This window comes from Sinomicrobium soli, assembly GCF_003285545.1.
Classification (GTDB): Bacteria; Bacteroidota; Bacteroidia; order Flavobacteriales; family Flavobacteriaceae; genus Sinomicrobium.
In genome coordinates, this window is the sequence record NZ_QLNV01000003.1 from 288,358 (window position 1) to 403,700 (window position 115,343).

At 49.2% G+C, this 115,343-nt stretch carries 77 protein-coding genes, 2 tRNA genes and 2 riboswitches (2 of these 81 only partly in view); of the genes, 38 read left to right on the forward strand and 41 right to left on the reverse strand.

The features are described 5' to 3' along the window. Positions 1-425 carry the 3' end of a succinylglutamate desuccinylase/aspartoacylase family protein gene (locus tag DN748_RS05140; protein ID WP_201741430.1) on the forward strand. Its footprint begins 667 nt before the window's first position, so the window shows 425 of its 1,092 coding nt (coding positions 668-1,092); its start codon lies beyond the left edge, outside the window; its stop codon occupies positions 423-425. A 34-nt stretch (positions 426-459) separates the two neighbouring features. Here the strand turns inward: DN748_RS05140 and DN748_RS05145 are convergent, their stop codons facing one another. From DN748_RS05145 to DN748_RS05175, 7 genes are all read right to left on the reverse strand, one after another. After that, positions 460-2,781, reverse strand: a complete 2,322-nt coding sequence (locus DN748_RS05145) for a glycoside hydrolase family 2 TIM barrel-domain containing protein (RefSeq protein WP_236636793.1) — start codon at positions 2,779-2,781, stop codon at positions 460-462. A gap of 79 nt (positions 2,782-2,860) precedes the next feature. Further along, complete coding sequence (locus DN748_RS05150; RefSeq protein ID WP_112370699.1) at positions 2,861-4,822, reverse strand: glycoside hydrolase family 97 protein; 1,962 nt, start codon at positions 4,820-4,822, stop codon at positions 2,861-2,863. 32 nt (positions 4,823-4,854) lie between these two features. After that, positions 4,855-7,017 (reverse strand): family 43 glycosylhydrolase, encoded by a 2,163-nt coding sequence (locus DN748_RS05155; RefSeq protein ID WP_112370700.1) that lies wholly within the window; start codon positions 7,015-7,017, stop codon positions 4,855-4,857. 30 nt (positions 7,018-7,047) lie between these two features. Further along, complete coding sequence (lacZ, locus tag DN748_RS05160) at positions 7,048-10,233, reverse strand: beta-galactosidase, LacZ type (RefSeq protein ID WP_112370701.1); 3,186 nt, start codon at positions 10,231-10,233, stop codon at positions 7,048-7,050. A 136-nt stretch (positions 10,234-10,369) separates the two neighbouring features. Further along, positions 10,370-12,790, reverse strand: a complete 2,421-nt coding sequence (locus tag DN748_RS05165; RefSeq protein ID WP_112370702.1) for a sugar-binding domain-containing protein — start codon at positions 12,788-12,790, stop codon at positions 10,370-10,372. Positions 12,791-12,877: 87 nt separating this feature from the next. Further along, entirely contained in the window at positions 12,878-14,572 is a 1,695-nt protein-coding gene (locus tag DN748_RS05170) for a RagB/SusD family nutrient uptake outer membrane protein (RefSeq protein ID WP_112370821.1), read from the reverse strand. Positions 14,573-14,664: 92 nt separating this feature from the next. Beyond that, entirely contained in the window at positions 14,665-17,802 is a 3,138-nt protein-coding gene (locus DN748_RS05175; protein WP_112370703.1) for a SusC/RagA family TonB-linked outer membrane protein, read from the reverse strand. 374 nt (positions 17,803-18,176) lie between these two features. Between DN748_RS05175 and DN748_RS05180 the strand changes: the two genes are divergently transcribed. Further along, the gene (locus DN748_RS05180) at positions 18,177-22,289 is read left to right on the forward strand and encodes a hybrid sensor histidine kinase/response regulator transcription factor (RefSeq protein ID WP_112370704.1); all 4,113 of its coding nucleotides are present in this window, start codon (positions 18,177-18,179) and stop codon (positions 22,287-22,289) included. Between the two features lie 100 nt (positions 22,290-22,389). Here the strand turns inward: DN748_RS05180 and DN748_RS05185 are convergent, their stop codons facing one another. Continuing rightward, on the reverse strand, positions 22,390-22,848 hold the full coding sequence (locus tag DN748_RS05185; protein WP_112370705.1) for a COG2426 family protein: 459 nt from the start codon (positions 22,846-22,848) through the stop codon (positions 22,390-22,392). Between the two features lie 570 nt (positions 22,849-23,418). Here DN748_RS05185 and DN748_RS05195 point away from each other — a divergent pair. From DN748_RS05195 to DN748_RS05245, 11 genes are all read left to right on the forward strand, one after another. Further along, entirely contained in the window at positions 23,419-25,326 is a 1,908-nt protein-coding gene (locus DN748_RS05195; RefSeq protein WP_112370707.1) for a hypothetical protein, read from the forward strand. A gap of 14 nt (positions 25,327-25,340) precedes the next feature. Next, positions 25,341-25,589 (forward strand): hypothetical protein, encoded by a 249-nt coding sequence (locus DN748_RS18955; protein WP_146746561.1) that lies wholly within the window; start codon positions 25,341-25,343, stop codon positions 25,587-25,589. A 14-nt stretch (positions 25,590-25,603) separates the two neighbouring features. Continuing rightward, entirely contained in the window at positions 25,604-26,140 is a 537-nt protein-coding gene (locus DN748_RS05205; RefSeq protein WP_112370709.1) for a hypothetical protein, read from the forward strand. A 315-nt stretch (positions 26,141-26,455) separates the two neighbouring features. Continuing rightward, a complete protein-coding gene (locus DN748_RS05210) occupies positions 26,456-26,935 on the forward strand; it encodes a hypothetical protein (protein WP_112370710.1) in 480 nt (159 codons plus the stop codon). Positions 26,936-26,937: 2 nt separating this feature from the next. Beyond that, positions 26,938-27,900: a DUF6175 family protein gene (locus DN748_RS05215; protein WP_112370711.1), complete on the forward strand. Its 963-nt coding sequence runs from the start codon at positions 26,938-26,940 to the stop codon at positions 27,898-27,900. 12 nt (positions 27,901-27,912) lie between these two features. Then, a complete protein-coding gene (locus DN748_RS05220) occupies positions 27,913-28,896 on the forward strand; it encodes a hypothetical protein (RefSeq protein ID WP_112370712.1) in 984 nt (327 codons plus the stop codon). 151 nt (positions 28,897-29,047) lie between these two features. Further along, entirely contained in the window at positions 29,048-30,625 is a 1,578-nt protein-coding gene (locus DN748_RS05225; protein ID WP_112370822.1) for a calcineurin-like phosphoesterase C-terminal domain-containing protein, read from the forward strand. Between the two features lie 204 nt (positions 30,626-30,829). Beyond that, positions 30,830-31,252, forward strand: a complete 423-nt coding sequence (locus tag DN748_RS05230; protein ID WP_112370713.1) for a hypothetical protein — start codon at positions 30,830-30,832, stop codon at positions 31,250-31,252. A gap of 161 nt (positions 31,253-31,413) precedes the next feature. Beyond that, the gene (locus DN748_RS05235) at positions 31,414-32,496 is read left to right on the forward strand and encodes an efflux RND transporter periplasmic adaptor subunit (RefSeq protein ID WP_112370714.1); all 1,083 of its coding nucleotides are present in this window, start codon (positions 31,414-31,416) and stop codon (positions 32,494-32,496) included. Between the two features lie 25 nt (positions 32,497-32,521). After that, positions 32,522-35,764 (forward strand): efflux RND transporter permease subunit, encoded by a 3,243-nt coding sequence (locus tag DN748_RS05240; protein ID WP_112370715.1) that lies wholly within the window; start codon positions 32,522-32,524, stop codon positions 35,762-35,764. Beyond that, positions 35,757-37,286 carry a TolC family protein gene (locus tag DN748_RS05245; protein WP_112370716.1) on the forward strand — a complete coding sequence of 510 codons (1,530 nt, stop codon included), beginning with the start codon at positions 35,757-35,759 and terminating at the stop codon, positions 37,284-37,286. The genes DN748_RS05240 and DN748_RS05245 overlap by 8 nt, the downstream gene beginning before the upstream one ends. Before the next feature lie 87 nt (positions 37,287-37,373). Here DN748_RS05245 and DN748_RS05250 read toward each other — a convergent pair whose 3' ends face one another. Beyond that, the gene (locus tag DN748_RS05250) at positions 37,374-37,913 is read right to left on the reverse strand and encodes a hypothetical protein (protein ID WP_112370717.1); all 540 of its coding nucleotides are present in this window, start codon (positions 37,911-37,913) and stop codon (positions 37,374-37,376) included. Positions 37,914-38,233: 320 nt separating this feature from the next. On the opposite strand from DN748_RS05250, the gene DN748_RS05255 reads away from it, so the two are divergent. The 3 genes from DN748_RS05255 (at position 38,234) to DN748_RS05265 (ending at position 41,428) form a co-directional block, all read left to right on the forward strand. Next, positions 38,234-39,388 carry an alpha-hydroxy acid oxidase gene (locus DN748_RS05255; protein ID WP_112370718.1) on the forward strand — a complete coding sequence of 385 codons (1,155 nt, stop codon included), beginning with the start codon at positions 38,234-38,236 and terminating at the stop codon, positions 39,386-39,388. A 97-nt stretch (positions 39,389-39,485) separates the two neighbouring features. Then, positions 39,486-40,157: a response regulator transcription factor gene (locus DN748_RS05260; protein ID WP_112370719.1), complete on the forward strand. Its 672-nt coding sequence runs from the start codon at positions 39,486-39,488 to the stop codon at positions 40,155-40,157. A 2-nt stretch (positions 40,158-40,159) separates the two neighbouring features. Then, positions 40,160-41,428: a sensor histidine kinase gene (locus DN748_RS05265; protein ID WP_161554469.1), complete on the forward strand. Its 1,269-nt coding sequence runs from the start codon at positions 40,160-40,162 to the stop codon at positions 41,426-41,428. A gap of 20 nt (positions 41,429-41,448) precedes the next feature. On the opposite strand, the gene DN748_RS05270 is transcribed toward DN748_RS05265, so the two are convergent. From DN748_RS05270 to DN748_RS05280, 3 genes are all read right to left on the reverse strand, one after another. Continuing rightward, on the reverse strand, positions 41,449-43,263 hold the full coding sequence (locus tag DN748_RS05270; RefSeq protein WP_112370721.1) for a tetratricopeptide repeat protein: 1,815 nt from the start codon (positions 43,261-43,263) through the stop codon (positions 41,449-41,451). A 166-nt stretch (positions 43,264-43,429) separates the two neighbouring features. Then, positions 43,430-44,302, reverse strand: coding sequence for an outer membrane beta-barrel protein (locus DN748_RS05275; RefSeq protein WP_112370722.1), 873 nt, complete (start codon positions 44,300-44,302; stop codon positions 43,430-43,432). Positions 44,303-44,418: 116 nt separating this feature from the next. Beyond that, positions 44,419-47,283 (reverse strand): MBG domain-containing protein, encoded by a 2,865-nt coding sequence (locus tag DN748_RS05280; protein WP_161554470.1) that lies wholly within the window; start codon positions 47,281-47,283, stop codon positions 44,419-44,421. Between the two features lie 822 nt (positions 47,284-48,105). Between DN748_RS05280 and DN748_RS05285 the strand changes: the two genes are divergently transcribed. From DN748_RS05285 to DN748_RS05300, 3 genes are all read left to right on the forward strand, one after another. Beyond that, positions 48,106-48,360, forward strand: coding sequence for a hypothetical protein (locus tag DN748_RS05285; protein WP_112370724.1), 255 nt, complete (start codon positions 48,106-48,108; stop codon positions 48,358-48,360). 217 nt (positions 48,361-48,577) lie between these two features. Beyond that, a complete protein-coding gene (locus tag DN748_RS05295; protein WP_112370726.1) occupies positions 48,578-49,030 on the forward strand; it encodes a PepSY-like domain-containing protein in 453 nt (150 codons plus the stop codon). Between the two features lie 20 nt (positions 49,031-49,050). Continuing rightward, positions 49,051-49,515 (forward strand): PepSY-like domain-containing protein, encoded by a 465-nt coding sequence (locus tag DN748_RS05300; RefSeq protein ID WP_112370727.1) that lies wholly within the window; start codon positions 49,051-49,053, stop codon positions 49,513-49,515. A 458-nt stretch (positions 49,516-49,973) separates the two neighbouring features. On the opposite strand, the gene DN748_RS05310 is transcribed toward DN748_RS05300, so the two are convergent. Further along, positions 49,974-50,450: a hypothetical protein gene (locus tag DN748_RS05310; protein ID WP_112370728.1), complete on the reverse strand. Its 477-nt coding sequence runs from the start codon at positions 50,448-50,450 to the stop codon at positions 49,974-49,976. 385 nt (positions 50,451-50,835) lie between these two features. Here DN748_RS05310 and lgt point away from each other — a divergent pair, with 385 nt between their 5' ends. Further along, positions 50,836-51,672, forward strand: a complete 837-nt coding sequence (lgt, locus tag DN748_RS05315) for a prolipoprotein diacylglyceryl transferase (protein ID WP_112370729.1) — start codon at positions 50,836-50,838, stop codon at positions 51,670-51,672. Between the two features lie 207 nt (positions 51,673-51,879). Here the strand turns inward: lgt and DN748_RS05320 are convergent, their stop codons facing one another. The 4 genes from DN748_RS05320 to DN748_RS05335 all read right to left on the reverse strand — a co-directional run bounded on the left by DN748_RS05320 (position 51,880) and on the right by DN748_RS05335 (position 61,875). Continuing rightward, positions 51,880-52,809 (reverse strand): DUF5017 domain-containing protein, encoded by a 930-nt coding sequence (locus DN748_RS05320; RefSeq protein ID WP_112370730.1) that lies wholly within the window; start codon positions 52,807-52,809, stop codon positions 51,880-51,882. Positions 52,810-52,842: 33 nt separating this feature from the next. Beyond that, positions 52,843-54,432, reverse strand: a complete 1,590-nt coding sequence (locus tag DN748_RS05325) for a RagB/SusD family nutrient uptake outer membrane protein (RefSeq protein WP_112370731.1) — start codon at positions 54,430-54,432, stop codon at positions 52,843-52,845. A gap of 10 nt (positions 54,433-54,442) precedes the next feature. Further along, positions 54,443-57,622, reverse strand: a complete 3,180-nt coding sequence (locus DN748_RS05330; protein WP_112370732.1) for a SusC/RagA family TonB-linked outer membrane protein — start codon at positions 57,620-57,622, stop codon at positions 54,443-54,445. Between the two features lie 161 nt (positions 57,623-57,783). Next, entirely contained in the window at positions 57,784-61,875 is a 4,092-nt protein-coding gene (locus DN748_RS05335) for a hybrid sensor histidine kinase/response regulator transcription factor (RefSeq protein ID WP_112370733.1), read from the reverse strand. A 322-nt stretch (positions 61,876-62,197) separates the two neighbouring features. On the opposite strand from DN748_RS05335, the gene DN748_RS05340 reads away from it, so the two are divergent. Genes DN748_RS05340 through DN748_RS05350 form a run of 3 tightly spaced genes read left to right on the forward strand, consistent with a single transcriptional unit; the run spans position 62,198 to position 68,159 of the window. Next, entirely contained in the window at positions 62,198-63,502 is a 1,305-nt protein-coding gene (locus DN748_RS05340; RefSeq protein ID WP_112370823.1) for a glycoside hydrolase family 88 protein, read from the forward strand. After that, on the forward strand, positions 63,499-65,028 hold the full coding sequence (locus DN748_RS05345) for a sulfatase family protein (protein WP_112370734.1): 1,530 nt from the start codon (positions 63,499-63,501) through the stop codon (positions 65,026-65,028). The genes DN748_RS05340 and DN748_RS05345 overlap by 4 nt, the downstream gene beginning before the upstream one ends. Positions 65,029-65,078: 50 nt before the next feature. Continuing rightward, positions 65,079-68,159: a chondroitinase family polysaccharide lyase gene (locus tag DN748_RS05350; protein ID WP_161554471.1), complete on the forward strand. Its 3,081-nt coding sequence runs from the start codon at positions 65,079-65,081 to the stop codon at positions 68,157-68,159. A 116-nt stretch (positions 68,160-68,275) separates the two neighbouring features. Here DN748_RS05350 and DN748_RS05355 read toward each other — a convergent pair whose 3' ends face one another. Next, the gene (locus DN748_RS05355) at positions 68,276-69,499 is read right to left on the reverse strand and encodes an outer membrane beta-barrel protein (protein ID WP_112370736.1); all 1,224 of its coding nucleotides are present in this window, start codon (positions 69,497-69,499) and stop codon (positions 68,276-68,278) included. A 541-nt stretch (positions 69,500-70,040) separates the two neighbouring features. Here DN748_RS05355 and DN748_RS05360 point away from each other — a divergent pair. Further along, positions 70,041-70,655: an RNA polymerase sigma factor gene (locus DN748_RS05360; RefSeq protein ID WP_112370737.1), complete on the forward strand. Its 615-nt coding sequence runs from the start codon at positions 70,041-70,043 to the stop codon at positions 70,653-70,655. 27 nt (positions 70,656-70,682) lie between these two features. On the opposite strand, the gene DN748_RS05365 is transcribed toward DN748_RS05360, so the two are convergent. The 9 genes from DN748_RS05365 to DN748_RS05405 form a co-directional block, all read right to left on the reverse strand. Then, on the reverse strand, positions 70,683-72,080 hold the full coding sequence (locus DN748_RS05365; protein WP_112370738.1) for a serine hydrolase domain-containing protein: 1,398 nt from the start codon (positions 72,078-72,080) through the stop codon (positions 70,683-70,685). Further along, entirely contained in the window at positions 72,077-73,111 is a 1,035-nt protein-coding gene (locus DN748_RS05370) for a dipeptide epimerase (protein ID WP_112370739.1), read from the reverse strand. Before DN748_RS05370 ends, DN748_RS05365 begins: the two co-directional genes overlap by 4 nt. A gap of 11 nt (positions 73,112-73,122) precedes the next feature. Next, positions 73,123-74,259, reverse strand: a complete 1,137-nt coding sequence (locus tag DN748_RS05375) for a serine hydrolase domain-containing protein (RefSeq protein ID WP_161554472.1) — start codon at positions 74,257-74,259, stop codon at positions 73,123-73,125. A 36-nt stretch (positions 74,260-74,295) separates the two neighbouring features. Further along, positions 74,296-75,846: a DUF4843 domain-containing protein gene (locus tag DN748_RS05380; protein ID WP_161554473.1), complete on the reverse strand. Its 1,551-nt coding sequence runs from the start codon at positions 75,844-75,846 to the stop codon at positions 74,296-74,298. Between the two features lie 29 nt (positions 75,847-75,875). Next, positions 75,876-77,321, reverse strand: coding sequence for a RagB/SusD family nutrient uptake outer membrane protein (locus DN748_RS05385; protein WP_201741431.1), 1,446 nt, complete (start codon positions 77,319-77,321; stop codon positions 75,876-75,878). Positions 77,322-77,333: 12 nt separating this feature from the next. Further along, entirely contained in the window at positions 77,334-80,672 is a 3,339-nt protein-coding gene (locus DN748_RS05390; protein WP_161554474.1) for a SusC/RagA family TonB-linked outer membrane protein, read from the reverse strand. A gap of 77 nt (positions 80,673-80,749) precedes the next feature. After that, positions 80,750-80,938 carry a hypothetical protein gene (locus DN748_RS05395; RefSeq protein ID WP_112370744.1) on the reverse strand — a complete coding sequence of 63 codons (189 nt, stop codon included), beginning with the start codon at positions 80,936-80,938 and terminating at the stop codon, positions 80,750-80,752. An 82-nt stretch (positions 80,939-81,020) separates the two neighbouring features. Further along, the gene (locus DN748_RS05400) at positions 81,021-82,043 is read right to left on the reverse strand and encodes a FecR family protein (protein WP_161554475.1); all 1,023 of its coding nucleotides are present in this window, start codon (positions 82,041-82,043) and stop codon (positions 81,021-81,023) included. A gap of 249 nt (positions 82,044-82,292) precedes the next feature. Next, entirely contained in the window at positions 82,293-84,125 is a 1,833-nt protein-coding gene (locus tag DN748_RS05405) for a TonB-dependent receptor plug domain-containing protein (protein WP_112370746.1), read from the reverse strand. Between the two features lie 66 nt (positions 84,126-84,191). Further along, positions 84,192-84,408: riboswitch (cobalamin riboswitch) on the reverse strand. Between the two features lie 494 nt (positions 84,409-84,902). After that, positions 84,903-85,102: riboswitch (cobalamin riboswitch) on the forward strand. Between the two features lie 183 nt (positions 85,103-85,285). Here DN748_RS05405 and metE point away from each other — a divergent pair. The 11 genes from metE to ribB all read left to right on the forward strand — a co-directional run bounded on the left by metE (position 85,286) and on the right by ribB (position 98,135). Further along, on the forward strand, positions 85,286-87,586 hold the full coding sequence (gene metE, locus DN748_RS05410) for a 5-methyltetrahydropteroyltriglutamate--homocysteine S-methyltransferase (RefSeq protein ID WP_112370747.1): 2,301 nt from the start codon (positions 85,286-85,288) through the stop codon (positions 87,584-87,586). Between the two features lie 229 nt (positions 87,587-87,815). Continuing rightward, positions 87,816-89,270 carry a Na+/H+ antiporter NhaC gene (gene nhaC, locus DN748_RS05415; protein WP_112370824.1) on the forward strand — a complete coding sequence of 485 codons (1,455 nt, stop codon included), beginning with the start codon at positions 87,816-87,818 and terminating at the stop codon, positions 89,268-89,270. 175 nt (positions 89,271-89,445) lie between these two features. After that, on the forward strand, positions 89,446-90,084 hold the full coding sequence (locus DN748_RS05420; RefSeq protein ID WP_112370748.1) for a peroxiredoxin: 639 nt from the start codon (positions 89,446-89,448) through the stop codon (positions 90,082-90,084). 143 nt (positions 90,085-90,227) lie between these two features. Next, positions 90,228-90,536 (forward strand): thioredoxin family protein, encoded by a 309-nt coding sequence (locus DN748_RS05425; protein ID WP_112370749.1) that lies wholly within the window; start codon positions 90,228-90,230, stop codon positions 90,534-90,536. A 6-nt stretch (positions 90,537-90,542) separates the two neighbouring features. Then, positions 90,543-90,800: a DUF6952 family protein gene (locus tag DN748_RS05430; protein WP_112370750.1), complete on the forward strand. Its 258-nt coding sequence runs from the start codon at positions 90,543-90,545 to the stop codon at positions 90,798-90,800. Between the two features lie 245 nt (positions 90,801-91,045). Beyond that, a complete protein-coding gene (gene tpx / locus DN748_RS05435) occupies positions 91,046-91,546 on the forward strand; it encodes a thiol peroxidase (RefSeq protein WP_112370751.1) in 501 nt (166 codons plus the stop codon). A 177-nt stretch (positions 91,547-91,723) separates the two neighbouring features. Next, the gene (locus tag DN748_RS05440) at positions 91,724-92,083 is read left to right on the forward strand and encodes a diacylglycerol kinase (RefSeq protein WP_112370752.1); all 360 of its coding nucleotides are present in this window, start codon (positions 91,724-91,726) and stop codon (positions 92,081-92,083) included. A gap of 116 nt (positions 92,084-92,199) precedes the next feature. Next, entirely contained in the window at positions 92,200-94,686 is a 2,487-nt protein-coding gene (locus DN748_RS05445; RefSeq protein WP_112370753.1) for a DNA translocase FtsK, read from the forward strand. A gap of 43 nt (positions 94,687-94,729) precedes the next feature. Further along, positions 94,730-95,386 (forward strand): LolA family protein, encoded by a 657-nt coding sequence (locus DN748_RS05450; RefSeq protein ID WP_112370754.1) that lies wholly within the window; start codon positions 94,730-94,732, stop codon positions 95,384-95,386. 61 nt (positions 95,387-95,447) lie between these two features. Next, positions 95,448-96,914 carry an LptF/LptG family permease gene (locus DN748_RS05455; protein ID WP_112370755.1) on the forward strand — a complete coding sequence of 489 codons (1,467 nt, stop codon included), beginning with the start codon at positions 95,448-95,450 and terminating at the stop codon, positions 96,912-96,914. A gap of 75 nt (positions 96,915-96,989) precedes the next feature. Next, on the forward strand, positions 96,990-98,135 hold the full coding sequence (gene ribB / locus DN748_RS05460) for a 3,4-dihydroxy-2-butanone-4-phosphate synthase (RefSeq protein WP_410528306.1): 1,146 nt from the start codon (positions 96,990-96,992) through the stop codon (positions 98,133-98,135). A 96-nt stretch (positions 98,136-98,231) separates the two neighbouring features. Here the strand turns inward: ribB and DN748_RS05465 are convergent, their stop codons facing one another. Both DN748_RS05465 and DN748_RS05470 read right to left on the reverse strand, forming a co-directional pair. After that, the gene (locus DN748_RS05465; RefSeq protein ID WP_112370756.1) at positions 98,232-99,425 is read right to left on the reverse strand and encodes a DegT/DnrJ/EryC1/StrS family aminotransferase; all 1,194 of its coding nucleotides are present in this window, start codon (positions 99,423-99,425) and stop codon (positions 98,232-98,234) included. A 55-nt stretch (positions 99,426-99,480) separates the two neighbouring features. After that, a complete protein-coding gene (locus DN748_RS05470; RefSeq protein WP_112370757.1) occupies positions 99,481-100,113 on the reverse strand; it encodes an NAD(P)H-dependent oxidoreductase in 633 nt (210 codons plus the stop codon). Between the two features lie 148 nt (positions 100,114-100,261). Between DN748_RS05470 and DN748_RS05475 the strand changes: the two genes are divergently transcribed. Both DN748_RS05475 and DN748_RS05480 read left to right on the forward strand, forming a co-directional pair. Continuing rightward, a complete protein-coding gene (locus DN748_RS05475; RefSeq protein ID WP_410528307.1) occupies positions 100,262-100,657 on the forward strand; it encodes an acyl-CoA thioesterase in 396 nt (131 codons plus the stop codon). Positions 100,658-100,726: 69 nt separating this feature from the next. Continuing rightward, a tRNA-Ser gene (locus DN748_RS05480) sits at positions 100,727-100,811 on the forward strand. A 273-nt stretch (positions 100,812-101,084) separates the two neighbouring features. Here DN748_RS05480 and DN748_RS05485 read toward each other — a convergent pair. The 6 genes from DN748_RS05485 to DN748_RS05510 all read right to left on the reverse strand — a co-directional run bounded on the left by DN748_RS05485 (position 101,085) and on the right by DN748_RS05510 (position 111,257). Then, on the reverse strand, positions 101,085-102,155 hold the full coding sequence (locus tag DN748_RS05485) for a metallophosphoesterase (RefSeq protein ID WP_112370758.1): 1,071 nt from the start codon (positions 102,153-102,155) through the stop codon (positions 101,085-101,087). Between the two features lie 333 nt (positions 102,156-102,488). Next, positions 102,489-104,264, reverse strand: a complete 1,776-nt coding sequence (locus tag DN748_RS05490; RefSeq protein WP_112370759.1) for a RagB/SusD family nutrient uptake outer membrane protein — start codon at positions 104,262-104,264, stop codon at positions 102,489-102,491. A gap of 136 nt (positions 104,265-104,400) precedes the next feature. Beyond that, on the reverse strand, positions 104,401-107,829 hold the full coding sequence (locus DN748_RS05495; protein WP_161554476.1) for a TonB-dependent receptor: 3,429 nt from the start codon (positions 107,827-107,829) through the stop codon (positions 104,401-104,403). A 228-nt stretch (positions 107,830-108,057) separates the two neighbouring features. Then, positions 108,058-109,182, reverse strand: coding sequence for a FecR family protein (locus DN748_RS05500; RefSeq protein WP_112370761.1), 1,125 nt, complete (start codon positions 109,180-109,182; stop codon positions 108,058-108,060). Between the two features lie 259 nt (positions 109,183-109,441). Then, a complete protein-coding gene (locus tag DN748_RS05505; RefSeq protein WP_236636796.1) occupies positions 109,442-110,026 on the reverse strand; it encodes an RNA polymerase sigma-70 factor in 585 nt (194 codons plus the stop codon). A gap of 370 nt (positions 110,027-110,396) precedes the next feature. Next, positions 110,397-111,257 (reverse strand): diacylglycerol/lipid kinase family protein, encoded by an 861-nt coding sequence (locus tag DN748_RS05510; protein ID WP_112370763.1) that lies wholly within the window; start codon positions 111,255-111,257, stop codon positions 110,397-110,399. A 73-nt stretch (positions 111,258-111,330) separates the two neighbouring features. On the opposite strand from DN748_RS05510, the gene DN748_RS05515 reads away from it, so the two are divergent. Then, on the forward strand, positions 111,331-112,296 hold the full coding sequence (locus tag DN748_RS05515) for an App1 family protein (RefSeq protein ID WP_112370764.1): 966 nt from the start codon (positions 111,331-111,333) through the stop codon (positions 112,294-112,296). A gap of 21 nt (positions 112,297-112,317) precedes the next feature. On the opposite strand, the gene DN748_RS05520 is transcribed toward DN748_RS05515, so the two are convergent. The 6 genes from DN748_RS05520 to idi form a co-directional block, all read right to left on the reverse strand. Continuing rightward, positions 112,318-113,160, reverse strand: coding sequence for an alpha/beta hydrolase (locus DN748_RS05520; protein ID WP_112370765.1), 843 nt, complete (start codon positions 113,158-113,160; stop codon positions 112,318-112,320). 137 nt (positions 113,161-113,297) lie between these two features. Beyond that, positions 113,298-113,371, reverse strand: a tRNA-Thr gene (locus DN748_RS05525). A 71-nt stretch (positions 113,372-113,442) separates the two neighbouring features. Further along, entirely contained in the window at positions 113,443-113,712 is a 270-nt protein-coding gene (locus tag DN748_RS05530) for a hypothetical protein (protein WP_112370766.1), read from the reverse strand. Between the two features lie 42 nt (positions 113,713-113,754). Continuing rightward, entirely contained in the window at positions 113,755-114,726 is a 972-nt protein-coding gene (locus tag DN748_RS05535) for a type I phosphomannose isomerase catalytic subunit (protein ID WP_112370767.1), read from the reverse strand. A gap of 60 nt (positions 114,727-114,786) precedes the next feature. Further along, on the reverse strand, positions 114,787-115,197 hold the full coding sequence (locus DN748_RS05540) for a 6-pyruvoyl trahydropterin synthase family protein (RefSeq protein ID WP_112370768.1): 411 nt from the start codon (positions 115,195-115,197) through the stop codon (positions 114,787-114,789). Continuing rightward, positions 115,194-115,343 carry the final stretch of an isopentenyl-diphosphate Delta-isomerase gene (gene idi, locus DN748_RS05545; RefSeq protein WP_112370827.1) on the reverse strand. Its footprint extends 381 nt past the window's final position, so 150 of the gene's 531 nt are visible here — the last part of the coding sequence; its start codon lies off the right edge, out of view; it ends in the stop codon at positions 115,194-115,196. The genes DN748_RS05540 and idi overlap by 4 nt, the downstream gene beginning before the upstream one ends.

Consider the following 115,343-nt stretch of genomic DNA (forward strand, 5'->3'; position numbering starts at 1 on the left):
TCACTCCCGACGAAGCTGCCGAATACGCCTTTAAACACGCCACACAACAGGGAGTTCCCTCCCTCAGCATAGAAGCCGGCAAGCTCGGAACGGTACAGGAGGAAGCGGTAACCATGACCAGGGAAGCAGTATACCGCATGCTGCACGAAATGCAGATGTACCCGTATTCGGGAACAGGAGAGAAAACACAACAGCAATGGTTCGGTAAGCAATCCTATATAAAATGCCCGCAGCAGGGGATATTCTACAGTAAGGTCAAAAGCGGAGACCGTATTGCCAAAGGACAATACCTCGGTCATATTACCGACGTATTCGGGAACAGGCGGGCCGATATTACCTCACCGGCAGACGGCATCGTCCTGTATAAAGTCGGAACGCCCCCGGTGAATGCCGGGGAGACCCTGTTCTGTATCGGTGGCAAATAACGCCTGTATATACTCTTTTCCGGGTCTTTACGGCTTACTGTTTTACGTGGAGGGTGAGCGTGGCATCGGGAAGGCCTGGAGAACTGACTGTCAACAGGATATCTCCCTTTTCCCGGGTGCTCTTTACGACAACCATCGCCCTGCCGTGCCAGGCTTTTCTCGTCCCGGAAACATAAGATCCCGTATCCTTCAGATCGGCATTATCCACCGCAACTATTTCTCCGGGGCCTTCCAGGGCGAACTGAAGTTTATGATCAGCATTCGGTTGCAAAATCCCTTCTCCATCGGTAATTTCAACAACGACAAAAGACAAGTCCTGCCCATTTGCCTCAATTTCGGAACGATCGGGGGAAAGCATGATCTTCGAAGCTTCACCGGCAGTAAGGAAGTTACGGGTTTCGACTTCCCTGCCGTCCTCCATACCGGCTACCTTTAATTCACCGGGATGATAAGGAACTTCGAAAACAGCCCTGAATTGTGTATCCGGAGTGGTTTCCTTTTCCCCGATCAGGCTATCGTTCAAATACAGCCGAACCGACGGATGCCTGGAATATACGTCAACAGTCAGCGTTTTCCCGTTCTGCCCGGGCCAGGTCCAGCTCTCCCAGGCGGGCCATACGGCCCATGAGGTCAGTGTTATTTTACCGTCCTCCGGATCCGGCTCGCGGACAGCCATATACAATTTTTCATCGCCATTATACAGCATGCTGCGATAGTGGGAGACCGGCTTTCTCCACCCGGTAAGGTCTATGTCTCCGCAATAAGCCCCGTGCCAGGGAAACAAACCTCCAACCCAATGTTCTCCCTCGGGCTCACCGGGATAAAAATAACGGCCTATTCCCGATTCGCCAAGGTAATCCAGGGCAGTCCATACAAAATCACCAATAATATAATCGTGGTCCTGAACCATTTTCCAGTTGTAAAATGCATCTTTCGGATAAGATTCGGTCTGCAGGATAATACGGTCGGGGACACGTTCATGGTCTGATTCGGCCCTGTGCAACTGATAATTATAACCGGCTACGTCGTGTTCCGCCATTAAAGGATCAAAAATTTCCCATTCGGCATCCCAGGTAGTCATGGCCGAGGTAACCGGCCTTGTAGCATCGATTTCCTTAACCGCCCCGGAAAGTTTACGGGCGGTCTCCACTGCCCCGGGTTCTTTCCGTTCGATAATTTCATTCCCGATACTCCAGAGTATGACGGAAGGGTGGTTCCGGTCGCGAAGCACCATGGATTGCGCATCGTGTTTCCACCACTCGTCAAATATCCCGGCATAATCATGATCTGTCTTTTTGACCCTCCACCCGTCAAAAGATTCATCGATCACAAGAAGCCCCAAACTATCGCAGGCATATAAAAATGCTTCAGACGGCGGGTTGTGCGCAGTACGAACAGCATTGAATCCCGCCTCTTTCAACAACGCCACTTTTCTTACCTCCGCCCTGTCGTATGCGGCTGCACCGAGGCTACCGTTGTCATGATGTACGTTCCCCCCGTTCAGGATCACTTTCCTTCCGTTCAGCTCAAAACCGTTCTCTGCTGAAAACCTGATATCGCGGATTCCGAAAAACTCCGTGACTTCATCGACGACATCGGATTCCCGGCTCAACGTTACATCCAGGCGATACAACTCCGGAGATTCGGGGCTCCATAATGCGGGGTTCTCAACTGTCAATTCCTGTACGATTTCCTTTTCCCTGCCCGGTGCTATACTTACCTGCGTCTGCTTTTCACTCACCAACGGAACAGTGCTCGTTATGACAAAGTCCTGCGCCAAAGTACTTTCGTTTTTCACCAGTGTCCTCACCCTCACGGTAGCCTGCTCCTTATGTATTTCAGGTGTGGTAACGGCTACCCCCCAATGCGAAATATGCAGGGGGTCGGTCACCTTGAGCCAGACATGGCGGTATATCCCGGAACCACTGTACCAGCGGCTGTTCTTTTGATGGGAGTTATCCACCCGCACAGCCACAACATTTTGTTTTCCGGGTTTCAGATAGGGAGTCAGGTCAAAGTCAAAAGACGTATAGCCATAGGGCTGAATTCCCAGTTTCTCCCCGTTAATAAAAACCTCGGCATTCATATAAACTCCTTCAAAATAGATGAGCACCTTCTTGCCTTCCCAATGTTCCGGCACCTCAAAAACCTTTTTATACCAGCCCGTTCCATTGGCGAAATACCCCCCGTCTCCACCGGACGGGTTAAGAGAATCAGGCCTTGATGCTATACTCCAGTCGTGGGGCAGGTCTACCTCATGCCAGTCACCGGCAGTATCTGCACGGGCAGTATCTCCCAGGTGAAATTGCCATCCCGCATCAAATAACTGCTTGCGTTCGATCTTTGGTTTATGCACAGGCGAACACGCTATGAGGAATATATTAACGAATACAAAATATATTGTGATTTTTCCGATTGAATCCATTCTGTTTTTTTTATCTACTTCCATACAGCACCGCGCCTCCTTCCGGCAGCATGCTTACCTTGAAGATCCCGTCTTTGCCTATTTTTACCTCCTTTATACCTGCCGACGTATCCTTGCGGTCGTACAACAGCTTTACTCTCTTCCCGGCCAGCATGGGGAGTTCCAGTTCCACCTGCTTTTTCTTCTTTTCCCCGTTCACGACGGCAATATACCATCGTTCTCCCTTTTTCCGGGCCAGGGCACAATAATCTTCTGGCGTTCCTCCTATATACAGGGTTTCATCCCATACGGTGGGCACTGCCCTGATAAAATCCAGCACATGTCCCGGCTGGTCCAGGTTATCGGGTGTCAGTCCGAAATGCTGTACCGGTGAAAAATACAGTACCGCAGTAGCCAGTTCAAAGGCATCGGTAGTACTCCTTACCGTTCCCCCTTTCTGGTCCCGGGACAGCTTTTTGTTCAGGAAAAGCGGACCGAAATCCATGGCCCCGGCCGTATTTCTCGTAAAGGGAAGTACGGTGGCGTTCATGGCGTGCTTATCCATGGCATCCTGCCGGAACACCAGGTTCTCCGAAGCCAGAACGGCTTCCGAACTCACGTAGTTGGGGTACATACGCTCCCATCCCCTGGGCAGGGTACAACCGTGAAAATTTACTGCCAGCCCGTAATTGTTGGCATCGGTCAGTATCTCTTCGTACAGCTTTATGGTCTCCTGCTTGTCTCCCCCGAGGAAATCTACCTTAATGCCCTTTACCCCCGTGTCGCGGAGCCACGCCATCTCCTGTTGCCGGGCCACAATGTTGTTCATCCGGTGTTTCGGGGTTTGGGGGGCCTCGTTCCAGTAACCGTTGGAATTGTACCAGAGTATGACCTCTACTCCCCTGTCCCCGGCATAATCGACCAGGGCCCTGATACGGTCTCTCCCTATCCTGAGGTCCCAGTGGTTGTCGATAAGTACATATTCAAAATCCAGGGCGGCGGCAAGGTCGATATATTTCAGCTGGTCCTCATAATTTATACTGTCGTCCTGCCATACGATCCAGCTCCAGGCAGCTCTTCCGGGCCTGTAACCGACGGCAGGCTTATAGGCCTCTTCCACCAGGTCGAAGGCTACGGTCGACTCCACTATCGGTTTTAAGCTCTCCCCGAGTGTCACGGTACGCCACGGGGTACGTGCCGGAAGGGCCTGCGCGGCGTAATTGATTCCTATCCCGTTATTTTCACCCTCCTGCGGAAAGGTCACGTGGTACAGCCCGGTATCAGTCCCTTCCCCGAGCCGGCATCCCGGATAACGGCTGTCGGTCCCGGTCTCGGAGATCAGTAACCAGCCGTTATCCTTCCATTTGAAAAGTGCCGGAAAGGTATATCCGACACCATAGGCCGAGGGTTTTCCCATGGCTTCGTTGAGGGTATATTCCTCCTCGTAGGAGGGTTTGGTCTCCATCCACCCGGTCATGGGCAATGCCTGCGGTGTAATATAGGTGGTAGCCTCATCAGGCAGGTTAAACCCGGAAAGCTCCTCGAATATCCTGATATTGCTCTTTCCTTCCCTGCTTGCGATGCGGTATGAAAATGCCACATCCCGGTCGCTTACCCTGAAGATGACATTCAGCGTATCCCGGTTCCCGTTGACAAAAACAGCATTCAGTTCGCTGGCCACATAATCCACATGGCTTACCTTGGCCCTGTCCAGTTCATAGGATTCCTCGATCTTCGCGGTAGCCGATGACACATAGGTGAGCTGCTGCGAAAAATCGCCCAGGGAGGTCTTCAACCCCAAAGGGGAATCTTCCAGGAATGTCTTTTCCTTATGGCTGATCCGGTATATTAACTCCCCTGCCGGCCAGTTCAGGCTTACGCGGGTCATTCCGTCCGGACTTTCTATAGAAAGCTGATCCCGGGCTGTGGCATACCCCCCGGCACACAGGAAAAGCAGGGTTGTCTTTAAAAAAAGGGTCTTATACAAATTCATATATGCTGATGTTTTATGATCCGGTTAACTGCTCAACCCGGGGTTACCGATGCAATTCCTTTCAGGGTAGGGATTACCTCGTTGATATACCCGTTTTCATCAAAGGTCAGACTGTCTATACACACTTCCCTGTGGAAGCCTGCCGCCCCGCCCATTTGTTCTCCGCCCGGGCGGTTAAACCTGTGATAGACGATATACCACTCGTCTTTTCCCGGAACCTGTATTACCGAGTTGTGCCCGGTTGCCAATATCCGGTTTTCCTCGTCTTTCCGGATAACGATGTTGTTTTCCGGGATCTCCAGCGGTCCTTCCGGGCTATCGGAGATGGCATACCTCACCTTGTACTCCGGGCTCCGGGTATCGTCTTCCGACCACAGGAAATAATACTTGCCGTTCCTGTAGAATACTTCCGCCCCTTCGCGGAAGGTTTTATCCGGGGTCATGACCTTTACGCTGCTTTTTTGGACGGACATCATGTCGTCGTTCAGCTCCGCTACCGCCATAAACCCATTTCCCCAGTAGAGGTAGTTCTTCCCGCTCACCGGGTCTGCAAACACATCCGGGTCTATATTCTGCCCTCCCTTTACCCCCTCCGGGAATTCCGAGATCAGGGCCTCCCCCTTGTCTTTAAAGGTGCCGCGGGGTTCGTCGTTTACAGCTACTCCTATTTGCTGTGCGGCCGTAAAATAGTAGAAGTATTTATATCCCCCGTCTGTCTTTTTTTCTATCATGGTGGGTGCCCAGGCATTGCGGCTGGTCCAGGAGACATCCTTTTCCAGGTCGAGAATAACCCCTTCGTTCCTCCAGTGTACAAGGTCTTCCGAGGAAAAAGTCTCAAAATACGTTCCCGACCAGCCGTTAAACCCGTCACTGGTGGGATAGAGATAGAATTTTTTATCCTTTTCGGAATAGATAATCTCGGGATCTGCGTAATATCCTTCCACCACGGGATTACCGGCAATTTCCGCACTCACCTTATAGGTTTCGACAACCCCTCCAAAGCTTACCTGGTAGTCTACGGGCCCCCGGCTGAAATCCCGGGCTCCTTCCGGGCGGATTACGGTGCCCGGCAGGGTAACGAAGCCGGGGGCAAAAGAAGAGAGATCACTACCTTCCTCAACCGGGAGATATATGCTCCTGTTATCCTTGTCTACCACTACATTCCCCTTTTTTACCATATCGTCCGATACCACAAGTACAGGGGACAGGCCGGAAGAGGGAAATGCCTTTACCAGGCGTTCCAGCTCCGGCTGGCTGATCTGGATCACCGTTCCGTGGCGCGGGTGAAAATTCATGGAGACCTGTTCGTCTACCACTTCAAAATGTTTCAGGTCCTTGCTTTTGGTAAACTGGTATTCCCCGTTGGTATACACATCATACATCAGGATATATTCGTCAGTGTCAATGAGCTTGAAAACCCCGGAACCTTCCACGGCCTTGTCGGTCTGGTCTACATTTCCCGGTTCGGGGACATACCCGGAGGTGAGAACATCGGAAACCGCCACCTTTATTCCCTTGTCACTCGTTCCTTCGGTCTTGTAGAACAGGTAGTATTTTCCGTCCTTGTGAACAATGTCACCGTCAATACACGCTTTCTCGTCCGGGCTGTAGAACAGCTGCTCCGGTGCTGCTTCGAGGGCGGTAAAATCCTCGTTGACATAGGCGTAGTATATCTTATCGTAACTCCCCGGTTCCAGCATGGAGAAATAGACCATATACTTTCCTTTTTCCCCGTCGTAAATGGTCTGGGGGGCCCATACCCGGTGAACTTCCGAAAATTCCGGAAAGGTCCCCGGTATATCTATCACGGTACCCGACCAGCTCACCAGGTCGTCCGACTTCATCAGCACCATAGCGGTATTATTCCATCCGTTTTTGGTGAGGAGGTCGGTCACCACCATATAAAAACCTTCACCATCATCCCTTCTCAGAATATGAGGATCGCGTACCCCCCCGGTAGTACTGATATCCCCCGAAGCCACCACCGGCTCGTTATCGTTCAGTGCATAGTAATTGTATCCGTCCCTGCTGATGCCATAACGTATGGCCTCGGCACCCTCTCCGTTCCCGGTAAAGTAGGTAAAAAGATAAGCTACAGGTTTTTCACCTTCCCCGGTACTGCTACAGGCATTAAGGATAAATGCAAGGCCCCCGAGCAGGAAATACCCGGTAAAAAAAGACAAGCTGTTCTTCATAATGATGAGATTATGTTGGTTTCAGACGTTCTATTCCTCCAAAGATACAAAATAAGTGTAACTATAACAATTATTTTCGAGACGGTACGGTTCATGCGGGTATTTCCCCCAGCTATCGTCTCCGCCCAGCCCTCTTTGCCGGTAATCCACGTGTAAAAACACCTTGTCCTGAACCTTAAGGTCGGTAGGATGTCGCTGGCCCTTGTGCCCGCCCGGGTCGAGATCTTCGGTAGAAATATGCAGGGCACTGAATCCCAGCGGCTGGCCCCCGGTAATGCGAAGGCCGTGACCAGTATTGTCGAGCAGACGCAGCCACCGTACATCAGTCTTGTATCCCGATTCCTGCGGCCTGATATACCCCCAGGTAAACTGGTTTTTCACCTCATCTTCATAAGTCCCGACAAAGGAAGCCGTATTCCGGTCGGAATAGTTCTCCCACGGGCCCCTTCCGTAGTATTCCAGTTGATCGTAAGCTCCCGGCAGGACCATACGCATCCCGAAGCGCGGAATTTCCGGAAGTTCCTTTTCCGTATCCAGTACAGCAGTTACCCGGACTGTCCCGTTGTTTTTTATGAGATAGGCCACGGTATAGGGTACATCCACACCCGCCAGCCGGTAGTGCACCGTAACGGGCTGTCCTTCTTCCGTTTTCCTGCCTACCTCAACACCGGTCACTTCAGATTTCTGCGTCGCGTCTTTCCAGGCCTTCAGTTTGACAGGCATACCATTCCCGAAATCATTATCGGTAGGGGCCCTCCAGAAAAAGGGCTGCGGAAAAACGGAGATAACCTCGCGATCATCATCTTTCAGGCGATAACTCAGCCATGTTCCCTTTTCGGTATCAAAACTTCCCGTTACCCCGTCTGCCGTAAAGCTGAGGATAGTTCCCTTCTGTCTTACTTTCAGTTTACCCTCAACGGTCTCTTCCCTCCGGTCGAAATAATCCTTTCCTCCCAGGACAAACTGTTCCCTGGCGATCTCGTGCCCGGCAGGGATCATGTCATCTGCCTTGCGGGTATGGGCAAATACATTGAGAAAATACTCCTTATCACCGAGTTCCGGCAACTCCGGAGACACTTCCACCTCTTCACCGGGAGCAGCCTCAACAGTAAAAGAGCCGGTTTTTACCACCCGCCCGTCGGCAACGAGCTGCCACCGGAAACCGACATTTTCAAGACTGCTGAAATTGAATTCGTTCTTTACGGTTATCCCGTTGTCTTTGCGGGCAAACCGGATATTCTGGTATACCTTTTTCACTTCCATCAATGCCGGATGCACAGTGCGGTCGGCCGACACCAGTCCGTTGGCATTAAAATTCACATCGTGCTGCATGTTTTCACCTCCCAGGTCGCCACCATAGGCCCAGAACTTTCTTCCGTCTTCGGTAGTCGTGGCTATTCCCTGGTCTACCCAGTCCCAGATAAACCCGCCCTGCATATGCGGGCTGCTATCTATGATATCCCAGTATTCCTGGAAATTACCGGTACTATTTCCCATGGAATGCGCGTATTCGCACATGATAAACGGCCGGGTTTTGGAAGTATCCTCCGCATATTTTTTCATATGGGCAATAGTGGGGTACATGGGGCATACGATATCGGTATTGCGGTGCTCCCCCGCCTGTTCAAACTGTACCAGGCGCGTGGTATCCCTTTTCTTTATCCAGTCGTAACCTTCGTAGAATACCGGCCCGTTACCGCTCTCATTTCCCAGCGACCAGATAATCACTGACGGGTGGTTCTTATGAAATTCCACCATCCGCCTCATACGGTCCAGGTGTGCCGGGGCCCATTCCTCCAGGTAAGCCGGGTGTGCCGAAGTATCGAAATGTCCCTGCCACTCGGCTCCCATGCCGTGGGTCTCTATATTGGCCTCGTCTACCACATACATCCCGTATTCATCGGCCAGTTCATAGATATAACTGTCGTGCGGATAATGGCTCATCCGGATAGCATTGATGTTATTCTGTTTCATGATCTCCACATCTTTCCGCATCATCTCCCTGTCGGGTACATGCCCTTTTACCTCGTGGTGTTCGTGCAGGTTTACCCCCTTGACGAGGATAGGTTTTCCGTTTACCGTAAGCTGTGCATTTTTTATTTCCACTTCGCGGAAGCCCGTTTTCCCGGAAACGGCTGTCACCTCACTGCCTTTCTGGTCCAGCAGGCTAATGACATAACGGTACAGGTAAGGATGCTCCCCGCTCCAGGGGTTTACGGACGGAATAATTTTGCTGAACAATACTTCAGAAGCCTCTCCTGCCTTACGGGTCTCTTCATACACCGTTTTTCCATCGGCATCCTGCAGCACGAATTTCACCTTATGGTCTCCGGGGGGGCGTTTGCCGAAGGTTTTGAGTTTTACGGCAAGATTGAGATTTCCGTCCCGGTAACCATTGACCAGTCCGCCGGTCAGGAAATAATCCCACAGGGTGGTTTTCGGAACAGCCTGCAGGTACACATCGCGCTCTATGCCACTGAGCCTCCAGAAATCCTGATCTTCCAGGTAACTCCCGTCATGCCATCGAAACACCTGCACCGCGAGGAGATTTTCACCGGCTCTGAGCAGGCCGGTTATATTGAACTCCGCAGGGGTTTTGGACGCCTTGGTCATCCCGGCTTCCTCTCCGTTCACATAGACCCTGGCATACCCGGAAACAGACCCGAATCTCAGGATCACTTCCTTGTCGTCCCAGCTACCGGGTACGGTAAAGGTACGCCGGTATGAGGCTACGGGATTGTATATTTCTTCCTCCCCGTTTTCGGTAGCCGTATTCCTGCTCACCGTATGCCGGGCAGACATCTCGTTGTTTGCCGATACCGCCGGGTAACCGATAAACGGCGGATTTTTCGGAAAGGGATAAGTGACATTGGTGTAAATGGGGATATCAAACCCCTGCAACTCCCAGTTAGAAGGTACCGGAATATCGTGCCAGTCGCTGTCGTCCAGCCCGGTCTCGTAAAAATCCAGGGGCCTCTGGCTGGGGTGTTTTACGATATCAAATTTCCAGGTACCGTTAAGGCTGCGGTAAAGCCCTGACGATCCGGGATCGCCTTTCAATGCCTCTGAAGCTGATCCGTACCCTATAAAATCACTGCGGCCTTCAACCTTATTGCGATCAACTACGGCAGGGTTTTCCCATTCGTTGCGTTCCTGGGCATAGGCCGCCGTAAACAGTGCCAGGAAAACCAGGGGTAAAAAATTTCTTTTTCTCATAACTTTTGATCATTGTTTTAGTCAGTATATACCAGGGCATAACAAATATCAGGTTTTTCAGGGACTATTGAGACGAAGACTGCCTTTCGTTTTTCCATATGCCCCAGAGAAAATCACATCCTTATGTATTGCCGGTTTACTGTACAGTAACCGTCCGGGATACGGGTGCTAACCAGGGTGAAGAGAACGTCACCGTGATATCCGCCTTCTTTTCCGGCCTGATATAGGCCAGCAGTTTTCCGTGGAAAGCGCGTTGTACGTTATCGGTATAATCGGTCATATCACTGTTATTCCCGGCTTCCAGCCCGAGAAGTGTAGCCGGACCTTCAATGGTACAGGTAATCTCCTCGTCAGACAGCATTACGGGAATACCGTTTTCGTCTACCACCTGTATCCTTACCTGGGCTACTTCCCCCTTTTCCATCATTTCAGGACTTTCCACAATCTCAAGCGCATACGGACGGGAAGAGCTCTCTACGGCATAACGACAGGTCTCCTTTCCCTGCTCCAGCCCTACCACTTCAAGCCTGCCGGGGGCAAAGGGTATATCCCAGTGTATGATCCCGGTTTTATTGTCATAAGGCCTGACCTCTCCTACCACCTTACCGTTCAGCTCCAGCCGGGCTGCTTCGGTATTGGTATAGCTGACTACCCGCACCTGTTCTCCTTCCTTGTAGTTCCACAGGGGCCAGGCATCGATAGACAGCCTGTCGCGTTTTCCCTTAACATAGGTACCGGCATAGATAAAAGGCTCGTCAGACCACAGCGATCTCCGGAACTGCCCCCTCGGCTTTATATTTCCCGAAAGGTCTACCAGACCGGTATAAAACCCCCTTGACGGCCAACGGCCGGATTCACCGAGGTAATCAAAACCGGTCCACAGGAACTGCCCGAAAATATACTCGTTCTCTACCACGGCCTTCCAGGCGTCCAGTCCCTGCCCGTTCTCACTGCCGTAAATCACCCTGTCGGGATATTTTTCGTGATCTTCCGCATATTTGCTTTCGGTATAATTATACCCCACAATATCCAGCGCCCCCGGATATGCGGTCTGGTTAGACATGGCCACCCCGGCCAGTCCGGCTGTTACCGGTCTTGAGGTATCATGTCTTTTGACCGCAGCGACCAGCTTTTCGGCGATCACCCCCAATTCCATAGCGTCGGGAGCATCGGGTTTATACCCTCCGAAAGCCGGTTGCTGAAAGCCGGTGTCCTTACCCCCGTCCAGTACCGGGTGCGAATAAGGGTCGTTGGGATAGTCGACCTCGTTACCGATACTCCAGGCAAATACCGACATGTGGTTCCGATCTCTGCGCACCATATCTTCCAGGTCTTTTTCCGCCCATTCCTCAAAATAATCATAGCTGCCCTGGAATCCCGGTGTACCCACGTTCCAGCCCTCTTTCCACTTTCTTTTCGGATGTTTCCATTCGTCATAGGCTTCGTTCAGAACCAGCAGGCCGATCTCGTCGCATACCTGGTAGAATTCGGGCGACTGCGGGTTGTGACTGGTACGTATGGCGTTGACCCCCATCGATTTCAGGGTAGATAATCTCGAAGCCCATACCTCTTTCGGCACTGCCGCGCCGAGTACCCCGGCATCGTGGTGCAGGCATACTCCTTTCATTTTCATCCATTCGCCGTTCAGGGCAAACCCCTTGTCGGCATCAAAGGTAAAGGTCCTGAATCCTGTAGTAACCTCGCTCCGGTCTGTTACTTTCCCGTCCCGGTACACCGTGGTTTTAAGCGTATACAGGTTTGGCGTATCCAGGCTCCACAACTCCGGATTATTTACTTTTATGATGCCCGAAGCCTTTCCGGTACTCCCTGCCGCAACTTTTATGCTACTGTCCTGTTTACCTGCGGAGTTTCCCGAAGCAGAAAACAGTTCATTAACCACTTTCAGCGTTACCGTCTCCCCGGTCTCATTGACCACAGAGGTCTCCGTATGCAACTGCCCTCTTCGGCCTTTCACCTCCGGGTAGGCATATACGCCCCACTGACCGATATGCACCGGGTTGGCCGATACCAGCCACACATTGCGGTAAATACCCGATCCGGTATACCAGCGGGAATCGGCATCCTCACTGTGATCTACCCTCACCGCTATATGATTGTCTTCCCCGAACCGGACATACGGCGTAATATCAAGTCCGAAAGAAATATAACCATTCGGACGTTTTCCCAGCGATTGTCCGTTGACAAATACCTCGCTCCTGTTATAGACCCCTTCGAAATAGAGGTATTGCTTTTTACCCTCCCGGTCTGCAGGTATACCGATGGTTTTCCGGTACCACCCGATACCTCCGGGGAGATACCCTGTACAACTGGCCAGCGACGGGCTCAGGGGCTGCCGTACACTCCAGTCATGGGGCAGGGTTACGGTTTCCCAGGAAGAATCATCGTGATCTGCTTCCCGGTATTTCATATTATCTCCAAGTGTGAATTTCCATTGACCGTTAATATTTCCGGCCTCTCCAAACCCTGCCTGGGCAAAACCCGGCACCGCAGCCAGGCACCACAAGGCGAAAAGAAAATGTTTTTTTAGTCTCATCATAAATATTTATTTAAATTTCTGAGGGATTGCCCGTTGCAGCCACCGGAGCAGGCAGTGTTTCATCCTTCATGCTTCCACCTCCCCAACTCAATAAAAAGGGTTCTGTTCCAACTGGTTATCGGAAGCCAGTATCTCCGTTCTCGGAATGGGCAACCAGTAATGCTGTTCACTGAAACTCTTGCCTTCAAGGGCGGTTTTCCGCTCGTATTCCAGCGATCCGTCGGTATTCTTTGTAATGGTTATGCCGTATGCGGGTTCATTTTCTGTTTCATCGGCAATCATCCAGCGCCGTACGTCGTAGAAGCGGTGTTCTTCAAAGGCCAGTTCAATTCTCCTTTCATGGCGTATACGCTCCCGCATCTCGCTTTGTGACAATCCTTCCGGAAGTGCCGGCATTTCAACACCGGGACGATTCCTTATGGCATTGACCGCACTGTACACCGACTCGTCCGGACCGACGGCCTCATTCTGTGCTTCTGCATAGTTAAGAAGAATTTCACCATATCTGAAATAGATCCAGTTCTGTACCCCGGCCACATCCCAGGGATTGATAATGGGCAGGTCTTCCCGAATAAATTTATTCAGGTAATACCCGCTCTTACTGGTATTCCAGTTGTCGTTACCTTCCTGGCTGTCGCGCCCTCCGGGCACAAAGGTCTCTACACTGCGCCCCCTGTACGAGGCCCCGTTGTAAAGGATGGTAGCGTAAAACCGGGGGTCCCTGTTCTCGTAGGGAGCCTCCGCATGTTCGGGATTGTCCCAGCTAAAGGCCGTACCGTCTTCCATTTCGTAGTCGTCAACCAGGTTCTGTAGCGGGATATTGCCTCCCCAGCCGCCGTATCCGTTGGGGCCGTTGGCAATTTCCAGGGCAAGGTGCCTGGCGTTCAGGTTGTAAAAACGGGCAAAAATATACTCCCCGTTACTCGATTCGGCAGTAAAAAGCTCTTGGTAATCAGGGTAAAGGCTATAGATCCCGAGGTCCATGACCTCCGAAGCCGCCTGTGCTGCGGCTGCCCATTTCTGGCTATCGCCCGCACCGTCGTTATACAGCGGACTTGCGGCATACAGGGCAAGCCTGGACTTCAGGGCGAGGGCCGCACCCCTGGTAGCGCGCCCTTCCGGGTATTCACCGCTGTTGTTCAGGGGAAGCCCGGGAGCGATCTCCTCCAGTTCCCCCAGCACATAGGCCATACATTCTGCTATGGGCCTCCTGTCGAACCAGAAAGGATCGGTAAGGTCGTCATCCAGGCTGGATACCCGGTCACCTATCAACACGGCCTTTCCGTAATTACGGATAATATCGTGATACCTGAAGGCACGGATAAAGCGCAGCTCCGCCCTGAGCCTTTCGGTACGTTCCGTACTCATCTCCAGTTCTTCTATATGGGTCAGGGCGTAGTTCACCTCGCGTATGCTCCTGTAACTCCTGCTCCATACAGCTCCCGCCATTCCCAGGTTTTCCGGGGAAAGCTGTCCCTGCTGTACCAGCCAGGAGTTATCGTCATTATTGTATATGGATTCGTCGGTGATGGAACTCCACATGGCATATTCGAACCCCCTTCCGAAACCGGGCTGATAGGCATCCCCTTCATTTCCAATCACTTTCGCCCCGAGGTAACGGTTTACCACATAGGCTTCGAAAAGCACCGAATCGGTAAGTATCGCCGCATCGGAAACACGATCGGTGGGATCGACGTCCAGATAGTCTTTTTCACATCCCGAAACAATGGCTCCGAAACACAAAAGACCTGCTACATATTTGTATACTGCTGTTTTTCTCATCTGTTTAAAATTTACATGCATGGCCCGCCCGGAGGTGAACATTGACAGCCAATCGTGTCAAGCTCTCCCCGCAGGCATTCATCATATCATTTTTAGAATTGTACATTAAACCCGAGGTTGATAATACGTTGCTGCGGATAGAACTGCCCGCTCTCGTTGTTTCCTTCCGGGTCGTAATCCTTTACACTGGTAATGGTAAACAGGTTAAAGGCACTGGCATACACCCTGAGATGCTCTATCCCGTATTTCTCAAAAATGCTTTTGGGCACCGTGTATCCGAGCTGTACGTTTTTCAGTCTTATAAAAGAGGCGTCGTTCAGCCAGAAGTTGTTCCTGTACAATCCGCCGCTCACTGCCGAAGAAGCCCTTTCACTTACCCTCGGATAGCTCCCGCCCGGATTGGACGGGCTGTACCGGTTATCGGCCCAGCTGCTGTAATAGTTCCCAACGGTCCCCGATTCCGGCAGTACGTACTGGCTTACCTGTGCCTGTCCGGAAAACACTACGGAGAGGTCAAAGTTCTTATAATCCGCATCCATGACAAGGCCGAAGGTCATTTGCGGGATATTCCCGTATTTGGTACGTACCATATCGTCTGCGGTAATTCTTCCGTCTTCATTGTAATCCTCATAGATCAGGTCGCCCACCCTGGCGCCGGGTACATGGGGGTATGCCGCAAGTTCGTCCTCGCTTCTGAAGATCCCTATGGCGTTATAGAGCAGGTAGGTGTTCATCGGATGCCCGGTCTCCCGCTGGTACGCCAGTGTTCCCGGTGCCTCGTCGTTAAAGATGATCTTGTTTTTGGCATAGGTGAAGTTCCCGGTAACGCCCCAGTTAAATTCATTTCCGCTGCTCCGGTATCCCAGCGAAGCTTCAAATCCGTAGCTGTTCACCTTCCCTATATTTTCATCGGGTACCAGCGGATTATACTCCTCAGTACCGTCGTCGTACGGGTTTACGATCCCCGTAGTGCCGGGGATGGAAGCATTCCGGCTGGTAAGGATATCCGACCGGTTCTGGCGGAAATAGATCAGCTCCGTGGTAAAGTTGTCCAGCCAGCGGGCATTGATCCCCACATCGGTCTTGGTCGCTACCTCCCAGGTGATAAACGGGTTGGCCAGTTTGCTCAGGTCTACTCCCGTAGTAACCTCTCCCCCCGTCACATAACGGTTGTTAAAGAGGTAATTGTCAAAGAACTGGAACTGCCCCACATTGTCGTTCCCCAGCTGTCCCCAGGAACCCCGGAACTTGAGTTCGTTCATAAAGGGCACCTTCTCCCGGAACCAGTCTTCCCTCGTTATGACATAACCGGCAGAAACAGAAGGAAAAAATCCGAAACGTTCCCCCTTTGGAAAATTGGAAGATCCGTCTACCCTCATCTGTAATTCCAGCAGGTATTTTTCGTCGTAGTCGTACGCAATACGGCTCAGGTAGCTCTGCCGTGTAAAGGTGTAGCTTTCTCCCCAGTTATCGTAATCGGTAGAGGCTGAGCCTCCCTGTGAAAGCTCGGGCGTCTCGGAAGAGGCGAAATTGATCCGGGAAGCCCCGAAAGTATGGCTTTTGTTCTTGCTCTGTTCAAAACCGATAAAGGCATCCAGGTTATGCAGCCCGAAGCTCCTTTTAAAGTTCAGTTTTATATTGGATACCGTCATGGATTGATTGATCTGCTCTTCAGACAGTGAAGGGCGCTGGTTTGCCCCCCCTCCCACGGTTATGGGAGAAAAGAGGTCGTCGGTCCTGTTGTAGCTGTATAGCACATAGGGTTTTGCAAAGGTCCTGGAGTGCCCCTGGCTCACATCCGTAGAGAAAAACCCGTCTACAGACAATCCTTCCACCCACGGGATATCATAACTGGCACGCAGTATCCCGTTGAACACATAGGTAGGGTTTTCGGTGGTCCCTCCCATCGAAGTGGCTTCGATAACCGGATTGCTGTTCTCTATCCCCGTAGTGGGCAGTCCGTTCGGAAAATAGGCCGCCACCGTCGGATAGGCCCTGTAAATAGACCGGAAAATATTTCCCGCACTCGCTACGGGGTATTTGCGGTCTTCCTTTCTGCCCGAAAGGGATACCCCTACTTTGAGGCGTTCACTGATATTGGTATCTATATTGGTCCTTACATTGTACTGGTTATAATGTGTGGCCCCGTTTTCATACAGTCCTTCCTGGGACAGTTTTCCTATGGAGAAAAAGTAATTGGTATTTTCGCTCCCTCCCTGTACATTCAGGTTGTGCTGGCTCTGCAATGCCGTTTTCCTGAGCGCGGCATCGGCCCAGTCGGTATCGGGATAATTCAGCGGGTCTGAACCGTCACCGAAAGCGGCGATATCATCTTCGGTATAGATCTGGTTCATGCCCTTGGAAGTATCGTTATAATACGCGATCTCGTTACGTATACGGGCATAGGTAGCCGCATCGGCCATATCGGGCAGGCGGGTAGGTGAGGAAAAACCCTGGTCGAAGGTATAGTTTACGGTAAGCTTACTGCCTTTTCTTCCTTTCTTCGTAGTAACGAGAATAACCCCGTTAGCCGCCCGGCTACCGTAAATAGCCGCAGAGGCGTCCTTTAATACGGTAACACTCTCTATTTCCTGGGGGTTCAGCCGGTTCAGCCCCCCGACCTGTCCGGGTACCCCGTCGACAACCACGAGAACATCGTTATTTCCCGTAGTGGCCAGTCCCCTGATGGAAATCGAGGAGTCGTCATAGCCCGGTTCACCCGACCTGTTACTGGCGATAACCCCCGACATCCTCCCGGAAAAGGCATTGGAAACATTGGGCTGGGGACTCTTCGTAATAGATTCTCCCTTTACCTCCGATACCGAGCCCGTCAGGGTAGTCCTCTTCCTGGCCCCGTAGCCCACAACGACCACTTCTCCGAGTTGCTGTGTATCTTCACTGAGGCTTACATTGAGGGTAGTCTGCCCCGCTACGGGAACTTCCCTGGTCTCAAACCCGATATAGGAAAAGACCAGAATACTGTTCGGATCGTTGACCACAATCTCGAAATTACCGTCAAAGTCGGTAACCGTTCCCTGTCCGGCAGCATCCTTTACTACTATGGACGCTCCCGACAAGGGCATTCCGTCAGACGTGGCCGTAACTGTTCCGGTAACCGTAATTTCCTGAAAAGCGTAAGACCTCGCAGAGAAAATCAGCATGCCCAGCCACAGGATGAGCACGGCCCCGTATTTTCTTTGCCGTCCGGAAAAACAAAATCTGTGTTTCATAAATAAATGTTTTATTGGATCAGAATAATTGATTAAAGTGATAACCGGGAGACAGAACCCGTTTCCGTTCCCGTGACAACAATCCCGGGATAAACCCGGAAGGCATGTACAGGATGCAGGTGTTTTACGTATACCCGCAGGCGGGGAAACTCTCTCCTTGTGTATAATGTCATGTCGTGTAATTTTATCCCCGTTCACCCGAACTTCAGATAAAAAATCCCTTTTATGGGCTTACAGACATACAATGTTCTTAAATTTGTGTTAATAAAAGCGGGTACTAATTGTCAAATTACGGGGTTTAAACTGTTCATTTTCCCGAAAAGATCAATTAATAAATGTTATTTTTACACGATTAATGAATTTTAGCGTTCCGAATGATCAAAAACAAACTTGAAATACTCCTGGTTTTCCTCCTGTTCTGGAAGCTCTCATTTTCCCAGCAAAAAGATGTTTCGGAGCACATTCCTGACGACCTGTATTTTCACCTGGTCAATGTCAACTCGGGTTTATCCAACAATGTCATCAACGACATGATCCAGGATTCCCTCGGCTTTATCTGGATAGGCACCGAGGACGGACTGAACCGCTTCGACGGGACAAACTTCAGGGTATTCAAACAAAAGGTAAAAAACAGGCAGGAGGGGCTGGCCAATAATTTTGTGCAATCCCTCCTGCTTCAAAACGGCCACACCATTCTGGTCGGGACCGATGGCGGACTCAATACCTACGATACCCGGAGTGAGCAGTTAAAGCTGACGGACCGGAACAAGGGGCTTCTGGACAACAGCGTCAGCAAGCTTTTCTCCGTTACGGGACGTAAAACCGCCATAGGCATTTACCGGGGAGGGATACAGTTTCTGGACCGGGACGGGGCGCTTGAAGAAACGGATACCACACTCAACAATACCCTCTCATCAGACGAAGTGTCTGCCATAACCATGCAGGGCGATTCCGTACTGTGGATAGGTACCTTTGCCCACGGTCTCAATAAGGCAGATTATCGTAATCGCCAGGTGACCGACACCCTGATCCCGGAAAACAGCGCCCTGGCATCGTCGTCGGTAAACAGCCTCTATACAGACCGGGAGAACAATATATGGATAGGGACCCGAAACGGCCTCACGGTGATCACGGCAAAGGGCGATACCATAAATATCGGGAAATCGGTATCTGCAGACCAGGGACTGAGCGACAACGACATCCTCTGTTTCCGGGAAGATGGCAAGGGGCGGATATGGATAGGGACACGGAACGGCGGCCTCAATATTATGGAAACAGCTTCCGTACTGAAGAATGAAAGCTCTTTAAAGAACAGGTGGTTCCTTCCGGCTACCGATGGTACAAGCGTGTATAACAGAACGGTCTCGTCTATCCTGAGAGACCATAACGGCAATATGTGGCTGGGAACTCCCACAGGGCTCAATTATGTCAACCCCCGGGGAGAACCGGTGCATTCCATCCGGCGTCATGACGGACTGGCACAGACCATCAGTCATGAACGTGTGGGGGCGCTGGCCCTCTCATCCGGCGATAAGATCTGGATAGGTACAGACGGGGGCGGACTGGATCTCCTGGACCCTGAAACACAGACCTATACCCACTTCCGGCACAGGCCCGGACACGATTCCGGCCTGAGCAACAATTATATCCTGTCACTGCTCGAAGACAGCCGGAACAGGTTGTGGGCAGGAACCTACAGGGGTGGGATCAATAAAATGAAGAACGGACAGGACACCTTTTCACATTACCTCCGGGGAGCACCGGAAGACGGTAGTGATGTAAGGGTTATTTTCGAAGCAGGCGACAGGCGTATATGGGCCGGTACCAACAGGGGCGGACTTTATTACTACGACGAAGGTGATGATATCTTCCGGTATGTGAGCAACCTTGGCAAGATCGACATCAGGGATATCGAAGAAGATCACGACCACAACCTCTGGCTGGCCACTTTCGGGTCGGGTATTATCAGGTACGATCCCCGTAGCGGCGAGCGGATATATTTCAATACGGAAACGATAAGCGAACTCCCCGGCAATATATTTTTCTGCATTCTTCCCGTAGACGGAGAAACAGTCCTGGCAGGCTCCAGGTATGGCGGGCTGGTTCGCCTTAATCCCCGTACAAGACAGACTACCGGTATTACCGAACAGGACGGGCTGAGCAATAATTCGATCACCGCACTGATCCGGGAAAACGAAAGATATGTATGGCTGTCTACCTTCAACGGGATCAACCGCTACGATATTCAGACCGGCAGCATCCTCAATATCTCAAGCATGAACAACATTCTCCAGGGAGGTTTTAATATCGGCGCCGCCACCCGGTCTTCCGACGGTGTAGTCTATATGGGGGGCAATGACGGGATCAATTACTTCGATCCTGAGGGATTTTCAGGGCCTGCCCGAAAATACCCCCTTATCTTTGAAGGGCTGAGGGTGCTTAATACCGATGTAAAAGTCGACACCAACAGCACCTTGAAACAGTCTCTCGCATTTACAGACCACTTGCGGCTGAATTACAACCAGAATACCTTTTCCATAGATTTTGCAGTCCTTAAATACCCGGTCTCACACCATATTACCTATTCCTATAAACTGGAAGGTTACAACAATTTCTGGATCGATACCCGCGGGGTGGGGACGGCGAATTTTACCGAACTGGACCCCGGGGAATACCGGTTAACCGTCAGGATCAACGCTCCCTATAACGAAAATGCCGAAAAAAGCCTCCTGATTACCATCGTGCCCCCGTTCTGGAAAACCTGGCCCGCCTATTTGCTATACCTGCTGGCTGCCGGGATGCTCATATGGATTAGCATAAAATACTATACCGAAAGGCTGAGGCTCAGGAATTCCCTGATCTTCGAGAAGAAGCAGCGCCAGCTCGAAAACGATCTCAATGAAGAACGCCTCCGCTTCTTTACGGGTTTTTCCCATGAGCTGAAAACGCCCCTGACGCTTATATCGGCCCCGGTAGATCACCTGCTCGAAAACGTAAAACAGAAAGAACTGGTCGACAATCTGCTCCTCGTAAAACAAAATACACAAACCCTGCACAATGCCATTACCAAACTCCTGGAGTTCAGAAAAACGGAAGAAGGCCTGAGCCAGCTTACCTTAGGAACATATCACATGGAAGAAAAGGTCAGAAAGTGGACCCTTAACTACATTCCCCTGGCAAGGGATAAAAAAATAGACCTGCAACAGGCCGTTCCGGAAAGTGATACGCTCCTGCAATGTGATATCGAAAAGATTGAGGTTATTTTCAACAACCTGATTTCCAATGCTATAAAATACGGTAAACGGAAAGGAATAGTAAAAGCAGAATTCATATCTGAAGATGATATACTGAAGATCAGGATCAGCAATACCGGGTCGGTCATCAGCAAGAAGGAGATCGACCAGATCTTTAACTGGTATTACCGATCGGGCAACAGCATCAGGAAAAACGGTACGGGAATAGGCCTGGCCCTTTCCAAAAGGTTTGCAGAGCTCCACCACGGATATATTACGGTAAACAGCGGGGAAAACGATATTACCGAATTTACCTTATGCCTGCCGCGTGATGTGAAATACAGCGATCACGATGTCCGTATGATCGATACACGACCGGCAGAACAGGCAGAACATACCGTGTTTAAGGACAGTTTCTCCCTCACCCCCGCCTCCGGAGACAAGATCATTCAGCCTTCGGGGAACAGGGATGTGATCCTGCTGATCGACGACAATCCCGAAATACTGGAATTCCTGGACAGCATCATGAAATCTGACTACGACATCATTCATGCCACAGACGGTAACGATGGTGTAGCCAAAGCGATCAAGTACATCCCGAACCTGATCATATCCGACGTGATGATGCCCTTTAAGGACGGTATGGATCTGTGTACTACACTGAAAAAACATATCAGCACCAGCCATATTCCCATTATACTGCTTACCGCCAAAAGCAATCCGGAAAGTATAAACACGGGCTTCGAAGAAGGGGCCGATGCCTATATGACGAAACCCTTTCATCCGAAGATCCTCAGGACAAGGGTCAGGAACCTGTTGCAAAACCGGCTTAAACTGCAATCGTATTTTCTGGGGAATGCGGCTAACGACCCTTCCGGTACCGGAACCATCCCTTCAAAAGGCCTTACCCGGGAAAAACAGTTCCTGAAAAAGATGGAAGACCTGATCCTGGGGCAATCGGAAAACAGCAAGGTCAATACTGCTTTCCTGGTTGCGGAAATAGGCATGAGCCGTACGTCCCTGTACCGCAAGATAAAGGCGCTCACCGGGCAGAATATCAACGAATTCATCCGCGATGTAAAACTACAAAGAGCCGCAATGCTCATCCGGAATGGAAATTATTCCGTCAGCGAGGCTTCCTATGAGGTGGGTTTTAACAGTTTAAAATATTTCAGGAAGGTCTTCAAGGAAAAATACGGGACCACCCCGGTTAAATTCAGGTCGGGAGAATTGCCGGAAAATGAGGAGGTGTGATAATGTGATAATGTGATAATGTGTCAATGTGCCAATGAGAGAATGTGTTAATGGGAGGATGTTGTGGTCTGGGTGAATATCGGGCAAACCTGCGACTGCTCTACCGCGTTCCGTGATAGGTGGCAAGGGTCATTCCGAGAACCATGACACAGGAGAGGAAAATACCGATGGTATTGGCCCAGAATGCCTGTTTGTAAGGCATTCTGAAAAGATAGGAAGCAATAGTCCCGGCATATACCCCCGTTCCCGGAACAGGAAGCATCACAAAGATCAATATGCCCCAGAAGCCGAACCTGTTCACATTAGACCCCGCTCCCACCTTGACACGACGGGCTACCTTGATAGCGGTCTTCTTGTAGAATTTCCATTTCAGCAGATAGTGGTTCAGATGATCCAGGAAGAAGGCCATTACCGGGAACACCATCACATTTGCGGCAAAGCAGACAACAAATGATATGTAGACGTTCACATGGTTAAAAATCGCATAAGGTATTCCCACTTTCGCCTCTCCGAAAGGGGATATACTCCATAATGCGGCTATCAATATATCTGCTATCACAGTATTTTTTCGCAAAAATAGAAATTATACATCTCCATAGGTAAACAGGGTTTATCATTTATGGGAGTTTTAACATTTTTCCCGAAAGAGAAAGGGAAGGCCATGCAACGGGTAAGTGTATGATCCGGCAGATCAAAACAGCTTACTGACCCGGAAAAATACCCTCAACAGGGTATTTTTTTATAAAGCATCATTCTTTAGGTTTGCTTTCGGAATAATCACAGAAATCAATAACCTCCGGCAAAGTCTTCGGGACTTCAACCGGGAAAACCGACAAAACAATTATAGGAAACACAACTACTAACCTCAAACGACATCTCAATCAAATGAAGAGAAACCATCTTTTACCGGAACCCGGGTTCACCGGATTCTGCATATGATACCTCTCCCAGACTCCTTATTATCATGTTCCCGCCTGTCCCGGTTACCGGGAGTAGTACCGCCCGTTCCTGGGTCCGACTGACAAAGCTGTGACCGGTTATGAGTTATGAGTTCAGAATTCAGAGTATATCTAACCTGTAACCATAAACCAAACTAACAACTAAGAACCACAAACTAATAAACCAAATTATGAAGAGGATCATTACCCTGTTAACTTTTCTGATCACTGTTGTTTCGGGCTATTCACAGGAAGCCACCGTGTATATAGCCCGGAATAACGGTTTTGCCGGATCAGGAGCCCCTGCTCATATTTTTCACGAGTACGCTTATCTCGGAAAGCTAAAGCAAAAAAAGGATTATATCGAAATAAAGGTCCAGCCCGGTGAAAACAAGTTCGCCCTGGTATCCAATCTCGGGTTTGCCCGGGGCATCATAATAGATGCCCGGCCTTCTGCGGAATACTATATCAATATCAACCTGGCCAAGGGAGACCCGATAGCTGATGTCTCCAACGATCCCTCCCTCAGGAAGAAAGTGATGGACAGGGTCCGTAAAAACGAGCTGCTCACCCCTCCGGAAGAGGAAAAATCCGAATATCAGTCCAGGTTCCGCGACAAACTGGCCAAAACCTATACGAAACATACGACAAATACTTCAGACACACAACTGGCTTCCACCCCTTCCGGCCTGGGTGCGCTCAGTAATATGGTTGCAGCATCGGCACTTGCAGCTACACTGGATACAGTGGCAGCCGATACTTCCGCCGTAGCCACACTGGATACGGTGATCGATTACAACAGCATGAACAAAAGGGAGATCGCCCGCCGCGAGATCCTCAGGGTCAAGGCAGAAAGCGGGTATTTAAGCGAATATGAGGCCGCTCCCGTTGCCGGGTATTCGGCTACCGTGGTCCCGGAAGGCGGCAGGACCCGTATCGATAAGGTGTCGCACGAAGCGCTCTCCGGGCTTAAATACCGCAGGAGTTCGCTCTATACCCTGATGATCGACGATTCGGATATCGAGCATTACCAGGTGATCAAGGACGCCTTCGGAAATACGGAATTGTCGGAAAAGTTCAACAACCACAATATAGGCCCCTACCTCATTCCGGGTTCGGGCGGACTGGATGACCAGACCATCCATATCGAGAACTATCTCAACAGCAATAATGTGGCCAGGGAACTCATCGCCAAATGGTTCAACCGTTCTGAAAAAGGAACCTTTGACATGGACCTGGTGGCCGAACGCGGCCAGTACAATGCTTCCGACCTCAATGTCAAAATCGCCATGCAGACCCAGAGGGGGCAGGCCCTTTTAAAGGATGCCGGGGAAGAACTGATAGGCAACACCTTTATCATCGTTTACGACTACCAGTATACCAATAAACAGGACCAGGCCGAAAAAAGGGGCGGGTTTCTGTCCGCACTTTCCACCGTGGCCTCCGTGGTGCCCGGGGGAGAAAACGTAAGCTATATCGCCCAGGGCGCCAAAATGGCTTCTGATGTTGTGGGAAAAGGGTACTTTGTACGCACCACCTCCTACCTCTATCAACTGGTATGGGACGAGCAGACCGCCAATACCTTCTACGGCCAGTACTGGATGGATGAAGACAGCTACGACCCTGCAAAGAAGGAGGCTTTTGACCACGCTACCGCTTTCAGGCTCAAATACGTGGGCAGTGAGGTATCGCGCAACAACCTGCAGTCTACCATTTTCAGCTCCAAAAACAACGAACAACTGATCGAAATTGCCACCACCAGGGCGGTGGATAAGAATATCGGGAAACTGCAACGCACTTTTGAAGAGTTCAGGGTAAAAACCCCGCTGCTCAGCGGCGACCCCATAAGTGCAAAGATCGGGCTTAAGGAAGATCTTGAAAAAGGCGACAAGTTCGAGGTTCTCGAACAGATCCTCAACGAAGACGGTTCTACCGCCTACGAGCGTGTAGGTATCATTGCGGTAGACAAGAAACACATATGGGACAATACCTACCTGGCCGACGAGGCAGACGGCGCAACCTCTTCCGAAAACTATACGCTCTTCAAAGGCAAATCGGGCAAATACGCCTCGGGTATGCTGATCAGACAAATAAATTAATAAACAGAATGTTTATGAAAAATTTCCACAAAACAATAGCACTGGCGATCACCCCGATGGTATTCTCCTCCTGTGCAGCGCTTTTTACTCCCGGCGGGGTATACCAGAAATCAAAAGCATCGTCTGCAAGAGTACCGGTTTCCTCAGAAAGGATGGCAGAGCACAGCATACCGGCCGCACTTCCCGGGCATCAGCCCGGACCCGGCCGCACACCCGGTACACAACTGATTTACACCTATTCAGCATTGCAGATATTACCATAAAAAAGAGAACTGTTATGACAAGAACTTTACTTCAATCTGTACTATTATTATTGTTCCTGTTTGCGGCCCCGGAACTTATGGCCCAGAAGCGCGCCAAGAGGCTGGCCGACGAAGACACGAAGAACTGGAGGTATGAGATCCAGTGTGTCAATGTAGGCCGGCAGGGGTCGTACCTGATCAAGGTCTATTCCTTTTCCCGTAAAAAACACATTCCGGCAGAGCAATCCAAGAAAAATGCCGTTCACGGTATCATTTTCAAGGGTATCCCGGCCGGGGAAAGGGGCTGTGTATCCCAGCCACCACTGGCACGCAATGCCAATGTGGAACAGGAAAAAAGGGAGTACTTCGACGACTTCTTTGCCGAGGGCGGCAAATACATGAAATTCGTCAGCCTTACCACAGACGGCGCCGTAGCCGCCACAGACCGCTTCCGCGTAGGGAGAAACGGAAAAGAGTACAAAATAGGGGTCGTGGTCACGGTAAACATCGACCTGCTCCGCAAGGAACTCGAAAGTGCAGGGATCATACGGGGGCTGTCTTCCGGGTTTTAGAGGGATAAGATGGTGGAAGCCGGAAGATGGAAGCGCGGGGGCTGTCTTCCGAAGTCGAACTTGTCATTCCGGCAGCCTCTCCCGAGCATCAGGATAGGAGAACCCCGAAGGGCTCAACGCGGTTAAATCTCTTTTGAGCCGTTATGCTGTCGGAGGTTCTTTGGGCCGGGTTGGAGATTCCCTGCCTGCCGGCAGGCAGGTTCACTCCGCTGCGCTGCGTTCTGAATGACAGGGGAATGTCATCCCGAGCGCAGTCGAGGGATCTCCGGCCAACGAACTAACAACTAACAACTAATAAACTAACAAACTATTAAAATGAAGCAAAGAATACTGTTCCAACTGCTCTGTGCCTCCGCAGTGGTCTGTGTCCTCTCCTGCAGGAGTGTGGAGAGCATCTCGGGCTATTACCGGTACGATACCGAATGCGTTACCGTAAACCCGGACGGCACCCATATTGTAAAAACCAGGGGTACGGGGCTGGACCTGCGCCAGGCTACCGAAAATGCCCTGGTCAATGCCGTAAACGACGTGCTGTTCAAAGGCATCAGGAACGGCAACAGCGACTGCAACCAGTCTCCCCTTATCTCCGACCCCAATGCCAGGGAGACCTATAAGGGCTACTTCCGGGAATTCTATGGTGAAAACGGGGATTACAGACAATTCATCACCCTGACCGGAGACAAGCTCCCCCGCAAAAAACTGAAAAACAAGGGAAAAACAGCATTTGAATTCCTGGCCGCCATCGATGTGGAAAGATTGCGGAACCATTTGCAAAACGATCACATAATACGATAATCATGAAGAAAATACTATCCACTGCCCTCGGGGTCCTGACCGTTCTCCTCGCCCATTCCCAGGCCAAGAAACCTACCCTTATGGTCGTGCCCAGCGACAACTGGTGTATCAGCCGCGGGTACAGCCTGGAATTTGACAACCAGGGGGCGCTCGAGGTCATTCCCGACTACAAGCGGGCCTTCCAGGAAAGTGCCGATCTGCTGCTCGTGGTAAGCAAGCTCAACGGGCTTATGGCCGAAAGGGGATTCCCCCTCAAGAACATGGAAACCGTCATCAAGAGCAGGGAACTGAACAGTGCCCTCGATGCCGCCAGGAGTTCAAAATCGTCCGGGGCCGATGTGGCCGAAAGTCCCGTAGACCAGATACTCGACCAGGCCAAGGCCGATATTGTCCTGCAACTCACCTGGTCGGTAAACCAGACCGGCCCGAAAAAATCGGTCACCTTTAACCTGCAGGGGCTGGATGCCTATTCCAACAAACAGGTGGCCACCGCTGCCGGTACCGGGGCTCCTTCCTTCTCTGCCGAACTGCCCGTACTGCTCGAAGAGGCCGTACAATCCTATATCGGCCCTTTTGCCAATACCCTGCAGGATCACTTTGACGACCTGTTCGAGAACGGCCGTGAGGTGACCATCAGGATCAAGCGCTGGGACGACTGGCAGGACGACCTGGAAACCACCTTTGGCCCCGATGCCGAAGAGCTCGGGTTTATCATAGAAGACTGGATGGCCGACAATACGGTCCAGGGACGGTTCTCCACCACCGATGCCACCGAAAACACCATGCTGTTCGAGCAGGTACGCATCCCGATGTTCTTTGAGCGCAACGGACGCCAGAGAGCCATGGACACCCGGAGGTTTGCCAGTGAGCTGAGCAAATTCCTCCAGGGGGCTCCCTACAACATAGAAAACAAATTAACCACCAGGGGCCTGGGTGAAGCCACGATTTTTCTGGGCAGCAAATAAAACACCAAGATCATGAAAAAATACGCTATACATCTGTTATTTTGTTCCGCCTGTATCTTATTTATGCACTTTTCCCATGCACAGAACACCATGGGAAAACTGGATGATACAGGGCGTATCGCTATTGCCGCCTATGTCTCCGACCAGGTAGATTACCTGCCGCCATCAGCGGCAAACCAGCTTCAGAGCCGCCTTGCACAGGTGGTAACGGCCAATGGCCTGGGAGACTCGGGCGGGTATTTTCCGAGGTTTATCATTACACCCAACATTTCTGTGCTGGACAAGCACGTAGTGACCGCCGCCCCGCCCAAGGTATTGCTCACCCTGGAAGTTGCCATTTTTGTCGGCGACGGTATCAGCGGGAAGAAGTTCGGGCAGACCGCCATTACCGTTAAAGGCGTCGGAAAAACCGAGACCAAGGCCTATATTGCAGCGCTCAGGAACATACGGGCGGATGCCCCGCAGGTGAATGCCCTTCTGGCCAATGCCAAAAACCGTATCCTGGAATACTACAATACGGAATGCGATTTTATACTGAAGGAAGCCGAAGCCCTCGCCGGGCAGAACAGGTACGACGAAGCGCTGGCACAGCTCATGTCTGTTCCGGAAACCGCCCGGGATTGCTACAACCAGGCCCTCGACATGACCGCCCCGTTGTACAGACAAAAGATCGATTACGACTGTAAGGTACTGCTCAACCAGGCCAGAAATACGTGGAATGCCGGGCAGGACTATAATGCCGCTACGGAAGCCGCGGCATACCTCAACCAGATAGACCCGAATGCAGCCTGTTACGGAGAAGTAAGGACCTTTGCCGGCGAAGTCAGGAGAAGAGTGGAGCAGGTGGATAACAGGGAATGGAATTTTATCCTCAAACAGGAAGACAACCGTACACAGGTAGATATGCAGGGACTGAAATCATACCGGGAGATCTCCCTCGAACGTGCCAGGAACCAGCCGCAACATATGTCCTATAACATCAGGGACTGGTGGTAACACCTGTCCCTTACAAGGTCCGGCCACAGGTATTCGATAGGGAGGCCGGACCATTTGTTTTACACTTCACAACTATAGAAAAAATAGTATATTTTACTTTAAATTAATATCCGGGTTGCCGTTTTTTCCTTTTTTTGTAAAAAACTCACCCATGAAAAAAACAGCATTGCTCACCCTCGGAGCACTGGGCCTCTGCATGACATTATCGGCTCAGGTCAAAGGTTATGTCTATGAGGACAGCAACCGCAACGGTAAGAAAGAACGTTCGGAAAAGGGTATCCCCGAAGTTTCCGTAACCAACGGTATCGAGGTGGTACAAACCGATGCCAAAGGATATTATGAACTCCCGGAAAACGACGACCAGATCATTGCCGTCGTCAAACCCTCCGGTTACACCCTGCCGCTAAACGACAAGAACTTACCGCAATTCTACCGTATTCACAAACCCGGGGGGTCACCGGACCTGAAATACAAGGGAGTGGCCCCTACCGGCAAGCTGCCCCGGCATGTGAACTTTCCGCTGTATGCTTCAGACGAAGCTGAAGCGTTCACCGCCCTGGTTTTCGGGGACCCCCAGGCATACAACAAGGAGGAAATCGATTATTTCTACCGGGGTATCGTGGCCGAGGTAGAAGGCATAGAAAACATTCCCCTGGGAATAAGCCTGGGCGATCTCGTAGGCAATGACCTCGACCTGTTTGCCCCCTACGCGGAAGCCATATCCAGAATAGGCATTCCGTGGTATAACGTAATGGGAAATCACGATATGGATTTTGATGCCGGAGAAGACCGCCATTCTGATGAAACTTACGAGTCCGCCTTCGGCCCGAACAACTACGCGTTCAATTACGGAAAAGTTCACTTTATCATTCTCGACGATATATTGTACCCCGACCCCAGGGACGGTAAGGGATACTGGGGAGGGTTTCGAAAAGACCAGCTCGACTTTGTAGAGAACGACCTGAAATACGTTCCCAAAGACCACCTTATCGTACTGGCCTTCCACATCCCGCTCAGCGAGCCCGGAGGCGATGCTTTCCGCGATGAGGACCGGCAGCGGTTATTCGACATCCTGGCAGATTTTCCCCACACCCTGTCACTGTCGGCCCATACCCACCTGCAGAAACAGGACTTTTTCGGTAAGGAAGACGGCTGGACCGGAACAAAACCACATCACAGCTATAATGTCGGTACCACTTCGGGCGACTGGTATTCAGGGAAACTCAATGACAAGGGCATACCGGTCTCCACCATGAGGGACGGTACCCCGAAAGGGTATGCTTTCATACATTTTAACGGCAATGAGTACACTCTGGATTACAAGGTGGCCGGCGCTCCCGATACACATCAAATGAATATTTTTGCCCCGAAAGTGGTAGCCAAAGGACGGAAAACATCTGCCGGGATATATGTAAACTATTTTATGGGCAGTGAAAACGACACCGTAGAATACCGCATCGGCCAGGGCAGGTGGAGACCCATGAAATATGTTCAGGAACCCGATCCTTCTTATGTACAGCAGGTATACGAATGGGACACCACCGGGGAACTCTTTCCCGGAAGGCGGTCGTCCAACCCGGTGATCAGCACCCACCTATGGCGGGGAAGCATCCCTACCAACCTGGATACCGGAATACACAAAATAGAAGTAAGGGTAAAAGATATACACGGCAGAACCCATAAGGGAGAAAGCAGCTATGAGCTTGCCGAACCTGTCGGGCAGGACTGATAAATAGGTTATTGGGTTATTAGGTTGGGTTATTCAGGCAATAGCTCAATAACCTAATAACCCAATAACTTCACAACCTAATACCCCCAAATTCTAAAATTATCTTAAAAATAACGTTCCGAAAATAAAGTTTATACAAATTGCATCGATTTCCCTGTTCCGTTCTTGTGATGAAAAAGAAGTTTATGTAGTTTTGAAGCCGATATGAAATTACTGCTTAAACTTTTTGTATCGCTATATATCATACTCCTGGGTGCGGGTTCCCATTCGCATGCCCAGGCAGTTCCTTCACTCCCCTGTTCCATCACCGCATCCGACCATGCCGCCAGGTATAGTAATTTCAGCCATACGGACCAGGCCTTTCATTGCGTACTGAGAACTTTTTCTTCCAGGGAGCATCATCACAATCACAAGACCGAGGAGAGAGATCTCGAAGAAGAATACAGCGAGCTCATCTCCCTGAAAAAGCATTCGGAAGGAGAGCATCCTCTCGTTCCGCTGTACTACGCCCTGCTTACCGGTTTCTTCCTGCCCTATACAAGGCACCGCGTAGCTTCCGGAAAACACTTTTCCGTTTATAAAACCCATTTTCCACTGTATATCAAATTCAGGGTATTCAGGATCTGATTGAAACCCTGTAACCAGTACAGGCCCTTTCCGGGCCCTATATTCCATTTCACTTTATTATCAGGCCCGCAGAAGGTTTAGGTATGATATGGACATTCAGCGCCATAGATACATATTCCTTCCCGGGGTGCCATTAACTCAAAATCTAATTAAACATTGTGATGAAGAACACTCTCACGCTCACGGGGCTGTGCGCCCTGCTGTGCCTCACCGGTTGTAATTCTGAAAAGAAGCACGAAAAAGAAGAAGTAAAGTACCTGGTCACCACTCCCCTGAAAAAGGATACCCTGACCACACAAGACTATGTATCACAGATCCAGTCGTTCCGGCATATCGAATTACGGGCACAGGAAAAAGGGTACCTGCAGGACATCTATGTGGACGAGGGGCAATCCGTAAAAAAGGGACAGTTGCTGTTCCGTATCATGCCCAACCTGTACAATGCGGAACTGCAAAAGGCAAAAGCCGAAGCCGATCTTGCGGAGATCGAGTACCTGAACACCAAGAAACTGGCAGACAGCGATGTGGTGGCCCCCAACGAACTGGCCATGGCCAGGGCCAGGCTGGACAAAGCAAAGGCAGAAATGGAGCTCTCCAGGGTACACCTGCAGTTTACCGAGATCAGGGCGCCCTACGACGGGATCATCGACCGTTTTCATGTCAGGCAGGGCAGTTATCTCGAAGAAGGGGAACTGCTCTGCAACCTGTCAGACAACAGCAAGATGTGGGTATACTACAACGTTCCCGAAGCCGAATACCTCGACTATATGTCAAAGGCCAGGCCGGACGAACCCACTGCCGTAAATCTCCTGATGGCCAACAACCGCCTTTTCGAAAATCCCGGGATCGTGGAAACCATAGAGGCCGATTTCGACAACGAGACCGGGAATATTCCTTTCCGGGCCACCTTCCCCAACCCCAAAGGCCTGCTGCGGCATGGCGAAACGGGAAGTATCCTGATGAAGGTACCTTATAAAGACGCCGTGATCATACCGCAGAAAGCCACCTTTGAGATCCTGAGCAAAAAGTTTGTTTTCGTCGTAGGCGACGACGGTCTTGTAAAGCAGAGGGAGATCACCGTTAAGGCAGAATTGCCACACCTGTTTGTTGTGGATACCGGCCTGTCTGTAAACGACAAGATATTGCTGGAAGGCATACGCATGGTGAAAAACGGTGAAAAGATCGCCTATCAAATGGAGAAGCCAAAAGAGGTGATAGCGAGCCTGGATATGTATGCAGAGTAATTAAAACCCATAAAAACAGCGTAAAATGTTTGCCAAATTTATTAAGAGACCGGTATTGGCCATTGTCATATCGGTAGTGATTGTTTTTGTCGGTTTACTGGCCATAAAACAGCTTCCCATATCGCAGTTTCCGCAAATAGCCCCCACCACGGTCAATATCTTTATAGCCTATCCCGGGGCCAGTGCGGATGTACTGGTAAAATCGACCCTTATCCCCCTGGAAACCTCCATCAACGGCGTTCAGGGCATGCGGTATATCGCTTCGGATGCTACCAGTGCCGGGGAAGGGACCCTTCGTATCATTTTCGAACCGGGTACCGACCCCAACCAGGCGGTAGTCCGCGTCAAGACCCGGGTAGACCAGGTGATGCCGCTGCTACCGGAACTCGTGCAGCGGGAAGGTGTCGTGATCACGCCGGTACAGCCCAGTATGCTGATGTATGTGAACCTATACAGTAAGGAAAAACACAACGACGAGAAGTTTCTCTACAACTATGCATACACCAAAATAGTACCTGAAATACAGCGTATCAACGGTATCGCCAGTGCACAGATACTCGGGAGCCGGAAATACGCGATGAGGGTCTGGCTGAAACCCGATCGTATGAGGGCCTATAAGGTCTCTGCCGAAGAGGTGCTGGAGGCCATGGACGAGCAAAGCATCATCGCACGCCCGGGGCGGCTGGGCCGAAGTTCGGGGAAAAAGCCCCAGGCCCTCGAATACGTTCTCGTATACCAGGGAAGGTATAACGAACCCGAAGATTATAAGAACATCATTATCCGGGCCAAGGAAGACGGTGAAATATTAAAGCTCAGGGACGTGGCCGATGTGGAACTGGGGAGTGAGTTCTTTGATATTTACTCCAACCTCGACGGCAACCCCTCAGCCTCCATCGTCCTGAAGCAGACCTTCGGAAGTAACGGTAGTGATGTGATCAAAGCCGTCAAGACCAAACTGAAGGAACTGGAAGAAGACCTGCCCCCCGGGGTGGATTACCAGATAGGTTATGATGTATCCAACTTCCTCGATGCCTCTATAGACCAGGTATTGCACACGCTGAGAGATGCCTTTATCCTGGTAGCCATTGTCGTATTCCTCTTTCTGGGAGACTGGCGCTCTACCATTATTCCCATTATAGCCGTGCCCGTATCCCTGATAGGTACCTTCTTTATCATGCAGCTGTTCGGGCTTTCCATCAACCTGATCACCTTGTTTGCCCTGGTACTGGCCATCGGTATTGTGGTGGACAATGCCATTGTAGTGGTAGAAGGGGTTCACGTCAAGATGGAAGAGGAGAACCTGTCGCCCTATAAGGCTTCCTATGCCGTATTGGGAGAAATCGGGGGAGCTATCGTGGCCATTACACTGGTCATGGTATCGGTATTTATCCCCATTTCGTTCATGACCGGGCCCGTAGGGGTCTTTTACCGCCAGTTCTCGATCACCATGGCAGGAGCCATTATCCTGTCTGCGGTGGTCGCCCTTACCCTTACCCCGGTACTGTGCGCCATGCTGCTGAAAAACAAGCACGGAAAAGCCGGGAGAAGGTCCCCGGTAGACCGGTTTATCGACTGGTTCAACAGCAGGTTTGACGTTCTCACCGGGAAGTATGTCAATGTGCTGAAACTGATCGTGAACCGGAGAGTCATCACCTTCGGGATGCTTATAGCTTTCTGCGTCGGGATCTTTCTTACCAACCAGGTACTGCCGGCCGGGTTTATCCCGAATGAAGACCAGGGCATGATCTATGCCATTATACAAACCCCTCCCGGAGCCACACTGGAACGCACCAATGAAGTAGCCCGGAAACTGCAGAAGATCTGTGAAGAGACAGAAGGGGTGCAGTCGGTATCTTCACTGGCAGGGTATGAGATCATGACCGAAGGGCGGGGTTCCAATGCCGGGACCTGTCTCATTAACCTGAAACCCTGGGCAGAACGGGAACACAGCGTTCACGAGATCATGGAAGAACTGGAAGAAGAGACCAGGGACCTCGGGGCCATTATAGAATATTTCGAACCCCCGGCCGTACCCGGTTTCGGATCTTCGGGAGGTTTCTCCATGCGCCTGCTCGACAAGACCAACGGCACCGATTTCCACGAATTTGAAAAAGTCAACGACCAGTTTATGGACGCACTGAGACAACGTAAGGAGATCACCGGGCTGTTTACCTTCTTTGCGGCAAATTACCCGCAGTACGAACTGAAGATCAACAACAAGGCCGCCATGCAGAAAGGAGTCTCCATCGGCAAGGCTATGGAAAACCTCAATATACTGATCGGCAGTACCTATGAACAGGGATTTATTAAATACGGCAGGTTTTTTAAAGTCTATACCCAGGCAGCACCGGAATACCGGGGGATGCCTTCCGACCTGGAAAAGCTCTATGTCAAGAATGAAGAGGGGGACATGGTGCCCTATTCTGCCTTTATGACCATGGAAAAGAAACTGGGGCCCAACGAGATCACCCGGTACAACCTGTATAATTCGGCCGCTATCAGGGGGCTTCCGGCAGCCGGGTTTACCTCGGGAGATGCCATCAATGCTATTAAAGAGGTAGCTGCACAAACGCTCCCGAGGGGGTATGACATCGCCTGGGAAGGACTTTCCTACGACGAGGCATCCCGCGGAAGCGAGTCTGTATACATCTTTGCCATCGTGCTTGTTTTCGTATACCTGGTACTCGCCGCCCAGTATGAAAGCCTTATGCTGCCCCTGGCGGTGATCCTTTCACTACCCGTGGGTGTTTTCGGTTCGTTCCTGCTCTTGAAAATGATGGGGCTGGCAAACGATGTCTACGCCCAGATCGGGGTGATCATGCTGGTCGGCCTCTTAGGTAAGAACGCGGTACTGATCGTAGAGTTTGCAGTCCAGAAACGGCGACAGGGAGCCTCCATTATAGAGGCAGCCATCGAAGGGGCCAGGGTAAGGTTCAGGCCCATACTGATGACGTCGTTTGCTTTCGTTGCCGGGCTTATCCCGCTGGTCGTGGCCACAGGGGCAGGCGCCATAGGGAACAGGACCATAGGCGGTTCGGCCCTGGGAGGAATGCTGATAGGTACCATACTCGGGGTATTGGTCATTCCGGGCCTGTACTATGTCTTTGCAAAAATGTCGGACGGCAGGGAACTGATCAGGGACGAGGATACCGAACCGGTTTCGGAAGAATTTATGAGGATCAGCGAGGGCGAAAGCAAACTGCAGGCCAGGATCAACAAGATGAACAAGCTTTTGAAAAAATTAATGAAAAGATCAGACGATGAATAAAAATCATACAGTTGGCAACTCCGGGACCGGTCCGGGCGACATCAGGCGGAACAAGCAAAAAACCGTATCGAAGCAGGTGTCGGCGCATTTCAGGGCTCACCCGGTGATCAGAACAGCCCTGATCGGTTTTGCACTGGCCACGCTGCATTCCTGTGTGCCCACGCTGGAAACCGTACAGGAAGACACTACCGTACCGGTGGCGTATGCACAACAACGGGCAGATACTTTGAATGCAGCGAAGATAAGGTGGAAAGACTATTTTTCAGACCCGTACCTGGACAGCCTGATCGCCACGGCACTAAAAAACAACCAGGAACTGAACATTACCCTCCAGGAGCTGGAAATTGCCAAAAGCGAAGTCAGGGCACGAAAAGGGGAATACCTCCCCTTTATAGGACTCGGCGGGGGCGCCGGACTGGACAAAAAAGCCCGGTATACCAGCCTGGGGGCCAGTGAGGCCACTACCGACATAAAGCCCGGAAAGGAAATGCCGGAACCCCTTCCCGATTATATTATCGGGGCCCGTGCCACCTGGGAACTGGATATCTGGAACAAACTCCACAACGCCAAAAAGGCCGCCGTGAGCAGGTACCTGTCTTCGGTAGAGGGCAAGAATTTTGTGGTGACCAACCTGATCGCCGAGATCGCAGATTCCTATTACGAATTGCTTGCACTCGACAACCAGCTGGAGATCGTAAGGCAGAATATCGACATACAGACCAATGCCCTCAGGATCGTAAAACTGCAAAAAGAAGCCGCGAGGGTTACCGAGCTGGCTGTTCAGAAGTTTGAGGCCGAAGTGCTGCATACGCGCAGCCTGGAATACGACCTCCGGCAAAAGATAACGGAAACCGAAAACCGCATCAATTTCCTGGCCGGGCGTTATCCGCAGCCCGTAAAGCGAAATGCAGAAACCTTTTCCAGACTGGATATCGATGACATACATTCCGGGTTGCCCGCCGACCTGCTTGAAAACCGCCCCGACATCCGGCAGGCGGAACTGGAACTGGCTGCTTCCAGACTGGATGTAAAGGTAGCCCGGGCAAGGTTCTATCCGTCGCTCGGGATTTCCGCAAGTATCGGGTACCAGGCCTTTAACCCGAAATACCTGCTCCGTACTCCCGAATCCCTGTTGTATTCGGTGGCAGGGGATATTACGGCCCCGCTGATCAACAGGAATGAGATCAAGGCCACTTATTACAGCGCCAATGCCCGGCAGATACAGGCCGTTTACAATTACGAACGCACCCTGCTTACGGCCTATATTGAAGTGGCGAATCAGCTGGCCAAGATCGATAATATCGGGCGGAGTTACGAACTGAAATCGAAAGAGGTAGAGGCACTTAACAAGTCCATAGATATTTCAAACACCCTTTTCAAATCGGCCAGGGCCGATTATATGGAGGTATTGATGACACAAAGGGACGCCCTGGAATCACGGTTCGAACTCGTGGAAACCAAAATGCAGCAGATGAGTGCAATGGTAGATGTTTACCGGGCACTGGGCGGAGGGTGGCAATAACAGAGACCTTCTTTTGTTACTGATATATAACCTCCCGGACCGAAGTTCCGGGAGGTTTATTAGTATTCCTGAACTCCCCGAATACCATCACCCGGCAAATACCTTATCCGGGCTTTTCTCTTCCAGTATCGCCACAAAAGTCTGGAATTCCTCCTCCGAGCTGAAATATTCCATATCAAACCGCGCTTTCAGTCCATCGGTAAAGGCTACCTCCAGTACAGCGCCGTCCTGAATGCCGGCCCGGTATTTCGGCTGCCTTTGCAGGCTTATCATAGATATGGTGGTATAAGACCTGGTAGTGCGCATACCACCCGTTCCCTTAACGTGATTAAATGTGATCCCTTCATTATCCAGTACGATAATACCCCCGTGCATGTTATTTACCTTAATCGTCATGAACGATCTGCAGGTATACCACAACAGCAACAACCCCGCCAGGATAAAAATGCCGTTAGTCAATGGAAAAAGAAGGTCTATCACCAGATACTTTATACGGATGTCCTCCATCCTGTTAAAGAGCGAATAACCTATCAGTCCCAACCCGAGTACTCCGGAAATTATGGCCAAATAATTGGAAACCAGCCCCATTTTATAAGAGAATTCTCTTTTTTCTACGGTGATCATCATGTTCGGGTTAACGGTAAAACCTCTTTTATCAATTCGCAGTTCCTGCCTTAAAAAAGACAGGGGAATTTAAAGATTAAAATCCGGAAATATCATCCTGACCAGGGTATTTTGTTCACAGGCCCCGGTTCCTGCATAGTGATAAACCTCATCTTTTCCCGTAGCCCGTCGTTCTCCGCGCTTTACCCGTGATACAGTACACTACGGGATAGTCGTAAAAGATTAAAGCATTAAATTTACCGGCAATTTTAGGACACTGCCTGAAAAGTGTTTTTTAAATTCGCAGATATTCATTTTTTTTTGACGATCATAACCTTTCTATTATGGCTTTTCCCTTTGACACCAGGTACCCTTCAATAGAGATACTCCGGGAGCGTGCAAAACAACGTATGCCCGGTTTTGCCTTCGAATACCTCGACGGCGGATGCAACGAGAATATCAATATGGTGCGCAACACCGCGGAGATCCGTGAAGTACAGTTCAGGCCCCGGTACCTGAAAAATTACAGCCATGCCCGTTTGCACACCGAACTCATGGGCATATCCTACGATGCGCCGTTCGGGATATCCCCCATAGGCCTCCAGGGGCTTATGTGGCCCAATGCGCCGGAGATCCTGGCCAAAGCCTCCCTGAAGCACAATATTCCCTTTATCCTGAGTACCGTAACCACCACCAGTATAGAACGGGCCAGCGAGCTCACCGAAGGCAGGGCGTGGTTTCAGCTCTATCATCCTACCGAAGACTGGCTCCGGGACGACATCATTCAAAGGGCCGAAGCCGCACAGTGCCCCGTGCTGGTAGTCTTGTGCGATGTGCCTACCTTCGGATACCGCTCCAAGGAGATCAGGAACGGACTGGCCATGCCGCCGCAGGTCAATTTCCGCAATGTACTGCAGGTACTGGGCAAACCCGCCTGGGCCCTGCAGACCCTGAAACACGGAGCCCCCAACTTTGCCACCATGCAGAAGTACATGGAAAAAGGCATGAGCATAAAACAGCTCGGGAAATGGATGGATGCCACCTTTTCCGGAACATTGAATACCGAAAAGATAAAACCCATACGCGATATGTGGAAGGGCAAACTGGTACTCAAAGGTGTGGCTTCCTGCGAAGATGCCGAAGAAGCCATACGGCTGGGGTTTGACGGTATTATTGTTTCCAACCACGGCGGGCGCCAGCTCGATGCCGGGGAATCTACCATAAAGCCCCTGACAGAGATCGTCAAGAGATACCGGGACCAGATCACCGTGATGCTGGACAGCGGCATACGTACCGGTCCCGATATAGCCCGGGTACTGGGCAGCGGTGCCGAATTCGGGTTTCTCGGAAGGTCGTTCATGTACGGTGTGGGTGCCCTCGGCAGCAAGGGAGGCGACCATACCATCGCCATGCTGAAAATGCAGTTGCAGCAGGTTCTGGAACAGCTGTGTTGTGAAAACATACACGACCTCCGGAAATATATCGTGAAAAAGGGATAGGGCAGATTTGGTTGCTGGTTACAGGTTTGGGCACTTTCCTAAATCTTTCCCAATTCCGGTAATACCTTTACCGCCGTAATTTGCCTAAATTAGCACTATGAAGATTCTGATCATCGAAGACGAGAAAGAACTGGTCGGGGTGATGCAAACCGCGCTGGAAAAGGAAAACTACCTCGTGGAATCGGCTTCCGACTTTCACAGTGCCCTGGACAAGATCGTAGGTTACGAGTACGACTGCATACTCCTCGACCTGATGCTGCCCGGCGGGGACGGGCTGGACCTGTTGTCCGAAATAAAAAAGCTGAAGAAAAAGGATGCCGTGATCATTATCTCGGCCCGTGATGCCGTAGACGACAAGGTCCTGGGGCTCGATCTCGGGGCCGATGATTACCTCGCAAAGCCTTTTCACCTGGCCGAGCTCAACGCCCGGGTAAAATCGGCCATACGGCGGAGGAAACAGCACGGGGAGCAACATATTACCTGGCGCAATATCCTGGTAGATCCCGAAAACAGGACGGTTCGTGTAGACCGGCAGGAACTGGCCCTCAACCGGAAAGAATTTGACCTGCTCTATTATTTCGTGACCAATCCCGAACGCCTCATCACCAAAACCTCTATTGCCGAATACGTCTGGGGCGACCATACCGACCAGGCCGACAGCCTCGATTTTGTGTATTCACAGATCAAGAACCTCCGGAAAAAACTCGGAAATGCAGGAGCTGATGCCGATATACAGGCAGTGTACGGTGTAGGGTATAAAATGATATGACCATGAAAAAGCGTTCGCTCAAGAATTATACCCTCCGGTACCTCGTAGTGGCCATCCTGGCCGTGATCGCCCTGTGGGCAGCGCTCTTTTACTGGTATATCATCGAAGAAGTATACGACAATATAGACGACGGGCTCAAGGACAGCAAACTGCGTATCACCCGCGAGATCAAGGCCAGCCCCGAGCTGCTGGAAACCGGGCAGTACGGTATTGCCCAGTTTCGCTTTACTCCCCTCCCGGGCGGGGATTATTCCAAAAAAACACATATCTACAACTCCATGATGTATATGCCCTATGACGATGACGATGAGCCGGTACGGGTATTACAATCCATTTTTAAGGAAAACGGGCAGTATTACCAGCTGGAGATCTATACGTCTACCGTAGAAGAAGACGAACTCCTCGAAGACCTGCTCACGGCGCTGGTGGTGCTGTACCTGGCGCTGGTAGGCAGTATTATTCTCATCAATCATTTTATCCTCAGAAAAGCCTGGACCCCTTTCTATCGCCTGCTCCGGCAGCTACAGGGCTATCGTATAGGCAGCGGCCAGGAACTCGAAAAACCGTATGGTGATGTCAGGGAATTTGACGAACTGTATGGCGAACTCCGGGCCATGACCCGGAGAAACGAGACCATTTACACCCAGCAAAAGCAGTTTATAGCCAATGCTTCGCACGAATTACAGACCCCGCTGGCCATTGCGGCCAACAAGCTGGAACTTATCATGGGCGAAGGTGACCTGTCTGAAGACCAGCTGGTCAGGATCAACGACGTAAACCAGACCCTGCATCGGATGAAACGGCTCAACCGTTCGCTGCTTACCCTGTCGCGAATAGATAACCGGCAGTTTCAGGCTTCCGAAACCGTTGTATTCAACGACCTGGTGCAGGAGTCCCTTGCCGACCTGCAAATACTCAGCTCCCATAAAAACATCCTGGTCTCTACGGAAAACAACGGCAGCTTCACGATGGAGATGAACCGTGACCTGGCCGTGATACTGCTCAATAATCTCCTTAAAAATGCCATGGTGCACAATCCCGAAAAAGGCACGGTAAACATTCGTATTTCCGATAAGGAGCTCTCCATATATAACTCCGGTGAAACGCCCCTGGACCCGCAGAAGATCTTCCGCCGGTTTTACAAGGACGAACAAAACCCGAATTCTACCGGGCTGGGACTGGCCATTGTACAATCTATCGTCAGCCTGTACCCTCCCCTGTCCGTTTCATACCGCTTCGACCGGGGGCACTGTTTCCTGCTGCACAAATAAGACAGGATATTCCGGGTTATCTATCCTGCAAGAGATCCGGATTTCCCATTCCGTTCCAGACGTTGCATTATAGTTTCCGGAGTATCTCCGGGGCTTCCGCCCAGCTTTTTGCGCACCCTGTTCCAGGTAACCCGTATGGTGGCGGCAGATACTCCCAGTACCAGGGCCATTTCCTTATGTTCAAGTTCCAGCCTCAGCAGCATAAGATAGCGAAGTTCGGCATCGGTCAGCGCAGGATAGCCTGATTTGATACGTTCTTTGAATTCCGGAAAAACCGTATCAAAAGAATTCCGGAAATCCATCCAGTCCTCATCAGTCAGTATCCTGGCCTTTTTCAATTTGCACATGGTGGCATCCAGTGTCCGCTGTTCTTCGGCATGGAGCAACTTCAACTGTTCCAGTTCTTCTGTGATCCTGTTTATCCATGTATTCTTCTCATTCATCTGCCGTACAAACCTGTCAATGTCTTCTCTTGCCTTCCGAAGTTCCGCTTCCGTTTTTTCCTTCTTCAGGTCCGTTACACGCTGCCGTTCCAGCATCACCTCCTTTTCCTTCCGCCTTCGTAAACGCACCATATAGTAAAGGGTAAACCCTATAACGGCAAACAGGAATACGGCGAATATCAGAATTCCGTACCGCAGGCGCAAACGGGTGCTTTCCCTTTGTTGCAGGGCTATCCTGCTTTCGTGTTCCCGAAGTTGTAACTGGTTTTCAGTCAGTTTTATAAGGGCCGAATTATACGTATCCGTTTCCAGCTTTTCCGCAGTGGTAAGGCTATCGTGATAGGCCAGTGCCTTCCGGTAATCGGGTAGCCGGGTATAGTAGGTGTAGAGAGTCCGGTAATACTCTTTCTTTGATATTTCAAAACGTTGCTGATCTCCGAAACGGAAGAGTTCGGGATTGGGCAGGTACTCCCTGCTGCGACGTATGAAATCACGGGCCTGCGGCATGGAGTCCAGGGCCATGTACAGTGCCGCCAACCGCAGACAGGCTTCAATGGGGATCTCCGGGTAGTCATAAGTATGGCGGTTGAGCCTGTAATAATCGTTATAGTACGTATAGGCCCGGTCGTAATCCTCTTTCCTGAAAAAGACCTGTCCCAGGTTTCCGGAAGTAATCCCGACCCATACCGAATCCTTGTAACGCAGGGCCTTACGCAGGGCCGTGTCGAGGTATATACGGGCACTGTCCAACCGGCTTTGCTTCAGGTAAGCCATGCCCAGGGTATTGTAACGCTGCATGTCGAGGTTGGCATTAAAACGCGGAAGTGCTACAGACTGTTTCATAAACCGGATCACCTCATCGTAGTTTTTGAAAAAATAATAATCCAGCGCCAGGTCGTGCAGGTATTTTCCTATATTGGGTACGTTTTCGAGCCCTATACGCTCAAAGATCTCCTGGGCTTTCAGCAGGTTCCCGAAAGCTTCCCCGTACCGTTCCAGTACAAATTCGTTCTGCCCTATATAATGAAGGCAGACCGCGTGGTACAGAGGGCTGTGCTCCGGGGGATAATCCCTGATAATTTCCCGGAATACCTCCAGGCGCTTTTCCGCATTCTGCTCCGCATACGTCCTTGCTGTTTTCCGTACGAATTCAAGTTCCTTTTTCAGCAACTCGTCTCCGGAGGTTTCCGCAAAATCTTCTGCCTGCTTCAGGAAACGACGAAACTCTTCTTTGTCGTTCAGCCTGCCGTTCTCCAGCAAGCGATTGACATAGCGTATCCTTTCACCGGAAGTAGACAATACGGGAATACTGTCCGGGTCTGCCTTCCTGTCCCGGGCATGGGCGATAAAAACGATAATAATACTTATGAAGAGCAGGGGGATTTTTTTCATGGTCTGCCACTTACAGGATTAAAGCATATCTGTTCAGCCAGTTACCTTATCCTTATACGGTCTGAATTTCTTTTTAATGATAAAAATCCCTACAATTTAAGAGATTTATCTCTAAAAAATCGCATCCGGCCATTATTTCTGGCTGTCCATGAAACAAAATCCTGCTTTACCACATAAACCCGTACCGCAGTTTTATACCATATCCTATAGTTCGTATGTTACCATCAGCCCCCGTATTGGCCGCCGAGAACGCCGAAACCATACCGAAGTCAGGCGGGGAAGCCGCATCATAAGATATCACAGACCCCGAAGCGTCCCCTTTGCGCAGGTCATTGAGCCCGTAGTCCAGGTACACCCCCAAGTAAAGGCAGTGCTCCCCGCCCAAGGGCTGGCGGATGCCTGTTTCCAGTAACAGGCTGTAAGAGGTATCCAGCTCCAGGTCCTGTATGGAAGCTGTGCCCGGACCCTGGTCGCCATACCCCATAAAGGCAGGGCCGTGCAACTCCACATCCCATTCCGGGTAATAACCACTGGTGGCAAGGCGGTCGTAGGTACTGCTGTACCCGGCTTCCGACAACAGCCCGATCCCTATCCCGGCCGAAGCGTAAAAACGGGTCACGGCACCACTGCTGCTGTACTGCAGCCGCAACGGGACCTGTATATACTTCGCATGCTGTTGTTCCCGGTACCCCTCCAGGGTATAGCGGAATTCCAGGGCATCGCCTTCCTCGTCTGTGGCTTCATAGCCATCGGAAAGCCGGGCATAGCTTACCGAAGAACGGTATTCCCGGTAGTTCACCCCGGTGTGAAGGCTCCAGTTTGCATTAAACCTATACCCGTATGCCACCCCGATACCTGCCCCGTCACGGGCATGATAAACACCTCCCGGGCCGGCATCATACCGCAAAGACTGAAAAGGGCCTGATACCGAGGCAGACACCTCATGATGCTGGGCATTCAGGCCACCCACACACAAAAGGCAGAGGAACAGGTAGAAAGGGATGGACCGTTGTTTTCGGGGATAAGCGATATTTCTCATGATCTGATGCTGTTGTGCTATGTGATTAAAAAGGCTCCCGGGAGCGTCAGTTGTATATTCCGGAACAAGAAACCTATTTCCGATTTGTTGCTCCGGGGGCCTTTTTTAAAATGGTTTTATTCTACAATGATCTTAAAGGTCTTATTACGCTGCCCGGTTTGCAGGCGTACCAGGTAGACCCCGGGAAACCGTGGAAGCGATATTGCTGTTTCCTTTTCACTATGGGTAGTGTGCAGTACCTGTTGCCCGCTACCGTTGTATACCGTTATCGACACCCCCGACGAAAGTTCGGCCTCCGGCACATCGGCCAGGACGTGCAACAACTCGCCCGAAAGCACAGGATTGGGCCAGGCTTTCATCTCTGCGGCGGCTGCAGGGGTGACCTGCCCTTCGCAGGTACTCAGTACCTCGCCGCTGTCGGTAGTCATTCGTACGCTATATGAAGCCATGGGATCCAGGCGGTCGGAACGGGTATCCCCGGCAGAATAATACTGGCCCTCACCTATCTTGTTGCCGTCTCTGAACCACTCGTATGTTACAAACCGGTATCCTCCGTTAGTCGCCGGGTTGTTGTTTACCAGTAATACATTGCCGAACTTCTCTTCCACGATATCCCCGAAGGCAAACATACGCTCTACCGTAACCCGGTAATAACGGGTGGTACTGCCATCCTGAGAGGTCACGGCCACTTCCCGGCTGTACCTGCCGGCGGTAGGTGTCTCTATGGTAAACCGGGCCGAAGGGCTTACCACAGCCCCGGGATCTTCCGTTTGGACAACCACGTCTACCTGGGAGGCAAAACTGCTGCAATCCATGACATAGCCGGTTTCGGGACCGGGACCGGAAAAACGTTCGCCGTTGAGTTCTATAGAGGCTACTTCGGCATTGGCACTGCCTATCTGCAACTGTCTCCTTACCGGGGTGGCGGGATGGTAGTTATCATTACCCTCCTGGGCCGCAGTAATGGCAATGGTACCCGAATGGTGCAGGATCACCCGCCCGTCTTCGCTTACCGTGGCCGGGGCAGACGAGCCCTCGTAAGTATAACTATAGCGTACCGAAAGCCCGGAACTCGCCGTAGCCTGAAGCTGAAAATCACTGTTGGTCTCCAGCAGTTTGTCCGGAAGCGGGGCAAAGGTAATGTCCTGCAGTGCCTTTTCAACGGTCAGCTCAGCCCTTAAGCCCAGGGTGTTATAATTGGCCCGGGTGACCAGAGCTTCTACCGTATATACGCCGGCATCGGTCTGTCCGTTGCCCGTATACGTGACCGTTGCTTCTGCAGGGGTTCCCGATACGTAAAGGGAGTGAGCCGTACCGTCGTAGGTAAAAGTGCCGTCTTTAAAGGTTATTCCTTCGAAATCCGCCGGGGTGATCTCTAAAGCGGCACCTGTAAAAGTGATCTCGTAATTAGCGCCGGCAGACAGGTCTCCCCGGGTAATGGCATAGCTTCCCGCGTCTTCGCCCGGTTCACGGGTCAATGTGCCGGAGAGCAGGTTTTTATCGTCACTGCCCTGCCAGCCACCGGTAGTGTAGGTCAGTTCCGGGTCGGCTTCACCATAGACCTTGGTTTTATTATCGGCGGTGACTACTAATCCGGCTTTGGCTATGGTCAGCGATTGTACTACGGCGGGAGCTGCATCATAAACATCATTGCCCGGCTGGCTTGCCGTGACCGCTACTGTTCCAGCCTTGTGGAGGGTGAGTATATTCCCCGAAACGGATGCCGTGGAAGGATCGCTGCTGGCATAGTTTACATCCAGACCGGACGAGGCTGTTGCGGTTAACGCAAATGGGGCATCGCCGTAAGTGCTCCCGGTCAATACGTCGAAAGTAATGACCTGGCTCCCTTTGGGACGGGCCTGTACCACGGTGGTCTGTCCTCCCTCATTTCCTACATGATCCACTGCCGAGATCCGGTAGTAATGGACTGTGCCATTGGTAAGCCCCCTATCTGTAAACGATGTTTGTGGTGCGTTTACTGTTTCCAGCAAGTTATCCTGCCCGGCTGCCGTACCACCATAAACTTTATAACCCGCCAGATCGCTGTCTGTATTGGCAGCCCAGTGCAGTACAACCTCCCCATCTCCGTACGTCGCCTCAAGTCCTAAAGGAACTTCGGGGGGCAATGCATCGACCAGTATACCGGAGGTATTTTCTACAGCATGCAGGGTAAGGCCGGCATTGTTCCCGGCTTCATCCCGGATAATACCATTATTAAGGGATAAGACGCTGCCTGCATCAATACCATCCGTGTCTTCTTCCCCGGCCTGCACCGTATAGCCGAACGCCAGGCTATGAGAACCACTGCCACCCCTATAGTTCGCCCGACGGGTAGTACTGCCAATGATAATATCAATATAAGGGGTATCTCCACCGGTGTTTACAATTACCGGATCATCGTAGTGAACGGTAAAGCTGAGAAGATCCCCTATGCTATAGTAACCGTCGGGTGGCACGCTAACAGAAGTTATGGCAGGCGCGGTACCATCGTAGGTAAAACTTAACGTATTGGAAGCGGTGTTGCCATCATTTTCCTGATTAACGGCTGCATCTGCAGGTACCTGAACAGTTACCCCGCCATCGGAGACAGGTATTACCAGAAATGTATATTTTCTATTATCGCTGGTCTGCAGGTTGCTTACGGCAGCATTGGTTACCACCATATCACCGGCAGTAAATCCGGTAACCTCCTGGTCATATACCGCGGTCACGGAAAACTGTTCACTAATTACCTGAGGGCTGTCCGTACTCAGGATTACCGACGGTTTTGGTACAACGACCTCGAGTGTAAAATAAGTGAGGCAATCTTCCGGATCATCATTATAATGAACCGAAATGATACTTGTTCCTATTCCCTGTATTTCTAATTTATCCCCTGAGACGGTTGCTACCGGGGTATTACTGCTTTCATAGGTTACATTCCTTGTTAAATTTCCCGGAGATTCTCCCAGAGACCCCCCGTCAGGTGTAAAGGATTCCAACCGGATTTCCCGGGCCGGAGCATAATTAACAGTGTAGGTTTTGTCATATCCAAGGACAGGATTAGAAAAGTGAACTTGTGAATCCCTGCACGATTGTGCATAAAGACCGGAACCGGATAAACATATTAACAGTAATGTGATAATACTTCTGAATACTATTTTGCGGTATGTCATCGATCTATATTTAGCGCTCTTAGCAGTTACTTATCTCCTGATGTCAGGGATATCGGTAACTTCATTTCAAGGATTTATATGATATGGATCGGTCCCGTTAAAATCCGTATCATTTTCCAACACCTGCAATGATAAAAAAACACAAGGTACATTCGGTGATCAATAGCGTAACAAAAGCGTAACAACTGGCTGTTTTACCGGTTATTACATACTGAAAGTCAACAGATTAATCATTATACGGGTTTTTCGGACTGTTATTTTGCCGGTGTTTTCAGGGAATTCTTTTGGAGGAAGGACATGTTGTGAAGTTGCAAATATTGCTGAACAGGAAAAAATATCAATATCCGGAATATTCCCGGTCAGAATACATGATATCGGGCAATATGCCAATAGCAGGACCGGCTCCATATTCCAGGAAAAACCAACTGAAAATATTAATCCCCAATATTCATACAGGATATTATCCCCCGAATCGGCGATATTCAGTTGTACCCGCTTCCCTTTATCGGTAACGAAGCAATGTTCGCTGAACTCCTGAATAGGTTGCGTAAAACGTGCTATAACATGTTTATCAGGAAGATATATAATACATCTATTTTTATTTCATAGTATTTTTCCTATATTTACCTACCTAAAAATCAAACAACCATGAAAAATAAACTACAAACAGATTATTTCTTAAACCATCCTCTCGAGGAGATCTTCGAAGAACTGAAAAAGCTGCACCCCGAAATTCCGGAAGAGATCATTGTGCTCGACGGCCCGGATATCATACGGATCTTCGGGATAAACAGTGAGATGCTGAACTACCTGCACTATTCCGGGCAGATTACTTATTTTACACTGAACGAACGGCATTATTATTCCTGGGAAAGTGTTTTTAAAAAGCTCAGAAAACGATGAAAAACGGTCAGAAGCCGGAAGCCCGAAGCCTGGGCTTCCGACTCCCAACCATTTCGTCGTTTGCAAACTACCGATGGTTCGTGGTTCTGATAATAAAACCAAGAATTAAGAACCATGCCCAGACTAAGAACTACCAACTAAGAACTAAAAAACTCCATTCCCATTTCTTTCCCAATTCATGTCTCAGTTTTGTACTGTAATTTAAAAAGCAGATATTATGAAACTCAAAAAAAATGTATTCGGACTACTGGCTGTTGTGGCCACTTTATTGTTTACCGCACAAGCCGGAGCACAGGAAACGGTAATCCCGAAATCGGAACTGCCCCAACCTGCCCGGGAATTCCTGCAGGCCAATTTTAAGGAGCAGAAAGTGATTCAGGTAGTAAAAGATGTAGACTACCTGGTCAAAACCGATTACGAGGTACTGCTGGACAATGCCATGAAGCTGGAATTCGACGGTAAGGGGAACTGGAAAGAGATCGACGGGAACCACAATACCATACCGGAAGCCCTGATCCCCGAAAAGATCGCTGCTTACGTAAAACAGAACTTCCCTACCCAGGCCGTAAACAAGATAGAGAAGGGTACTACAAAATACGAGGTAGAACTCGCCAACGACCTCGACCTGGAATTTACCCTGGACGGGGATTTTTTAAGGATTGACGATTAAATACAAATAATTTCACACTGATGAAACAGCACTTTTTAAAAGGAATGGCCATAATAGGAATGGTATGTGCCTTCATAGCCTGCAGTAATGATGACGACAATAACGACCTCATCATCGATACCGGTGACCTTCCTGAGGCGGGTACGGCCCTGCTTGCAACCTACTTCGAGGGGGCAACCGTAACCCGTGTGGAACTGAAAAACAGGGCTGATGCCGATGGCACCCTGTATGAAGTGAGCCTGAGCAACGGCTTTGAAATAGACCTCGACGCCGACGGTAACTGGACCGATATAGACGGCAATAACCGGCAGGTACCGGATGGCCTGGTACCGGAAGCCATACTGGCCTATACCCGGGAACACTATCCTTCACCGGTATTTATCGAGGGGATCGATAAGGAGGTAAGCGGCTATGAGGTAGACCTCTCCAATAATACAGACCTGCTGTTTGATACGGATGGTAATTTTATACGGACCGCCAATTAATTCCCTTTCCGGAATTAATACTCAAACCTCTCCTGCCACGGATACGCATATACCGGTATATGCGTATCCGTGGCAACATTTTTGCCCGGTAAGCACTAAATAATGACTAATTTCACTGCCTGAAAACCAGGCTCCCGGAACTGAAAAAATACCGACTCAGGAGCACCATTCGCCCCGGGCTACAGGGACGCAGACAACGACTGGCGGGTAAATATGAAAAAAGTCAGGACTCCAAAAGCGGATTTTATTGTAGAGGTCAACTAAACCACTGCGGCCAGCAAGTCCGGAGGTTTAAAAAGACGATGGAATTGCCGTGGTTATTAGTTATTAGGTTATTGGATTATTAGGTTACTAAGTTATTGCGTGTTGACTAAATAACTGAGTAACCCAATAACTGAGCTTCCGGACTGGGTATGACCGGCTTTACAAAAACGGGGGCAGGGCTGCCCGCGACCTGTTTACTCGTAAACAATATTGTGTTTTTCGGCATACCGGACAAACCTGTCCCGTATTTTTGCCCATTGGCGGTGGTTATACACACAGGCCACCTTCTGTTCGGTATCAAAGACGAGTGTCTTTCGCGCCAGTGCCTTGCTCACGGTTTTTACTTTTACCCCGGAGATATGGGTAAGTACCTGGTCTTCCGCCTTGTATTTATCGGCAAAATCGGCTACTGCAGTGATAAACCCGTAAAATTCGCGTGCAGTACCCTTAAAATATTCTACTTCGTACGCCCCGCTATCCCAGTCGTCATAATGGCGCTGGTACCCCCACAGGGCAAAAGTCTCATCGGGGTCATCTCCCTCGACCAGCCTGTAATGCGACATATAGGTTTCCGTGGTATTCTCCGAAAAGATCTCTTCGAGTTTATAGGTCTGTGCCAGCAAACCCGACGTGATCAGGCAGGCCATTAAGGCGGAAATATATTGTTTCATTAGTTTATTAGTTTTTAGTTCTTAGTTCGTAGTTGGTAGTTTGAGATCAAACTTCCGGCTTCGGACTCCCGACTTTCTGCCATCTCTTCGTTTACAAACTAACGATTGTTTTTTGAGATCTGAAGCCCGGGTTTCCGGAAATCATTATTTGTTTTCACGGATATTATCAAAGACCATTCCAGTTTATGACACTTTGCTACATTCAAGAGATCCCAATAATATTTTTAACCTGCTGTATATAGCATAAAATACAATAAAATATCCGCTATCATTACCATTTTCAAGGTGATTTTTCATTTTCATATAACCGATGTTATAAACAATATCTTAAGTTTGCAGGTATTATGAATATGGTTTATATCCATTGTAATCCGGAAAGGACACCATGAATGATCACCTTATATACTGGAATGTCGATCCCGTTATATTCCAGCTGACAGAAACATTTCCCATAAAGTATTACGGGTTACTGTTTGTCGCCGGTATCATTACGGGATTTTATATCGTCAGGAACATTTATAAAAAGGAAAATATCCCCGTAGAAAAACTGGACAGCTTATTGTCCTATATTATTATAGGAACACTTGCAGGGGCAAGGCTGGGACATTGCCTGTTTTACCAGCCCGATTATTTCCTGAGCCATCCGCTGGAAATGTTCCTGCCGATCCAGAATGTAGACGGTTCCTACAGATTTATCGGCTACCAGGGCCTGGCCAGTCACGGGGGAGCGATCGGTGTGCTGACCGCCATCATTATATATTGCAGGAAACACAAGGCAAACCTGCTATGGGTCCTGGACAAAGTGGCCATTGCCATTCCTGTGGCCGGGGCATTTATACGGTTGGGCAACTTTATGAATTCAGAAATCTACGGGAAACCCACGAACGGGAATTGGGGGGTAGTCTTTGTGCAGGATGATATGATCCCCAGGCATCCCACACAACTTTACGAGGCATTCTCTTATCTTTTTATCTTCATAGTGCTGTATGCCGTATATCATTCCCGGAAGATTACAGTCCGAAACGGGCAACTGTTCGGGCTTTTTCTTATCCTTTTATTTTCAGCGAGGTTTATCATCGAGTTTTTTAAGGAAAACCAGGTAGGTTTTGAAGATCAGATGACCCTGAATATGGGGCAGATCCTGAGCATCCCTTTTATAATTGCCGGGGTGCTGTTTATGGTCTGGCGACCGAAAAACAGGAATTTTACATCAGCAGCATAGCTGTGACGAAGGGTTTATATTATAAAAAAGCAAAGACAAACTCCGTAAAACCGGGGTGTAACCCGAAACAGAGTCTGTGCTTTGCTTCACATAACAAACTAACTCAAATTGTAAAATGTAATCCCTGTATCACCTGATGTACAGTGCCGTGAGTACATTGTAATATCTCAGTTAATAACCGTTTAACGATATGGGACGGGAAAAGTACTATTCGGTAACGGTTATGGTAAATTCCTGCATTTTTTCCTTATGCCCGTACACCGTAGTGTTATTTCCTACCAGGGTTACGGTATACGTACCTGGCTGGGTATAAGTATGTTCAAAAGAACTTAACGCAGTGGAATAGTTTTTCAGGTCTTCCCCGGTATCCGGCGATACGGCCGTAAGATTCAGGGGCCTCGTGATCAGCCAGTCTTCATTGACTATATTATCACTGTTCCCTCTCATTCTCCAATAGCCATTACCTGAATCCCAGTACCATTTCGCCCCATTCCAGGCTTCTACAATGCCCTGTACATCAACAGGCAGAAAACCCGGAGTCTCTTCCGTAGCTATAGTCAGGGGGGCGGGTGCCCCTTCCACGTCCGTTTCTATCAGCAGATCGTTAAAATACCACTCGGCCCCACGGTCCTGGATATTATCTGAAAAGTACCGGAATCCGAAATATATGGTATTGCCATCGGCCAGATCGGTAATATCAACCACACCGGAGCTTTGAAACTCAAAATCATACCGTGTGGAAATATCGAACCTGTCGGTGATCTCTGTCCATGTGGCATGGTTTACGGCTTCTGCCGTGCCCGAACCGTCGTAGTCCCCGGAATACCATACCGTAAGTGTCCCGGTGGCATTGGAACCCAGTCCCCATTTCTGGGAGTTTTCAAAAGACATGGTCACCGTACCCTCGGCATTGGTCCTGTCTTTGTGTTCGTACTGGTGCCCGAATTCGCCGGAATAGAACTTCAGGAAATCGGGAGTGTGATCCACGGTAAAGACAACCGGTTCGCCTGCCTTGACCTCAAAAGCGGAAGGGGTTACGGTAAAGCGGGGAGTTTCTACCTCTTCCATATCTTCACAGCCCTGAACCCAAAAGGTTAGCACGAAGAGATATATTGCTATCTGTATAAACTTTTTCATTGTTTTGGTTTTTTCGGATGATTTTCCTGCATGTTACCAGTTCGGATTTTGTTTTATCAGATCGTTGGCCCCGATCTCCTGTTCCGGGATGGGGAGCAGCTGGTGTTTATTGTCTTCATAATTATTGTAGGCATCGAAATAGTAATTGAGCCCGTTCAGGCTGTTGGTGCGGCTTTCCGGGTCGCCTGTACCGTACAGGGGCCAGTCGGTATTTTCAGAATTGTCGGCCGCCTGCATGGCCGCCATGGTCTCGTCTACCTTTTCCTGAAAGATCCCCCACCGGATCAGGTCGTATCGCCTGAACCCTTCAAAACACAGTTCCAGTCTTCTCTCTTCCTGTATGAGTTCCTTGCTGATGGTTTCCAGGGGTGTGGCATGAGCACGCTCCCTCACCTCGTTTACGGCATTAAGGGCCAGTTCAGATCCGGGGTTCAGTTCATTCTCTGCTTCGGCATACATCAGCAACACATCAGAAAACCGGACCACCGGCCAATGATGCGGACCGTAGCTTCCGGTCCCTCCATCTTCCAGTAACCGGCGGTATTTGGAAGCGGGATACTGAAACTGGTTGAACATCGTGGCAAACTCGCAATCATTATTGGTCGGGATATAAAAGGGAGAGGTATTCCACAACCCCCGTTCATCGGTGGGGTCGTTCCTGTAAGCGCTGGTCAGGCTTATGGTTGCGGAGACCAGCCCATACCCCCTGTTATGGCAGGCTTCATCATCCACTTTCATTCCCATGGCCGAACCGAGTTTGCTGGACTGGTTCTGGTCCTGGTTACCGTAATAAAAGGCGATCTGGAACAGGACTTCCCTGGTATCATATTCCTCCTTTGCCAGTTTGTTGAACACATCTTCATAGCTGGAATTCAGTTCGAAATATTCGTTATCCATTACTTTTTTGGCCCAGTCCCTGGCTTTGGTATAATAATCGCCGTCATTGGTAAAAGGAGACCCGGCCCTGTACAGGCATACCCTGGCCAGCAGGGCCTGTGCAGCTTCTTTGCTGGCCCGGCCGGGGGTTGCCTCCTGTATGGACGGCAGATGGGCTTCGGCATATTCGAGGTCGGCAATGATCTTGTCGTATACCTCTACCCCTTTTGTTCTGGGAAGCAACTGCTTTAAAGTAGTTTCGTCGGGCACCGGGATACCTTCCACCCCACCGAAATTCTTCTGAAGATCAAAGTACAGATAAGCTCTTACAAATCGTGCCTCGGCAGTATAGGCCTCTTTTACCGATTCGCTCAGGGCGGCGGAGTTCTGTAATTCCACCATCATGACATTTGCAGCATTAACACCTTCGTACAGCAGGGTCCATGCGGAGAGCACATCTCCCTGGCTGCTGGTAAAGCTGTTTTCCAGGATAGATCGGTTTTCTGTGCGGTTCTCAAAGGCCTCATCGGTCCCGGCAGAAGGATACATCGCATTGATCACAGATTCCCGGTATGCCCTTACAATACGGCTGTATATCCCCATAAGTCCTGCCAGGGCCCCGGCTTCGCTCTGGTACAGTGTTCCCGACCCGATACCGTCCTGGGGCGGGATATCGAGTTTATCATCGCAACCCGGAATAAATAACAAACTGAATATGGTGGTGAGTAATAAAACTTTCGCTTTCATAATGCTTTTTTTAGAATGTTAGGTTCAAACCAAAACTTACCGTCTTGTTTATCGGGTATGAAGAATAGTCTACTCCCGGCATAATGGCGGAACTGTTTACCGAAACCTCGGGGTCAAAGCCGCTGTAGTTGGTCCAGGTGATCAGGTTCTGGGCCGCCATGTATACTTCAAGCCGGGTAAGGCTCAGCTTTTCCAGTATCTCTTTGGGAAAAAGGTACGACAGGTTTACGGTTTTCAACCGGAGGTAAGACCCGTCTTCCACCACTCTTGAGGATACGTCTTCAAAACCCCGTCCGCCAGACCTGAACATATCAGTATCCTGGTTGGTAAGTGTCCAGCGGTCTGTCACGGTGGCAAACTGGTTCTGGCTGGGATATGCCATTTCTTCAAAAATAAGCCTGTTGGCATTGAGCACATCATTGCCATAAGACCACTGGAAAAAGGCGCTCAGCTGGAAATTCTTATAAGTAAACGTATTCCCGAATCCTCCGTAGTGTTTTGGCAATCCGTTACCTATGACGGTTTTGTCGTCTGAAGTTATTTTTCCGTCGCCGTTCAGGTCTCTGTACTTTTCATCCCCCGGCTGCCGGACAGAGCTTCCCCCGTCGTAATCGGGTACTCCCGCCTTTAAAATATGGGTGGCATCATCCGGATTGTAATCTACAAAATCTTCCGGCCGGTATACTCCGTCCGACAGGTAACCGAACATATTCCCCAATGACTTCCCTTCTTCTACAATAAACTGGTTGGAGGCATACCGCCAGTAGTAATTGGGGTTCCCGAAAATGGGTTTTCCTTCGGGCAGCCACATCACCTTGTTCTGGTTGAATGAAATATTAAAGTTGGTGGTCCAGGTAAAGTTTTTGGTCGACACGTTTACGGTGCTCAATGTGAATTCCATTCCGCGGTTTCTGACACTTCCGCTGTTTTTCCATACCGTACTGATCCCTAATGACGGGGGGGTATCGGCATTGATCAGCAGTTTGTCCGTAGTTTTTTCGTAGAGCTCTGCGGCCAGTGATATCCTGTCGTCAAAAAGCCCCAGGTCTATCCCTGCATTGTACTGGGAAGTGGTTTCCCATTCGAGATCGGGATTGGCCCCCGCAGACGTGGGCCGCTGCCCGAGCACCTCGGTCCCGTCGATAAAATAGGAAGCCAGGTCGGAATTATAGAGGTCAAACCGGGCATCGCCCGGAATACGGTCGTTTCCGGTTTTACCGTATCCGGCCTTGAGCTTTAACTGGGAGATAAAGTCTATGCTCTTTATAAACTCTTCTTCTTCGGCCTTCCACGATACGGCCAGCGATGGGAAATACCCGATATTATGTCCGGGTGCAAAATTCGAAGACCCGTCTCTCCGGATAGAAGCCGTAAGCAGGTATTTGTTGTTATAGGCATAGTTAAACCTGGCCAGCAACGACTCTATACGGGAACGGGAACTGCCGTTAATATCGTCTGTACTGGCTGCGGTACCCTCGTCCAGGGAATTGATGCCCAGGGTTTCAGCATACTGTGGGATCTGTATGGACCGCAGAAAGGTCCTGCTGTTCTTTCTGCTGTTCAGCGAGTAGCCTACCATAAGGTTAATGTCGTGCTTATCGTCAAATATCTTGCGGTAGGTCAATGTGTTTACCGTAGACAGGGTCATGTAATTCACATAATCCATCGTTCCGTTTATACCATTGATCGGGTTGATCAACCTTCCGTAAACGGTATTGCTGTTATTAAAAACACCTGTCTGCCGGGAATCCTTATTATAGCTTCCCCTGGCTTCGAAAGTGAGCTCCGGGCTTATCTTGTAACGCAAGGATAAATTGGAAATAAACTGATTGGTCTCCCTTTTACGGTATTCGTTTTCAAGCGATACGATGGGATGCCAGTTATAGATATTGTTCACATCGAATTCGTCGATATTGATACCGTACAACGGATTGGAATCTCCGTAATCCCTGAATTTATTGACTACCGGGGTATAGGTGATCACATTTCTAAGGAAGGAATAGGAAGAGGTTCCCTGCGTATCCAGTCCGCTCAATACCGTATTCGCATAGATCACCCCGAGGGTCATATCCAGCTTATCATTGATCTTGTGCCGCAGATTCAGCCTTCCGTTGATCTTTTTATATTCCGAACGCAGTAAAGTTCCCTCGTCGGTCAGGCTGTTGACCGAGGCGTCGAGTTTGGTGGTCTCGCCACCACTTGCAATTTTTACGGTATGCAATTTGGAATAAGCTGTCCTGAATGCATCGTCCTGCCAGTTGGCCGTAGGGGAGTTCCGGTAATCCTCCGCATTTCCCACAACGGTACCCTCGTCGTCCACAAAAAACCGCAATGAGGTAGAAGCCGGATTGAGTTCATCAGACAGTTTTACAAACTCGTATGCCGAAAGTATATCGATCTTTCTGGCGACATTTTTGATATCAAGCCGGGTTTCATAAGAAACCGTAGTTTTCCCCGACTTAGCCTGGGTGGTGGTGATCAGCACAACCCCATTGGCACCCCGGGCCCCGTAAATGGCTGTTGCCGAAGCATCTTTCAGGATGTCTATACTTTGAATATCGGAGGGGTTCAGGATACCGGGATTAAAATTTTCGACGATAAAACCATCCAGTACATAGAGCGGGGAGTTGTCCCCGTTTACCGTATTCCCTCCCCTGATGGTAATTTTTGCACCGGCACCGGGCTCGCCGCTACCCGATTCTACCTGGACTCCGGAGACCCGGCCCGCCAGGGCCTGATCGAAATTTGCCACCGGGGCCTCGTTCAACTGGTCCATTTTTACAGAAGCCACGGAGCCGGTAAGGTCTTTTTTCTTTACCGTGCCATACCCGACGACCACAACATCGTCCAGTTGCTGAAAATCGGGAGACAGGCCGATACTTATTTCTGTCCGGTCTCCTACGACCTCTTCCGAGGTTTTATACCCCATATAACTTATGGCAAGCGTAGAACCGGGAGTTACAGTTATGGAATAACGGCCATCAAAATCGGTAGTTACTCCGTTCCGGGTTCCCTTCTCGAGCACATTGGCTCCCGGAAGCGGGGCGCCTACCTCATCCGTAATGGTACCCGTTACGGTTTTTACCTGGGCATGAGCAGAAAAACCACAACATACCGATAGTAACAACAACACCATATATAAGGTATTGTTTTTTGATCTTGCTGAAAACAGCTCAAACTGGTTTCTCATGTTGGTGATAAATTAAGTTTCGATTGTCATTGAATTCTTCATGGTAAACTTATAAATCCACGTGATCAACAAGAGGGGGGTATATGCTTACTTAAAGGTGGGTAACTGTTCATTTATCGCCCTTTGCCCATGAATACCTCCTGCCGTGAAAGAAAATTACACTATTTGGTATTCCGGTACTCCGAGGGAAGTTTGTTAAACTGTTTCTGGAATGATGTCCTGAAATTCTTCATATCGTTAAATCCGAGATCAAAAGCGATCTCGGCAATGGTCATCTGTGTCTGTTCCATAAGTTGCGCCGCACGCTTCAGCTTTATGGTCCGGATAAACTCCGAGGTAGACTGCCCGGTAAGCGACTTGAGCTTACGATAGAGCACGGAACGGCTCATGCCCATGGCCCCGATAAATTCCTGTATGGTAAACGCTGTGTTTGAGATATTGTCTTCTACGAGGTCTATGGCCTTTTTAAGGAATACCTCATCCGCCGAGGTTACGGTGAGTTCGGCAGGTTGCAGAATAAGGTCTTTCCTGAACTTTTCGATGAGTTTTTTCCTGGAGGTAAGCAGGTTTGCCACCCTTACCTCCAGGATATCGGCATCAAACGGTTTGGTAATATAGGCATCGGCCCCGGTCCGGTAGCCGGCTTTCTGATATTCCTGCGATGTTTTGGCCGTAAGGAGAATAACCGGAATATGACTGGTCCGGATATCGGACTTGATCGTATCGCACAATTCCATACCGTCCATTTCAGGCATCATGACATCACTGATAATAAGGTCTATATCGGTACTTTGGGCAATTTTAACAGCCTTTTTCCCGTCGGGGGCCTCAAGCAGGTTGTATTTCCCGGCAAATACAGATGTAATAAAAGCCCTTACATCGGGATTATCTTCCACGATCAATACGGAAGCCAGCGCTCCGTCTGCTTCTCCTGCCTTCTTATCTGCGTCAATATCCAGTGTACTGATTTCCTTCTCGATATACACCGACCTCTCCCGCCTGTAAGCATCTTCCGCACCGGACGGAAGATTGCCGGTCTGTATCTGCTCGTCCCGCAGGTGCTCTCTTCCCAGGGGCAAGATGATCCTGAAACGGCTTCCTTCGTTTTTCCTGCTCTTTACCTTTATCTTCCCGTGGTGCAGTTCTACCAGGTTCTTGGTCAGCGCCAGCCCGATCCCGGTACCGGAATGATCGCCCAGCTGGTAATAACGGTCAAAAACAAACCGGATATTCTTTTCCGGGATGCCCCTGCCGTTATCCGTTACTTCTATTCTGACATATTCTTTTGTCTTTTTTGTCGTTGCAGAAAGCCTGAGTGATATCCGGCCTCCGTCCGGAGTAAATTTAAAGGCATTGGACAACAGGTTGAATATGACTTTCTTGAGCTGTGTCTTATCAAACCACACCCGGATATCTTCATCGGTAGTGGAAAAGGTATACGCAATTCCCTTTATTTCGGCCAGCTCGTCAAAAGCCAGCTTAATGTGCTGTACAAAAGGTACTATATTGTTTTCCGAGGCCCGGAGGTGCAATTTTCCGGACTCGTTCTTCCTGAAATCCAGCAACTGGTTGATCAGTTCCATGAGCACACTGGCATTCCGGTACATCACCTCAAGCTGCTTCCTGATGTGGAGATCGGTGTTTTCCCTTTTCAGCAAACGCTCCAGGGGCCCGATAATCAGGGTAAGCGGGGTCCGGAAATCATGTGATATATTGGTAAACAGCTGGAGTTTCATGCGGTTTACCTCCTCGATCCTCTCCTTCTCCAGGCGTTCCTGTTTGAGTTCGTTCCGCTCCCGGATACGTACCAGGGCATATCTTCTGACCTGGAATATTGCTCCCACGGCGATCAGGGCATAAACCAGGTATGCCCACCAGGTAAACCACGGTGCGGGAAGTACTTTTATGGCAATGGATGCCCCTGCTTCATTCCATACCCCGTCATTATTAGAGGCTTTCACCTTAAAAAGATACGTACCATCGTCGAGGTTGGTATAGGTTGCCGAGGTCCTGTTGCCTACATAATTCCAGTCCGTATCAAACCCTTCAAGCGTATAGGCATACTGGTTTTTACCCGGCTGCGAATAGTTCAGGGCAATAAAATCCAGGTTTATGACATTCTGGTTGTATTTAAGCCTGATCTCCCGTACCGAATCGGTAACATTGAGAAAAGGTTTGTTATTTACCTGTACCGATGTGATGGAAACCGGGGGCACAAAGGTGTTCTTCCTGATATCTTCCGGGTTGAACACCGTAAGTCCGTTGACCCCTCCGAAAAACAGTTCTCCCTCAGTATTCCCGAGATAGGCTCCAAAGTTGAATTCGTTACTCTGCAAACCGTCGAACTCATCGAAATTCTCCATTTCCAGGGTTTCCGGGTCCAGTCTGCACAAACCCCTATTGGTACTGAGCCAGATATTATTGTCCTTATCCGGCACTATTCCGTAAACGATATCGTTGGGCAGCCCTTCTACCGTACCGTACTTTACGGAGGTCATGGTCGCAGGGTCATAGCAGTACAACCCGTCTCCCTCGGTTCCGATCCAGATATCGCCGTTTTCCCCTTTGTAGGCACAAAGTACAGCCCTTGAAGCATGTGTATTGCCCCGGTTTCCGCGGTAGCTGACCGCTTTGACCTTCCGGGTTCGGGTATCGATCTCACACAACCCCTTATTGCCTCCTATCAACAGCATATTTTTATCCGGGGTATGCGATATGGTATATATTATTTTACCGGTGATGTCTTCTGTTTCCGGAATTCTGATAATGGCACCGGAAGCCCTGTCAAGTACATTGACCCCGCTACCTGAAGTCCCGATCCAGATATTCCCCCCGTGATCTTCCAGCAGTGAGATGATCCTGTTGTCGCTTATGCTGTTTTCGTCGCCGGGGATATTTTTATAGACATGAAAACGAAACGGTTTTTCGGAAGGGTCGAGAAAATTAAGCCCCCCGTCATGTGTTCCTATCCAGAAATGGCCGTTGTGATCCCGGATCATGGCTTTTATATTATTGGCACTTAAACTATTCGCATCGTCCCCGTCGTGAGTATAATAGGTAAAAGTTCCCGTAGCCCTGTCATAGACATTGATCCCCCCTCCCTCAGTACCGATCCATAAATTCTGGCCGGAATCCTCTACGATGGCGCTGACCACATTGTAATTCAGCTTCCTGTTGTTGGTGCCGGAAGCAAAATGCCTGAACACATCATAACTCCGGTCGTAATAGCTGACTCCCCCGGCATAGGTGCCTATCCAGATATCATTTTTTATATCTTCAAAGATCACATACACCGAGTTCTGCCCAAGACTGGTTGGGGTATTTTCATCATGCACATAATGAGATAGAATATCTTTGTGATCATTCAATACATACAGTCCCTTATAAGTTCCTATCCACAGATTTCCCCTGTAATCTTCACAGATACTCCTCACTTCGGTAATATGACGATGACCTTCCGGTCCAATGGTGTGAAACAGTTCAAAACGGTCTGTTGCCTTGTTCAGCAGGGCCAGACCGTTCTTAAATCCGAGCCATATGTTTTTTTCGTTGTCTTCGTAAAGCACAGACAGGTTATTTTTATTGAGCTCTTTTTGTGAATTATCCGGGTAATCGTAATATTTTACGCGCCGACTGCTTACATCATACACCCCGATATTCTCTGTAGTTTTGATCCATAACCGGTTATCACCGGTCTTTAACAGGGCCCTGGTAGGGTTCCGGAACAGGGCTTCACGTGTACCCGGCATCTCATCCTCAAAACGGCCCGTACGGGTATTGAATTTCTTCAGCCCGGAGCTGCTCCCTATCCAGAGATGTTCCTCATCTGCCTGGGCAATGCTCCATATCTCATTGTCCCCGAAGCCTGAGGTGCCCTGATCGAAGTAGAATCTTTTAAAGGTATTGGTTTCGGGAATGTATTTATTCAATCCATCGGTAGTTCCCACCCAGAGACCGGCATGAGGGTCTTCATAAATAACCTTGACCAGGCTGTGACTCAGGCTTGCCGGATCCTGGGAGCTGTGCCTGAAGGTCCTGAATGTTCTTCCGTCGTATTTATTAAGTCCGTCGCGTGTACCGAACCACAGGAATCCCTTACGGTCCTGCCCGATACACAGCACCGAGCTTTGAGACAAGCCCTCCGTAAGAGATAAGTGCTTAAACTTAAGTTGTTTGTGATCTTTTTTCTGCCCGGAGAGGATGGAGACCATCCCCAGGCATGCAAAGAGTAATACGATATGCTTCAATTTCATTTCTTCGAACAATCTTTAAAAACATGTATTCAAGTCCATTTCCCATCCTGCAAAAACCGAACTTGTCCCAAATCTTTTTCAACAGCTTATAAAATTATCATTTTTACCCCGTTTTCTGATGTAACCGGCCATAAACAGACCAGTTTTGCCAGCCTGAAAGAACAGATACCCCCTCATCATAGCCTTTGCAAAACGTACTTTTACCATTCCTGTTCAAACCTTGAAAGCCGCACTTTTTTTGACGGACCGGGTACAAAAAAGCCTGGAACGGGAAATATTTGCCGTAGTATCTAAACCTAATATCTATAAAATACGTTTTTTAATGGAATCAGCACCATCCAACATCAATAAGGGAAACACCGGAAAGATAATTTTCACGACAGGACGATTACTCCTGGCCTGTATATTCATAAGTCTGACCTCCTGCAAAAAAACAGTAAAGGACAAAAATACGGAAAACCGGGAGACTGTTTACCGGCCGGATGCAGATTTGAACCTGGATAAACTGATAGCGGATTGTGAAGGGCAGTTGGAGATCTCGGTACCCAAACTGACCGATCTCAGCAAGCATCCGCGCCTTATAGAAACAGACTCCGCAGCATGGCAGGAAGTTCCCAACAACAGGCTGGTATGGACCTCGGGGTTCTACCCGGGGATCCTCTGGTATATGTACGACCTTACCGGAGATAAAAAGTGGAAAAAGGAAGCTGTAAAACGTACCGAGGTGTTTGAAGGCTTCAAGACCATTACCGAACATCACGATATCGGTTTTATGATGTTTCCCGCCTACGGAAACGGTTATGAAATAGGAGACAAAAAGGAGTACCGGGATATCCTGCTGACCTCTGCGGCCTCGCTGGCCACACGCTATAACCCTCATGTGGGCACCATCCGGTCATGGTCCAACAAAATGCATCCCCGATGGAAACAGCATATTACCATTATAGACAATATGCTGAACCTCGAACTATTATTCTGGGCGGCCAGACACGGGGGAGACCGGAAATTTTACGACATTGCCGTAAAACACGCCGAAACCACGATGAAAAATCATTTCAGGAACGACTATACTTCCTGGCATGTACTCGAATACGATTCGATAAGCGGAGAGGTGTTGCACAGAAACACCAAACAGGGGTATGCCGATAACAGCAGGTGGTCCAGGGGACAGGCCTGGGGGGTTTACGGATATACCATGGTATACAAGGAAACCCGGGACAAAAAATTCCTGGACTTCGCGCAGAAGATCACGGACAAATACCTCTCGCTGCTTCCTGAAGATTATGTTCCCTGCTGGGACTTTGACGTAGCCGGCGATCCGGAAGAAGAGAAGGATGCTTCAGCGGCTGCCATTGTGGCCTCTGCCCTGCTGGACCTCAGCACCCTGGCAGAAGATAAAAAAGACCGGCAACGGTATTACAAGGCCGCCCTGAAAATGCTAAAATCTCTGGGATCGGAAAAATACTCCGCCGTAGGAAAAGCAGACTCCTTTCTGCTTCATTCCACCGGGGCCAAATCGCTCGGGCACGAAATAGACGTAGCACTGATTTACGCCGATTATTACTATATTGAAGCACTGGCCCGGCTCAAAAGGATGAAGGCTAACGATCAACTCCCGGAACTATGAGGCATCTTGTAACACATATCATTACGGCGGTTTCCGCAATTGTCTTTACCGGCTGCCTGCAGCAGCCCGGAAAGGAAGCCGCCGCCGCGGGGGGCTTGAAAAAACCGAACCTGCTGTTTATATTCCCCGACCAGCTCAGAAATGCCTCCATAGGTATTAACGGCGAAGACCCCGTATATACCCCCAACATCGACCGGGTAGCCAGGGAGGGAATGATATTGTCCAACGCCATAAGCAGCTATCCGCTATGCAGCCCTTACCGGGGTATGATCATGACCGGCAAACTGCCGTATAACAATTCGGTACTGACCAACAGCAATTCGGCCCGGTACCGGTACGATAACTCCTGGCAGAAAGACGATGTCAGTTTTTCCGATGTGCTGGTGAAAAACGGTTATGACGCCGCCTATGTAGGTAAACTTCACCTGACTTCCCCACCACCCGTTAAGGGAAAAGATACGGTGATCTGGGATGCCTATACCCCGAAAGAGGAACGGCACGGTTTTAATTTCTGGTATTCTTACGGCGCTTTTGACGAGCATAACAACCCGCACTACTGGATCAATGAGGCCGCAGAGAACGAGGTGACCCATGTGAATGAATGGTCGCCGAAACACGAGGCCGAAGTGATCATCAGCTACCTGAAGAACAACGATAAAAAAACCAGGAACGACGACAAGCCTTTTGCCCTTTTCTGGTCGGTAAACCCACCACATCCGCCATACCAGTACGTTCCGGAAGAATATCTCGCGCCCTATAAAAACAAAAGCCCGGATTCCCTGCTGGTAAGAGATAATGTAGATTTGCAAACCGACGCCGGGGCCCTGGCATTTCACAAGGGAGCTACCCGGAAAAGAACCTTCCTGGCCAAAGAACACATACGGAATTACTTTGCCATGATCACCGGGGTAGACGAACAGATAGGACGGGTTTTAAAAGCCCTGAAAGAACAGGGACTGGATGAGAACACCATTGTGGTGATTACCTCAGACCACGGGGAAATGATGGGAAGCCACGGTCTGATGTCCAAAAATATATGGTATGAAGAAGCGATAAACATTCCCTTTATCATCCGGTGGCCGGAAAAAATAGCAGGTGGCGGGAAAAACAACGTACTGCTGGGGCCCACCGATGTTATGCCTACGCTATTACAGATGCTGGGCGCCACCAGGGGGATACCCGAAGACCTGGACGGCCGGGACCTGTCGTCCGTTATTCTCGAGAACAAGGGCAGAAAACCGGAGGCCGTGCCCTATTACTATATCGAAGAAGGCCGGCCTGCATCAGGTCACCGGGGGATCAGAACGGAAAGGTATACTTACGTCATTACATTAGATGACGATCAGACCGAACGAAGGATCATGTTTGATAATGAAGCGGACCCTTTCCAGATGAACAATATTGCCGGGCAGGATACGGATGCGGAAAAAAGATTGTACCACATGCTGATGCAATTACTGAAAGACCGGAAGGACCCGTGGCTGGAACGCTATAACGAACTCCCCATCAATAAAAATGACATCTAATATCACCATAAGTCATGGTTAAACCCCTATCCCAACCAAATATATACAGCATGATGACCTATCTGTTTTCACATATTCCCGGCCCCCTTCTTGCTGCCGTTTTATTTTCGCTGTACCCCTGCAAAAACTTCTCCCAGGAACACTACTCCCCGGCTGTAGAATCTTTTGAAGCCGGAAATGTTTTAGAATTTTACGACACATCAGGTAACAGCCGGATTTCCGTCAGTGAAACACACCGGAGATTCGGGACCTCATCGCTACGGTGGGAATGGACGGGTGAGAGTACAGTGGGAACCGCTCATTTCAGGGTACTTTCGCATGACGAGAGCCCACTGGCCTACGGCCATCATTTCCCGGCAAGCCCTACCCTGGCCATGTCTGTGTACAACGAAACCCCACAGGATGGCAGCATCACCGTTTCTTTTGAAAAAAAAGGAGCAAAAGAAGTGTGGTTCAGCATTCCGTTATCTTTTAAGGGGTGGAGACGTATATGGGTGCCCTTCTATGAAATGCAGGGGAACACTCCCGAAAAGGGGGCCCCGGTAGCTTATGACTACTTCAGGGTCAGTTCGGCATCTGAAAAGGGAAAACTCTTTTTTGACGATATTATCTTTTCGCAATACCAGGACGACCGGCACCAGTACCCGGACATGATCGTTCCTTTTATCAAGGCAGACCAGGACCTGGCCAGGGACCACTGGTTGCCGTTGATAAGCAACTACCGGCGTATTCAGGAAATGGAAGCCCCGCCCGTTTCCCTGGCCACGCGAATGGACCTGAAAAAGTTTGAGGAGCGCATAGACCAGGACCTGGCCATAGATCAAAAATACAAGGTTTATATCAAGACCCTCCGCGAGATGTTCGGAGCCCTGGGGATTACCGGTAATGGCACAACGGTACTGGGCCCTCCCCTGACATTCAAGGAAGAGCAGGAATATTACGACGAAACACAACAGGGGGCAAGAGTGCATAACGACGTAAAGGAACTGGGCAGGGTATTGAAAAAACTGGCCGGTTTTCACGACAGGGCCAACCCGGCGGAACAGCAGGAGATCGAAGCCATGTTCCTGGCCGGAACAAGGTATTACCTCGACCAGGGATGGCAGGCCGGGGCCAACGGGGGTACACGGCATCATATAGGGTACAACGTCAAGGAACTGGCCGAGGCTTTTTTTATCATGCGCCGTTTCTTATACGAACACCAGTTGCTGAACGAGGTCGGGGCCAGCCTGCACTGGTTGTTTAACCTGGGGATGATCCTGGACGACGAAAGTAATTTTCACGTCAACATCGACTATCTCAACACCCAGTCTTATTACCACCTGATGCTTATTTTTCTATTTGAGGCACAGGAAAAACAGGCGGCCCTGCTCAGCGCATATTCCAGGTATATCTCCATTACCCTGGCACAGCAAAAGGAAGAATGGGGCTTTAAGGCAGACGGCACTTCCTGGCATCACAACGGGCACTACCCGGCCTACGGGATCGGGGCCTTCAAAACCGTGCCCAAAGTTATCAGCACGCTGGCCCGAACACGGTTTCGTATCGATACCAGGGGGCATGAGAACTTTAAGAAAGCATTTCTCACTTCTCGTATATACAGCCAGCTCTATAACTGGGGCTTTGGCAATGCCGGTCGCCATCCCCTGGAAAACAACGGCATAGCCTCTCTTAAAGAAGAGTTCCTGCTTATGGCCTATGCCGGGAACCCCGAAGGGAACTCCAAAATTGACCGGGATGTTGCAGCGGCATACCTCCGCCTGTGGGGAAAGGACGATGTTTTGAATTCCTCCGTTTTTTCCGGTGTAAACGGGATACAGAAAGAAGACCTGTCCGGTTATTATACCCTGCCCTATGCTGCTACGGCCATTCACAGGCGCAACGACTGGGCCGCCCTGATCAAGGGATACAGCAAATATGTCTGGGCTTCCGAGATCTATGTCGATGAGAACAGGTACGGCCGGTACCCCGCCAACGGTACGGTTGAGTTGCTGAACCGGCAGGGGGAGGAAGGCAGTGGCTTCCGCCAGGAGGGCTGGGACTGGAACCGCTATCCCGGGGCTACCGTTGTCTACCTGCCGTTAAAGGAACTGGAAGCAAAGATGCCGCTGATCATGTTCCGCTCCGACGAAACCTTTGCTGGAGCCACAAGCCTGGAAGGAAACGGTATCTTCGGAATGATCCTGAACGAAGGCAAGGGCTCCAATGCAGACGGCCCCGAAACCAAGGTAGGGTATCCCGGGAGACTGAAAGCGAGAAAATCGGTCTTCTCTTTTGGAGAGAAACTCATTTGTATAGGCACGGATATTTCGAGCATGGATACTGAAAATCCCGTACAGACCAATATATTTCAGTCTTATCTCACTGATACGGGAACACCGCTGTATTCCTCAGCGGGAGCTATTAAAAAATTTCCGTATAGCACAACACTGACACCCCGGCAGGAAGACCCTTCCTGGCTGGTTGATCCTTATGGTAACGGTTATTATATACTATCGGGTACCCCGGTGCAGGTCAAAAAGGAAAAACAGCATTCGTATCACAATAAATACTCGGTCAATACCGGAAAAATGAACCCCAAGGGAAAGGGAGCAAAAGAAACAGAAGGCAACTATGCCAGCGCATGGATAGACCACGGAAAAGCTCCCGGGCACGCTTCTTACCAATATATCATTTATCCGTTCCTGAAAGAGGAAGACCGGAAGCATTTTGAACGAAAGATAAAACAGGATGACTCCTACATGATAATGCGGGCCGATAGCACGGCCCATATTGCCCGGGATAACACAACCCATACCACGGGATACGTGGTTTTCGAAGCCAACCGGGACCTGCAGAACGGTATGCTGAAGCATACCTCAGCCCCTGCACTGGTCATGATCGGTCAAAAGCAGGACAATATCCTCACCATCAGTGCCGTTCAGCCCGACCTGAACTTCCCGGAATACCAGAAAGGCAGGTTCCGGAATTACAGCACCCCGGTAACACTTACCATAACCCTGAAAGGGAGATGGAATACCACCCCATCCGGTTCCGGTTTTATCCGGTCTGTAGTACACAACGGCAATGATACCGAAATAACCCTGGACTGTATAGACGGGCTCCCCAGGGAATTTAATGTGAACAGATGAAAATGTATGACAAAAATCACACGACGTACCGCTTTCCGGATCGGTAGCCGCAGGCAATTCCGGGCTGAACATACCTGAATAAGGTTGCCCGTTTTCAGGTTAACTCCAAATCGTGACTAAAACAAGGTATATCCCAGGATGAATTCAATCTTCTGATAATCGCTGTTCCAGGACAGATAATCTCCGAGGACCTCCCTGGCGGTCTGAAACCGTATTTCCACACTGTACCTGTCGCGGAACTTATATCCCAGGCCAAGGGCCAGATTCTGACGGCCTTCGACTTCGAGAGTGTTGTAAACGGAATCGTCGGCCCTTTTAAATTCCAGGGATCCATCCATTTTAATATCCGTGATATAAAAGGCATTTACAAATAGCCTGGACTGATCGTTGAGAAAAAAATAATGCCGGATCCCGAGCGGGATCTCCAGGGAAGTATACTCCATTTCGGCCCGTAATATCCCCCCTGATACATTGCTGGTTTCCTGGGTCTTGTCTGCCTTATACTCCTGGTAAGTGGGTTCCAGCACCAAAGCCCATTTGTTTTTGTTGAACGGCAGGACAAATTCTGCCTCCAGTCCCAGCGCAAAACCGGTCCGGCTGCCGAAATCCATCTTTCCGTTTGACAATGCCCCGTTGTCCATACGCAATGAACCACTGAAAATACGGGGCCTTACAGACAAGTTGAAATCCACTCCCTTCCGGTGCTTGTCGTAATTCACAAAACCGGCGTCCATACAGGTATTATACCGGGTAAAGAGAGGGATCAGTTCCGGTTTCTTATACCTCAGGGTATTGATACGCTCCATTTTTATGGTATTACACTTCAGCCCGTTCCACAACTGCCTGCGGAATTCGTAATTTGTTCCAATATTTCCCCCGGGGGCACGATACTTTTTATAAACCAGGGGAACCATCTCTCCGCCATCCATACGGTAATAATACCTGATCATATTTCCATCCGCATACCGGTACAAAGATGCTTTTCCTTCTACCAGTACCTTCAGAAAAAGCTGTTCTTCCCCGAAAACGGGTTCCCTGCTTTCGGAAAGGGCATCCAGTTTATCGGCAGACCGGTCTATTTTTACGGTACTTCTCACGTATTTGTACGTACTGCCAATACCGAATTCCTTCACCTGTTCCATACCGGCATGAACGACTTCCCCGTTCTGGCTCCTCCTGTACATAAAGCCGGAAGGCGTATTGCGCCAGTCCATATTTTTTATATAACATTCATTTTTTTTACCCGTGTTATCGATAAAATAACCTTCTTCGAACCTGATCTGGGAATAACAGGAAAAGGACAGTATCGCAAAAAGGAGGAATAGTAACTGTTCTTTCACAGTGCGTTTTTTTGGTTAGTAATACAACGGTGCTCCCGGCGTACTGAAAACAAACACCGGCAGGAACTTTTCGTTTAAAAATATCCCTATAAAAAACGGGACTATGTCCCGTATGTTCTCAAACAGAAAAAAAAGACCACAGCTTGTTCTCTTTTGGCAGGTTTTCAGGGACACTCCAAATATATCGATATTTTTTAATTATCCCTCCCGGAAATTCCCGATGCCTCAAAATGAAGGAGTTTTTCAAAAAATAGTATGATTTTGTATTGATGCTATGGCTTTGACGGCAAAACAAGGATAAAATATAAAAAATAACGATGTTTTTTATGAATCTACCGGGAAAATACAGTTTAAAATCACTCAAAAACATTTACTTCTCCTATAAGCCGCATGACCAGGCAATAAACCCGAATGCACCACAATCACAAAGCCGGTAAACCTTTCTTTCACAATTCCCTCACAACCATTTATTTTTGTTATATTTATGTTATCTTTTTGGCAAAAAGGCCTATTCCTTTCACCCCGGGGAAATACAAAGAATATGGAAGATAAGGAGATATACGGGAAATTTCCGCCCTCGGTGCTCTGGCAGCTAAAAAAGGGCGACGAACGTGCGTTCGACAGGCTGTATCACGCCTATAAGGGGCAATTGTACGGGAACCTTCTCAAAATCGTAAAATCGGAAGAAACTGCCCAAGAATTGTTGCAGAAAGTCTTTATACGGGTCTGGCAAAAACGCTGTGATATAGACCCCGAAAACAATGTGGAAGCCTACCTCTTCCGTATTGCCGGTAATATGGCCATAGATTTTTTCCGGAAAGCAGCATACGACCGCAAACTCGAGGCCGAACTCATCGCCACCTCCACGACCAATTACACCCATATAGAAGAAGGCCTCTTCCATCGCGAAACTACCGAATCCCTGTCTTACGCCATAGAAACCCTGCCCCCGAAACGCCGACGGATATTCGAACTGGTAAAACTGGAAGGGAAAAGCTATGAAGAAGTGAGCCGTATACTAAACATCTCCACCTCCACGGTCAACGACCATATTGTAAAAGCAACCCGCACCGTAAAGGAATATCTTATTCTTAAAGGAGATCTGGCAGGCATGATCCTTGTCTTACTGTTTATAGAAGGATTACCCCGGCTATGAACAGGAGGGTGTACCGTAATGCCGGCCTTAATCCGCTACCCGCTCAAACCATACATTCCTTGCCCGCGGCACACTGATATAAAACCCGGTCAGTTTCCCGTCTTTGTCACGCTCAAACCTCACCTTCTGAGTTTTACCCCGCGAAAATGTATCCGTACCCGACGGTGTCAGTTTCCTCTTTTGGTGAGACTGTGCAGTCATAATCAACGTAGTATCGCCGGCCAGCGTTGCCACCCACTTCCCTCCGCAGGCGGCACTGGCATACCGGCCGGTAAATTCTGCCAGCTCATCCCTGCCAATACGATAGGGCGTACGCCCGTCCGCTTCCCGGTCGGCAGCATCCGGCGGCGGTGTGCCGAGAAATAGCGACGCTATCCGGTTTCCCGTTCCGGTGGTGGATAAACTGCCGTCATTGGAAAGGTACACAATAGATAATTCCTGCCCGGGAAAATAAGCCATCCACGCACGGTACCCCGCCGTGGCCCCACTGTGGTTTACCGAACGGTACCCGTTGTATTCATTGACAAATACACCCCCCGCATAAGCAATGGTGTCTCCGTTGTTCAGCACCCCGCGTTCGGTCCGCAGCCGGAGCAGGGCTGCACCGCCCAGCGGACTGTTTTTCCAGCTGGTATTCCATCTATCCAGGTCGGCAGTGGTGGTCAGCAATGCAGCATGCCCATACGTATTTTCAAAAGGCATAATGGTCTCATACCCGTCATCACCCTTGTTATAAGCTGTGGCCCGGTGAGGTACTATTTTCCGGAAATCGGTACGCCACGACGTGGCTTCCATTCCCAGGGGATTAAAAATACGTTCCTGTGTAAAATCAGCCAGCGTTTGTCCTGACACCCGTTCCACGATCTGTGTTAGCAGCGTGTAGTTTGAGTTACTATACAGGTATTCCGCACCGGGGGTATAATTGAGGGTAGGTTGCCTGACGATATACTCCAGTGCCAGGGCATTGGTATACTCCCGCGTACCCCTGGGCCAGCCGCCAAGCCCGGCCAATACCCCCCAATCCTTAAGCCCGCTGGTGTGGTTGAGCAGGTGCCTCACGGTAATGGTCTTTCCATAATCCGGCAATTCGGGAATATACTGCCGGACATCATCGTCCAGCCCTACTTTCCCTTCCTGTACGAGCAGGAGTACAGCTGTGGCTGTAAATTGCTTGGAAACCGAACCCGCCTCAAAGCGCGTACTATCGGTTACGGGCACACCCAGTTCCATATTGGCCAACCCCTTATGTTTGTGATAAATGACCTCGCCGTGACGGCTCACGGTCACCGAAATGCCGGGTGTTTGCTGATCGACCGAAACAAACAATTCATCCATCTTACTGAGGGTATCCCGCAGTGTCTGCGCTGCGGAAAGCAGTGGAGCCCACCACAATAATCCAAGCAACAGGGTATATTTCATTTTCATAATAAAAACAGATTGTTATTCTCTTTTGTTAAACCGATACCCGGCGTACCGGGCAGTACAAGCCGGCCGTCCGAAAGTGTTACCCCGGTATACGGGTTATTCGCCGTATCCAGGTGACCATCCAGATCCACCCAATCAGCCAGCGCTCCGAGTTGTGCAGCAGCCGAAATTGCACAGGACGTTTCTGTCATACACCCCAGCATCACTCTCATTCCCAATGCTTTTGCCGATACAGCCAGCTTAAACCCCTCCCGGAGCCCGGTACACTTCATCAGCTTGATATTGATGCCGTGATAGGTAGAAGAAGCCGTTCTGATATCCGTCAGCCGTTGTACGGCTTCATCGCCAACGGTGGGCAGCGGACTCCGTTCGGTAAGCCAGGTGTTACCGGCCACATCATCCCTCGGCATGGGTTGTTCAATAAATACGGCACCTTGTTCTTTGAGCCAGTATACCAGGTCCAGTGCTTCTTCTTTGTTTTTCCATCCCTGGTTGGCATCCACAAAAAAAGGCTGCTGCGTCACAGACCGGATGGCTGTGATCATGGCCCGGTCATTATCCGTACCCAATTTGATCTTCAAATAACGAAACCCACTGAGTTCACCGGCCCTTTCGGCCATCCTTTCGGGCGTATCCAGACCAATGGTCATGGACGTGCAGGGCCGTACGGCAGGCAAACCGAAATAACGGTGTACCGGCAGGCGGAGCAGCTTGCCCACCAGATCATGCAGGGCAATATCCACTGCAGTTTTTGCGGCTGCATTGCCCGGAGCAATGGCATCCACATATTGCAAGATGCTTTCGGTATCAAAAGGGTCTGTAAAACCGGAGAGGTCTACCGCGCTGAGGAATTTTGTTGCAGACTCCACAGATTCCCCATACAAAGGGGGCATCGAGGCCTCGCCATAGCCATGAACACCGTCAAGAGAAAGCCGGGTGAGCATTAGCGGAGCACGGTCGCGGGAGCCCCGGGAAATCCGGAATACACGGTTCAACCGCAGGTCATAAGGCTGAAATGAAAGTTTGAGCATAACGTATATGTTTAAAATAAATCTTCATCAGGCCATTCTACCGGTGCCGCTACAATATCTTCCAGCAACCCTTCCAGGTCAGTCGCATCTCCATTGACCATAATCGCAGCACATATTCCCGATCCCGTGCGCATCCAGTGACTTCTGCTCCCCGGAAACGAGCCTCCGTGATACCACGTGCTTCCGTTTACAAAGAAACCAAGGGCATAGCGCTGATAACCGAACGGCGGTGTCGTCATGGTCTGGACGGTTGTACTTTCCAGTATATCCGGCACAGTGGAAATACCATCCACATGAACCAACAACCGCACCAGGTCCGATGCCGTGGCAATCCAGCCACCGTTGGCGTCGCGCCTTTCGAAATTGTAGTTGTAGGCATTGCTGCTGTGATACCGGGATTCGTCCGGTTTCTGGTCTCCCAGGGTATTTCCCCCGATCTCCATCGTAGTGATACCGATCGGTTCCAGAATTTCTTCCCGTACATACTGCTCGTAGCTCTTCTGCGTAAGCTTTTCGATAACGCGCCCCAATATCATAAACCCGACATTGGAATACGCATAGCTGGTACCCGGCGGATTGCTCAGGGGGACATTGTCTATGATGTAAGAAATCAATTCCTGAGCGTTGAGCTGGTTCTGCTGCATGGTCGGGTCGCTATTGTTATTGGACCATCCGCCCACATGATGCGACAGGCAGTGCTTTACGGTAAGGGCAGCAACATGCTGCGGGTACGGTGGTGTACCAAAATCATTCCCCAGGATACCGCCATCGCCAAAAATCCTGTCGTCCAGGTCAAGCTTCCCTTCTTCCAGCAACTTCATGATCGCTATGGATGTGATACTTTTCGAAACACTGGATATCCGCGACCGGGTATCCACGGTCATCAGGTCGCCACTTTCGCTATCGGCAAAACCGTAGGCCCCGGCAAATACCAGTTTACCATCACGGGTAATGGCCAGCGTAGCCCCGGGAACAGCGTTTTTACTCATATACCGGTAGACCATATCATCTATCTGTTCAAGTCCGCCCTCTTCAGACGGCGGGGGTTTGACAAGGCCTTCTTTAGAACAGGCACCGAAGCCAACAATAAGGACAAAGGCCATCAACATGGTGCCCATCCTGCTTTTCAATCTATTCGTACTAAACATAAACATCTATCTTTTCTGTTACTTTGATTTTATTATCTATTCCGGCCAGAATTCGTTTATATTCAACGCATGATTGCCCAGTTCCCCTTCGAAATACACCGATGGGTCGACAGTACTGGTAAACCGTATGCGGTCTCCGGTACGGCTCATTGAAAACTGCGTCACCATCAGGAAATTGTCAATGATTTCCGGCGCCCGGGTGGCATTGCCATTGCCGTTTTGATAAATAAACGCAAACGGTTGTACGCGCCCTTCGTAGTCCACCCGCCATTGGAAGCGGATTTGCCCCAAAAACCGACCGCCCGAAGACGAATAGTACTGGTTCACCACCTGTACATCCTGGAAATTGAAATCCGGATTGAAATAAAACAGCATTTTGTGCAATTGCCGGCCGGCCAGACTCTCGATATACGCCTTGCCTTCCTGCCACCGTGCCTGGAATGCGGCCGACTGCTGAGGAGCATCAGGGTCGATATACAGGGTAGTAAAATAGCCTCCATCGCCATCCGAAAACAGTTCATGCATGGCCGGAGACGACGGAAATGGCCGTATAGAACCGTTTGCGCTCAACGTAGCCAGCGGACCGATAAGGTATGAATCCGGATCATCTGTACGGAACAACCCACCAAGCTGCACTTCGGGCCGTGCGGGTGTGGCAATATCGGGATCTACCCAGTCTACTTTAAACGAATGTGCTTCCAGGTAATCGCCCAATATGGGATGGAAGTTCGCGCGTTGTGCGGTACCGTTTCCGTTGGCTTCCACAAATTCGAATGTCCCGACACCTTCGGCATCCAGTTCCAAACGGTAGGTCCACTGCGCATACGGTGATGCGGTAAGGCTATTCCCTCCGCCGCCATAGTACTGTGCCGTTACCCGTACCAGGTCGTCCTCATCAAAATAAATATAGAGACTCTGCAACCGGCGTGAACCATCGGCATACGCCGCCAGATTGGCGGCAGATTCTTCGATACGCTGCCGGATGTCAGCAGGCAGATCAGGGTTCAGCGGGTCGATATAGATGCTGTTGAAATAACTATCCGGCCCCAATTGCTCATACAACGGATACCCGTCACTGGGCGGCCCTGTCAGCGAAATGGAAATACCCAGCCGCTTATAGTTTTCGCTTACCTTAACCTGGTCGTTCCCTACCAGTTCCAAAACCACGGTAACCACACCAGATCCCGCAGGGAAATCCAATATGTCAATGCCAAGCCGTGCAGTACTGTTATTGGCTTCAAAAACAAAGCTGCCATTGTCGGGCAATGCGTAATGCATCCCTTCGACAGCCGTAGTTTCCTCCGGAACAACACGGTATTGAAGGGTCTGGTCGGCATCCAGCTGCTTCCCGATCAGGTTTACCTGGAATGTGTGTTCACCGCTACCTTTTTCATAGGCCCCCAATATAGGATAGGTTTTATCCGGTGCATTACTCTCCCAGGTCGCCGTATCGAACTCGATCATGGCCTCGGTGAACAGGAAATCGTCCGTATAGTCTTTGAAACAGGAGGACAGGATAGATAAGGTCAGCATCATGGCGATCATCGTCCCGATGCGTTTGATGGTTTGTATATATACTGAAATCATTTGCTTTACCATTTATTGCGTCATGAAACTTAATAACCGAAATTCTGTTGGAGGTTGCCATTACGTTCAACCTCCGAGTACGGTATGGGCGCCAATATCCGGTATTCATCAAACCGGACGTCCCCTATGGGTTTGATGATATCCATCCCCAGCCTCTTGAGGTCGAAAAACCGGTGTCCTTCAAATGCCAGTTCCAACCGGCGCTGCAGCAGAATTTCGTCAATCAGACCCTGGCCGGAAAGTGTTTCCGGTACAGGGTTGAGCCCGGCACGTTCACGGATACGGTTGACATCCTGCCGGGCCTGCTCATCCATCCCGGACCGGGCATAAGCCTCGGCCCTGTTCAAATACACTTCGGATACCCGGATAACGGGTACATTGTCGTGGTTGATGGCACTCCGGCTCAGGAACTTTGTAATTTCAGTCCGGTTGGCATTCCTGCCCAGTCCGTTCATAAAAAGCCCCCGGCGTACATCATCTGCCGGATACAGCTCATACAGCTCATCACCCACCACCACATTGCCGCGATTGGAGAACGATGTGGAACTTAATGTTTGCCTGCTCGTAAAAGTAACCCGCAACGATTCATTTACCGGGTTGCTGTGGTCGCCCAGATGGAAGACGACCTCAAAGATGGACTCCGGCAGCTTCATTTGCCGCCACCCGGCAATATAATTGTCATGCCCCATAAACCGGCCCCCGCTCAATTCCAGCGCTTTATCCGCTTCGGTAATGACCCGCTCAAAATCTTCATTATAGAGCGCTACCCTGGAGAATAAGGATGCTGCCGCAGCGGCAGACCCATAATATTCCGGGTCCGAACCATCTACCGTTTTCCCTTCCAGCAGGTTGAATGCCATTTCCAGGTCATCATAGATCAATTCGTATATCTGCTCTATATCCGCCCGCGAAGGATAGGTTACCTGGTCGGTTCCCAGCACCGGTTCCACCAACAAAGGCACGCTGCCATAGTCAACCTCATCGATACGCGATTTGGGGTCATAGCCATAGATGCGGGACAAATTGTGGTAGTACAATGCCCTCAGGAAATATGCCTGCCCGGCAATAGTTTCCTCAAACTCCTCACTTACCCCCACGGGAGGTTCTTCCAGCACATGGAGAATATTGTTGATCTCATTGATGGCAGCATAACTGCTTCCCCAGATTCCCATATGGGCCCCCGGCTGGTTCCTGTACTGCCCATACAGCGCCGTCGGATTGTTGGTATGTTCGGTATTGTCGGCCAGTAACTCCGGTATGGCGACAAGGTCCCTGCCATACTGGCTGGTTTGGCGCAGATAGGCATAAACCGAATTAATGGCAGCCTGGATGGCCTCGGGGCTCTCCAATGCCTCCCTTGAATCGATGGACTGTTTGGGGGTCACATCCAATACGCTATCGCATGCCGAAAACAGCATGCTGCCAGTCAGCCCGATTGCGATTATTGATTGTTTGATATATGTATATGTCTTCATTTCGAATTCGTATTAAAATCCAACTTGTATACCTGCCGTAAAACTCATGGTCTGCGGTACAATGCCCCGGTTACTTGACACCGATCCGTCCACAGCAAACTCCGGATCATAGCCTATCCATTTGGTCCAGGTATACAGGTTTACCGCCGTCACATAAACCCGTAAGCGGTCCAGTTTCAGTGTATCCAGCAGGTTAGGCTGAAATTGATAAGCCAGTGTTACCTCCCGCAGCCGGACAAACGATGCGTCGTGCAGAAACTGGGTGGAGGTACTGCTTCTCGAACTGCTGTTCCGCTCAGCTCCTCCGGCAATGGGGCGGGCCACATAGGTCACCTGTCCGGGGGTCGTCCACCGCGCGTCGTACAATTCCTGAAGGGTATTCCTGCCCGGGTTGCTCATAATATTGTACCAGTCCTGGTACATGCTGTTGGCCATATACCGGCCCATATCAAAATGGAACAATGTGCTTAGTTCAAACCCCTTATACGAAAAGGTATTGGTCAACCCGCCAAAATAGTCGGACTGCCAGCCTTTCTTTGTGGGCACATTATCTTCGGCGGTCGGCAAGTAGGTGATATTGCCATCCTTGTCATACCACATGGAACGTCCGTTGGTCGCATTGACCCCGGCATACCGGGGCCGATACCATATTTTCAGCGGAGACCCTACACGAATGGTATTGGCAATATAATCCAGCCCGTCATACAACTCCATAACCTCGTTCCGCAAAAATGCAATGTTGAAGTTGGTGGACCATTTAAATCCATCGTCCGAGGTTATGTTGACCGTATTGAGGTCTATTTCCAAACCTTTATTGACCACCCGTCCCAAATTGTCGTCTACGTTGCTGAAGCCACTGGTTTCGGGGAGCGGCTTATTCAGCAACAGCTGTTCGCTATTGCGATGGAAGACTTCCACGGTTCCCGAAATCCGGTTGGCGAACATCCCGAAATCCAACCCGATATTGGTAGAAACATTACGCTCCCAGCCCAGTTCGGGATTGGCCAGGGTCTGCAATCGGAGTGCTGCATTTTCGTTGTACCGGGTACCTCCCTGGTAGAATCCCCGGGACGATACATTATTGATCTGGTCGTTGCCTACCACGCCATATCCGGCACGGAGTTTCAGCTGGTTGACCCAAGCGGCGGCTTTCAAAAACCGTTCCTGTGCCATATCCCATCCGGCCGAGATACCCGGGAAGAAACCAAACCGATTGTTCGAACCGAAACGTGACGAGCCGTCGTAACGCGCCACAGCCGATACAAAAAGCTTGTTCCGGTAATCGTAGTTTACCTGGCCGAAAAAACCCAGGCGGCGGCTACCGCTCCACGAACCGGTTACGGAGTAGGGTTCGGCTGCCGACTGGTTGGTACGGAACTGATAGGTAGGAAAGTTGTTGGCACGGGACGATTCGTGTTCCCGTACATCACTCCGGTATTCGGCACCCACCAACGCGGTAATGCCATGGTCGTCGTTGATTGTGGTGTGATAACTTAAAGTCTGGTTGGTCGTAAAATTCACATTTTCGGTATTTTCGTCAATGAGGTACCCGTTCCACGGTGCACCGTTGGGCGTACGCGGATCACGGTAATAATCCGCCCGGATATAGCGGTAATCGATACCGTAGAACGATTTGAAGGTCAGGTTGTCCAGTATCTTATAAGAAACACTTAAATTGCCGATCAGCGACCGCTGACGTACAATATTGTCATCTACCGTAGCCGCCTGTATGGGGTTAAAGCCCGTACCAGGCATTCCCTCGTATGCATTAAAGGTATCATCAGCATTGTAAATGGGTATTGTAGGCGGCATTAAAGCCGCTGTAAATTGCGGCGATGCAGCCCCCGAAGTATCTCCCCAGGAACCGGTATTGCCGTTTTGGGTGATCAGGCTGAGGTTGACTCCCGCATCAACGCTTAGCCCGGGAACAACCTCATGATTCAGCCGCATTTTAAAATTACCGCGCTCAAAATCAACATTTGTCACATTCCCTTCGTGCTTATTGTAAGCTCCCGACAAGTAAAAATTAGACTTATCCGTACCACCGGACATATTGAACTCCACATTTCGTACCGTACCGGGTTTAAACGCCGCACCTTGCCAGTCATAGGTAGGCAGGCCGGCAATTTCCTCGTCTGTCAGGTCGGGCCTCACTCCCAGATCGGTCAGTGCCTGTGACAGGGCGACATTTGGGCTCAAACCCGGATCATTGTTCAGCAGCGCTTCCCGGCGCAACGCCACAGCGTCGGAGCTGCTCAATACGTCCATATGTTTCATCGGGGCGGATACCCCCTCGTAATAGTTGAAGTTGACACGGGTTTTTCCGGCCTTTCCTTTTTTCGTAGTGATCAATACCACGCCATTGGCGGCCTGTGCACCGTATATGGCCGCCGAGGCGGCATCTTTCAATACTTCGATCGATTCGATATCGTTGGGATTGATATAGGCCAGTACATTGGTGGATGTACGACCACTGGGTGCATCACTATTCAGCTGCACACCATCCACAATATACATGGGCTCGGTGCCCGCATTGATGGATCCGATACCCCGGATATTGACCCGAACGGCTCCGCCCGGCACACCAGTGGAGGTTTGTACCAGTACACCGGCCGCCCGCCCTTGTATCGCTTTGTCAAGTGATTGGATGGGCATATTCTGGATATCCTCTCCGCTTACAGAGGCCATAGCACCGGTGATGCTTCGCCGTTGCTGTGTGCCATAACCCGTAACCACCACCTCATCCAGCTCCGAAATATCCTCCTCCATGGTAACATTGAGGATGGTGTCCTGAACCGTAACTTCCAGGGGCTTCATTCCCATATACCTGAAAACAAGAATTTCGTCATCTTTTGCGGCAATAGTATATTTACCGTCAAAATCAGTGGTGGTCCCTTGTGTTGTCCCTTTTACCAATACGGTTACGCCCGGAACGGGGACCCCGTCTGTATCGGTCACCACCCCCGTTACCTGTAGCTGCTGCAAGGGATACTCCTGCTCCGTTTCCGGATCAGGGGCCTTTTCAGACGCCGGGGCTTTACGGATAATAATCTCGCTGTCCATGGCCCTGTATTCGTATGCACGGGGAATAAGCAGGGTGTCCAGGACACGTTTGAGGGATTGCTGCTTTACATTAAGCGTAATGCGCTCAGGTTCCTCAGTGATAAGGCCACTGTACATCATGGGTATACCTGAGGTTTTCTGAAGGGCATCCAGGGCATCTTTCAGGGATACGTTCTGTACGGTAAGGCTTATCGGACGTTCCAGAAGAGGTTGTCCGCTCACACGCTTGGCGGGCAGTGTAAAGGCACTGCAATAGAGTATGCAACTTATAATAAATGTCCAACGCATAATCCTGATAATTAAAAGCAGCCATTGTTGCCAAAACGGACACCAAAAGCCTGCTTCTTTTAAGAAGTGCTTTTTTTTCATATTTTTATGGTGTTAAACACCGGCGGCTGTATATGGTTTTCCAGGCCTGTGATATGCTGCCGGTTCAGTTTATAATCCTGATCTCTCCCCGTTGCCACGGGGAGGGATTTTTCATTTATCTGATGATTTTTATTCTGGATCTGATCTGCGGTAGACAGGATGGCGGGAATTCTGAAGTTTCGCATTCCACCGGCCGGTTGTAAAAGAGTTCTGGTTTCATAGTGTTCTGGTTGTTAATTTTATTTTTTTACATCTGTATTCTTACGGTCACATTGCCCCGCATCCATTTCCCTTAAAATAGACGGTATTCTCCTCTTTCCGTATGGTGGCATTGACCGTAAGGGCTACCTTTTCCAGGAAGTGGTACACATCGTCTTCCGGTTTTTTGGTACCGTAAAAGGTACAGTTTACGAGCCTGCCTTCCGTTTTCAGGGCCAGGCCGTATTCCCTGGCCATGTCGGAAAGGATATTTTCAACGGGAGTACCCCGGTATTCAAAAATGCCTTCCCTTCTGGACTGCATTGCAGATGCATCGGGGGCCTCTTCCCTGACCAGGGATTTCGTTTCCGCATCAAACACGGCCCGCTGATCGGAATTTAACAATACCTCTGCCCCTTCCTGCTGTTTCTCATCTGCCACTACCCGTACTCTTCCGGTAACGACAGTAACCGACAGATCTTTTTCATAAGCCTGTATATTAAAAGAAGTTCCCAATACCGTGGTACTCACTTCTCCCGTACGGATAACAAACGGGTGGTCTTTATCCGGGGACACTTCAAAAAAAGCCTCGCCCGTAAGGGTAACTTCCCGCTGTGCTCCCCGAAAGGCGTCCGGGTATCTCAGCGAACTTTCCGGCCCCAGCCATATCATGGAACCATCGGCCAGCTGAAACTGCTGCCGCTGGCCGCTTTGAGTATTGACATATTGTATTTCTACCGGGTCTATCCAGTTGTGGAATGTGTCCCGGTATCCCCATCCCAGTCCTGCGAAAACCGCGATAGCCGCAGCGGCCGCTATCTGCGGCCAAAGCTTACGTAACCCCCTACTCTTCCTGTCTGTCCTTACGGTTTTTTGTATTTCACGATGTATTTTTTCAAAGAGCGCTTTTCCCCTGGGGCTATGTTCAAAACCAGGATTTACCGGCCGGGCGAGTTGTTCTTCTATAAGTGCATACAATCTCTCCCGGTCTTCTGTCCCGAAATATTGCAAAAGCTGCCGTATTTCCTGTGGAGAACAGCGATTATCCAGGTAACGAAGGAATATTTCTCTGAGCTGGTTTCTATGTTCCAATTGTAAAAGGTTTTTCTCTGCTGTTTTATAGTAATACGAGCAGAAAAAGAAGTACATCTGCTCTGAAAGTGTTTTTTTTTACAAAACAGATCAAATAGTTGCAATTATTGTTTTGTACGCCAGAGCAGGGACCAGAATCTTATGCTCTCGCAGACCTCTCTCATACCAAAAAATACGGGAGCATTCCGGAATATGAGACCCGGAACACTCCCGCTATAATACCCCGGAATCCCGGGTTTTTTACTTTCTCTAAAACGAAAGACTGAAGCCCAGTCTTACATTTCTTCCCCGGGTGGTATACCCGGCCAGTTCTACATAATCTTCATTGAAGATATTACTGATATTCGCAAACAACTTCATTCGATGGCTGAGGATATGATGGCTCAGGTACAGGTCGAACAGGGAAAAGCTGTTCATGACTATTCCCCCGGCGTCTGTGCGGTCGCTGAGATACTGGTAGCTTACCGAAGCAAAGGTATGCTCACACACATCAAAACCCGCAGTAGCATTGACCTTGTGTTTAGGGATACGCAGCGCTACCTGGTCACGGTTTTCCGTAAAGGTGTAATTGGCATCCAGCTGCAAAAAGTCTACGGGCTTTACGGAAAATTCAGCTTCTGTGCCGTTTACGGTATAGCGTTCATTTATATTGACATACCCCTCGGTTCCGTAAAATATGAAGTTTTTCTCTCTCCGGTTAAAGTAAAGCGCACTTAACCGCAACGTCCCGGTCTTCCATTCCACCCCGCCTTCCAGGGTACGGTCTTCTTCGGGTTCCAGGTCAGGATTGGCCCCGAACTGCCCGTACAACTGCGACAGGTTCGGAGCTATGTATGACGTACTGAACGACCCCAGGGCTTTGAGATAACTCTCTTCTTTCAGTAACAGGGTATAAGAAGGGTTCAGATTGTAGGTGAAATGCGTACCGTATTCGCTGTGGTTATTCAGCCTCGCTCCGGCGTTCATATTAAATCCGAAACCGGACACCCATACGACATTGGCATAAGGATCGGTGATGGTAAAGTCCTGGTCCGTATCAAATTCCGCATCATTCCGGATATAATTGATCCCCAATACGGTATAAAACCTGTCGTTGAAATTATACTTGTTATAGATATCTGCCACCAGGCTACCGGCATCATAAACCGCAGGATAATCGGATACGATCTCCCTTTCTATCTTGTGATACGCCACACTGGCCTGTACACTACCCCTCCCGTAAGTAAACCCGGGGGCTATGCCGGTACGGTATTGTTTGCTGATACTGCGATCGTCCGTATCGATAAAACTACCATCCATCGCATACCCGTCCATATCTGCCTTATACTTGTCGTAATTGCCGAATACATCTACGGAAAACCGGTCTGTTGCCTGGTATCCCACTTTTACATTGGTGTTAAAACGGGAAAAGGCATCTCTTTCGGTACCGGAAGAGGCCACGGAAAGTCCGTCGGCATACTGCTGTGCAAAACCGGCCTGGTAGCTCACTTTGCCCGAACGTCCGCCCACGGCTATGCTGTTGGAAAAATCAGAGGGATTATATTTCCGGTCATCCCGGGACTGGTTGGTCCCTATACTCGAACGGAATGTGGCCGACAAGGGGTTGTCTGAAGCCTTCCTGGTAGTAATATTAATAACCGCCGTAGCAGCGGCATTACCGTAAAGGGTACTGGCTGCGCCCTTCACGATCTCTATGGAAGCGATCTGGCTGATATCGACCAGCCGGAGGTCGAAATCGGCAGCGGGGGCAGAAGGATCGGATACCTGGACCCCGTCTATAAGCACCAGTACCTGCCTGTTAGACCCGCCGCGGATATAGTACCCGAGGTTCTGCCCTGCATTACTGCGGCTCCCGCCGATCTCGATACCACTTTTGGTATTGATCACCTCGGCCAGGCTTTTACCCTGGTTCTTTTCGAGTTCTTCTGCCGTGATCCTGATCACGGTTTTTCCCGAATGTTCCCGCTTTAGTTCGAAACGGGAATCGGTAACCACCACCTCGTCCAGTTGTTGCAGCTCCTGGGCCCTTCCCAGTGTGCATAATGCCAGCATGGCAGCGAAAGAAATTGTTTTTTTCTTCATTGTTCTTGTGTAATAAAAACGGGAATACAGCGGTAGCACCGCCAAACTTTTTTTCCCGAAAGTCTGACTTTGATTCTCGACCTGGCAGGTCTCCTGGCTTACGTCCTGTTGCAGGCCTTCCCGTTCCTGACGGAACAGTGGCAACGCAGTGGTAACAACAGGCATCCCCGTATTTCCCCATAATCACGGGAAGGGACAAAGTTTACAGTTGCGGGTACAGCCCGGGTTTTACACCCGGTTCCCTTTTCATCGGCAAAGCCGAACCAGATTCTGCCGCGAATATACGAACTAATCCCGATAAGCCGGTGGCTCCGATACATTCCGCCGGAAGTCGGGAATTGTCATTCAGATCGTAGAGAAGAATCTCCCCCCACGATCAAAGGAACTTCAATAGCATTCCCCAAAAACCGGAGATTCCTCCTATCGTCGGAATGACACTACCCCTGTCATTCAGACCGTAGGGAAGAATCTCCCCCCACGATCAAAGGAACTTCAATAGCATTCCCAAAAACCGGAGATTCCTCCTATCGTCGGAATGACACTACCCCTGTCATTCAGACCGTAGGGAAGAATCTCCGCCCCGGCACAAAGGAGCTTCAACAGCACAACGGCAAAAAAGAGATTCCTCCCCGACCGAAAAGGCCGGGACAGGCTCTATCGTCGGAATGACAACTAAAAAACCACAGCCCTGCAATTCCACATTTGTTATTTAATGATATAAAACAGGCATTTACCCCATTATTACGGGGATATTGGCTACATTTGTCCTGTTCATACATACTATTTCCCGTTATAAGTGGGGGAGCACCGGGTATTCCGGGCTTTCCCTTAAAAAGGAACCGTGTGAGAATCACGGGCTGACGCGCAACTGTAAGTAACATAAAGTTGCTGCCGCACCACAATCCATTGTCCGTAAGGATGAGAAGGATGGCAGTAATGTTACAAGCCAGGAGACTTGCTTATAATGCAGAGACGTATGCTTTCGCGGTTTTGAAGCAGTAGTCGGGATATTTCGGCAGGCATGGTCCGTGTGGTTACACAGCGGAATGCTGCCTTTATACGGCCATATCCTCTCTTCTACGATCCTTCCAAAGCATACGGAAAAATAGTTGGTAAGGAACATTAATGTAATTGATGTTTAACTTAATGCTATTTTAAAAATGCAAAAAAACAATTTGGGCTACCCGCGTATCGGTGCCCGGCGTGAACTGAAAAAGGCCTGCGAGCAGTACTGGTCCGGAAAAACCGGCCGGGACGAACTGCTCGATGTGGCAGAAAGACTGCGCAGAGAAAACTGGAAAGTACAGCAGGAAGCGGGTATTGACCTGATCCCGTGCAACGACTTCAGTTTTTACGACCAGGTACTGGACATGTCGCTTACCCTGGGAGCCATCCCGAAAAGGTATAACGCCGTACTGACACAGAATAAGGAAAACACCGAACTGGACCTCTATTTTGCCATGGCAAGGGGATACCAGAAAGGCGGACTGGACATCACCGCCATGGAAATGACCAAGTGGTTCGATACCAATTATCACTATATCGTTCCCGAATTCCATAAAAACCAGGCCTTTAAATGGTTTTCTTCCAGGATTACCGAAGCGTTCTCAGAGGCTAAAAAAAACCTTGACAAAACACCAAAACCGGTACTGATAGGGCCGGTGACCTACCTGCTTCTGGGGAAGGAGAAAGAAGAAGGCTTCGAACGTATCGACCTGATAAAGAACCTGCTTCCCGTATATATCGAAATTCTCAACAAGCTTAAAGATCTCGGGGCCGAATGGGTACAGCTCGACGAACCTTTCCTGGCAATGGACCTTAGCGAAAAAGAAAAAGAGGCTTATAGACTGGCCTATACCACCATTGCTGATGAGTGCAAGGAACTCAAATTACTGGTGGCCACCTATTTTGAGGCCCTGGGAGACAATACCGCCCTTGCAGCCTCCCTGCCGGTATCTGCCTTACATATAGACCTGGCCAGGGCTCCCCGGCAACTGGATACTGTTCTGGACGCAATACCGGACAGCCTGTCACTGTCCCTGGGGGTTATAGACGGAAGGAATATCTGGAAAAATGATTATGAAAAATCGCTGTCCCTCATCGACAAGGCTATAAGCAGACTGGGCAGGGACCGGGTCTTTATAGCTCCTTCCTGTTCCCTGCTGCACACCCCGTATGACCTCGATGCGGAAACGGCCATAGATCCGGAAATAAAAAACTGGCTGGCATTTGCCAGACAGAAACTGGATGAAGTATCTGAACTACACAAGATCGCGGAAGGCAACGCATCCCTTCTGGAAGAAAACAGGAAAGCACAGGAAAGCCGCCGTATCTCCGAACGAATCCACAAACCACGGGTAAAATCAAGGGTTGCCGGAATTACGGAGGCCGATACCGAACGGAGATCGCCTTTTCCGGTAAGGCAGAAAATACAGAAGAAACGCTTTGCCCTGCCGCTGTATCCCACTACAACCATCGGTTCATTTCCTCAAACGCCGGATATCAGGAAACTCCGGGCCCAATTGAAAAAAGGGGGAATTTCACCGGGTGAGTATGCCGCACAGATTGAAAAAGCCACGGTGGAAGCCATCCGGATACAAGAGAAGATAGGCCTGGACGTACTGGTACACGGTGAATTTGAGCGTAACGATATGGTAGAGTATTTCGGGGAACTGCTGGACGGGTTTGTCTTTACACAAAACGGCTGGGTACAGAGCTACGGCAGCCGCTGTGTAAAACCGCCGATTATTTTCGGGGATGTAAGCCGTCCGGAAGACATGACGGTACAATGGAGCCGTTTTGCACAGGAACACACCGGCAAGATCGTAAAAGGCATGCTCACCGGCCCGGTAACCATTCTGCAATGGTCCTTTGTCAGGGACGACCAGCCCAGATCGGAAACCACCTGCCAGATAGCCCTGGCCATCCGGGATGAGGTAGTGGCCCTGGAAAAAGCCGGAATTTCCATGATACAGATCGACGAGCCGGCCATACGCGAAGGGCTGCCCCTGCGCAAAAAAGACTGGCCCGCCTACCTGGACTGGGCGATCAGGGCCTTCCGTATTTCCGCCAGCGGGGTACGGGACGAAACCCAGATCCATACGCATATGTGCTACAGCGAGTTCAATGACATCATTGCACATATTGCCGCCATGGATGCCGATGTCATTACCATAGAGACCTCCCGTTCGCAAATGGAACTCCTGGAAGCCTTTTCCGGTTTCCGCTATCCCAATGAAATAGGGCCGGGAGTGTATGATATTCATTCGCCGAGGGTCCCCACGGTAGAGGAAATGGTGGTATTGCTCAAAAAGGCTGCCATCCTGCTGCCCGCTGAAAACATCTGGGTAAACCCGGATTGCGGATTAAAGACCCGTAAATGGGAAGAAACGGAAGCCGCCCTGCGCAATATGGTCAAGGCAGCAGCGTTGATCAGGAAGGAGGTAGGACAAACAGTATAACGTCTCCGTACCTCATTATACAGAAACCGTTTTTGTCCGGGAATCAGGAATGCTGATCCCAACACCGGGCAAGAACGGTTTTTTTATATCCGCACAGCGAAAAGATCCCAAAACTTGTACAACTTTCAGCAAAATCGTATTATTACGGCTTCTAAACATTACCGGCCGGCCTTTGGGTTGTCCTTCACCGGGCAGATACCAGGCTCTTTTTTACAACCGTTATAACTATATGGAAGAAGACAGGATCATTGAAAACAGGGAACTCTCCATATGGGAAGCACTGATTCCCGTATTGGCACTCATCGGAATGCTCGCGTATAATGTTCTTTTTGTATACAAGGACAGTGCCCTGGACGGGTCTAACCAGTTTATCCTGTTAATCGGGGCTTCGATAGCCGCCATAGTAGGTTTTTTCAATAAGATATCCTATCACGACATGATGGAGGAAGTGGCCAAGAACCTGAAAGCCACCACCAGCCCCATACTGATCCTCCTGATGGTAGGGGCGCTATCCGGCACATGGCTCATAAGCGGCATTATTCCTGCCATGGTGTATTACGGCATACAAATATTGAACCCCACCATATTTCTCGCAGCCTGCGTTGTTATATGTTCCATTATTTCGGTGGCCACCGGAAGTAGCTGGACCACCTCGGCCACGGTGGGTATTGCCCTTGTAGGCATAGGGGATGCCCTGGGTATCCCAGTCGGGATGACCGCCGGTGCCGTACTCTCGGGAGCGTATTTCGGCGATAAGATGTCGCCCCTGAGCGATACCACCAATCTCGCCCCTGCAATGGCGGGCACAGACCTCTTTACCCATATCCGGTATATGGCCATGACTACAACCCCCACCATCATTATCACGATAATCATCTTTATCATAATGGGTTTTTCTATGGACACTACCGGAAAGACAGACACCGCCGGGATCATCGCTGCCATAGAGAACACCTTTAATATAACTCCCTGGCTGTTTACCATCCCCGTACTGGTCATATTTATGATCGTAAAAAAGACCCAGCCCCTGATCGCCCTGCTTGCAGGCACATTACTGGGAGGGATATTCGCCATTGTGTTCCAGCCCGACATCGTTATGGGGGTCGCCGGGGAAAAAGTACTGAACTTCCACTCCGCCTACCGGGGGGTCATGGATGCCATAACCACGGAAACGGCCATCTCCACTACAAACCCCACCCTGAACGAACTGTTTTCTGCAAAGGGAATGGCCGGCATGCTGAACACCATCTGGCTTATTGTATGTGCCATGGTCTTCGGAGGTGTCATGGAAGCCATCGGGGCACTGGCCCGTATTACCGACAGCCTGCTCAAAATGTTCCACACCACCTTCGGGCTTTTTGCCAGTACGGTAGCCAGTTGCCTGGCATTGAATGTCACGGCCTCAGACCAGTACCTGGCCATTGTGGTACCCGGAAAAATGTTTGCCAAAGCATATAAGGACAAGGGGCTCGCTCCGGAAAACCTGAGCCGTACACTGGAAGATTCGGCCACGGTAACCTCCGTACTCGTACCCTGGAATACCTGTGGGGCCTATCACAGCAGTGTTCTCGGGGTAAGCCCGGCTGCCTATATAGGCTATGCCTTTTTCAATTATCTCAGTCCGTTCATGACCCTGCTGTTTGCGGCACTGCGCATTAAAATAAGGCAGCTCCGCCAAAAATAAACTACCTGATTTTCCTCTAACCTGCTGTGGATACGACAGGTAATAACCCGGGCTGTCATCGTTATTAATAACATCTATCAGACTATAAAATATTATAATCTTTTATAATGCGGAAGGTCCGGATACTATGCTATTTTTGCAGTAGAAAATTAATAATCAAATAAAAATAACAACTATGGCATTTGTAGGCAAAAAGTTTCCTAACATAGCGGTAAACGCTATGGATGAAATGGGAGATACATTCAAGCTGAATGTGTTTGAAGAAGCGGTTAAAAACAACAAAAAAGTAATTCTTTTCTGGTATCCGAAAGACTTTACTTTTGTTTGCCCTACCGAATTACATGCGTTTCAGGCCGCATTGCCGGAATTCGAAAAGAGGAATACCGTGGTTATCGGTGCTTCCTGCGATACGGCCGAAGTACATTTTGCATGGCTCAACACTTCCAGGGATAACGGTGGTATAGAAGGAGTTACCTACCCGATACTGGCCGACAGCAACAGGAACCTGGCCAATATGCTGCGTATCCTGGACCTGCAGTCTGAAGAATACCAGGAAGATACCGATTCTTACGTTTACGACGGGGACAATGTAACCTACAGGGCTACCTACCTGATCGACGAGGAAGGAACCATTTTCCACGAAAGCGTCAATCACATGCCCGTAGGAAGAAACGTCAGCGAATTCCTGCGCCTGATCGATGCCTATGCGCATGTTCAGAAAAACGGGGAAGTATGCCCGGCTAACTGGGAAGAAGGAAAAACAGCTATGTCGGCTACCAGAACCGGTGTTGCCGAATACCTGAGCGCGAACTAATCACAGCGCCTTTCAGGCAATACATCACATACCCTGTGCCCGGCTTCGCGAAGCCGGGCACTCTTTACCGGGCCAAACCACGGATCTTTCCTTAAAACAGTCCCGGTCATCACTCAATGTAAAATCGCTTAAAAATTATAGCCATGATACAGGAATTGGATCAAGACAACCTGTCTGAAGTAGTTTCCGGAAACAATACGGTATTTGTTCAGTACTCGGCCGGATGGTGCGGTAACTGCCGCATTATGAAACCCAAGTTCAAAAAATTTGCTTCCGAAGCCGAAAACGCGGTATTTGTGGTAGCTGATGCTGAAAAATTCCCGGAATCGAGAAAACTGGCCAATGTAGACAATCTTCCTACCTTTGCCGTTTTCAGGGACGGAGCACTGGTAAACCAGGTGCAGACCAACAAAACGGACGTACTGAAATCATTTATCGACGACAATAAATAAGCCTCCATGAAACTACCGATCATCAAACACCTGTCAAACTTTATAGAAGAAAATGACCAGGATTATGTATTAGAAGCTATTGAAACCCTGGAATCCATTACGGAGGTCCCATCCCTGAAAGACGAGGAACTCGATGTGATAGGTGAGCTTATTTCCAACATGTATGGTGCTGTGGAAGTCGATAAAATGATCAGGGACGGCATGTCGCAGAAAGAAGCGCTGAATTCCTTTATGGGGCGGGTACTGGGCTCCATAGACAAATAATACCCGGACGGGAAAAAATTGCTGCAATCCTCTTTCGCAATATCCGGGAGAGGATTTTTTTACTCAATAACCGGGATTTAACAGGGGCCCGTTTCATATTTATGGGCGTGGCCCCGAGGTTCCCGATGCTCCTTTTATTTTTCCTCAGAAGCTGTCAAAAATTTGTTTAAGGATAAAATTCAGATAGTTTCTCAAAGATTGGTTATATTTACCTTTCTTGAACCTGAACAAAACAAATTAGTATCATGGCAACAGTAACACTAAAAGGAAACACCATACACACTATCGGCGAATTGCCTGCTACCGGGAAGAAAGCCCCCGGTTTTTCCCTGGTCGGGAACGATCTGTCCCCGGCCGCCCTCAACGATTTCAGGGGTAAAAAAATAGTACTCAACATTTTTCCCAGCATAGATACCGGCACCTGTGCCGCATCGGTGCGAAAGTTCAACCGGGAAGCTTCAGGGCTGGAGGACACCGTGGTCTTGTGTATTTCGCGTGACCTTCCCTTTGCCCAGGCCCGTTTCTGCGGGGCCGAAGGGCTGGACAATGTAGTCACCCTTTCGGATTTTCGCGAAAGACAATTCGGAAAAGATTACGGCGTTGAGTTCGCTGACGGCCCGCTTGCCGGGCTGCTCTCCAGGGCTGTGGTGGTTATAGATACCGACGGAAATGTAACGCATACCGAACAGGTAGCCGAAACCGCAGACGAACCGGATTACGATGCCGCACTGAAAGCGCTGAAATAACCATGGCTCCGGACTGCAGTCCGGAGCCATGGTTATTCGTTATTAGGTTACTGAGTTATTTAGTCAACACGAAATAACTCAGTAACCTAATAACCCGGTAACCAGGAAATGATGGGTCTTTTGCGATCTTTTTTCATCCCTCCTTGTATTCTCCTTCCTTCTATTCAAACCGCCATCATGAGCTCTTTTCTGAAAAACAGGATAAAAAGTATCGGTTATGCCGCTAACGGGGCCTTGCTGCTACTGCGTACGGAAGCCAGTGCCAAGGTACAGGCAGCCATAGCCTGCCTCACGGTTATTGCCGGGTTCTGTTTCGGGATCTCTGCCGTAGAGTGGATGTTGCAACTTCTGGCCATAGCTATTGTGATGAGCCTCGAAGGTGTTAATACCGCCATAGAAAAAATAGCGGACTTCGTTCACCCCGACCATCACGACAAGATCGGTATCATCAAGGATATCTCTGCAGGAGCGGTTTTTATCGCCGCCGTCTCGGCCATGATCATAGGGGGCATCATCTATATTCCCCGAATTTTTTAAAAATATAATTCGATCCCATACGTTTGTAATTTGTATTTTTGCTTTGAACTCAGTTCAGACTTTTTCACTCCGGTCAAAAAAGTTTTAACGGGTTCTCTAATAACCGAACGCGTATAATGGTAAAGAAAAGGAACAGAAAAAAAGCTACTTCATCACAGCCCAAAACTTCCAGATTTACTTTTTCCAAACAAAACAAGATCATTCTCGGAAGCCTGGTCATGCTACTGAGTATCGCCCTGGGGATCGCTTTTGTATCTTTCTTTTTTACCTGGCAGCAGGATCAGAGCACGCTCTCCGAATTTGCCGACAGAAATACCGAAGCACAGAACTGGCTGAATAAATTCGGGGCTTCGGTGAGTTACTTTTTTATTTACAGGGGCTTTGGCCTTGCAGCCTTTATATTCGTGTACCTCTTTTTCCTTACCGGGCTGCACTGGTTTCTCGGCCTTGAACGTAAAACACTTATCAACAGGTGGATATGGGGGATTCTCGGGGTGATCTGGTTTTCTGTGCTCTTCGGGTTCTTCGCCTCCAGGGCTCCCCTTCTCGGCGGAGTAGTCGGTTATGAAATGAATGACTTTCTCCAGGATTATGCAGGTAAGGCCGGGGTTATACTGTTGTTGCTCTTCGGGCTTATCGTTTTTGCCGTCAAAAAACTGAAAACCACCCCGGAAAAGATCGGGGATTACTTGTCCGGAGTATCCGAAAACCTCAGAAAAGACCTGAGCAGGGCATCGCGGAAGCCCGGGGACACACCCGGTGCTACCACAGCCAGGGAAAAAAAGGGAACCCCGGTCATATCCGATATTCCGGAACGCCCGTCTCCTTTTGAAACAGCCCTGGAAAACAGGGAAAAACAAACCCCTTCGTCGGAATATGCCCGTATCGATAAAACGTCTGATGTGGATATCGAAAACTCCTTCGAGATAAAAGTTGCAGGACATGAGGAGACTTCCGGAATTTCTTCTTCCGTACGGGGGAACTCCCGTCCGGATGATGACGTCAAAATGGAAGTGGAAAAAATACGGGAAGAAAAGGAAGCTACGGAGATCCTCTCCGAAAAGCTGGTACAGGATTTCGGGGAATTCGACCCCAAGCTGGAACTGGGGAATTACCAGTTCCCTCCTATCGACCTGCTCAACGATTACGGAGGGCAGGGAGGTATTACCATCAACCAGGAAGAGCTGGAGGAGAACAAGAACAGGATCGTCGAAACCCTGAAACACTACAAGATAGACATCTCCCAGATCAAGGCAACCATAGGGCCTACGGTAACATTATACGAAATTATCCCGGCTGCGGGGGTCCGTATCTCCAAGATCAAGAACCTCGAAGACGATATCGCCCTTTCCCTGGCCGCCCTGGGAATCCGTATTATCGCTCCCATCCCCGGCAAGGGTACCATAGGTATCGAAGTTCCGAATAAAAAGCCGACTACGGTATCCATGCGTTCGGTCATCGCCTCTACGCGATTCCAGAATGCGGAAATGGAACTGCCGGTAGCCCTGGGCAAAAACATCAGCAATGAAACCTTTGTGGTAGACCTCGCCAAAATGCCCCACCTGCTTATGGCCGGAGCTACGGGACAGGGTAAATCGGTAGGACTCAATGCCATACTCACCTCCCTGCTCTATAAGAAGCATCCGGCAGAGGTGAAATTTGTACTGGTAGACCCCAAAAAAGTGGAACTTACCCTGTTCAACAAGATAGAAAGGCACTACCTGGCCAAACTCCCGGATACCGACGAGGCCATCATTACCGACAATACCAAGGTGATCAATACCCTGAACTCCCTGTGTATCGAGATGGACAACCGCTATGAGCTGCTCAAAAATGCCATGGTACGGAATATTAAGGAATACAATACCAAGTTCAAAGCCAGGAAACTGAACCCGAATGACGGACATAAATTCCTCCCCTATATCGTACTGGTGGTAGACGAATTTGCCGATCTGATCATGACAGCAGGAAAAGAGGTGGAAACCCCTATTGCCAGGTTGGCACAGCTGGCACGTGCCATCGGGATACACCTTATCATCGCCACGCAACGTCCTTCCGTAAATGTCATTACGGGGATCATCAAGGCCAATTTTCCTGCGCGTATCGCCTTCCGGGTGACATCGAAAATAGATTCCCGTACCATTCTCGACAACCAGGGGGCCGACCAGCTGATAGGCCGGGGAGACATGCTATATACCCAGGGCAATGACCTGGTACGGCTGCAGTGTGCTTTTGTAGACACTCCCGAAGTCTCCAAGATCACCGATTTTATCGGGTCACAGAAGGCCTATCCCGATGCCCATCTTCTCCCGGAATACGTAGGAGAAGAATCTGGCACAGCTCTTGATATAGATGCAGAGGAAAGAGACGCCCTGTTCCGCGAGGCTGCCGAAGTTATCGTAAGCGCCCAGCAGGGGTCGGCTTCATTGCTGCAAAGAAAACTGAAACTGGGCTATAACCGGGCAGGCCGCATTATAGACCAGCTGGAAGCGGCCGGCGTGGTAGGCCCTTTTGAAGGGAGCAAGGCCAGGCAGGTGCTTATCCAGGACCTGTATGCCCTGGAACAGTTTCTGGCCGGTGACGAATCAAAAGACGAAGGTTAGCACCCTGAAAAAACGAATGCATTAACAAAGAAAAGATACGGTTATGAAGACAGTAAAAATGGTATGGGCAGTAGCAGTGTTGTTATTGACCTCCACCATATCCTACGGACAAGACACCGAAAAGGCAAAAGCCCTTCTCGACGAGGTGCACCGGAAAGTGAAAAGTTATGACAATATTTTTGTAGATTTTAAATACGTCCTGGAAAACACCGCCGAAAACATAAAACAGGAAACCCGGGGCGATGTCACCATACAGGGAGACAAATACCTTTTCAACTACCTCGGGGCCACCAAAATATTCGACGGGCAACGCGTGATTACTGTCATCCCGGAAAACGAGGAAGTCGTTATCGAAAGTCCGGATTCGGAAGACGAGAATACCATCACACCTTCCAAAATGCTCACGTTCTATACCGACGGCTATAACTACAGCTGGGATATCCGCCAGAACGTAAGGGGCAGGCAGATACAGTACGTAAAACTCGTTCCCATAGACACCCATGCAGAGGCCAAAGAGATCCTGCTGGGGATCGATGTACAGACCAAACACATTTACAACCTCATCCAGACCGGGCAGAACGGCACCAGGACCACCATTACGGTCAATTCGTTCAAGACCGATCAGCCGCTATCCGGCAACCTGTTTAATTTTAATGCCGGGAAGTACGAGGATGAGGGCTATTACATCATAGAACAATAATCACAGTTATATCCCCGGAGACGGGCATTCATCCCGCTTCCGGGCCTGAATTTTTCCGGCCTTGAAAATCCTTGATCGCTACATATTATCCCGGTTCCTTTTCAACTTTGTCAGTTGTTTTACCATACTGATGATCATCTTTATTTTCCAGGCGATATGGCTTTTTATCGACGACCTGGCCGGCAAGGGGCTCGATCTGTGGGTTATCGGCAAATTCCTGCTCTACTATTCGCCCAGTCTGGTGCCTACGGTACTCCCTTTTACAGTACTGCTGGCCTCGCTGATGACCTTCGGGAGCTTAGCCGAGAATTACGAGTTTGCAGCCATGAAATCGTCAGGTATTTCCCTGTACAGGGCCATGAGAAGTCTTATCGTATTTATGGTTGCCCTCGGGGGGTTTACCTTCTACTTTGCCAACAGCGTTATTCCCAAGGCCGAGTTCAAGGCCTATAACCTGAGGAAAAACATCGCCAAGGTAAAACCTGCCCTGGCCATTTCCGAAGGCATGTTCAACGACATAGAAGACATGAACATCAAGGTGGAGAAAAAGTACGGCGAAGACGACCGTATGCTTAAGAATGTCATTCTCCACAAGAAAAATTCGAGGGGTGAAAACCTGCTGGTGATCAAGGCCAAGGACGGGGAACTGATCAGCAGCGAAAAATCGGATATCCTGAAACTAAAGCTTATCGACGGATATTATTACGAAGACCAGAAACCTTCAAACCCCAAAAACCGCGATAATTACCCGCATGCCAAGGCCAAATTTGAGATCTACACCCTCAACATGGACCTCTCGCAGGTAAACGACGTCAACCTCGAAGATGAGAGCTACAACACCTACAAAATGTATAACGTAGGCGAACTCGGGGTCCTTATAGATTCGATAGAAGAACACAACAGTACGGCCATTCACAATTTCGGTGACAATATTTACAAGCGTACCGGGATCACTACCATAAAACGCGCGCTGATCTCTCCCGACGGCAAGGACAGTGTGCGTGTAAAAGAGGATTCGCTCCCCCCCCCTGCTCCTGACAACGACCTTTTGTCGCTGTTTGACCCCGAAAAAAAACAGCGGATACTCGATGTGGCCAGGGGAAATATCACCAATATCGCCAATACGGTCAGTGCCAAGAAAGATGAGCTCCTCCGCAAGGATATGGTGCTCAACTATTACCTCATGGCTATGCACAGCAAATACGCCCTTGCCTTTGCCTGTGTCATCCTGTTTTTCGTAGGAGCTCCTCTGGGGGCCATTATACGAAAAGGGGGGCTCGGGCTGCCCATGGTGGTGGGGATCATACTCTTTCTCACCTACCACTTTCTCGGAATGTTTGCCCGGAACTATGCCAAAGATGCCAGTATCCCCCCGATCCTCGGTGCATGGCTCTCCACCCTTGTCATGCTTCCCCTCGGTATCTTCTTGACCAGAAGGGCCACAGCAGACAAAGGCGTACTGGATACGGACAGCATTACGGAACCCGTAAAAAAGTTTTTCCAGAGGTTCAGAAAATCAGAAGAATGACTTCCGCGAACTAAAACCGCTTCTTCCCACTGTCGCTGAAAAAAATAGGTATCTTTGTACTGTAAAATTCATAAGATGCATACTACAATGGAAATACCCGAAATAAAACTGAATACCATCGAGGAGGCCATTGCCGATATCCGTGCCGGAAAAATTGTCATCGTAGTGGACGATGAAGACAGGGAGAACGAAGGCGATTTTGTCGCTGCGGCGGAAATGGCTACTCCCGAGCTGATCAATTTCATGGCTACGCACGGCCGCGGGCTCATCTGTGCGCCGCTGACCGAAAAACGCTGTAAGGAACTCGGGCTCCACGTTATGGTCAACAATAATACCGACCCCATGGAAACAGCCTTTACGGTATCCGTAGACCTCAGGGGGCAGGGGGTTACCACCGGTATCTCTGCCGGTGACCGCGCCAAAACGGTAAAGGCCCTGATAGATCCCGCAACCAAACCCTTTGAACTGGCCCGTCCGGGGCATATTTTTCCCCTGATTGCCAAGGAAGGAGGAGTATTGCGAAGAACCGGGCATACGGAGGCGGCCATCGACCTGGCCCGCCTGGCCGGGCTGGAACCTGCCGGGGTGATCGTAGAGGTTATGAATGAAGACGGCTCCATGGCCCGCCTGCCCCAGCTGGCCGAAATCGGGCAGAAACTGGGGCTCAAGCTGGTATCCATAGAAGATCTTATCGCCTACAGGATGCAACACGACAGTCTTATTGAAAAAAAAGAGGATTTCGACATACACACCCGCTTTGGTGATTTCCGCCTGAGAGCTTATATACAAACCACCAACAGGCAGGTGCATATTGCACTCACCAAAGGATGCTGGAAACTCGGCGATCCCGTACTGACCCGGATCAACTCTACCCTGGTCAACAATGATATCCTGGGAACACTGACCAACAATCCGGATAAAAAGCTGGACAATATGTTCCGTTTGCTGAATGAAGAAGGACAGGGTGCCATCGTGTTTATCAACCAGCAAAACCAGTCACTCAATCTCCTACAGCGCCTGGGACAGCTCAAGGGGCTACAGAAAGAAGGTATCATGAAGGCCCCGAAGGTAGTCATGGACCAGAAGGACTTCGGTATCGGCGCCCAGATACTGCACGATCTCGATATCTCCAAGGCCCGGCTGATGTCGAATTCGGAACAGACCAAACGCGTGGGACTGGTAGGCTACGGACTGGAAATAGTGGAATATGTCAATTACTGACCATTATTGCGGCATAGCAACATAAAACAAAAGTAAAACGCCGGGTCTCTCCCGGCGTTTTACTTTTGTTTTAATCATCGGCTACAATTCTCTTTCCTATAGCACTTTTTTTAAGGTCCTTATCATTTTCGCGGCACGCTGCGCCACTTCTTCCTTGCTCCATCCCAGTTTTATAAGTATGGAAATAGTCCGCCCCATCACCGCATCGGAAGCACTGAAATCTGCCTTGTCATAATCCGGCAGACCGGCCATTACTTCCCGGGGCAGCCTCCCCAAGGTTTTTAATTGCTTCAGGTGCTCCCATTTCTTTATATAATGCCAGTTGTTATCGAACCAGTAGAAACAGCCGTCCACACCTTCTTCGGCCAAAGCCTTATGTGCGGCCCTTGCCGTTTTCTCGTCAGGAAGGAAAAAACTCAGGAAGGAATAGTTCTCTTCACCTGCTTCGGGAATTTCCCTGAAACGTATCCCCGGCAGTGTTTCCAGGGCCTTTCTGAGTACTTCGGAATATTCCCGCTGTATGCCGATAAATTCGTCCAGCCGCCCTATCTGTGCAAGCCCGACGGCCGCGTGCAGTTCTGATATACGATAATTATATCCCGTAAAAGGATGGCTTTCCGCACCCCGGTCATTGCCCTTATGATCGTGTCCGTGATCGGAATAATGATCGGCATTGCGGGCATAAGCAGCATTATTGGTGATGACCGCCCCCCCTTCTCCGCAGGTAATGGTCTTCACATAATCGAAAGAAAAACACCCCAGGTCGCCATAACTGCCCAGTGGTCTCCCATCGTAAGTAGCCCCTATGGCCTGGCAGGCATCTTCGAGTAACAGCAGTCCGTGCCTGTCGCATATTTCCTTCAGCTCGCCCAGCCTGGCCGGTGATCCGCACATATGTACCGGCATAACAACCTTTGTCCTGGAGGTGATCGCTTTTTCCACGGCCGCGGGGGCAAGGGTAAGCGTTTCGTCAATATCCACCAGTACAGGCACCGCCCCTACGGATAATACGGCTTCGAAACTCGCTACAAAAGTAAAGACCGGCATAATGACCTCATCTCCCGCCCCAACCCCTGCACTGGCCATTGCCACGGTCAGGGCAGCCGTTCCGCTGCTTACCAGTTGTGCGTGGGACACCTTCATTCTCCTGCACAACGCCTGTTCCAGTTCCCTGGCCTTCCAGTGTCCGTTCCGCATACCGTCAAAGCCATAGCGCATCAGTACACCGCTTTCCAGCACATCGTTCAGGTGTTTTCGTTCCAAATCTCCGAAAAATTCAAATCCGGGCATAGCAATATAATATTATCGGGTTAAAAATAGTTGTCTCGGCCAATACGTGGCGGAATCATTCGATCTCCAGCACACTCTCACTGATCTCCTTGCGCACCTTTTCCATGGCGGCAAACATATCATCATCCGCCCTGTACCCCACCGGCATGATCAGCACCGACCTCAGGTCTCTTTCCTTCAGCCCCAGCACTTCGTCAAAACCCTCGGCCCGAAAGCCCTCCATGGGGCAGGCATCTATTTTTTCCATGGCACATACGGTAAGCATATTGCCCAGGGCCAGGTATGCCTGGTTGCGCGCCCATCTTTCGATCTCCTCGCTGGTCTTCCTGTTAAAATCGGCTATGAGAAAATCGCGGTAAGGCTTCAGTATTTCTTCCGAGGTATTGCGTACGACCTTTACCTTGTCAAAATAACTTCTGATAAACGCCTCGTCTATTGTTTTCTCGATACAGAACACAAGCAGGTGCGAAGCATCGACCACCTGCTGCTGCCCGAAGGCCAGCGGAAGCAACTGCCCGCGTTTCTCCTCATTGCTTACCACAACCAGTTTTACAGGTTGCAGTCCGAATGACAATGCCGTAAGGTTAAAAGCCTCCTTGAGCAGGGCTATCTGCTTTTCATCGAGATGTCGTGTAGTATCAAATTTTTTGGTAGCATATCGCCACCTCAACTGTTTTATGGTATTCATCCTGCACTATTTTGGTAAAAAAAGGGGCCCGGCCAGGTCCTGTTCATCCTATCGAAATAAGCTGTCCCCCTTGTGATAATACATAACAAATGTAAGCATAATGGGTAAAGAAATAGTATTTTTGCCCCCTAAATTAACAAGCCTGCACATGATGGACCAAAACATTCAGAAACGTATCGAAAGCTCACAGACACATATTTTCAAGGCCGTATTTCCCAATACGACCAATCATTACGACACCCTCTTCGGAGGTACCGCCCTGCAATTGATGGACGAAGCCTCCTTTATCTGCGCCACCCGTTTCAGTCGTAAAAAGGTGGTTACAGTATCTACCGGGCAGATCGACTTTACCAAGCCCATTCCCCAGGGTACGCTGGTAGAACTCATTGCCCGCGTGATTAAGGTAGGTACCTCGAGTTGTGTGGTACAGGTTGATATCTTTATGGAAAACATGTATGAGGACATCAGGGAAAAAGCAGTGACCGGTGTATTTACCTTTGTCGCCATAGATGATGAAAAAAAGCCCGCCTCCATTATCGATTAACCCCATCAGAAAAAGCCCGAAAAATGTCTTGTATGAACAAAAAAAGCTTTCTATATTTGCATCCGCTCAGGAGGAATGGCAGAGTGGTCGAATGCGGCGGTCTTGAAAACCGTTGAGGGTAACACCTCCGGGGGTTCGAATCCCTCTTCCTCCGCCGAGAGGGTCTTCATCGGGAAGACCCTCTTTTTTTTTCGTAAATCAGCAATCCCTTTTCCTTCATCTTTCAGATGGTCATGCAACTTTTCGCTCAATGTAAACGCCGCATAAAGCCTACTTTTATTCCCCAGACACCCTATTTTATGACCTTGCCGATGCCAATGCAAAAACCCACTCTCTTATCTGAAGAAGACAGGGTATATCAAGCAAATAGGTTTTATGATATTGAAAGCCTTATAGAACGGTTCTCCCGAAAATAGGGTTTCCGTAATCAGTCAAACAGGCGTGTTGTGAACTGACTGTCTCCATCGGTTTCATAAGTGTCTGTAAAAGGAGAGTAGGTCTTTACATTGATTTCATTATTTTCTACTGAAAAATTATATATCCGTAACCTGCCATTTCCTCCTTTTTCGCGGGCCTGGTAATTCGATAAAAATGTTCGTACGGTGTGATCGTTATACGTATCTTCCCGGTAACCTTCACCATTTCCGGCCACATGCCCACAAACCATCATAAACAGGTTGGGGTTATCTTTCAACCCTTCGTATATAGCAACTCCCTGTTTTTCACTGAATGCTCCGGGCTTTCCTGCGTTGGTCCCTTTTGTTCCGTTATTCTGAATAATAAAATGACTTACGAGAATCGCCTTTCGAGAGGAATATCTCTTTATTATTTCATCTGCCCATTCAATGGCCTCGGGATATATCAGTTCCCTGTCATATTCAATATACACTACAACAAAATCCAGTCCTCCGGCGCTAAACAGGTCGTAATGATTGTCATTGTCATCTCCCAAATTCCCGCCATAATAAGGACGGCCCTTAAAATGTTCCACTCCAAAATGTTCATTATACCGTGCGGTAGTTGACATTACCGGGTATCCCATGGGAAACTGGTCATGATTCCCTACGGCCACTCCATAGGGTATACTCTTCGGGTATTCCAGTCCGTACATCGCAGTTTTCGCAACATCCCATTGATAATCAGCAGTCTCCTCTTTATCCCCGTTGTCCGTAATATCTCCTACATGCGCCACATACACGATATTCAGTTCTTCCTGTTTGTCCCTGATCCAGTCGATCTGGGAATAGAACATTTCAGGAGTTCCCCCTTTTTCCTCTTTGGAGGAATAATACTGGGTATCCGGGAGAATCACGATTGTAAAATCTCCCTCCCGGGGTTCAATCGGGGGGCCTAACTCTTCTTTATCCGGCGTAAACCAGGCCCCGTCGTTATTATCGTCCTGAACACTATCGTTTCCGCTTTGACAACCTGTGAGCAGAAAGGACAGGAAAAGAAAAATACAAATTAATTTTCGAGTATAGTGTATATTGTTATTCATATTGGTCTGACATTGAACTCGTCTTGGGTTGTTTCATTTAGGCGAAAAGCCACTATTTTGTGCCCAGATGTAGGCTTTTTGGAGCCCCATAGCCATAGCTATGGGGAGAAAAAAAGACAAAATATGGGTGCAAAAGAGGGTTTTGCAGCAAATTATAATAACTCAAGACGAGTTTATTAATTCAAAGTTTGGTTCAAAATCTTTTTTTATCTAACGGACAAAGGCTCAAACTGCCTCGTAAGGGCAACCTCTCCGGTAAACCGATGATAAAAGTTTGTATTTTCAATTATGCATCAACGGAACGCTATCCGTATAGCCATCATGATGGTCCCCTTATTCCCAGCCGGGATTTTGTTTCAGCTGTGGATTTAACACGATCTGGTCAGATGGAATGGGCCACAAGTAATAATACCCGGGGAATTCGGCAGGTGGCTCACCGTAATAATCAATATAGCCCTCGCTTGCCCCGTTTAAGATAGGTACTTTTTTCACTTCCGACCGCTTAATCCATCTTCCGAGTTTTCGCTCGGTAACATAATCCATCTTTTTCCACCTTCTCAAATCATCAGGTCTGTACCCTTCACCCATTAATTCGACAGCCCGCTCCCTTCTTATTTCCCACAATACAGGATCAACGGCAGGGTCACGGGTAGGATCATCCGGTATACTTCCAATATCCAGACCGGCGATATATCCCCGTTCACGTAGTTTGTTAATAGTCTGGTCAACGGTGCCCTGATCAAATTCTCCCAGCTCAAATTTGGCTTCTGCATAATTTACCAGGATTTCGCCCATTCGGAATACAGGAGCATCGCTTATATCCGCAAAATCGATATTATTCAATATCCTGTTATAATTTTTCCAGTAATAATACCCGGTATAACTAATAATAAATCCCTGGCCTTTCCGGTCATCAAAATAATGGGGTACCTGCCTTAAAACGATTTCACGCCAGTTGACCTGTGGCAGGGTTTTATGTACCGGGTCCGAAATTTCATTCATCAGGTCTATATACTCTCTGTGAACGGGATCAGAGGTAAAGGACCATTCGGTACTATTGGTACTGGGAGTCTCTACTTCATAAGGAGGGGTTACGGTAAAGTAAAAACGCCTGTCCCTGTTCCTGAACTCCGTATAAGGACTTTTATCACCCTCGAAAAGCGGACTTGTCCACCGCGTCTCTCCGTCGGTCATAAGGTACATATCGACGGCTTTCCTGGTTAAATCATAGCGTCCGGAACTGTTCCTCGATCTGGCGGTCTGCCCGTGGGTATACTGGTTGGATGCATAAGGCTTAAACAAAATGACTCCCGCAACCCCGGCCAGCGACTCACTGTTAAAGACTTCGTCAAAACTCGGATGCAGGTCAGGAAAAGACGACATGAGTTTCTCAGAAGCCTCTGCACAAGCTCTTAAATAAACTTCTTCTCCTCCCAGGGCGTGGTATTTTCTCCACGTACCTTCAAAAAGCCCGAAACGGGAGAGAAGCGCCCTTACCGCATGAACGTTTACCGTATTGGGGCCGTCTCCCTCGGGTTTTATATGTTCTTCGGCCCACAGGAGCTGCTCCAGCATTGTTCCGGTAACCTCATCACGGGGGGTACGCGGACCGTAAACCACATCATTGTCATTATCACCCACCGCATGTTCAATCCACGGAACACTTCCGTATTTTTTTACGAGTTCAAAATAATTGTAACTTCTGAAAAAATAACCGACACTTCTCCAGTGATCAATACTCGTCTGGTCCATTCCGGAACCATCAAGGTTGTCGAGCATTATATTGATACGGCGGATATTGCGATAGGGATCATTCCAGTCAGAAGAAGACCCCGGAACTGTTATTCGCTGCCAGATCCAGTCAGATTCCGAATTCGGAGCAGCCCTGAGGAACAAATCCCCATTGCGTTCCGATGTCGGTATGCTTGGCACATAACCGGGGAAAACATCATAGAACCCCCAGGCATAGGTCAAAATATTCTCATAGCTGGTAAAAGTTGTCTTTTCAGTAAGCTCATCCTTAGGCACGAGGTCGAGAAAATCGTCCTGGCAGGACACCAAAAGTCCCGTAAGGGTAAAAAAACAAAATATGTTCTTAAAGTATTTCATCTGTTTATTTTTTACTGTTTTTGCAATGGTCGGATATAAGACCTGTCCGCTATCAGGCAGGTTTGATCACCAGAATAATCATCGCCCTATATATCCGAAAATTATTTCAACCATGTCGATCATCGGGATCTTTGAATTAAAATGAAATGTTCAGGCCAAAACTGATTTTCCTCAGAAACGGGTAATACCCTCCGGAAGTAATGTTCCTGACCTCGGCGTCCAGACCTTCTTCGAGGTGATCGAAGGTGAACAGGTTTTCCCCTGAAAAAAAGATTCGTGCCCTGGTCAGGTTAACGGCTTTTAAAAACCTCTCGGGAAGGGAATAGCCCAGGGTGATATTTTTCACACGAAGGTAAGCGCCATTCAATAAATATTTGGTTTGAAGACGCCTGCTGACTTCCGTATTGCCTCCTGCTTCAGGATACATTCGCGGATAATAGGCATTCGTGTTTTCAGGGGTCCAGTAATTCAACTGATTTGCAAATATTTCCTGAAACTGACTTCGGTATGGCCAGAACACTGCGGTGTTGATCCATCGGTCTCTTTTTCCTACTCCCTGAAGGAAGAAGGTCAGATCAAAATTCCTGTAGCTTGCACTTCCGTTGATCCCGAACTGATATCTCCTGTTTCCCTGGTTACCGATAACCTTTCGGTCTCCCGGATCTTCCAGTGTGTTATTGCCGTTGGTGATCACTCCATCTCCGTCCAGATCGACAAAACGGATATCTCCGGGGTTCTGCCTGGTTTCATAGCCCTCATAGGCAGGAACCCCCTCTTTTAACACCCCTCCGGTCAGGTCTTCATTCAGGGAACCTTCCACAAAATCGTCTACGGTATAAAAACCGTCTGTAACGTAGCCCCACAATTCGCCTATTTCCTGCCCTTCGTAATAATCACTGATCAAACCGGCTTCGTTCTTAAATTTTGTGATGAAAGTCTGGTTGTCGGAAAGGTTTAATCCCAAGGAATACCCAAAACTGTTTATCTGGTCTTTCCAGGAAACTTCCAGGTCCCAACCTTTTGTTTCCAGATCGGCCACATTCTGTAAAGGAGCCGAAGCCCCTACAACAGCAGGTAATTCAGACCCAGGGGCCAGCATATCCAATGTCTTTCGGCGGTATATATCAAAACTCCCGTTAAACCTGTCCCTGAACAATCCTATATCTATCCCGAAGTTTACAGACCGTACGGTTTCCCACGTAAAGCTATCGCTCACCAGGGACGGGGGGTTTAATGTCAAATACCTGATATTGGTTTCCGGGTCGATCCACTGGGCATTATAAGAACTCATTCCCGGGATAAAGGGATAGTCACTCCCGGTGACCTGGTTACCAACTTCACCCCAGGATCCTCTCAATTTTAAAAGGGATATAGAATTTTGCAAAGACTCCATAAAATTTTCCTCAGATATGATCCAGCCTGCGGATACCGAAGGGAAAAAACCAAAACGGTGTCCCGGTGGAAAACGGGAGGACCCGTCATACCTGGCATTCATTTCAAGAAGATATTTCTCCTTGTAATTATAATTGACCCTTCCGAAATAACCTGACACAGCATATTCGCTAAAACTGTCACTTCCGGATATTAAGCCGGTACTGGTTGAAATGGAAGGCACCTCACCGCTGATTACATCTGCCCTCCTGATGTTAAAATATTCATACTTGCTACTCTCCTGGTTGGTACCCGCGAGTACACTGAAATTATGACTGCCAAAACTCTTGCTGTAATTTGCATAGAAGTTAACGGCGTGATAATTCGTAGCACCGCTGGATCTTCTGTAAAACGTTTCATCATTAAGAAAATCCACTCCATACGTATCAGGGTCCAGATAGCGGGTTCTTAAACCAGTCTCGCGGGCATTGCTTGTAGATTTGTCAAAAGTATATTCCCCGGTTATTTTCAGGTTTTTCAACGGCTCGTATTCCAGTTTTCCGTATAGCCTTATGTCATCTCCGAAATGTTTTTCGGGTGGTTCGTTTTCCAGGATGTTGTTTGATGTACCGAAAGGGAGTTCCTCTCCTTCAGCAGTGAAGCCGGTACCAGTGGGAGCAAAAGAACTCAGGTTGACGGCCCTGCCTATAACATTACCGAAGTTTCCGGGAGTCTTTCTGGAGTCATTTTTATAAAACACATTTACAGTCCCTCTCAGATTATGGGTCAGGTCCGTATTCAGAAAGGCATTCAGGTTTATCTTCCGGTAGCTGTCCTTGTCTGTGATCATAATACCATCAGCATCATTATACCCCACCGAAACCCGGTATGAAGTACGCTCCGAGCCACCACTAAAGGACAGATTGTGCAGGTGTTCAAATCCGTTTTGAAAGAACTTGCCATAGAGGTCCTGGTCTGCCAGAGGATAAATGGTGCCATCGATATCTGCATAACCCTCCGGGTACTGCCCCGGATCCTGCCGGTATTGCCCCAGTAATGTAAGCCAGGTCGGTATATCCTGCCCTGTCCAGGCATTCTGGTTCCCGAAATCGGCCAAAGCCTGCACGTGCTGTAACGGAGAAGCTTTTACCGGCAGATTACTTGCACTGGTAAACGTGAAGTTTGACGAATACTCAAAACTGATCGGCTGTCCCCGTTTTCCTTGCTTGGTGGTAATCAATATTACGCCAAAAGCCGCGCGTGCCCCGTAAATAGAGGATGCGGCCACATCTTTTAATACGGTCACCGTTTCAATATCCCGGGGATTGATATCGGCAATACTCATCGGTACATTATCAACCAGTACCAACGGCTGTCCTCCGTTAATCGACTCATACCCCCGTATCCTCATGTTGAGTCCCTGAGAACCCGGCTGCCCGGAGTCAGAGATCACCTGAAGTCCCGGTGCCGCACCCTGAAGTGCCTCCGCAGCATTCGCCAGCGGACGGTCGGCGACTTGTTTTTCCATATCCACAACACTGACAGCTCCGGTTAAGTTGACCTTTTTCTGCACTCCGTAACCGACCACTACAATCTCTTCCAGGGCCGAAACACTTTCCTCGAGAACAATACTCAGGTCTGTTTGCCCGCTTATCAATACCTCTTTGGTAGAAAACCCCACATAAGAGACTACCAATGTTGCATTCTCACTTGTTACATTTAAGGAGAATTTACCATCAAGGTCGGCTGTCACTCCATTGGACGTTCCTTTTTCCACAATACTTGCCCCCGGAAGAGGATTTCCATCTTCATCCGTTATTTCTCCCCTGATTAAATCCTGAGCATAAGCTAATTCAATATCTTCTTTTTGGGGCAAGGAAACAGGGACTTCCCTCCGGCGTACCAGATAAATCCGCCGGTCGTTTATATTAAAAGTGGTCGTGGTATTTCCAAAGATCTTATTTAAAACCTCATCTATCCGTGCTTTATCGGCCCTGATAGAAACAGTACGCTCCAGATCGACATCCTCAATCTTATATACAAATTGAAATTCCGTTGTGGTCTCAATCTCATTGAGAAGTTGTCCCACCGAAACAGTGTCGGGTTTTAAGGTAATTTTAGTATGCTGCGGATAGCTGTTATTGGCCTGAAGCGAAAAAAAGGTGACCAATAAAAAAAGTATACTCAATTTCATTTTCAGGTCAAATTTAAATACAAGGCTTTGGCTTCTTGTTCTATTAAGAAGTTTTTTCATACTTTTAAAGTGTTTTTAAGGTAATTAATTTACTTTGATCACTCTTACCAAATCGGGAAATGGTTCCAGCATTTTCCGATTTTTTTATTTCGCTGTCTGAGTGATACCCGGGTTATCAGTTGTTTCTGTTCATAGATATTCTTTTTATGTTAGTCATTTACTCCGTTGTTATTTGATCATTACATCCGTTTCGTCAATTTCGTAATCAATTCCGTAATTGACCTTGAGTTCCTGCAGGACTTTCTCTATGGGCTGGGTGCCGAAATTGGCATTGAATTTCTTGACCGCCAACTCCTTGTTTTCATTCACAATAGACACATTATAATGCCTTTCCAGCTTTTTAATAATATTGCCGAAAGACATATTGCGAAAGATGAGTTCCCCTTCCATCCACGAGGTGTACAGGCTGGTTGTTACCTGCTCTCTGGAAATCTTTTTCTCTTTCTTATTAAAACTGCCTTTAAACCCCGGTTTTAGCACTACGACATTCGATGGGTCGTATTGCTTTCCCGCTTCGTATAAGCTAACAGCCCCTTCTACAAGAACTACGTCTGACGTTTCATCTTCGGGATATGCGGAGATATTGAATTTTGTGCCCAGAACCCTGATATTCACATTGTCGGTGACTACTATAAACGGGTGTAACGAATCTTTTTCCACCTCCAGAAAGGCCTCCCCGGTAATATAAACACTTCTGTCCCGTCCTTTTAAAAACCGGACCGGATATTTTAACGAAGATCCTGCATTGAGGTATGCCCTTGTACCATCAGATAAACGCAATTCAAAGGTTTTGCCATAAGGCACTTTCAGGGTATTGTACTTCAGATCACCAGTTCCGTCCCCTCCGGAATAAACAATTTCCTTTCCTTTTTGCCGGCCTATGACACTCCCGTCATTTCCTGTTATGGCAAGAGAACCGTTTTCCTCGATAATCCTTAAACTACCATCTTCCAGTTCCAGGGTAATGGCATTTTCCGGGATTGCCTTACCGGTAAAAAGACCGGAATTATAAAAATAGAAATACCCCCCCGATAAAAGGCCGGTAATGATTGCTGCTGCAGCGACAGCAACCTTCCAGCCCCGTTTTGAAGCTGTATGCGAAACAGTTCCAGCCTTCACCTTATCCCATATACGCTTTTTCTCCCTGCTTTTAGCTGCTTCATTTATAAAATGCAGACTGTCATCTTCCGAAGTGAGTTTTTCCTCAAATTCATCGAGAAGTCGTTTTTCTTCTTCCGTAATCGTACCGTTCAGATATTTGTCCAGCAGTTTTCTAAAATCGTGTTCTTGCATAATCGTATTCCTGTAACCTTAAGAATCAAAACGCCGGCGGAACTCACTTATAAAAGTGTTTTTTAACATATTTTTAACATCTGTAAATAAAAATTAGGTGAACAAACCTGAATCATTTATTTCGAACAGGCAGATCAATAGGGTCGTTTATACGGCAACCCACCAGCCTTCTGTACTATGCCAATACTATGGCAGACTGATAAAGGGTCATGACAGAAGTGGTCTTCAAAAAATCAGGGATGCCATATTCGATGTCAATCTAAAAAACAAGAAAAAAATATAAGAAAAGTGAAGTAATGTGAAGCGTAGTTAAATGTTGCCTTACAGTCTTCAAAGCGAGTGAAACCTGATTTTCTACAGATCTTTTCGATATTCCCAGCTTAAATGCAATCTCCTCATTCGTTGCCCCCTCCATTTTACTTAACCTGAAAATCTCCTGACACCTCGGAGACAATTCATTCAACGATCTGTTTATCTCCTTCTCAGTCCACTCCAGGTTGTGCCGGTTTTCAATATCAGGACGGGTTAATGACAGGGAATCAATAATTTGAAGTTGTGTAGTATTAAATTTATTGTTTTTTAAATATTTATAACACCCGTAACGGACGGAACGAAAAATATAGGCCTCAAAATTGGTGATTTCCAATTGTGTTCTCTGGTGCCATAGATTTATCCATATTTCCTGAACAACATCCTGTGCCACCTCCCTGTTGCGAAGAATGGAATTTGCCTTTCGGAACATGGTTTCCCAATACTGATCAAATAAAACCCTGAATGCTTTTTGGCTACCGTCTCTGAAATTGGCAAACAACAATTCATTTGTATAAGATTTTTTTGGCAACACTATTATCAAAAATTCAATTATTTCCTTACAGAAGTGATAAATATATAAAAAAGTATTTCGTTTTTAAAGATAATTAAAACTTTATTCCCGGATCAACTATCGGACGAAAACTTAAATTCATTGGCCTTATATACCTTTTGTCATTTTAGCGGAAATACGCCATACATAGCCGTTACCCAAAACACAACACATTTAAAAACAGAAACCTACATCTTTTATTTCAATTAAAACTCCTCCCTGAGGTCGTATATTTTTCAGAATGTGTCTCCTGATTTGTCTCACGGTAAAGAAAAAACTGCCTTGTAAAGGTTGCGTTACCTGCAGGTTAAATATTTGTAATATATAACCTGAAATTTGTTTCCTGAAAAAATCATTCCGCCACAACAATTTCCAGTTTTTCAGGAACAACACGGGCCCTTACCTCAGAAACAGCCTGGCAGTATTCTCCGTCCACCTGGAAAGCTACGGGCTCTTCAGTGGTTATCCTGGCTTTTTTTACGGGAATGACTTCCATAAAACCGGTAGAAGGCTTTTCTGTTTCCTGTAGAGTTTTTAAAATTTCCAGAACGTCTAATTTTTTAAAGATGAGTATTTCAAAGATCCCGTCATCAATACTACCGTCGGGATTTATCACTGCGCCGGTCCCGAATTTCTTACTGTTGGCAAAAGCCAGCATGATCCCCCTGGCCCGGCAGGTCCTGTTTTCGGTCTCTATGGTAAAATCATAGGGGCCCTTACTCCGGAATAAAGCGGGAATGGAATTTAATGCATATCCCAGTTTCCCGCGAAGGAAACTGTTTTCGTATTCCTTGATCAGTTCGGCATTCAACCCGAGGTCACTGATATGCAGGCACAGTTCCCCGTTCAGGGAAATCGCGTCGATCTTCCGGGTTTTCGCTCCCAGGGCTACCGCTATGGCCTCTTCCGGAGAAAGCGGCAGTCCCAGGTCGATGGCCAGACCATTGGCAGATCCGGCAGGAATAATCCCGATGCTTACCGGGTGCTCGCCCATAGCTTCGGCTGCAAGTTTTATGGTACCATCTCCCCCTATGACCACTACGCGGTCGTATTTTCCGAAAAAAGACCTGCGGAGCCTTTCGAGATCGTCTTTCCCATTCGTTTCAAAAATATGCAGATCGTCTTGGGAATTCAGCCGATCTTTTATTTTTTTGATGTATGGTTCTTTATCATTATCTCCGCTTACGGGGTTTACAACCAGCAACAGTTTCATATCTTGTGTATCTGTAAGAGTATTAAAAGTATGAATTCTACTGAAGTGATAACGTTATATTTTGCTTAAATCTATGGAAGCCGACCTTACCATTTACCGGGGATATGCCAATGACAGGGAAATTGTGGTCATGGGACATGTATTCAAGAAGTACGCCCCGGATTCTTTTGACCTGGACAAACGCTGGTACAAACACGCGTGGGCTGTGATCCGGATGTTCAGCATAAAAACCATTGCCGACACAGAGGTCGTTTTCCGTTTTAAGGATACGGAGATAAGGACAAAAACCCTGAAAGACGGGCATTTCAGGATAACCGTTCCTTACCGGAATGTACTGGAAAGCGGTTGGCACCGGTTTACGGTAGAAACGGTCATCGAGGGCATTACGACAAAAGAAGAAGGTGAATTTGTAAAGCCCTATGCCGGGGAATACGGGGTAATCTCCGATATAGACGATACCTTTCTCATATCCCATTCCCGGAATTTTTTCATGAAACTTTATGTCATGCTCACCAAAAACCTGAACAAGAGGCATGTTTTTAATGAAGTGGTGGCACACTATCGCCTTCTGAACCGGCTCGGGCGCAAAGACAAGGACACCAATAATGCTTTTTTTTACGTGAGCAGCAGCGAATGGAACCTCTATAATTTTATTATCCGGTTTACCCAATTGCACCAGTTTCCCAAAGCGGTACTGCATCTGAAAAAAATAAAAACGGGAATTGCCGATTTCCTGTTTACGGGGAGCGGCGATCACGATCACAAATTTCACCAGATAAAACACCTGGTGGAATTTTACCCGGAATTGCGGTTTGTTTTACTGGGAGACGACAGCCAGCAGGACCCGTTTATCTATGAAAAGATCTCCAAAATTTTCCCGGAGAACATCAGTACGGTATACATCAGGAAGACCAGGCGGGGCAAACCGGCGGAAAAAGTGGAAAAGGCACTGGCTGCCATGAAAAATAGGGGGGTCAGAACATGCTATTTTACTTCCAGCAGCGAAGCGATGAAGCATACACTGGAAAAACTGGGATAAAACCAGGTTTTTTTAAAATAATTACATTTTCCGGGCACTCTGACCGTCATTGTCCTTACTGAAAAAAACATTCATGAATTCCAGCTCATACCCGACAATACCGGCCCAGTATTCCCAGGTATGTCCTCCCGGATTGGAAATAAAGGTATGCGGAATATTGCGGTACTGCAGTTTCTCATGCAGCCTGACATTAGCGTCATAGAAAAAATCTTCCGTCCCGCAGGCCAGGATAATATCGAGGGAACCGGGATTCAGAAGATAGATCATATCAATGACACTGTTCGAGGTCCAGCGGTCGGGGTATTGTGCCTGCGCACCGAGGTAATCGGATATTTCCCAGTTGCCCGGAAAGGGTTTAAGGTCGACTCCCCCGCTCATACTACCGGCCACCCCGAAGGTATCCTGGTGCCTGAACGCCAGGTACAGGGCCCCGTGCCCTCCCATGCTCAGGCCGGTGATCCCCCTGCCTTTCCGGTCCCTTATCGTACTGTAATGCTGGTCTACATATCCGACCAACTCTTTGCTTACATAAGTTTCATACCTGCTTCCCCGTTTCACGGGACTATCGAGATACCATGAAGAATATCCGCCGTCGGGACACGTTATGATCATATTATACCGGTCGGCGTACTTCTTCAGGGCCGGTACGCGGTTTACCCAATCGGCATAGTTGCCGGAATAGCCGTGAAGCAGGTACACCACCGGGTAGGACACCAAGCTATCATACCCCTCCGGGGTAATGACAACGGCCCTGATATTTTTGTTCATGGACGTACTATAGGTTTCCACCGTATCTACTTCGGCCGAAAAAGAGGACATACCGACAAGGCAGCATATGACAGACAGCAAGGTTCTGGTGTTCATGATTATGTGATCGTTTCAGGTTGAAAAAATAGCGCTATATACAAATAGCGAACCTAAAGATACATATCCCGGGGCATACTTTTGTCATATATCTTACATCCATAAAAAAAACCCTCCGTTTCCGAAGGGTTTTTCTGAGCCGGCAGAGGGATTCGAACCCACGACCCCGAGATTACAAATCACGTGCTCTGGCCAACTGAGCTATGCCGGCCTTGGTATGCCTTAAAAGCGGTGGCAAATATAAAATGGTTTTTATTTTTTACCAACCTTTTTTAAAAAAATTTACGCCAGGGCATTCACTTTTTCTATAAGTGCTTCGGCTTTCTTTTCCAGCTCCCCGTTCACCTCTTTTAAATAGGCGCTCCTGTTTTCCTGATTCCTGTCGTTTACCTTTTCGATCAACGCGTCAAAAGTTTCTATCGCTTCGTCGATAACAGCATTTCCCGCTTCCGAATTATGATTTCCGGTAGCGGCCTCCCAGAGATACACCGCTTCAATGATATCGCCGAGAACATTGTTGATATTCTTCTTAAGGTCTTTTACACTTGCCATGATTATGTTATTTGTTTTTCTGCAAAGTTACACCAAATTAATCTATCCGATAAACACTTCGAGAAGTTTGGCCCCTTCTGCGATAATATCCACTTTATCGGCACCGGCCGGAACAAGCAGGGTCTCCCCCCTCCGGAGTTGTTCTCTTACGCCCCCGGTTTCCACCGCTGCACTCCCTTCCACACACATATAAATGGTAAAGGAATCCCTTTGGGACAGGTCGTGCTCCAGGTGGCCTTCCACCTCCATATAATCGGTATTGAAATAAGGACAGTGCACCATTTTGTTAGACACGTTCTTTTCCCGGGTATAGCTTACCTTAAAATCGTCCTTTTTTGTATAATCTATGGCATCCAGGGCCAGTTCGGTATGCAGTTCCCGCAGCTTACCGTCCTTGTCTCTCCGGTTAAAATCGTAGATGCGGTAGGTGATATCCGAGGTCTGCTGTATTTCGGCCAGCAATACCCCTGCCCCTATGGCATGTACCTTTCCCGTACGTATAAAGAAGGTGTCTCCCTCTTTTACTTTCTCATAGTTCAGTAGCTCCGTAAGGGTATTGGCCTTCAGGTGACCGGTGTATTCTTCACGGCTCACATCCTTGTTAAACCCTACGATAAGCTCCGCACCTTCATCGGCCTGCATGATATACCACATTTCGGTTTTCCCGAAAGAATTGTGGCGCTCCCTGGCCAGGTCGTCATGGGGATGCAGCTGTATGGACAGGTCCTGCCTGGCGTCGATAAACTTGATCAGGATGGGAAATTCGGAACCGAACCGTTCAAAGACGTGTTCGCCCAGTAATTCCCCTTTGTAAGTGTCGATCAGTTCCTGCAGGTCCTTGCCTTTATAGTCTCCATTGATCACGACAGACACATCGCCTTTTACGGCGGAAAGTTCCCAGCTCTCCCCGGTAATATCGCTTTCAATCTCTTTTTCAAGCTCGTCGTGCAGCTTGGTGCCCCCCCAGAGACGCTCCTTGAGGATGGGGACAAATTTTACAGGATAAGATTTCATTTTCAGATCGTTAAATATGATAGGTCTTGTTTTTCTGTTTACAATAAGGGTATCCTCAGGTCATGTTCCCGAATAAGTAACAAAATTCCGGGCGGTTTCGTATAAGGTGACCTCCAGGTCGTGTTCTTTTTTTATAAAAGGTCTCAGCTTGTTCCATATCACCACGGCAATATTCTCGGCGGTAGGGTTCAGCCCCTTAAAATCAGGGACATCCAGGTTGAGGTTCTTATGGTCGAATAAGGCTTCTATCTTATCGGCGATAAGATCCTTGAGTATCTTGATATCCATTACAAAACCGGTCTCCGGGTCGATCTCCCCGGTCACGCTTACAATGAGCTCGTAGTTATGCCCGTGATAATTGGGACTGCTGCATTTGCCGAATACCTCTTCGTTTTTTTCCGAAGTCCAGTTCCGGTTATATAACTTGTGCGCAGCATTAAAATGTGCTTTCCGGCTTACCTTGACCCTCATGATGATATGTTTTGCATTAGGTGATCGTAAAACTTCCCGAATATGATCCTGAACCACGCCGTATACAATTCCGGGCGGGCTTTTATATCGTTCCTTACCTCTTCGGGATATACCCACTTCCAGTCGCCTACTTCTTCGGGGTTGGG

Bases quoted from the DNA above. Each gene is read 5' to 3' on its own strand.
- DN748_RS05265 (WP_161554469.1), top strand. From the start codon at position 40,160: ATGAAAAAGCGTTCGCTCAAGAATTATACCCTCCGGTACCTCGTAGTG.
- DN748_RS05235 (WP_112370714.1), top strand. From the start codon at position 31,414: ATGAAGAACACTCTCACGCTCACGGGGCTGTGCGCCCTGCTGTGCCTC.
- DN748_RS05500 (WP_112370761.1), bottom strand. From the start codon at position 109,182: ATGCAAGAACACGATTTTAGAAAACTGCTGGACAAATATCTGAACGGT.
- DN748_RS05385 (WP_201741431.1), bottom strand. From the start codon at position 77,321: ATGAAGACATATACATATATCAAACAATCAATAATCGCAATCGGGCTG.
- DN748_RS05170 (WP_112370821.1), bottom strand. From the start codon at position 14,572: ATGAGAAAAACAGCAGTATACAAATATGTAGCAGGTCTTTTGTGTTTC.
- DN748_RS05255 (WP_112370718.1), top strand. From the start codon at position 38,234: ATGGCTTTTCCCTTTGACACCAGGTACCCTTCAATAGAGATACTCCGG.
- DN748_RS05330 (WP_112370732.1), bottom strand. From the start codon at position 57,622: ATGAGAAACCAGTTTGAGCTGTTTTCAGCAAGATCAAAAAACAATACC.
- DN748_RS05520 (WP_112370765.1), bottom strand. From the start codon at position 113,160: ATGAACACCAGAACCTTGCTGTCTGTCATATGCTGCCTTGTCGGTATG.
- DN748_RS05180 (WP_112370704.1), top strand. From the start codon at position 18,177: ATGATCAAAAACAAACTTGAAATACTCCTGGTTTTCCTCCTGTTCTGG.
- DN748_RS05245 (WP_112370716.1), top strand. From the start codon at position 35,757: ATGAATAAAAATCATACAGTTGGCAACTCCGGGACCGGTCCGGGCGAC.
- DN748_RS05270 (WP_112370721.1), bottom strand. From the start codon at position 43,263: ATGAAAAAAATCCCCCTGCTCTTCATAAGTATTATTATCGTTTTTATC.
- DN748_RS05320 (WP_112370730.1), bottom strand. From the start codon at position 52,809: ATGAAAAAGTTTATACAGATAGCAATATATCTCTTCGTGCTAACCTTT.
- DN748_RS05210 (WP_112370710.1), top strand. From the start codon at position 26,456: ATGAAGCAAAGAATACTGTTCCAACTGCTCTGTGCCTCCGCAGTGGTC.
- tpx (WP_112370751.1), top strand. From the start codon at position 91,046: ATGGCAACAGTAACACTAAAAGGAAACACCATACACACTATCGGCGAA.
- DN748_RS05175 (WP_112370703.1), bottom strand. From the start codon at position 17,802: ATGAAACACAGATTTTGTTTTTCCGGACGGCAAAGAAAATACGGGGCC.
- DN748_RS05295 (WP_112370726.1), top strand. From the start codon at position 48,578: ATGAAACTCAAAAAAAATGTATTCGGACTACTGGCTGTTGTGGCCACT.
- DN748_RS05285 (WP_112370724.1), top strand. From the start codon at position 48,106: ATGAAAAATAAACTACAAACAGATTATTTCTTAAACCATCCTCTCGAG.
- DN748_RS05165 (WP_112370702.1), bottom strand. From the start codon at position 12,790: ATGATGAGACTAAAAAAACATTTTCTTTTCGCCTTGTGGTGCCTGGCT.
- DN748_RS05300 (WP_112370727.1), top strand. From the start codon at position 49,051: ATGAAACAGCACTTTTTAAAAGGAATGGCCATAATAGGAATGGTATGT.
- DN748_RS05370 (WP_112370739.1), bottom strand. From the start codon at position 73,111: ATGCTCAAACTTTCATTTCAGCCTTATGACCTGCGGTTGAACCGTGTA.
- DN748_RS05345 (WP_112370734.1), top strand. From the start codon at position 63,499: ATGAGGCATCTTGTAACACATATCATTACGGCGGTTTCCGCAATTGTC.
- lgt (WP_112370729.1), top strand. From the start codon at position 50,836: ATGAATGATCACCTTATATACTGGAATGTCGATCCCGTTATATTCCAG.
- DN748_RS05510 (WP_112370763.1), bottom strand. From the start codon at position 111,257: ATGAAACTGTTGCTGGTTGTAAACCCCGTAAGCGGAGATAATGATAAA.
- DN748_RS05380 (WP_161554473.1), bottom strand. From the start codon at position 75,846: ATGATTTCAGTATATATACAAACCATCAAACGCATCGGGACGATGATC.
- DN748_RS05535 (WP_112370767.1), bottom strand. From the start codon at position 114,726: ATGAAATCTTATCCTGTAAAATTTGTCCCCATCCTCAAGGAGCGTCTC.
- DN748_RS05530 (WP_112370766.1), bottom strand. From the start codon at position 113,712: ATGGCAAGTGTAAAAGACCTTAAGAAGAATATCAACAATGTTCTCGGC.
- DN748_RS05335 (WP_112370733.1), bottom strand. From the start codon at position 61,875: ATGAAATTGAAGCATATCGTATTACTCTTTGCATGCCTGGGGATGGTC.
- DN748_RS05260 (WP_112370719.1), top strand. From the start codon at position 39,486: ATGAAGATTCTGATCATCGAAGACGAGAAAGAACTGGTCGGGGTGATG.
- DN748_RS05365 (WP_112370738.1), bottom strand. From the start codon at position 72,080: ATGAAAATGAAATATACCCTGTTGCTTGGATTATTGTGGTGGGCTCCA.
- DN748_RS05250 (WP_112370717.1), bottom strand. From the start codon at position 37,913: ATGATGATCACCGTAGAAAAAAGAGAATTCTCTTATAAAATGGGGCTG.
- DN748_RS05390 (WP_161554474.1), bottom strand. From the start codon at position 80,672: ATGCGTTGGACATTTATTATAAGTTGCATACTCTATTGCAGTGCCTTT.
- DN748_RS05445 (WP_112370753.1), top strand. From the start codon at position 92,200: ATGGTAAAGAAAAGGAACAGAAAAAAAGCTACTTCATCACAGCCCAAA.
- DN748_RS05310 (WP_112370728.1), bottom strand. From the start codon at position 50,450: ATGAAACAATATATTTCCGCCTTAATGGCCTGCCTGATCACGTCGGGT.
- nhaC (WP_112370824.1), top strand. From the start codon at position 87,816: ATGGAAGAAGACAGGATCATTGAAAACAGGGAACTCTCCATATGGGAA.
- DN748_RS05495 (WP_161554476.1), bottom strand. From the start codon at position 107,829: ATGAAATTGAGTATACTTTTTTTATTGGTCACCTTTTTTTCGCTTCAG.
- ribB (WP_410528306.1), top strand. From the start codon at position 96,990: ATGCATACTACAATGGAAATACCCGAAATAAAACTGAATACCATCGAG.
- DN748_RS05395 (WP_112370744.1), bottom strand. From the start codon at position 80,938: ATGCGAAACTTCAGAATTCCCGCCATCCTGTCTACCGCAGATCAGATC.
- DN748_RS05405 (WP_112370746.1), bottom strand. From the start codon at position 84,125: ATGAAGAAAAAAACAATTTCTTTCGCTGCCATGCTGGCATTATGCACA.
- DN748_RS05490 (WP_112370759.1), bottom strand. From the start codon at position 104,264: ATGAAATACTTTAAGAACATATTTTGTTTTTTTACCCTTACGGGACTT.
- DN748_RS05340 (WP_112370823.1), top strand. From the start codon at position 62,198: ATGGAATCAGCACCATCCAACATCAATAAGGGAAACACCGGAAAGATA.
- DN748_RS05220 (WP_112370712.1), top strand. From the start codon at position 27,913: ATGAAAAAATACGCTATACATCTGTTATTTTGTTCCGCCTGTATCTTA.
- DN748_RS05225 (WP_112370822.1), top strand. From the start codon at position 29,048: ATGAAAAAAACAGCATTGCTCACCCTCGGAGCACTGGGCCTCTGCATG.
- DN748_RS05420 (WP_112370748.1), top strand. From the start codon at position 89,446: ATGGCATTTGTAGGCAAAAAGTTTCCTAACATAGCGGTAAACGCTATG.
- DN748_RS05150 (WP_112370699.1), bottom strand. From the start codon at position 4,822: ATGAATTTGTATAAGACCCTTTTTTTAAAGACAACCCTGCTTTTCCTG.
- DN748_RS05360 (WP_112370737.1), top strand. From the start codon at position 70,041: ATGGAAGATAAGGAGATATACGGGAAATTTCCGCCCTCGGTGCTCTGG.
- DN748_RS05440 (WP_112370752.1), top strand. From the start codon at position 91,724: ATGAGCTCTTTTCTGAAAAACAGGATAAAAAGTATCGGTTATGCCGCT.
- DN748_RS05465 (WP_112370756.1), bottom strand. From the start codon at position 99,425: ATGCCCGGATTTGAATTTTTCGGAGATTTGGAACGAAAACACCTGAAC.
- DN748_RS05325 (WP_112370731.1), bottom strand. From the start codon at position 54,432: ATGAAAGCGAAAGTTTTATTACTCACCACCATATTCAGTTTGTTATTT.
- DN748_RS05540 (WP_112370768.1), bottom strand. From the start codon at position 115,197: ATGAGGGTCAAGGTAAGCCGGAAAGCACATTTTAATGCTGCGCACAAG.
- DN748_RS05485 (WP_112370758.1), bottom strand. From the start codon at position 102,155: ATGAATAACAATATACACTATACTCGAAAATTAATTTGTATTTTTCTT.
- DN748_RS05205 (WP_112370709.1), top strand. From the start codon at position 25,604: ATGACAAGAACTTTACTTCAATCTGTACTATTATTATTGTTCCTGTTT.
- lacZ (WP_112370701.1), bottom strand. From the start codon at position 10,233: ATGAGAAAAAGAAATTTTTTACCCCTGGTTTTCCTGGCACTGTTTACG.
- DN748_RS05475 (WP_410528307.1), top strand. From the start codon at position 100,262: ATGATGGACCAAAACATTCAGAAACGTATCGAAAGCTCACAGACACAT.
- DN748_RS05425 (WP_112370749.1), top strand. From the start codon at position 90,228: ATGATACAGGAATTGGATCAAGACAACCTGTCTGAAGTAGTTTCCGGA.
- DN748_RS05515 (WP_112370764.1), top strand. From the start codon at position 111,331: ATGGAAGCCGACCTTACCATTTACCGGGGATATGCCAATGACAGGGAA.
- DN748_RS05450 (WP_112370754.1), top strand. From the start codon at position 94,730: ATGAAGACAGTAAAAATGGTATGGGCAGTAGCAGTGTTGTTATTGACC.
- DN748_RS05470 (WP_112370757.1), bottom strand. From the start codon at position 100,113: ATGAATACCATAAAACAGTTGAGGTGGCGATATGCTACCAAAAAATTT.
- DN748_RS05275 (WP_112370722.1), bottom strand. From the start codon at position 44,302: ATGAGAAATATCGCTTATCCCCGAAAACAACGGTCCATCCCTTTCTAC.
- DN748_RS05350 (WP_161554471.1), top strand. From the start codon at position 65,079: ATGATGACCTATCTGTTTTCACATATTCCCGGCCCCCTTCTTGCTGCC.
- DN748_RS05215 (WP_112370711.1), top strand. From the start codon at position 26,938: ATGAAGAAAATACTATCCACTGCCCTCGGGGTCCTGACCGTTCTCCTC.
- DN748_RS05195 (WP_112370707.1), top strand. From the start codon at position 23,419: ATGAAGAGGATCATTACCCTGTTAACTTTTCTGATCACTGTTGTTTCG.
- DN748_RS05155 (WP_112370700.1), bottom strand. From the start codon at position 7,017: ATGAAGAACAGCTTGTCTTTTTTTACCGGGTATTTCCTGCTCGGGGGC.
- DN748_RS05430 (WP_112370750.1), top strand. From the start codon at position 90,543: ATGAAACTACCGATCATCAAACACCTGTCAAACTTTATAGAAGAAAAT.
- DN748_RS05375 (WP_161554472.1), bottom strand. From the start codon at position 74,259: ATGTTTAGTACGAATAGATTGAAAAGCAGGATGGGCACCATGTTGATG.
- metE (WP_112370747.1), top strand. From the start codon at position 85,286: ATGCAAAAAAACAATTTGGGCTACCCGCGTATCGGTGCCCGGCGTGAA.
- DN748_RS18955 (WP_146746561.1), top strand. From the start codon at position 25,341: ATGAAAAATTTCCACAAAACAATAGCACTGGCGATCACCCCGATGGTA.
- DN748_RS05240 (WP_112370715.1), top strand. From the start codon at position 32,522: ATGTTTGCCAAATTTATTAAGAGACCGGTATTGGCCATTGTCATATCG.
- DN748_RS05230 (WP_112370713.1), top strand. From the start codon at position 30,830: ATGAAATTACTGCTTAAACTTTTTGTATCGCTATATATCATACTCCTG.